The organism is Pseudomonas putida, from assembly GCF_004357765.1.
In the GTDB taxonomy this organism is placed as follows: Bacteria; Pseudomonadota; Gammaproteobacteria; order Pseudomonadales; family Pseudomonadaceae; genus Aquipseudomonas; species Aquipseudomonas putida_U.
On the sequence record NZ_SMTE01000016.1, the window covers coordinates 1 to 111301 of the forward strand.

Here is a 111301-nt window from a genome sequence, read left to right on the forward strand (position 1 = left end):
AAAAACCGACCATGCCAGTTAAAAACTGTTACCTATGTGCGTGAACTGATTTGTAACCCATGTGGGTGAGTCATACCTTCCGCCTTTACGGCGGGTCCCTTTTGTCAAGAAAAAAGTTGCCCGCCGTAAAGGCGGAAGGGGCCGGTAGCGCCACTACACACAATGAATCAGCTCACGATCTAAATGCCAACCCAAGCTCCCCGACAATCCAAAAAGAACCCGTTTTTGGCACAAGCGCGGCCTGCAGCATGGGTTAACATCCTTGCCAGACCATCTTTCCCACAGGAGTGCCGCCCGTGTCTGACTACAGTGCGTTCAAGGTCGAACTGATCGACAGCATCGCCCATGTGCAGATCAACCGCCCGGACAAGATCAACTCGATGAACGCCGCCTTCTGGGAGGAAATCATCGCCATCTTCCGTTGGATCGACGACACCGATGCAGTCCGCGCAGTGGTGCTCAGCGGCGCCGGCAAGCACTTCTCCTCGGGTATCGACCTGACGATGCTGGCCAGCCTGGCCGGGCAGCTGGGCAAGGATGCAGGCCGTAATGCACGTCTGCTGCGCAGCACCATCCTGCGCATGCAGGCTTCGTTCACCGCCGTGGACAAATGCCGCAAGCCGGTGCTGGCGGCCATCCAGGGCTACTGCATCGGCGGCGCCATCGACCTGGTCTCGGCCTGCGACATGCGCTACTGCAGCCAGGATGCGCAGTTCTCGATCAAGGAGGTCGACATGGGCATGGCGGCCGATGTCGGTACCCTGCAACGTTTGCCACGCATCATCGGCGACGGCATCATGCGTGAGCTGGCTTTCACCGGGCGGCAGGTGGCGGCCGACGAGGCGTTGCGCATCGGCCTGGTCAACCGGGTCTATGATGATCAGGCCGCGCTGCTGGACGGGGTCTTTGCCATCGCCCGGGAAATTGCCGCAAAATCACCGATTGCCGTGGCCGGCACCAAGCAGATGCTGAGCTACATGCGTGACCATCGCATCGACGATGGCCTGGATTACATCGCCACCTGGAACGCCGCGATGCTGCAGTCCGAGGACTTGCGCGTGGCAGTGGCGGCGCACATGAGCAAACAGAAACCGACGTTCGCCGACTGACCGCGCGGGGGACGCGCAGTCAGGAAGCCGTTTTATGTCAGCACGTTGGACTACCGCAGTACTCGACCCGCAAACCCCCGGCGGCCTGGCCGTGGCCCGCAGCCCCGAGGGGTTCCTGGTCGATGGCAATGGTGCGCTGTTTCCACGCCAATGGCTCAAGGAGAGGGGGCTCGATGTACTGAGCGAGCATGGCATCGGCCATCTCGACGGTGAGCCGGTGTTCCTGCTCGAGCTGCGGGCTGCCGGCGAGGTGTCAGGCTGCAGCTGGCGTGGGCTGCGTGCGTTCATGCTGGAAGGCGACTTCGACACCTACAAGGTGTTGGGTTACGCAGCGCAGATCGGCACTTGGGCGCGCGAGCACCGCTTCTGCGGCAGTTGCGGCCAAGCCATGCACCAGATCCACTGGGAACGGGCGATGTATTGCCAGGCCTGCGACCTGCGTAGCTATCCGCGCATTTCGCCGAGCATGATCGTGCTCGTGACCCATGGCGACGAGATTCTCCTGGCCCGCTCGCCGCGCTTCGTCACGGGGGTGTACAGCACCCTGGCGGGCTTCGCCGAGCCCGGCGAGTCGGCAGAGGATTGCCTGGTCCGCGAGGTCCGCGAGGAAGTGGCGGTCGAGGTCCGCAACATCCAGTACGTCGGTAGCCAATGCTGGCCGTTCCCACATTCGATGATGCTGGGCTTCCATGCCGAGTACGCCGGCGGTGAGATCGTCATGCAGCCGGACGAGATCGAGGATGCCAAGTGGTTCAACGTGCGCGAACTGCCGCCGCTGCCGGCGGGGCGCTCCATCGCCCGCTACCTGATCGACTTGTATGTGGCCCGTCGCCTGGGCCAGCCTGAGCCGCAGCTGCCGCGCTAAGCGCCCTTGCCTAGGCCTGGCCGAACCAGTGCTGCCAGGCCAGGCGCACGGTGAGCGCCAGCACCACGCTGATGAAGACCGGACGGATGAACTTGCTGCCGCCGCTGATGGCCGTGCGCGCGCCGAAGAACGCGCCCACCATCACCGACAGGCCCATGCACAGGCCGACGATGTAGTCCACCTGCCCAGAGGCGATGAACACGGTCAGCGCCGCGATGTTGCTGACGAAGTTCATGCTGCGCGCTACGCCGCTGGCGCGGACCAGATCGATGGGATAGAGCAGCAGGGTGCTGACCGTCCAGAATGCACCGGTCCCTGGGCCGGCCACGCCGTCGTAGAAGCCGAGGGTGAAGCCCTGCGGCGCCTGCCACTTCTTCTTGATCGGTGCGTCGGCATCCAGCGGCGCCTTGGGCGTGCCGCCGAACAGTAGGTAGATGCCGCAGGCGAAGACCACCACCGGCAGCATCTTGTTCAGCCACTCGGCGGGCATGTAATGCGCCACCACCGCGCCGATCAACGCACCGGCCAGTGTGCCGAACAGCGCGGGACGCCATTGCGCCGGGTGGAACAGCTTGCGCTTGTAGTAGGTGAAGCTGGCGGTGGCCGAGCCGAAAGTGGAGCTGAGCTTGTTGGTGCCCAGTACCAGGTGCGGCGGCATCCCGGCAGTGAGCAGCGCCGGGGTGGTGAGCAGGCCGCCCCCGCCGGCGATGGCGTCGATGAAACCGGCGACGAAGGCGACCAAGGCCAGGATCAGTAAGGTAAGCGGTTCTACGGTGAGTTCGAAAGGCATGGGGTTCAGGAGGGCAGGAGGAGGAGGCGCGACAAAGCGCCGCGCTTAAACGCTACATGTTAATCCTGGGACGGATGGGTTTCCAGTGTTGGCCTCATCGCCGGCAGATCGGCGATGAGGCCGCTGGCCTCAACTGCGAATGAACGCCAGCAAGTCGGCGTTGATCACGTCGGCATGGGTCGTCGGCATGCCGTGCGGATAGCCGGCGTAGGTCTTGAGCGTGCCGTTGGGCAGCAACTTGGCCGACAGCGGCCCGGCATTCTCGTAGGGCACGATCTGGTCGGCATCGCCATGCATGACCAGCACCGGTTGGCTAATACCTTTGAGGTCGTCGGTGAAATCGGTCTGCGAGAACGCGACGATGCCGTCGTAGTGGGCCTTGGCGCTGCCGATCATGCCTTGGCGCCACCAGTTGGCGATGACGCCTTCGGAAGGGGTGACGCCTGGTTTGTTGTAGCCGTAGAACGGGCCGCTGGGTACATCACGGTAGAACTGTGCCCGGTTGGTCGCTACCTGGGCCTGGAAGTCGTCGAAGACTGATTTCGGCAGACCGCCAGGATTCGCCGGGGTCTGTACCATCAGCGGTGGCACCGCTGCGATCAGCACCGCTTTGGCCACCTTGTCGCCAGGGTAGCGGGCCATGTAGCGCACCACCTCGCCACCGCCGGTCGAATGCCCGACATGCACCGCGCCCTGAATGCCCAGATGCTCGACCACTGCCGCGACGTCATCGGCATAGTGGTCCATGTCGTGGCCGTCCCAGACCTGGCTCGAGCGCCCGTGGCCACGGCGATCGTGGGCCACTACGCGAAAGCCCTGGCCGAGGAAGAACAGCATCTGCGCATCCCAGTCGTCGGCACTCAGAGGCCAGCCATGGTGGAAATGGATGACTTGCGCATCGCGCGGCCCCCAGTCCTTGTAGAAGATCTGCACGCCATCCTTCGTCGTCACGTAGCTCATGGTCCTGCTCCTCTGTACAGGTGGTATTGGCGAAGAGCTATTGAGAATAGGAGGTATTTGGCACGCCATTGCCGCTGATGCATCTGTGCCAGGGGAAAGCCGACGGTCGGCATCTGGCAGGGCCTTGTCCAGCAGGCGGTAGCCAGCGGACAAGGCACTTGAGCAGGGTGTGCGAGGGTGTCTGGGGGCTAGGGCGCTTTGGCCAACTGCCGGACGGTCTGAGCATCGCTTGCCGGCAACTGGTCGAACTCACGCAAGCCATTCTTCGCATAGGGGTCGCCGATCCAGCGGGGCGCGGCCACGAACTGCTCGCTTACCAGACTCTTGGCGGGTTCAAAACCGTCATAGCTCAAACCGGCCAGGTCGGAGAGGGTGTGGATCAGGTGCGAGCTGCTGTAGGGCCGCGAACTTACCGCCTGCAGGTTTCGCGGGTGCGCCTGCTGCCAGCTCGGGGAGGTCCAGACCAGGAACGGAATGGTGTACATGGGGCGGGTCGGGGCGCCCTCGTTGCGGCCCAGACGATCGTGCTTGCCGCTGCTGTAGACGTCCTCGCCATGGTCCGACAGGTACACCAGGAAGCCGTTCGGGGCGGTAGCGGCATAGTGCTTGATCAGGTTCGACACCACCAGGTCATTGTGCAGCACGGCGTTGTCATAGGCGTTGTAGGTTTCCACCTGATCGTCGGACAGGCTCGACGGTGCGCCCTGACGGTCCTTGAACTGGGCGAGCTCCTGGGGATAGCGGTAACGGTAGTCCATGTGCGTGCCCAGCAGGTGCACGATGATCAGCTTTTTCGGCGCCGGGTCGGCCAGCACCTTGTCGAACGGTGCCAGGACCACATCGTCGTATTGGCGGGCATTCTGGTTGCGCTGGTTGTTCAGGTAGTACTGCTCGTCCGTCTGTTGCGAGAAGGTGGTGAGCATGGTGTTGCGCTTGGTCATCGTCTGCTGGTTGGTGATCCAGAAGGTCTTGTAGCCCGCCTGTTTCATCAGGTTGATCAGCGATGGCGAATCGAGGAAGCGGTCGGGGTGCTGTTCGTCGCCGAAGGTGAGGATTTGCTGCATCACTTCGATGGTGTAGGGCCGCGGCGACACCACATCCTGGAATACCGTGAGCTGATGGTCGGCGCTCGCCAGGGCATCGAGATTGGGCGTGGTCTGGCGCCCGTAACCGTACAGGTGCATGTGTTCGCGGGTGGTCGACTCGCCCAGCACCAGCACCAAGGTGCGGGGGGCGGTGCCACTGCTGTCCTTGAGATGGTTCAGCGGCGGCAGCGCGGCATTCTGGTCGAGCAGCTTCTGCATGTTGCCAAGCTGCTGGCGGTACTGGGCGTAGCCGACCGCCAACTGCCATGGCACCGCCGGTTCCATGCGCTGCTGCACCTTATCCAGGGCATCGGCGAAGTTGCGGTCCTGGCCGACCATCTGTTTGTAGAACGGATACACCAGGTTCGCCGCCACCAGCACCACGGCCAGCGCCACGCGCGGCAGTGCCGGCATGCGCAGGGGCCGCACGCGACGCCACAGCAGTATCGCCACCAGGCTGTAGAGCACCAGGGCCAAGCACAGGCCAAGGCTGAAATACTGGCTGAAGTATTCCCCAGCTTCGGCGCTGTTCGATTCGAACATCACGAAAATGACGCTCTGGGAAAACTCCTGATGATAAATGCCGAAATAGCTCAGGCCGACCAGCGACGCAGCCCACAGCACCACGCCGATCACCGCCGCCACGCCACGGGTGAAGCGTGGCAGCAGCAGTGCCGGTGCCAGCCACAGGCTACTGAGGAAGAAGGCGTCGCGGAAACCGGCGAAGCCGCTGGTGCCGCTGAACAGAATCAGCGCCTGGGTGACGCCGGAGAAGTACCAGAAGAACAGCAGCAGCCAGCCCAGGCCGGCCCAGTCCACCTTGCGGCGGGAAGGGGAGGAAGTCGACACGATTTATCCATATCCAGAGGGCCGCGGTGGTGCGCGAAGGCGCGTGCGGCCGAGGCGGGCAAAGCTAGCAATGGAATTGTGATGAAATCGTCAAAAATGCGTACAGAGATCGTCTCTGCAGACCTCTTCGCGGGCAAGCCCGCGAAGAGGCCAGAACAGAACGCCGTCGATCAGCCCTTCTTCAGTACCAAGGTCAGGATGTCGTAGCTGGCAACGATGTCCCCCAGCTGATTGGTCACCTCCACGTCCCAGGCCACCACGCCCTGGGGCTGTCCCAGAGGGCTGGTCTTGCCCTGGTCGATCTTGCGCTTGCAAGTCAGCCGCGCCTGAATCGTGTCGCCGATGCCCACCGGGTTGATGAAGCGCAGGGTATCGAGCCCATAGTTGGCCAGCACCGGACCTTCGCCCGGGGAAACGAACAGCCCGGCCGCTGCCGACAGCACGAAGTAGCCGTGGGCGATGCGCTTGCCGAACTGCGATGCCTTGGCCGCGATCTCGTCGAAGTGCATGTAGAAGTGGTCGCCCGACAGGCAGCCGAAGTTGACCAGGTCGGCTTCGGTCACGGTGCGGCGATGGGTCAGCAGCGACTCGCCGATGCGCAGTTCCTCGAAGTGTCGGCGGAACGGGTGCACCTCGGTCTCGATCACCTCGGCGCCGCGCACGTACTCACCGGTCACGGCGCTGAGCATGCTCGGCGATCCTTGTACCGCCGCACGTTGCAGGTAGTGCTTGACCGCACGCAGGCCGCCCAGCTCCTCACCGCCACCGGCACGTCCAGGGCCACCGTGCTTGAGTTGCGGCAGCGGCGAGCCATGGCCGGTGGACTCCTGGGCGGCTTCGCTGTCGAGCACCAGCAGACGGCCGTGCCAGGCGGCTGCGACCGGGATGGCCTTGGCCGCCACCGCACGGTCGGCGGTGACCAGGGAGGCGACCAGGCTGCCTTTGCCGCGTGCGGCCAGGGCCAGAGCCTCGTCCAGGTCGTCATAGGCCATCAGGGTGCTGACCGGGCCGAACGCTTCGATGTCGTGGGCACCGCCCTCGGCGTGCGGGTCGCGGGCCTGGAGCAGGGTCGGGGCGAAGAACGCCCCCTCGGCCACGCCTTCGCCACGTGGGGCGAAGCCATCGCTGGCACCGAACAACTGCTCGCAGCTTTGCAGCAGGCTTCGCACGCGCTCGCCGACGTCGCGCTGCTGATCGTGGGAGGCCAAAGCGCCCATGCGCACGCCTTCGACCGATGGATCACCGACCACCACCTTGCTCAGGCGCTCGCGCAAGCGGGTGGCAACGGCGTCGATGTGCTTGGTCGGCACGATGGCGCGGCGGATGGCGGTGCATTTCTGCCCGGCCTTGGTGGTCATTTCGCGCACCACCTCCTTGATGTACAGGTCGAACTCCGGGCTGTCCGGGGTGACGTCCGGGCCGAGAATGGCGCAGTTGAGCGAGTCGGCCTCGGCGGTGAACGGCACCGAGTTGCGGATCAGGTTGGGCGTGACGCGCAGCTTGGCGGCGGTGTCGGCCGAGCCGGTGAAGGTCACCACGTCCTGGCCGTGCAGGCGATCGAGCAGGTCGCCGGTGCTGCCAATCACCAATTGCAGGCTACCGGTTGGCAACAGCCCCGACTCATCCATCAGGCGAACCACAGCTTCGGTCAGGTAGCTGGTCGAGGTGGCGGGTTTGACGATGCACGGCATGCCGGCGAGAAAGGTCGGGGCGAACTTCTCCAACATGCCCCAGATCGGGAAGTTGAAGGCATTGATGTGTACCGCCACGCCTGCGCGCGGCACCAGGATATGGCTGCCGGCGAACTTGCCCTGCTTGCCCAGGGGAATGGCCGGGCCTTCGTGCACCAGATTCCCCGACGGCAGCTCGCGGCTGCCGATACCGGCATAGGAGAACAGCGTGGCATTACCGCCTTCGATGTCGATCCAACTGTCGGCGCGGGTCGCGCCACTGTGATGGGACAGGGCGTATAGCTGCTCCTTGCGCTCGGCCAGATACAGTGCCAAGGCCTTGAGGCGTTGTGCGCGTTGCTGGAAGTCCATGGCCAGCAGTTCGGCCAGGCCACGGGCGCGGGCGAAATCGACCGCCTCGGCGAAGTCCGGGCGCTCTTCGTGGCTGTAGGCCAGGACATGGCCGTCCAGGGCGCTGCGAAGGGCTTGCGCACCGTGTTGGCCGAGCCAGCGGCCGCCGATGAAGCTCTGCAGGGTAGGGGCAATAGACATGTGATTCTCCTCCAGGGGCGCGATTACCACAGCGCCAGGGTGTAGCCGATGATCAGGCGGTTCTCGTCCACGGCGTTGGTCAGGCCGTTGCCGGAACGGAAGGTGACGTTGCGCCAGCGCAGGCTGACGTCCTTGAATGGGCCGCTCTGGATGACGTAGGTCAGGTCGGTGTCGCGCTCGCGTTCGCGGCCATTGCTGACGGTCGCAGTTTCGCCATGACGGCCGTCGGTGTAGCGGGTCATGAAGGTCAGGCCAGGGATACCGAGGGCGGCGAACGAGTAGTCGTAGCGCAGTTGCCAGGAATCCAGGCCGGCGCGGGTGAAGGTGTTGTAGGTCACCAGGTTGACGGTGAACGGGTCGCCGCCATTGACGAACGGGAAAGCACTGTCGCCGGACTGCTGTTGCCAGGCGGCGGTGAATTTGTGGGCCCGCACGCCGAGGGTGAACATGGCGTTGAAGTTGCGGTTGTCGATGCTGCCGGCGCGTTCGGCGCCATCTTCGCGGCTGTCGAAGTAACGCAGGTCACTGCGCAGGCTCAGGCCTTCGCCCAGGGCGCGGGTATCGACCAGGCCGACGAACTGCTGGCGGTAGATGTCCTGCAGCTTGGCGTAGTAGTAGCTGACGCTGGTTTCGGGGCTGAGGGCGTAGCTGGCGCCGCCGAAGTCGAGGTGGTCGCTGACGGCGGCGCCGTAGCCCATGTCGTCGCGCCCGGACGAGTCACGCAGGTTGACCCGGCTCAGGCGCCCGGCGTTGACGGTCAAGCCGTCGATGTCCTGGCTGGTCAGCAGGCCGCCCTGGAAAGTCGAGGCCAGCAGGCGGGTATCGTTGTACACCACCACCGGCAGGTTCGGCTGCAGGGTGCCCAGGCGCAGGGTGCTCTGGCCCAGCCGCAGCTTGCCGGTCAACCCCAGCTCGCTGTAGTCGTCGACGGGCTCGTGGCTGTTCGGGCCGAAGGGCAGCAGGCCGGTGTTGCGGCGGTCACGGCTGGAGTCGAGCTTGATGCCGAGCTGGCCGAGGGCATCCACGCCAAAGCCCAGCGGGCCTTCGGTGAAGCCCGATTCGAACTTCGCGGTGAAGCCCTGGCCCCACTCCTCGGCCTTGGCCTGTGGCGCGTTGTTCTGGCGAAAATCGCGGTTGATGTAGTGGTTGCGCAGTTCCAGCTTGGCGTGACTGTCGCCGATGAAGTCCGCCAAGGCCGGCAGGGGCAGGGCGAGAGTGGCCAGGCAAGCGGCCGATGTGAGGTGCGTGCGGTTCATTGTTGTTATACCCGACAGGTTCATGGATCAGTGCTTGCTGGCGCCGGCGGCGCCGATACCGGTCATGGAGCGGATGAACTGGGCCAGGTAGCGACCCCGTTCCTCGGTCGCGCGCGCCGAACCATCGGTGACCGAGAACCCCCAGGCAGCGATGAACGCCAGGCTCATGGAGAACAGCGCCGGGTTGCTATAGGGGAACAGCGCCGTGTCGTTGTGCAGCACGTTGACCCACACCGCCGGGCCCAGCACCACCAGCACGATCGCCGAGGCCAACCCGGCCATGCTGCCGCACACCGCGCCGCGGGTGGTCAGGCCCTTCCAGAACATCGAAAGCAGCAGCACCGGGAAGTTGACCGAAGCGGCCACCGCCAGCACCAGGCCGGACAGGAATGCGATGTTCTGCGACTCGAACGCCAGGCCGAGCAGCACCGCCAGCAGGCCGATCACCAGGGTGGCGATCCGCGACACGCGCATTTCTTCGCGCTCGCTCGCCTGGCCTTTGCGCACGACGCAGGCGTAGAGGTCGTGGGATACCGCCGAGGCTCCGGACAATGCCAAGCCCGCCACCACCGCCAGGATCGTGGCGAACGCCACGGCCGAGATGAAGCCGAGGAACAGGTTGCCACCCACCGCTTGGGCCAGGTGCACTGCGACCATGTTGCCACCGCCGATGATCGCGCCGCTGGCATCGCGGTAGGCCGGTTCGGTGCCGACCATGACGATGGCGCCGAAGCCGATGACGATCAGCAGCAGGTAGAAGTAGCCGATGAAGCCGGTGGCGTAGAACACGCTCTTGCGCGCTTCCTTGGCGTCGCTGACGGTGAAGAAGCGCATCAGGATATGCGGCAGGCCGGCAGTGCCGAACATCATGCCCAGGCCCAGGGAAATCGCATCCACCGGGTTGGACAGCAAGCCGCCCGGCGCCATGATCGCCTGGCCCTTGGCATGTACCGCCACGGCATTGGCGAACATCGCCTCGGTGCTGAAACCGAAGTGCTTGAGCACCATGAAGGCCATGAAGGTGGTGCCCGAGAGCAGCATCACCGCCTTGATGATCTGCACCCAGGTGGTGGCGAGCATCCCGCCGAAGGTCACGTAGGCGACCATCAGCACGCCGACCAGCATCACCGCGTACAGGTAGTCGATGCCGAACAGCAGTTCGATCAGCTTGCCAGCGCCGACCATCTGCGCCACCAGGTACATCAATGCCACGGCCAGGGTGCCGAAGGCCGAGCTCAAGCGTACCGGGGTCTGCGCCAGGCGGTAGGAGACCACGTCGGCGAAGGTGTACTTGCCCAGGTTGCGCAAGCGTTCGGCGATCAGGAACAGGATGATCGGCCAGCCGGCCAGTACGCCCAGGGCATACAGCAGGCCGTCGTAGCCGTTCATGAACATCATCGCCGAGATGCCGAGGAAGGAGGCGGCGCTGATCATGTCACCGGCGATCGCCAGGCCGTTCTGCATACCGGTCAGGCCGCCGCCGGCGGTGTAGAAGTCGCTGGCCGAGCGGGTGCGCAGGGCGGCCCAGCGGGTCACCAGCAGGGTGAAGCAGACGAACACCATGAACATCGAGATGGCAGTCCAGTTCATTGCGCGCACTCCTGCTTGACCTTGTCGTTGAGCGGGTCGAGCACGTTGTTGGCGCGGTGCACGTAAAGGCCGGTGAGGGCGAAGGACAGCAGCACCATGAGCACGCCGACCAGCATGCCGACGGTGGTCACGCCGCCGCTGAGCGACTGGCCGAGGGTGCTGGGCGAGAAGGCCACCAGCAGCACGAAGCCGTAGTAGCTGACCAGCATGGCCAGGGTCAGGCTGCCGTTGAGGCGGCGCTTGCGCCGGACCAGGTGCTGGAAGTCGGGGTGGTTGGCGATGCTCTCTATGCGTTCGGGGGTCATGGGTTGCGATCTCGGAGTGTTGTAGTTGTTTTGTTGAGGTCACGCGGGTGTTGCGATGAGGTCTCAAAGCTGGTCGAAATCCAGGACCACCTTGTCGCTCACCGGGTAGGTCTGGCACGACAGCACGTAGCCGGCAGCCACTTCGTAGTCTTCCAGGGCATGGTTGCTGTCCATCTCCACCTCGCCCTCGATCACCCGGCATTTGCAGGTCGAGCAAACACCGGCCTTGCACGAATAGGGCAGTTCGGCACCGATGGCGTTGCCAGCGTCGAGAATGTTCTGGCTGTTGCGTGGCAGGTCGAAGCTCAATGCCCGCCCGTCGCTGATCACGGTGATGTGGCTCAGCGCCGAGTCCACCTGACGCGCCGCTTCACGCGCTTCGCGCCGGGCGCTGTTGTCGGCGGCGGCGAACAGCTCGAAGTGAATACGTTCCTTGGCCATGCCGTTGGCTTGCAGGCTGTCGCGCACGGTTTCGGTCATCGCCTGGGGACCACAGATGAACGCGGCGTCCAGGCCCGGTACGTCGAGCCAGCGGGAGAACAACTGGCCGCACTTGTCGGCATCGATGCGGCCGTTGTACAGGTCGACGTCCTGCTGCTCGCGGCTGAACACGAAGATCAGGTTCAGGCGATCGAGGTAACGGTTCTTCAAGTCTTCGAGCTTGTCGCGAAACAGCGCGCCGGAGCTCGAGCGGTTGCCGTAGAGCAGGGTGAAGCGGCTGTGCGGCTCGCTGGCCAAGGTACTGGCGACGATCGACAGGATCGGCGTGATGCCGCTGCCGGCTGCCACGCCCAGGTAGTTGCCCTGGCGCGCCGGGTCGAGCGGCACGAAGAAGCTGCCTGCAGGTGGCATCACTTCCAGCTGCTGGCCGGCCTTGAGCACTTCATTGGCGAAGGCCGAGAAGCGCCCGCCCGGTACACGTTTGACCGCCACCCGCAACTCGCCGTCCTGCACAGCACTGCAGATGGAATAGGAGCGGCGGACTTCCTCGTCGTCCAGGCGGGTGCGCATCACCAGGTACTGGCCCTGGGTGAAGCGGAAGGTCTGCTGCAGGTGCGGGGGCACGTCGAAGGCGATCGATACAGCATCGCGGGTTTCGTTGCGCACTTGCTTGATGGTCAGGCTATGAAACTGGCTCATGGTGATCTCCACGGCTCAAATGCATTTGAAATAGTCGAACGGCTCCAGGCACTCGCGGCAGCGGTACAGCGCCTTGCAGGCCGTGGAGCCGAACTGGCTGAGCAGTTCGGTGTGGGCGCTGCCGCATTGCGGGCAGCACACTTCGGGCGCTTCGCCGAGCAGGCTGCGCTTGCTGGCGCTGCCGTGCGGCGGAGCGATGCCATAGGCGCGCAGGCGTTCACGGCCCTCGGCGCTGATCCAGTCGGTGCTCCAGGCCGGCGTCAGCCGGCGTTCGAGTTCCGGGGCGGCGAAGCCGGCGCGCTCCAGGGCCTGGCGGATATCGCCCTCGATCACCTCGGTGGCCGGGCAGCCGGAATAGGTTGGGGTAACGACCAGGTGCAGGTGCCCGGCGCGCCAGTCGACGTCGCGCACGATGCCCAGGTCGACCACGCTGACCACCGGTACTTCCGGGTCCATGACTTCGCCCAGCACCGCCCAGGCCCGTGCCAGGTCGTCGCCACGGGCTGCACGGGCGCCGCGATCACCGGCGATCAATTCACCAGGTTGCATCGGGGTAGGCCCTTGGCAAGAACTGCATCTCGGCCAGCAGCAGGCCCAGGTGCTCGGTGTGCAGGCCCTGGCGGCCGCTCAGGTAGAAATGACTGGCGGCTTTGGGCAGGGGCAGTTCGACCGAATCGAAAATGGCCGTGACCTGTTCGAGCCAGGCCGCGCCGACCGCCACCGGGTCGGCAGCGATGCCAGCCGCGGCCAGTTGCACTTCGTTGTCGCTGCCAGTGGTCAATTCGACGGTGAAGCGCCACAGCGCCGGAATGGCGGCGAGCATGCGCTGACGGCTTTCGTCGGTGCCGCCGCCCAGGCGTTGCACCCACTCGCTGGAACGACGCAGGTGGTAGGTGACTTCCTTCAGCGCCTTGGCGGCGATACCGGCGATGCGTTCGTCGCAGGACTCGCTCAAGCCTTGGAGTACGGCGAAGTGCCAGGCGTCGTAGAAGAACTGCTTGGTCATGGTCACGGCGAAATCGCCATTGGGTTGCTCGACCAGCAGCAAGTTGCGAAACGCCCGCTCATCACGGCGAAACGCCAGGGCGTCGGCGTCGCGGCCATCATCGGCCAGCTCGGCGGCGTACTCGAGCCAATTGCGGGCCTGGCCGACGAGGTCGAGACCGACGTTCATCAGGGCCAGCTCTTCTTCCAGCGCCGGCGCGTGGCCGCACCACTCGCACAGGCGCTGGCCCTGGATCAGGGCGCTGTCGCCGAGCAGCAGCAGGTAAGGGATCAGATCGTGCTTGTGCATGGCCAACCTCACATGTGTCCGACTTCGTCGGGCAGTTCGTAGAAGCTGGCGTGGCGATAGACCTTGTCGTCCGAGGGCGCGAACAGCGGGTCTTTCTCGTCGGGCGAGGAGGCGGTGATCAGTGCCGAGGGCACCACCCACAGGCTCACGCCCTCGCTGCGGCGGGTGTACAGCTCACGGGCATTCTCGATGGCCATGGCGGCATCGGCGGCATGCACGCTGCCGACGTGCTTGTGGTTCAGGCCGTGCTTGCTGCGCACGAACACTTCGTAGAGGGTCCAGGTTGACATACTCGATCTCCGCATCGGTCGCCGTTCAGGCGGCGTTCTTGTTCTGTTGCTTGCGTGCATAGGCCACGGCCGCCTCGCGTACCCAGGCGCCATCCTCGATGGCCTGGCGCCGGGTGGCGACGCGCTCCTGGTTGCACGGGCCGTTACCCTTGATGACTTCGTAGAATTCGTCCCACTGGATCTCGCCGAAGTCGTAGTGGCCGCGTTCGGCGTTCCACTTCAGTTCCGGGTCCGGCGCGGTGCAGCCGAGCAGTTCCAGTTGCGGTACGGTCTGGTCGATGAAGCGCTGGCGCAGTTCGTCGTTGGTCTGGCGCTTGATCTTCCAGGCCATCGACTGAGCGCTGTTGGGCGAGTGTTCGTCGCTGGGGCCGAACATCATCAGCGCCGGCCACCACAGGCGGTTGATGGCGTCCTGGACCATGTCCTTCTGCGCCTGGGTACCGTGGCGCATCATGGTCAGGAGCATTTCGTAGCCCTGGCGCTGGTGGAAGCTCTCCTCCTTGCAGATGCGGATCATCGCCCGGGCATACGGGCCATAAGAGGTACGTTGCAGCACCACCTGATTGACGATGGCGGCGCCATCGACCAGCCAGCCCACTGCACCCATGTCCGCCCAGCTCAGGGTTGGGTAGTTGAAGATGCTCGAGTACTTGGCCTTGCCGCTGTGCAGCTTGGCGACTTCTTCGTCGCGGTCGGCGCCGAGGGTTTCCATGGCGCTGTACAGGTACAGGCCGTGGCCGGCTTCGTCCTGGATCTTGGCCATCAGTTGCAGCTTGCGCTTGAGGCTCGGGGCGCGGGTGACCCAGTTGCCTTCTGGGAGCATGCCGACGATTTCCGAATGGGCGTGCTGGGAGATCTGCCGGATCAAGGTCTGGCGGTAGGCCTCGGGCATCCAGTTCTTGGCTTCGATCTTGATTTCGGCGTCGATCTTTTCCTGAAAGTTGCGCTCTTCGGGCGACATTTCTTCCAGCGACTTGACGCGCTTGACTCCGGTTTCCACTAGCTGTGCGTACATGGCTCGACTCCTGCGAAAGCATGAGTCATTTGTAAGCGATACAAAATTAAACGTCAAACATAATTGTGTGTATCGAATAGAATTTGTGTATCGCTTTGGGTTGGGATGTTTAGGGGGGCAGAAATCGAGCGCCGCGCGGGCGGCGCTCGATCTCACATACCCTAAAAAACCTTCGCCAAACGCTCAGCCAGCCAACCGCTTGTCGAACACATGGCACGCCTTGCCCTCGGAGCGCTTCAGCGTGCCGCAAGGCTGCAGGCGCACCTGGGTGCTGATGCCGATGTAGGTCTTGATCTGCTTGCTCAGCTCGGCTGTCAGCAGCTTGCACTGCGCGTCGTCGAGCCCGCGGCACTCGGCACGCAGTTCCACGTGCACCTCGACGCTGTCCAGATTTCCATTGCGATACAAATGTATCTCGTATAGCTCTGAAAGCTGTTTTATTTTAAGAACCTGCTCCTCGATCTGCGTCGGGAACACGTTCACGCCGCGGATGATCAGCATGTCGTCGCTGCGTCCGGTGATCTTGCCGATGCGCCGCATCGGTCGCGCCGTGCCCGGCAGCAGGCGGGTCAGGTCGCGGGTGCGGTAGCGCACCATCGGCAGCGCTTCCTTGCTCAGCGAGGTGAACACCAGCTCGCCCAGTTGCCCGTCCGGCAACACGGCACCGGTCACTGGGTCGATGATCTCGGGGTAGAAGTGGTCTTCCCAGATGGTCGGGCCGTCCTTGGTCTCGATGCACTCCATGGCCACGCCCGGGCCCATGATTTCCGACAGGCCATAGATGTCCAGGGCATCGATGCCCAGGCGTTGCTCGATGGAACGGCGCAGCTCGTCGGTCCAAGGCTCGGCGCCGAAGATGCCCAGGCGCAGCTTGAGGTCCTGCGGGGAGATGCCCTGGCGTTCGATCTCGTCGGCCAGATTGAGCATGTAGGAGGGCGTGACCATGATGATGTCGGGTTGGAAGTCGCGAATCAGCTGGACCTGCTTCTCGGTCTGGCCGCCCGACATCGGGATCACCGTGCAGCCGAGGCGTTCGGCGCCGTAGTGGGCGCCCAGGCCGCCGGTGAACAGGCCATAGCCGTACGACACATGGACCTTGTCACCCTTGCGCCCACCAGCGGCGCGGATCGAGCGGGCCACCACGTTGGCCCAGGTGTCGATGTCGTTCTGCGTGTAGCCGACCACGGTCGGCTTGCCGGTGGTGCCGCTGGAGGCATGCAGGCGCACCACTTCCTGCTGGGGCACGGCGAACATGCCGTAAGGGTAGTTGTCGCGCAGGTCGTTCTTGCCGGTGAACGGGAACTTCGCCAGGTCGTCGAGGGTTTTCAGGTCGTCGGGGTGGGCGCCGCATTCGTCGAAGCGTTTACGGTACAGCGGTACGTTGTCATAGGCGTGTTGCAGGCTCCAGCGCAAGCGCTCCAGCTGATGCTGGCGCAGGGCATCGACACTGGCGGTTTCCATCGGGTCCAGCAGGGCACGATCGGCATCATGGTACATGTTCATGGCTTCACTCGAATTGTTCTTGTACGTCGGCCGCCCGATGTGCCGGACGGCTTACCGTGAGTGTCATGGACGCAGCATAACCGGCGGCGTCGCGTTCAGTAACAGGCCATTGGTCAGAGGCGTTCGATGACCATGGCAATGCCTTGGCCGACGCCGATGCACATGGTGCACAAGGCGTAGCGGCCGGAGGTTTCCTCCAGCTGATGCAAGGCCGTGGTGACCAGGCGCGCACCGCTCATGCCCAGGGGGTGACCCAGGGCGATGGCTCCGCCGTTGGGGTTGACCCGTGGATCATCGTCGGCCAGTCCCAGTTCGCGCAGCACGGCCAGCCCCTGGGCGGCGAAGGCTTCGTTGAGCTCGATGACGTCCATGTCGGCCAGCGACAGGCCGGTCAGCTCCAGCACCTTGCGCGTGGCCGGCACCGGACCGATGCCCATGATCCGCGGTTCGACCCCGGCCACGGCCATGCCGACCACGCGGCCACGGGCCTTCAGACCATGGCGGCGTGCCGCTTCGCTGCTGGCCAGCAACAGTGCGCAGGCACCATCGTTGACGCCAGAGGCGTTGCCGGCGGTGATGCTGCCGCCCTGGCGGAACGGCGTGCCGAGTTTGGCCAGTTGTTCGAGGGTGGTGTCGGCGCGGGGATGCTCATCCTGCTCGACGCGAAGGGGCGGGCCTTTGCGCTGCGCAATCTCCACCGCCACGATCTCCCGGGCCAGGCGGCCACTGGCCTGGGCCGCGGCGGCTTTGTGCTGGCTACGCAAGGCGAAGGCGTCCTGGTCGGCACGCGAGATGGCGAATTGCTCGGCGACGTTCTCGGCGGTTTCCGGCATCGAGTCGATGCCAAACTCGGCCTGCATCAGCGGGTTGACGAAGCGCCAGCCGATGGTCGTGTCGAACAGCTCGGCACTGCGACCGAAGGCCTGTTCCGACTTGCCCATGACGAACGGCGCCCGCGACATCGACTCGACGCCGCCGGCCAGCATCAGCCCGGCTTCGCCGCAGCGCAGGGCGCGGGCGGCGTTGCCGATGGCGTCCAGGCCCGAGCCACACAGGCGGTTGAGCGTGGTGCCCGGCACGCTGGTCGGCAGCCCGGCCAGCAGGCTGGCCATGCGCGCGACGTTACGGTTGTCTTCGCCGGCCTGGTTGGCGCAGCCGAGGATCACGTCGTCGATGGCTTGCCAATCCAGTTCCGGGTGGCGCTCGATCAGCGCCTTGATCGGCACGGCGGCGAGGTCATCCGGGCGTACCCGGCTCAGGGCGCCGCCGTAGCGGCCGATCGGCGTGCGCACGGCATCGATGATCAAGGCGTCGAAAGGCTTGTGGTCACTCATCTGTGGTCTCCTGCGCGAGCACCGTGCCGCGCACTTGGTAGGATTTGCCCCGGAACAGCGCGATCAGCTCGCCGCGCTGGTTTTCGATGCGTACGTCGTAAACCCCGGTGCGGCCTTTGCGGCTCAGCTCGACGGCGTTGGCGTAAAGCACGTCGTCGAGCAGTGCCGGAGCCAAGTAGTCGATGCTGCAGCCCTGGGCGACCGTGGCTTTGTCGTGGCTGTTGCAGGCGAAGGCAAAGGCCGAGTCGGCCAGGGCGAACAGAAATCCCCCATGACAAGTGCCGTGGCCCTGGATCATGTCGGCGCGCACCGGCATGCTCAAACGGGCCTGGCCAGGGCTGGTCTCCAGCAGGCGGATGCCCAGAGCCTGGGTAGCGCGGTCGCGGGTGAACATGGCGTCGGCGCAGGCCTGAGCCAGCGCCTCGGGGGTGCGTTGCAGGTCGGTCATGGTTTTGCGCTCTCGGTGACGGTCGCCGCACCCTCGGCGTGCAGGCGGCGCAGCAGAAGGGATGGGCGGTAGCGGCTTTCGCCGTAGCTGCGTTGCAGATGGTCCAGTACGCGCAGGCTGTGGCCGATGCCGATCTGTTCGGCCCAGACCAGCGGCCCTCGCGGGTAATTGACCCCGGCGCACATGGCCAGGTCGATGTCGGCGGCGCTGGCGACGCCTTGCAGCACAGCGTCGGCTGCTTCGTTGGCGAGCATGACAACCGTGCGCAGCACCACCAGCCCGGGCAGGTCGGCGACAGCGGTGACCCTCAGGCCTGCCTGTTGCAGCAGCGCCACGGCCTGGTCGCGAGCATCGGGTGCGGTGTCTGCGGACCAGCTGATGGCGATGCGCGAAGCGCTTTGATAATCCAGGGCCAAGTCGAGCAGCACCAGATTGCGCAAGCCATCCTCGACGGCGCGTTGGCTGGCCAGGCGGCCATCGGAGAGCGCCAGGGTCGCGTCGCCGACGCGGATCAGGCCACTACCGGCGCGTTCGGTGATGGTCACGCCGCTGTCCTTCAGACGTTGCACCAGCGGCTGCATGACGCCAAGGTGGCCTTCGATCACGCAGGCTCCTGCGTGCGTCTGGCTATGCATTTCGGCAACCGCGGGACGCTCGGCGTCGTCACTGTAGCGATAGAAACCTTGGCCGCTCTTGCGCCCCAGGCGTCCAGCGTCGACCAACTCCTTCTGCACCAGCGACGGCTGGAAGCGAAAGTCGCCATAGAAGGCCTCGAATACCGAGCAGGTCACCGCATAGTTGACGTCGTGGCCGATCAGGTCGGTCAGTTCGAAGGCGCCCATGCGAAAGCCGCCGGCATCGCGCAGCAGGGCGTCGAGGGTCGCACAGTCGGCTGCGCCTTCTTGCAGCAGGCGCAGGCTTTCGGCGTAGAACGGCCGGGCCACGCGGTTGACGATGAAGCCTGGCGTGGAGCGGGCGTGCACCGGCTTCTTGCCCCAGGCCTTGGCCGTTTCGTACAGCGTGTCGGCCAGTGAGGGCGCGGTGGCCAGCCCCGAGACGATCTCCACCAGGGCCATCAGCGGCGCCGGGTTGAAGAAGTGCATGCCGATGACCTGCTGCGGCCTCTGCAGGCCGGCAGCCAGGCTGGTGATCGACAGTGATGAGGTATTGCTGGCGAGGATGCAGTCCGCGGCGCACAGGTTTTCCAGCTGGCGCAACAGGTCTTGCTTGACCTGCAGGTTCTCGACGATAGCCTCGATGACCAGGCGGGCATCGGCCAGGGCTTCGATCGCTTCCACTGGCTCCAGGCGGGCGACGATCGCCTCGCGAGCCTCGGTCTGCAGCTTGCCTTTTTCCACCAGGCGGCCGAGTTGGCGATCGATGCCGGCAATGGCCTGGGCCGCGGCGCCGGGGCGGTTGTCGTAGAGCTTCACTGGATGACCGGCCTGCGCCGCCACCTGGGCAATGCCGGCACCCATGGCGCCAGCGCCGATCACGGCGACCTGGGCGTTGCTGTCGAGTGCGTTCATGGTCAGCGGCCCTTGAAGACGGGGGTGCGTTTGTTCATGAAGGCGCTCACGCCTTCGCGGTAGTCCTCGCTGCGCCCGGCCAGGCGCTGCAGGTCGCGCTCCAGTTCCAGTTGCTGGTCGAAGCCGTTGTCGAAGCTGGCGTTGAGGCTGCGTTTGATCAGGGCCAGGCCGTAGGTTGGCTGGCTGGCCAGATGGCGAGCCAGGCTGAGTGCCTCGTCGCGCAACGCGGCATCGTCGACCACCCGATGGATCAGCCCCCAGCGTTCGGCCTGTTCGGCGCTCAGGCGCTCGCCGAGCATGGCCAGGGCCTTGGCTCGCGCCATGCCGATCAGGCGTGGCAGCAACCAGGTGCCGCCGGAGTCCGGCACCAGGCCGATCTTGCAGAACGCCTGGATGAAGCTCGCCGAGCGAGCCGCCAGCACCAGGTCGCAGGCCAGAGGGAGGTTGGCGCCGGCCCCGGCTGCCACGCCGTTGACGGCGCAGATGACCGGCAGCGGCAGATCGCGCAAGGTGCGCACCAGAGGGTTGTAGAACTTCTCGATGGACTCGCCCAGATCCGGCATATCGGCACCCGGTGCGACATTGCGGTCGGACAGGTCTTGGCCGGCACAGAAGCCGCGACCTTCGCCGGTCAACAGCAGTACGCGGGCTTCGTCGCTCTGGCGTACCTGCTTGAGGGCCTCGCGCACTTCCAGGTGCATTTGCGTGTTGAAGCTATTGAGTTGCTCGGGACGGTTCAGCGAGAGGAGGGCGACACCGTCCTCGATGGAAAACAGAATGTGCTCGAAAGTCATGGCGGGCTCGCTCGGTCAGTCGATGGGAAGGGCTCAGCAACCTTTGAAGTGCGCCGGGCGTTTTTCCTGGAAGGCGCGGATGCCTTCGTCGCGGTCGGCGGTGCCGGCCAGTAGGGTGAAGGCGTGGCGCTCGAAGCGCAGGCCGCTGGCCAGGTCGGTGTCGCCGGCCTTGAGCACTGCTTCCTTGGCCAGGCGCACCGCCAGCGGCGCCTTGGCGGCGATGGCGCGGGCCACTTCGAGGGCGCGTTCGACGGTGAACTCGGGCTCGGTGGTTTCGCTCACCAGGCCGGCCTGCAGGGCATGCCGGGCGGTGATGGCTTCGCCGCTGAGGATCATCTGCATGGCCAGCGGCTTGCCCACGGCGCGCAGCAGGCGCTGGGTGCCGCCGGCACCAGGGATGATGCCGAGGTTGATTTCCGGTTGGCCGAAGCGGGCGTCGGTGCCTGCGATCACGATATCGGCGCACATCACCAGTTCGCAGCCGCCGCCGAGCGCGTAGCCGTTGACGGCAGCGATCAGCGGTTTGCTGAACGCGGTAATGCGCTGCCAGTGGACGATGCGAGGGTCGTTGAGGATGCCGACCAGATCCCGCTCGGCCATTTCGCGGATGTCGGCGCCGGCGGCGAAGGCCTTGCGGCTGCCGGTGATGACCACGGCGCGGGTGTGCTCGCAGTCTTGGGCGGCGCTCAGTTCGGCGGCGAGTTCGGCCAGCAGTTCGGTGCACAGAGCGTTGAGCGCTTCCGGCCGGTGCAGGGTAACCAGGCGAACGCCGTGTTCGGGCGGCTGTACTGCGATGAAGCGTGGCATGTCGGGTTCCTCTGGCTGCACGCACGGCACAGGTTGGCCGGCTTTTCTTGGAGTTGTCTGCAGGGGGCAGCGCCGAGCGTGCCCAGGTGGGATCAGTATAATCATTATGCGATACAAAAAATCAACATCAACTATGCATAAATGTATCTCTAGAGTTGTCAGGTATTTTCGGTTCATCTGGGTTTTCCAGCAAAATTAAGGGCTTTGGCTGGATTGACGTCGGGATGTATTGCGATACAAGATTGCTGAAGATATAGAATCATTTTCGGAGATTGACCATGCCTTGCTACCGCCTCGATGGCCTGACCCCGGTCGTCCACCCCAGCGCCTACGTGCACCCGAGCGCCGTCCTGATCGGTGATGTGATCGTCGGCCCAGGTTGTTACGTAGGCCCATTGGCCTCGCTGCGCGGCGATTTTGGGCGGATTGTCCTGGAGGAGGGGGCGAACCTGCAGGACACTTGCGTGATGCACGGCTTTCCAGGCGGCGACACGGTGATAGAGCGCAACGGCCACGTCGGGCATGGCGCGGTGCTGCACGGTTGCCGGGTGGGTGAGGATGCGCTGATCGGCATGAATGCGGTGGTAATGGACGGCGCCCATATCGCGCCACGCTGCATCGTCGGGGCCACGGCCTTCGTCAAGGCTGGCTTCGAGTGCCCGGAGCAAAGCCTGGTGATGGGCGCCCCGGCCCAGGTCAAGCGCCCGCTGAGCGAGCAGGAGCTGAGCTGGAAGCAGCGCGGCACTGCCGAATATCAGCGCCTAAGCGAGCGCTGTATGGCCAGCATGGTCGAGTGCTCGCCGCTTACCGAGGCCGAGGCCCAGCGCCCGCGCATGGGTGACGACGGTTTCCGGCCCAAGGGCGAGGCAGGCGCATGAACCTGCCTGCGTCCCACCATGGCCAGGCGACCCGCCGCACAGGTATAGTCGGGACTTTCTCCGCGCACAGTTCCTCCATGAGCAACCTCGCCCCGCTGAATACCCTGATCACCCGCTTCCAGGAGCAGACCCCGATCCGCGCCAGTTCGCTGATCATCACCCTCTATGGTGATGCCATCGAGCCCCACGGCGGCACGGTGTGGCTGGGTAGCCTGATCAACCTGCTGGAGCCGATCGGCATCAACGAACGGTTGATCCGTACGTCGATCTTCCGCTTGACCAAAGAAGGTTGGCTGACCGCCGACAAGGTGGGCCGGCGCAGCTACTACAGCCTCACCGGTACCGGCCGGCGGCGTTTCGAAAAAGCCTTCAAGCGTGTCTACAGCCCCAGCCAGCCGGCCTGGGATGGCGCCTGGACCCTGGTGCTGCTGTCGCAGCTCGATGCCGCCAAGCGCAAGGCGGTGCGCGAAGAGCTGGAATGGCAGGGCTTCGGCGCCATGGCGCCCAACCTGTTGGGTTGCCCTCGCGCCGATCGTGCGGACCTCGCGGCGACCCTGCGAGAGTTGGAAGCCAGCGATGACAGCATCGTCTTCGAAACCCATACCCAGGAGGTACTGGCGTCCAAGGCCATGCGCGCGCAAGTGCGTGAGAGCTGGCGTATCGACGAATTGGGGCAGCAGTACAGCGAGTTCATCCAGTTGTTCCGGCCGTTGTGGCAGGGGTTGAAAGAGCAGGCCGAGCTCGATGCCCGGGACTGCTTCCTGGCGCGCACCCTGCTGATCCATGAATACCGCCGGTTGTTGCTGCGTGATCCGCAACTGCCCGAGGAGTTGCTGCCCGGGGATTGGGAGGGCCGGGCGGCGCGGCAGTTGTGCCGGAATCTGTATCGGTTGGTGTGCGCCAAGGCGGAGGCGTATCTGGGCAGTGCGCTGGAGACGGCGGATGGGCCGTTGCCGGATGTGAACGAGAGTTTTTATCGGCGCTTTGGTGGGTTGAAGCTGGATTGAGTGGGGGCGCACTGCAAATCCCCAGTCATACCCCCTGGCCCACCGCGATCCCCCACCAACTACTTGCTGGCAACCGTCTGATTCGCCGCCGGGCAGCTCTGGGCATTGAGGAACTGCGATTTCTTCAGCCACTCCTGCTGCGGGTAATAGGCGAACACATAGCTGCCACGTTGCAGGGTATCGATCAATTTGCCGGCAATGGCTGGCCGAACGGCAGGGCAGCCTTGACTGCGCCCCAGGCGGCCGAGTCCGGGCACGACCTTGGGGTCGGCATAGGCAGCGGCATGCATGACGATGGCCCGCGACATGCTGTTGTCGTTGAAGCCCGGCTCCAATCCTTGCAAGCGCAGTGAGCGGCCGTGTTTGCCGCGGTAGGTCTGGCCGGTTTCGTACAAGCCGATGGAGGACTGGTAGCTGTTCGGGACGTTGGAGAACGTCGTCGGCACATCGGCGCCGCTGTTCTTGCCATGGGCAACCCACTCCTCGAACAGGAGCTTCCTGGCCTGCAGGTCGAACACCCACAGGCGTTTGTCACGCGAGGCCTTGGAGTAATCGATCACCGTGAGCAGCTTGTCTCCATCGCTCTGGCTGGCGCACTCGTAGGCAGTGAGCGCCAGAGTGAGGGCTGACAGGTTGGCATTGGGCGCCAAGCGTTGAAGTTCCGCGGCGCTTGGCAGCGATTGGGCGTGGGCGGCAGACCACGCACCGAGAAAAAGCAGGCCAAGGCTGGCCGCCGAGAGCCGCATGGCTCCCCACAAGGGTTCGAGCATCGACATGAATTGCCCCATTGGAAAACAGCCTGAACTCTGCACTGAGGATTAGCAGATTGCAGGCGAAAAGCCGCTACTTTGCTGGATTTTTAGTGAGTTGCCGATCACTTTTTGACCAATGGCTTAGCTTCTTCACCTTCTTCGCCGGTGATGACCGTGAATTTCCCGTTGCTGCGCGTCTCCCGGGTGGACGCCCAGTCGGTGATCACCAGCGTCGTGCCGACGTCCATCGCCTCGCGTAGATGTTGTCGGAAGTCCGGGGCCAGGGTCAGCTCCCCCAGTTGTTCATAAGGTGTATCGCCGTACTCCGGATTGCTCACCGCAACCGCCGACCAGCGCAGAGGCAGGGCAGCCTCGACTGGCAAGGCCGAGGGCTTTTGCAGCAGGGAATACACTGCCATACCGCTGCGATGGTGGCTGTTCTCGAGCGACAGGGCCGGCGCCGAGCCCACCAACTGGCCTGCGCGATAGACGTAGGCACGCAGGTCGGCGCGACTGATCAGGATGGAAAGCGGTCCCGCCGTTGGATCCGGATCGTTCCAGAACTGCTGGTTGCTCAACACCAGCGGGCCTTGGGGCTTGCCATCGCTGACGGTGGGCGCCAGCACGCCGGGGTGGGTGACCTCCACGGGGGCGCTATGGCTATCGGAAACGATGACGGTGGTGGAACTGAATCCGGTGACTTCGTAGAGCTTCTTGGCAAAGTCCAACGGCAGGCGCACGCACCCGTGGGAGGCGGGGTAGCCTGGCAGGTGGCCGGCATGCAAGGCGATGCCGTCCCAGGTCAGGCGCTCCATGTAGGGCATGGGCGCATCGTTGTAGAGGCTGGATTTATGTTCGACCTTTTTCTGCAGGATGCTGAAAACCCCGGTGGGGGTTTCCCGCCCTGGTTTGCCGCTGCTCACGGTACTGACGCCAATGGCGATGCCATTGCGATAGACGTAGGCTCGCTGTTCGGTGAGGCTGACCACCACGGTTACCGGCCCCACCGGCGAGACCTGCGGGTACCAGAGAAACTGGCCAGGCTTGAGGCTTTCGACCTGAGTCCTGAGTTGGGCAGGGCCTGGGATGTGCAGCGGCGCTGCTTCGAGCAAAGTGGCGGCAAACAGCAGAGTCAATGCGAGCGTTGCATGCGACATCCAAACGATCCTCCTTGAACCCTGTCGCCAGCTTAGTCGCAACGCTCGCTCTCGGGCAAACCCGCACGTCAGCTGGGCTGCGCCGCCAGGTTGTTGCTCACGTTACGCCCCAACACCAGCACCGTGATCATTCCGCAACCGACCAAGGCAGTGGCCAGACTCAACAATACCGAGCTGCCCATCTGGTCGACGATACGTCCGCCGAAGAACGATCCCAGTGCGATGATCACCTGGAACATCGCCACGAACAGCGGCATACCGCGTTCCACGTCCTTGGGCGCGACGACGAACATCCAGATGCTGGCGCATGCCGGGAAGGCGCCAAAGGCGAAGCCCCAGAGCGCGATCAGCATCGCTGCGCCGGTCATGCCGGTGGCGAAGTAAGGGAACAGCGCAGTGCTGATGGCGATCATCAGCGCGACCAGCAGCAGGGTATGGCGCACGCTGCGGTTGGCGGCGAAACCGGCGAACACGTTGCCCAGCACCCCGGCCACGCCATACAGCAACAGCAGCGAGCCAATGGTCGGGCCATCGAAACCTGCGCGCTCCTTGAAGAACGGCGCGACATAGGTGTACGCGGCAAAGTGCGCCAGGCCGATCAGCAGCACGGCGATCAGGCCGACCCGTGCTTGCGGATTGATGAACAAGGCCGGCAGGTCACTGATGCGAATGGCCTTGTCCGGGTTCAGCCGCGGCAGCAGGAACACCTGCGCCAACAGCACCGGAATGCCCAGCGCCGCCGTGACCAGGAAGGTCATGCGCCAGCCCATCAGGCCGCTCAACCAGGTGCCGACGGGCACGCCGAGCACGGTGGCCAGGGTCACGCCGACCATGATGATCGAAGTGGCCTGCGCCACGCCCACGCCTTTGGGGGCCAGGCGGCCGCTGAGGGCGATGGCCGTGGCCCAGAAACCGCCGATGCTGATGCCTAGCAACACGCGCCCGAACAACAGCAGGTTGAAGTCGCTGGCGTAGGCTACCACTGCGTTGGCGATGATCATGATCAGCGTCAGGCCGACCAGCAGGTAGCGGCGGTCCAGCGCACCGATGCCCACCGACAGCAGCGGGGCGGCGAGCGCGGCCATGATCCCGGGCAGGGTCACCATCAGGCCGGCGTGGCCGGCACTGATGCCCAGGTCGGCGGCGACATCGTTGAGCACACCTACCGGCAGGAACTCGCTGGTCACCAGGGCGAAGGCGCCCACGGCAACCGAGAGAATGGCCAGCCATTGCTGTGCGACGCTTCGGTGGGGTGGATCGGGGAGGCGATGGGCCTGAGTGGGGCTTGGCATGGTATCGGGTTCCGAAGGGGTGTGCCTGTAACAGGCAGGTAGAGCGGGGGGAAATTTCGTTGGGATTATAGGGGCGGCCTTGGCCCGTACCGATGTGAGCGTTTCGATAGTAATCATCAGTGCAATCGATGGCGTCCCGTCTGACGCTGCAAACATGGACGCACAGCGGATCAGAGAGACTTGCCGTCACCCGTGCGCAACAAGGCCACGAACGCGCTCGCTGCAGGCGATGGCACCTTGGGCCAGACCGCGTAAAGAACGCGCTGCGGCGCGTCCTGCACCGGTACGGCCACGACACCGCGCAAACGCTCCGCCACCGACTCCGGCACCAAACCGACAGCCAGGCCGCGCATGACGAAGTCGGCCATCAATTCCACGTGGTTCACTTCGAAGCGTACCTGGTGGGCAAGGCCTGCGGCGGCGAACGCCTTGTCGGTCTGACGCCGGGCGCTGCTGTCCTGCGGATAGTCCACCAGCGGCAACGTCGACAATTGCTCGAGCTTCAAGCGCTTGCGCTTGGCCAGTGCATGTTCTGGCGGCAGGAGGGCAACCAGGCGTTCGCGGTTGATGGGCAGGTACGCCAGGTCGTCTATACGCTCATCCGGCCACAGGCCGACCAATGCCACATCCAGCCGTCCTTGGCGCAAGTGTTCGAGGGACATCTCGCTGCCGCGTTGGCTCAAGCGCACTTCGACCTGGGGATGACGGGCGTGGAACTGCGCGATGAGCGCGACGATATCGAGGCTGCCCAAGGCGCTGATACTGCCGACCGACAGCTGACCACGAACCTGCCCGGTGGCGGCCGCCACTTCGTCGGGAATCCGCCGTGCAGCTTCCAGCGTGAGGTAGGCCTGGCGCACAAACGCCTCGCCGGCCGGGGTCAGGCGAACCTGGCGCGAGGTGCGCTCGAACAGCGGGGCGCCGAGTTCTTCCTCCAGGCGTGCCACCTGATGGCTCAGCGCTGACTGGACCGTATGGCAGCGGCGTGCGGCGCGCGTGAAGCTGGATTCCTCGGCCACGGCCAAGGCGAATTCGATCTGTCTGAGATTCATCATCTATCTCTATTCAAGATGGATTGCATGAGAACAATACATTGGATTCATGATTGGCTTGAAGCGAAGCTGAGGCAAATTCACTCAGGGAATGAATCATGAACGCGATATCCCAGCGTCTTCCCAGCAAGGCGCTTGCGACGCCATTGTTAGGATTGATGGCCGTGTCCACGGGCCTGGCCGTGGCCGGCAACTACTATGCGCAGCCGCTGTTGCCCACCATCGCTGCGCAATTCAGAACGACCGAAGCGGCGACCGCCAGCCTCGTCACCACCGCGCAGCTCAGTTATGGCGCCGGCCTGCTCCTGCTGGTGCCGCTAGCGGACTTGTGCGAGCGGCGCAGCCTGATCGTCTTACTGACCTTGCTGGCTGGCCTAGGGCTGATCCTCAGTGCCCTGGCGCCGAGTTTGCCGTGGCTGCTGATCGGCACTGCGATTACGGGTTTTTGCTCGGTCGTGGCTCAGGTGCTGGTGCCGTTCGGTGCCACCCTGGCCACTGCAGAACAACGCGGGCGTGCTGTGGGCACGCTGATGAGTGGTCTGCTGCTGGGTATCCTGCTGGCACGCACCGTGGCGGGTGGGTTGTCTTCATGGCTGGATTGGCGAGCCGTGTACGGGGTGGCTGCGGCTTCGATGGTGTTGTGTGCCTTGGCCCTGTGGCGGGCTTTGCCACAACACCGCGCCCAGACCAGAGCCAGGTATGGAGCCTTGCTATGGTCGGTGCTGACCTTGTTCGTGGAAGAGCCGGTGCTGCGTGTACGTGCCTTGCTGGGCATGGTGTCGTTCGCATTGTTCAGCCTGTTCTGGACGCCACTGGCGTTCCTCCTCGCTGCGCCTCCTTATGGCTATTCGGATGGGCTCATCGGCCTGTTCGGGCTGGTCGGTGCCGCTGGGGCGCTGGCGGCCTCCTGGGCCGGGCGGCTGGCGGATAAAGGCAAAGGAGCGATCGGTACCTGGTTGGGCTTGTTCGGGTTGCTGCTTGCCTGGTTGCCGCTGGGATTTGCCGAGCGCTCGCTGGGCGCGCTGATAATCGGGGTATTGGTGCTCGATCTGGCCGTGCAGCTGGTGCATGTGAGTAACCAGAATGCGATCTATGCGTTGCGACCGGAGGCGCGAAATCGGCTTAACGCGGGGTACATGACCTGTTATTTCCTGGGTGGGGCGGGGGGATCGGTATTGGCGGCTTGGCTTTACGCGAGTGCGGGGTGGGGCGGGATCGTGGCGGCTGGGGTCGGCATCGCGCTGTTGGGGATTGGCGTGGGGCTGTGGGCTGCGAAGCGCGGGTTGCGTTGAGCGCATCCGGAATCTTCAGAGGCCCAGGAGGGCGACGCACGGTCGCATAACGCCTTTCGGAAGATGGCCTAAGCTCGTTGAGGCGTCCGCGGCAGCCCTGCCGTATCCCCGGTGAGTGTTCAGCGGGTTGGGCCACGCGACACAGGACAGCTATTCATTCAGGAGCTACCAACATGGCAACGATGAAGGCAGCGGTTTTCGTGGAGCCAGGTCGAATCGAACTGGCAGACAAACCCATCCCCGAGGTCGGCCCGACCGACGCGCTCATCCGCCTGACCACGACCACTATCTGTGGCACCGATGTGCATATCCTCAAGGGTGAATACCCGGTCGCCAAGGGCCTCACCGTCGGCCATGAGCCGGTGGGGGTGATCGAGAAGCTCGGCAGCGCGGTCAAGGGCTACACCGAGGGTCAGCGGGTGATCGCCGGGGCGATCTGTCCCAACTTCAATTCCTATGCCGCCCAGGACGGCGTGCCTTCGCAGGACGGCAGCTACCTGATCGAGCGCGGCCTGTGCGGCTGCCACGGTTACAAGGCCACCGCGGGTTGGCGCTTTGGCAACCTGATCGACGGCACCCAGGCCGAGTACGTGCTGGTACCGGACGCCGAGGGCAACCTGGCGCCGATTCCCGATGGCCTGACCGACGAGCAGGTGCTGATGTGCCCGGACATCATGTCCACCGGCTTCAAGGGCGCGGAAAACGCCAACATCCGCATTGGCGATACCGTGGTTGTCTTCGCCCAGGGCCCGATCGGCCTGTGCGCCACCGCCGGGGCGCGGTTGCTGGGAGCATCGACCATCATCGCGGTGGATGGCAACGACCACCGGCTGGGCATCTCGCGCAGCATGGGCGCCGACATCACCTTGAATTTCAACCAATGCGACGTAGTCGACGAGATCATGAAGCTCACCAAGGGCAGGGGCGCGGACTCGTCCATCGAGTGCCTGGGCCTGCCCAGCACCTTCGAGCAGGCGATCAAGGTGCTCAAGCCGGGCGGCACGTTCTCCAGCCTTGGCGTCTATTCCAGTGACGTGAAGATTCCGCTGGCGGCCTTCGCCGCGGGGCTGGGCGATCACAAGATCAACACCGCGCTGTGTCCGGGCGGCAAGGAGCGCATGCGCCGGTTGATGAGCGTGATCGAATCGAATCGTGCCGACTTCGGCTCGTTGGTCACCCATCACTACGCGCTCGATAACATCGTCGAGGCCTATGACCTGTTCGCGCATCAGCGCGACGGTGTGCTGAAGATCGCCATCAAGCCATAGTGGAAGCAGAACCAGGATGACGTTGCAGTCGGTCCTGTTCGGCGTCATGGGTATCCCAGTGCAACGCCATTTGGGTATCGTGGGAGCTGGGGCGCGAACGCTTTACGCCCCATTCCGAAGCCAGAGCGAGCCCCACAACAATGTCCTTGCGCGCCCTTCGTACACTGCTCGCCATCGCCCAGCACGGTTCGTTCGTGCGTGCCGCGGAGGCCGTACACCTCACGCAGTCCGCTGTCAGCCTGCAGGTCCGTGCGCTCGAGGAGGACTTCAACGCCACATTGTTCGACCGCTCCCGACGCTTGCCGGTGTTGACCGACGCCGGGCACGTTGCGGTGGAGCGAGCCCGGGAAATCATCGGCCTGTACGACAGCATCGCCAGCGAAATCGGCGGTGACACCGAGCTGCGTGGCCGCCTGCGCATCGGCGCGGTACCGACCGTGCTGGCCGGTGTGTTGCCCGCGGCGCTCGCGGCCCTTGGTCGAGAACACCCGCACCTGCGCCTCACCGTCAGCTCTGGCATGTCCGCTGAGCTGTCGACGCGGGTAGAGGCCGGTGAGCTCGATGTCGCCATCACCACCGAGCCGGTGAGGCCGCACCCCTACGGTTTGGTCAGCACCGTGCTTTATGAAGACGGCTTCTGGATCATTGCGCCCGCGAGCTATGCCGGTCAGGAACTGCAACCACTGCTGCAATCGCAGCCCTTCATCCGCTTCGAGCGACGCGCCTGGGCTGGGCGCACCATCGAACGCGAGCTACGCAAGATGCGCCTGCGGGTGCAGACAAGCATGGAGCTCGACAGCCAGGAAGCGATCATCCAGATGGTCGGCAACGGCCTCGGCGTGTCCGTGGTACCCATGGCCAGGGAACGTTTAGCCAGCCTGCCACAACTGGCTGCGCAGCCCTTTGGCACGCCACAGAAGACGCGGCGCCTGGTGTTGCTCGAACGCGAAGACCGCCCCGTGCGCAAGCTGGCGGCGGTGTTGGCGGAGGCGGTTCAGGCCCATGCGCCGCACTGACGATCCATGAGAAAAACTCGTGGATCACGAAAGTTTAAAACGATTTTCTTCGTAGGTTGCCCCCCGTATCGTGAAGCCTTCATCGACAAACAGAGGGCAATCGATGACCTACGCGCTGCTGATGGCTCTGTTGCCGATCGCGCTGCTGATTGCATTGGGCGCCTGGCTCAAGCATCGCCAGTTCGTGGCCGACAGCTTCTGGCCGCAGGCCGAGCGGCTGGGCTACTACGTGCTGCTGCCGTCTCTGTTCTTCCATGGGCTGGCGACTGCCAAACTCGATGGCGTGCCAGTCAAAGGCATGATCTCGGCGCTGGTGTTGTCGACCGTGGCAGTGGCGATCCTGGTGATCGTTACCAGGGCCTTGGTCAAGGGCGACGATGCCGCGTTCACCTCGGTATTCCAGGGAGGCGTGCGTTTCAATAACTACGTCGGCGTCTCGGCGGCGGCCGGCTTGTTCGGCGCCCAAGGCATCGCCCTGGCTGCGGTCGCCAACGCGGCCATCGTGCCCACTGTGAATATTCTCTGCGTGCTGGTGTTCGCCTGGTATGGCTCTGCGGGCCGCATGTCATTGGGCAAGGTACTCCGGCAACTGGCGATCAATCCCTTGGTAGTGGCCTGTTTCGCCGGCATCACCTTGCAAGCGTTGGGCACCGGACTGCCACCTGGGATAGAGCCGCTGCTCAATGCCCTGGGTCAGGCTTCTTTGCCGCTGGGTCTGCTGTGCGTGGGGGCGGCCCTCGAACTGGGCAGCGTGCGCCAGTGGTTGCGCCCGGTGGGCTATGCGTCGGTGGTGAAGTTCCTGATCATGCCGGTGGTCACCCTGTACGCATGCCACCTGTTCGCGCTGGACGGCAAGGCCGCCATCGCTGCGCTGTTGTTCCAGGCGCTACCGACGGCCTCATCGTCGTACATCATGGCGCGTCAACTGGGCGGTGACGCGCCATTGATGGCCGGTATCATCGCCTGCCAGACTGTGCTGGCGGCAGTGGCGCTCCCGGTAGCGGTGATTGCCCTGACGCCGTTGATCTGAGCGATCAGAGAACGGCGAGACCAGGCACATCGCTTCCCGTACGACTACACCCCAGAGCCCGAGCGCGGCGATGACCGGCCAACGCTGGCCAACTCATCTCACCCCGCCGGTCAGCCCAGCATGGCACCTCGCTTTGAGGGGGCTATCTTTGCTGGTCTGGACAACGGCTACGGACTGAGGACGACGCCATGAATACCAGCGATCTACTCGAACAGCTGCTTCGGGCCGGGCAGGGCAGGCAAGCGCAACAAGGGAGCGGCGGCGTTTCATCGCAAGGTGGCCTGGGCGATCTGCTCGGTGGCCTGCTTGGTGGCGCCAACACTGCCGGCGGCGGCCTGGGGGATCTACTGGGCGGCTTGTTAAGAGGCGGTGCGGGCAGCGCAGGTGGTGCTGGCCAGGGCCGCTCCGCTGGAGGCATCAATTACGCTGCCTTGGCGTCGTTGGGCATGATGGCGTTCAAGGCCTATCAAAGCTGGCAGCGCAGCCAGGCGACAGCCCCGCAACAGGCGCTGCTGACCGTCGATCAATTGTCCGGCCCCGAGGCTGAAGATCATAGCCATGCCATCTTGCGTGCGCTGATTGCCGCGGCCAAGGCCGATGGCCGTATCGACGAGCAGGAACAACAGTTGATCTACGCCGAGATCAAGCGTCACACCAGCGATGCACAGTTGCAGCAATGGCTGGATGAAGAAGTCAGCAAGCCTCTGGATGCTGCCGAGGTCGCTCAGTCGGCAAAAGATCCGGCCATGGCAGCGGAAATGTACCTGGCCAGTGTGATGCTGGTGGGTGACCAGCAAGGCGCGGGGCTCGCCTACTTGGATGAACTGGCCGCTGCGCTGCGCCTCGATCCGACCTTGCAGGTGCACTTGGAGCAGCAGGCCACGGGCGCTGCATCACCGGGCTGAGAGACCGGGCGCTGGATGGTCAGCCTTGTCGCGGCACGATTTCAGGGCAGCAGTGCCGGGAGCTGCGTCGAAATCAGGCCTGCTGCGGTGGCCTTGAGCATCGACGGACTGAGCTTGTCCCTGGGCACCCATCTGCACGCCACGATTTCGTTGGAGGCCACGGGTTTCTCGTCATCGTGAAAATGGGTGGTGAATATGTGGTGCACGGTCGTGCCGACTTTCAAGGTGCAGAGCGAAAGCAGGCCATGCCCTTCGATGGACGTTTCCTCCCGAAGCTCCCTGGCTGCGGCCGCGATCGGTGTTTCACCGGTTTCGATGACGCCTCCCGGAAAATTCCACTTGCCACCTTTCTTGCGCACCAGAAGCACCTTGCCGCTGCGCAGGCAGATGATCGTGGCCCTGGCTTTCAACCCTCGTTTTTTCTTGTCCTGCATGCACACACCCAGCTGGCAATCACTCGTTCGATATCCGTCTTGCCTGCTGCAAGATCAGGGCCTCTTCTCTCCAGACCCTTTTCTGTGACGACTCGTTCAACCGTTGAGCCACAGCATGGGCGGCGGCAGTCCTCGCTGATCGATTCGGCATCCTTGACGCCCCCGGTCGACGGAGGGCTTGCGCATTAAACCGTGAGATACCGCTCTTCGAAATCTTTCGCCAACGCCTGCAGCGTCACGCTCCCCAGCTTCTCCAACAGCAGCGCTTGCGCAGCATCGAAGGCGTCCGTCAGCGCTGCGTTCACCGCCTGTTCAACCAGGCATTCCGGGTGGTCGGTCGAAAGCCCGATGGCAAATATCGAAGCCCCGCCGAGTGCCCTATGGATATCCAGCAAGGTGATGTCCGCCAACGGCTTGGCCAGTCTCCAGCCACCGTGATGCCCCTTCACTGAACCCACGTAGCCCTGTTCCTTGAGCAGCGCCATGGTCCGGCGCACTACCACCGGGTTGGTCCCGAGCATCTGCGCGATGGTTTCGGACGTTGCGGGTTTCTCGTGCCGCGCCATGTGGATCAGCACATGCAGCATGCGAGACAGGCGGGTGTCATTTCTCATCGGAACTTGGCTCTGGCAGAGGTTGCTGCCAGCCTCACATGAAACAACAAAAGTTACAAGATCGTTGACGGACGGGTTCATGTAACTTACGTTGTGTCATGAGTTCATGAGGCTGGCCTGGTGCCAGAGGAGGTTGATGTCATGTTTGAAGTGATCATCGTGGGAGGCAGTTATGCAGGTATCTCGGCGGGCATGCAGCTGGCACGGGCACATCGAAAGGTATTGGTGATCGATGCGGGTAACCGGCGTAACCGTTTTGCCGAGCATTCCCACGGTTTTCTCGGACAGGACGGGCGTAGCCCGGCGGTGATCGTGCAGGAGGCCCGTGAGCAGTTGCTGGCCTACCCAACGGTGCAGTGGATGGTGCAATCAGCTGTGTCGGCAGAGACGCTGGGCAATGGGTTCGCCATCACTACCGCCGATGGCGTGCAGCACAGCGGGCGGCGATTGATCCTGGCTGGCGGAGTGACCGATGAGTTGCCCGCGATAGCGGGACTGCAGGAGCGTTGGGGGCGAAGCGTGTTCCATTGCCCCTATTGCCACGGCTATGAACTGGGTGGTGGCCCCATCGGCGTGCTTGCAGCCTCGCCGCTGGCCATGCATCACGCCATGATGCTGCCCGACTGGGGGCCGACCACATTGCTTCTCAATGGCGTCTTCACCCCTGATGACGACCAGTTGGCGCAGTTGCAGCGACGCGGTGTTCGGGTCGAACAGGAGGCCGTGGTGGCGGTGGCAGGGGAGCGCGCCGATATCACCCTGGCTAGCGGCAGGGTGATTGAATTTGCCGGTCTATTCACCCAGCCGCGCACGCGCATGGCCAGCACGTTGCCAGAGGAATTGGGTTGCGCCTTCGAGGACGGGCCACTGGGGCGCTTCATCAAGGTCGATGCAATGCGCGAGACCAGCGTTCCCGGGGTGTTTGCCTGTGGCGATGCGTCGGTGGCGGCGGGCAACGTGGCCATCGCAGTTGGGGATGGCGCGCGCACGGGCGGGGCTGTGCATCATTCGTTGATCTTTCGGTAGGAAAAAGCAAGGCAGCGAGTGAACATTTACCCGACACCAGCCGTCGTTAGCAGTGACCTGCCAATGCGAGAGCCGCCATGCGTACCTACCTTGCCTTGATCCTGGCCCTGGGGGGCGCCTGTGCCTTTGCCCAGCCAGCTCTGAAAGACAGTTGGACACTGCACGATCAGTTCGACCAGGCCTTCACCTTGAACGCCAGCACCCGGGTGGTGATGATCGCCCGCAGTATGTCCAGCGCGAAACTGGTCAACAGCGCGGTGGAACACACCCCTGACGGTTATCTGGATGAGCGTGGTGTGGTCTTCGTCGCCGACATCGAACGGTTGCCATCGGTGGCGCAGGCGGTGTTGGTGCCTGCCATGCGCACGGCGCGCTATCGCATCCTGCTGGATCGAGAAGGCAGCGTCGCCCCGCGTTATGGCGGTGATCGCGACAGCGTGCAGTGGCTGGAGCTCGACCACGGCAAGGTGGCCCGGGAGCGGCGCTTCAGCGATCTGCCTAGCCTGCGCCAGGCGCTGGCCGGGCAGACGCCTGGACGTTGAGGCTGACGTTCAGCGAGCAGGCGTTCAGAGCGGCTGTTGCGCCAGCAGAAAGTCCACGAATACCCGCACCCGGGCAGGCATCGAAGGGCCGCCGACGAAGACGGCATGGATCGGCTCTTTGTCGCCGGGGTTGAAATCTTGAAGCACTGGGACCAGGGTGCCGCTGCGCAATTCGTCGACCACGGTGAATTCACCGATACGGGCGATGCCGGCTCCAAGCCTGGCCAGTTGCGCCAGCGCCTCGCCACTGCTGCAGGCGATGTTGCCATTGATCTTGAGGGTGAATGCCTCACCATCGCGACGGAACGGCCAGTCGGGGGAGGCTCGCCGAAAGTTGAAGCGCAGGCAGTTGTGCCGCAGCAGGTCTTCGGGTTGACGAGGCACGCCGCAGCGTTCAAGGTATTCGGGCGAGGCCACTATCACCTGACCGGTTTCGCCGATCCTGCGGGCGCTCAACGCGCTGTCCGGCAGGTCGCCGAAACGTATCCCGACATCCGCCTCGCCCCCCAGGATGTCGACCACTTCGTCGCCCAGCGACAAATCCACCACCACCTCCGGGTACAAGGCGCTGAACGCCGCCACCAGTGGCACCACCGTCAGCCGGCCATGGCCCAGCGCCGCACTGACCCGCAACCTGCCTCTTGGCACTCCTTGGTCGGCAACGGCCTGTTCGACCTCATCCATGTCCGCCAGGATCCGCCGCGCACCCCGTAAATAGGCTTCGCCTTCGGTGGTCAAGGTGATCGCCCGGGTGGTGCGCAACAGTAGCCGACTGCCCAGGCGTTGCTCGGCGCGGGCAATGATGCGGCTGACTGCCGAGGGCGTCAGCCCCAGTTCCCGCGCCGCGCCCGACAGGCTCCCTGCATCCATCACTCGCACGAAAACCGCCATTTCTCCCGATCGACCGATGTAGTCCATTTGTGCCTCATGCGCAAAGGTGATTGGCGTTAGCGCCGTCTAGTGCTTTCACGAAGGCGATCGTAGCATTCGCCGCATAGATAAGGAGTTATTACCATGCGTATCAATCTACCGCTGATAGCACTTGCCATAGGCGCCTTCGGCATCGGTGTGACCGAGTTCGCGCCCATGGGCATGCTGCCCAGCATCGCCACCGGCCTTGGGGTGTCGATTCCTGCTGCCGGACTGTTGGTCAGCGCCTATGCCTTAGGCGTACTGATCGGCGCGCCGCTGATGACCCTGGCCACGGTGAAGATACCGCGGCGCTATCTGCTGATCGGCCTGATGGCCATCTTCACCCTGGGCAACCTGATGTCTGCCGTGGCCAGCGATTATCTGAGTCTGATGCTGGCCCGTGTGGTCACTTCGCTGAACCATGGTGCGTTCTTCGGCGTGGGTGCGGTGGTGGCGGCCAGCGTGGTGGCCCCCGAAAAGCGCGCCGGCTCCGTGGCGGCGATGTTCATGGGGCTGACGCTGGCCACCATCGGCGGCGTGCCGCTGGCGACCTGGTTCGGTGAAATGTTCGGCTGGCGCACCGCGTTCTGGGGCATTGCAGGGCTCGGCGTGGTCGCGATGGCGACCCTCGCTTATGCCTTGCCTAACGTGCCCCTGCCCAAAGGTGATGGTGTCATGGCCGAGATCCGTGTGCTGGGCCGTGGCCCAGTCCTGGCGGCCTTGGCGCTGACCGTGGTCGGTTCCAGCGCGATGTTCACGGTCTTCACCTATATCGCGCCGATCCTGCACGACCAGGCCCAGGCGTCGACGCGCTTCATCACGGGCATGTTGGTACTGTTCGGGGTCGGCCTGACCTTGGGCAACATGTGGGGTGGCAAGGCGGCGGACCGCTCGATCGACCGCACCTTGATCGTCTCGCTGGTGGTATTGATCGCCGTGCTGCTGGTGTTCCCGCTGGTACTCGGCTGGGCCGTGCCGACGGCACTGGCGATTCTGCTCTGGGGCGCGGCGAGTTTCGCGCTGGTGCCGCCCTTGCAGATGCGCGTGATGGAAGCCGCCAAAGATGCGCCGAACCTGGCCTCTGCGGTGAACATCGGAGCATTCAACCTTGGCAATGCCGTGGGTGCGGCGCTGGGCGGGGCGGTGATCAATGCGGGCTTGGGTTACCCGGCGATCTCGTTTGCCGGTGCGACGATGGCGGCGCTTGGGCTAGTGATGGTGCTGGGCTTGGCATGGCGTTCGCGCAGTGCGGTGGTCGCCTGCAAAGCCGCAGCTTGAAGCCCGGGGCCTATCGGCGGTAATGCCGATGGGGATCGTCATAGTGGTGATCCATCGCCCGGTGATGGCGGCGCTGCCACTCGCGCTGGCGCTCGATCTCGCGGCGATGCTGCTCGCGGCGCCATTGTTCCCTGCGCCATTCTTCCCGGCGGTGATCCCAGCGGTGATCATGGCGATAGCGGTCGTCATGGGCCAGCAACGGTGCGGCGTGGTCGTTGGCCACGCTGGCCAGGTTCGGCCATGGTGTGGCGGGAGCCTGCTCCTTGGCCGGGGGGATGACCAAGGCAGGGCCCGTAGCCTGCATCTGCGTGGCTGAGGCCGAACCCACCGCCGCGAACGCGAACAGGCCAAACAGCACCATCCGGGGGACATGGAATTTCATAGGCGATGACAACCTCTTGCAAATTAATGGCTTAGCCCATTTTCTCCAGGCCTCTACATAGACCTGAAAATTCGAAAAAGTTCTGATCCCCCGTTGCCCCATGCCGAAGCGTTATGGGCGCGATCCGAAGACGCTATTTGTTGCCCTTTCGCCATCCTCCCTAATATCGGGCTGCACGCAGGTGCTCTTGCCCTGACGCTGCCCAGACAGACCTCAATTTCAAACAAAACCAAGAGGTTGATCGTGATAGAACCCATTGCGCGCAGTGGCCATCGTGTGCCGCTGGCTGCTTTCTGCTGCCTCGTTTTCAGTGCCTGTGCACAGGGCGCTTCCTTCCAGATCGGTGAGATCGACGGCCAGTTCGACTCTGCGCTGAGCTTTGGCGTCGGCGTCTCCACCGCAAACCCCGACAAGCTTCAGCTCCAAGCGGCCAACGGCAACGACGGACGCCGCAACTACCGCTCCGGCGATGTGTTCTCGGCGGTGTTCAAAGGCGTTCATGACCTCCAGCTCAGGCACGGCGACTTCGGCGTTTTTCTGCGCGGCACGTATTGGTACGACACCGCCCAGCGCGATCATAGTCAGCGCTTCGTCGACATCGACGACCACAATCGCAAGGCGTCGGCGAAGACCGCCGGCGGGCAGTTGCTCGATGCTTTCGGTTATTACCTCTATGACATCGACGGCGAGCCTGGCTCCGCGCGTCTGGGCAAACAAGTGGTGAACTGGGGCGAGAGCCTGTTCATCCAGGGTGGGCTGAATGTGATCAACCCATTCAACCAAGCGGCCTTGCGTCGACCAGGGGCCGAGGTCAAGGACGCCCTGGTGCCGGTCAACCTGTTCTACATCACCCAGAACCTCAACGAGGCGGTGTCGATCGATGCCTTCTACCAGCTCGATTGGGAGCAGACCCAGCTCGACAACTGCGGCACCTACTTCTCGGGTAATGACTTCATGCCCGATGGCTGCGTTGGCCTCGACGTCGGCGGCCGGCAGCTGAGCGGCCAGCGTGCGGCACAAGCCCTGGCGCCGTTTGGCGTGGAGTTGGTCGAGGAGGGCGTGCGGGTGCCCCGGGGCGGTGACGAGGATGCACGCAACAGCGGGCAGTGGGGGCTGTCGTTGCACTGGTACGTCGCGCAGCTGGACACTGAATTCGGCGTCTATGCCGCCAATTACCATAGTCGCGCGCCGTTTCTCGGCACGGTCAGCAGCCGTTACTTCAGCAACACCGATTTCGCCCCGCAACTCTGCGCCAACCTCGGCGTGGCGTTGAGCAATTGCGGTGCATTCCTGAACTCGTCCAGCGGTCAGAGTCTGGCCGGCGCGCTGCGTATGGGGACTTCCGCCTACCGAGCGCAATACCCCGAGGACATTCGTCTGTATGGTCTGAGCTTCGCCACCACCTTGCGAACCGGCACGACGTTGCAAGGCGAGCTGACCTACCGGCCAAACATGCCGGTACAGCTCAACGGCACCGATATCCTGCAGTCGTTGCTCAATGTCGATAGCCGCAGCCCCTTGCTGGCCGACGGTCTGCGTCCTGAGGCCGACGAAGCGTTGTTCGACGGCTATCGGCGCAAGGAAATCACCCAGATGCAAGTGTCGGCCCTGCACGCCTTCAGTCGCGTGATGGGGGCCAACCAGTTGGTGCTGGCGGGCGAGATCGGCGCGACTTACGTCGGTGGCCTGGAGGGTCGGTTCGGCCCGCGCTACGGCCGCTCCGGCGCTTACGGCAGTGGCGAGTTGGAGGACAACAGCGTGTGCGAGGCGATTTCCCGCGCGCCCGAATACTGCAACGGCGACGGTTTCGTCACACCGTTCTCCTGGGGCTACCGGCTGAAGGCGACCTGGAGCTACCCCAACCTGATTCCAGGGGTGGATCTGCGTCCCAATCTGGCCTGGTCACACGATGTCAGGGGCTACTCGCCTGGCGATGGTTCGGCGTTCAACGAAGGCTCGCGGTCGATCGGCGTGGGACTGGATGCCTCGCTGGCCGGCAAGTATTCGTTCAGCATCGCCTACACCGATTACCGCGATGGCGACTACGGCGTTCGGGGTGATCGTGATTTTGTCTCGATCAGTGTTGGGGCGAGCTTTTGAATTTGATTTAGCGGCGGCTCGGTTAAGGCCTCCAGGTGCTTGTCTTGGGGGGTGAGGTGGTGCATGAATCGAGCGCCGCCCGCGCGGCGCTCGATCTCACAGCCGCCAAATCCCGCACGGCAGGCATGATAACGGCGGTATTGGCGGCGTTGCCGGGCGGATTGCCAGCTACACTCCTCGGCAAAGTGCTGGGTGAGGGCGGTGTCGCCTTTACCCAGCGCCTGGGCCTTGCCTCGGCGTCGCTAAGTTGGCAACCTTGGGCCGCTTGAAAAACGACCAGAAGGAAACCGCCTTTGAGCTGGGATAAAGTGGGAAAACTCCTTGTAGCCGTGCTGCTGGGCATCATGGCCCTGCTGGTCGTCTACTCGGTGTTGCGCAGTAGCCCGCGCCTGGAGGCGTCGCTGACCTACGCCTATCTCACCTACCCCAGCCAATTCAGCGAGCGCATCAGCAGTGCCAGTGACGCACTCAAGTATGAGCATCTGCGTCCGCGCATCAGCGCGGTTGGCCAAGGGCGTCTGGAGCCTGAACAAGTGGACCGTCTGGTCGACCTCGCCCAAGCGCCCTATGTCCAACTGTTCGCCAAACCCTTCGAGGCCGGGTTGGTGGACCATCGCACCGGCCTGGTGATCGAACTGCACAATACCGGCGACTCGCCCGTGCGCGAAGTCAAGATTCGCCTGCCCGCCAAAGGGCTGGTGCAAGTGCGCGACGCCCAAGGCAACGACAGCATTCCGGACAACGCCACCGCCCTGGTGGAGATCCCCGCCATCGAGGCCGGCGGTGCCTGCAAGGTCTGGGTCTATTTCGACGCCGATTACTCGCAGATCCGCCAGGGTGGCATTGGTATCAGCCACGCCGACGGCGTCGCCGATATCCAGGTCTATCGCGAATTCAAAGGCTTCCCCGCACTGGTAGCGCGCTACAGTCGCGAACTGGTGGCGTTGCTCGGTGTCTTGCTGCTCAGCGTGCTGGGGCTGGGTTATGCCTGCCTGACTCGGCCGCGCGCAGCGGTGGCTTCGCGTTAGCCGCCTGGGTTGGCCCGGGGCGTTGATGGCGCCGGGCGATTCGCAGTACTCCCCACAACATTGCCAGCGCCACTGCTAGCCAGGCGCTGATCAGGCTGAAAAGGGTCATCGCAAGGCTCATACGGTCCTCCTTTGCTTTGCCGCCTTCCTGATAGCTGACTGCTATCGCGATTGGGGGACTCCCTGGACCGGCCATCTTCCGGATGAATGGTCGTCGTTCAACCGATGCCCGACCCAGCGCATTTCGGCATGGCCTGCATCCACATCTGGTATTACGCCACCGCGGCGGCGGCTGTTTAGCATCGTCCAGGTCTTACTGTCGACGAGAATAACAACGTGAACCTGGGAAACATCATCAGTCGAAGCGCAACGTACTGGCCCGACCGTGTCGCCGTTGCCGACGCCAACACCCGCGTGACCTTCAGCCAGCTCGAAGCACGCAGCAATCGCCTGGCCTCTGGGTTGGGTACGCTGGGGGTCGCTGCCGGCGAACATGTGGCGATCCTGGCCGCCAACCGTGTCGAACTGGTCGAGGCGGAGGTGGCCTTGTACAAGGCCGCGATGGTCAAGGTGCCGATCAACGCGAGATTGTCGCTTGAGGAAGTGCTGCGGGTGCTGGAGGATTCCTGCAGCGTCGTGGTGATTACCGACGCCAGCTTCGCTGCCGCACTCGCCGAGCGTCGCGCGGTGCTGCCGCGCTTGCGCCATATCGTCGCCCTGGACGGCGATGCGGGTGACGTCAGCTATCCGGCGCTGCTCGAGCGCGGCAGCCCGGCGGCGGTCAACCTCGATCCGGCCGACGACACCCTGGCGGTGTTGCACTACACCTCGGGCAGCTCCGGCGTGCTCAAGGCCGCGATGCTCAGCTTCGGCAACCGCAAGGCGCTGATCCGCAAGAGTATCGCCAGCCCGACCCGGCGCGCAGCGCCAGGCGACGTCATGGCTCATGTCGGGCCGATCACCCATGCCAGCGGCATGCAGATCATGCCATTGCTGGCGGTGGGCGCCTGCAACCTGCTGCTCGAACGCTACGATGATCGCCTGCTGCTGGAAACCATCCAGCAAGAGCGAGTGACGCGCCTGTTCCTGGTGCCGGCCATGATCAACCGCCTGGTCAATTACCCCGGCGTGGAGCGCTTCGACCTGTCCAGCCTGCGCCTGGTCATGTATGGCGCTGCGCCGATGGCCCCGGCCCTGGTGAAAAAAGCCATCCAGCTGTTCGGGCCGATCCTCGCCCAGGGCTATGGCGCGGGAGAAACCTGCTCGCTGGTCACGGTTCTGACCGAGCAGGATCACCTGGTCGAGGATGGCGACTACCGCCGTTTGGCCTCGTGCGGACGTTGTTACTTCGAAACCGACCTGCGGGTGGTCAATGCGGCCTTCGAGGACGTGGCGGTCGGCGAAGTCGGCGAGATCGTCGTCAAAGGCCCCGACATCATGCAGGGCTATTGGCGCGGCCCCGAGCTCACCGCCGAAGTGATGCACGACGGCTACTACCTCACCGGCGACCTGGCCACGGTCGATGCCCAGGGCTACGTGTTCATCGTCGATCGCAAGAAGGAAATGATCATTTCCGGCGGTTTCAACGTGTACCCGAGCGAAGTCGAGCAGGTGCTCTACAGCTTGCCCGAAGTGTTCGAGGCCGCAGTGGTCGGCGTGCCCGACGAGCAATGGGGCGAAGCGGTGCGCGCCGTGGTGGTGCTCAAACCCGGCGCCCAACTGAGCGAAGCCGAGGTGATCGAGCGGTGTGGCCGCGCCCTGGCCGGCTTCAAGAAACCCCGTGCGGTGGACTTCGTCGGCGAACTGCCGAAGAACCCCAACGGCAAGGTCGTTCGCCGCCTGGTGCGCGACGCCTACTGGAAAGACAGCGACCGTCGTATTTGACTTGGAGCACTACCATGTACCAACCCAGTGAAAAAGCCCGCCAGATCATCGAAGCCATCGACGGCTTTATCCGTGACCAGGTCAAGCCGCTGGAGCAACGCGAACAGCTCAGCTGGTCGCGTCCGCATCCGCTGCCGGTGTTGCGCGAGGTATGGCGGCGCTCGAGCGAGCAGGGCCTGTACACCGTGATGTTGCCTGAGGCGCTCGGCGGTGCCGGCTTGAACGTGGCCGACCTCTGCGCGGTGAAGGAGGCCACCCATCTCAGCGGATCGATGCTGGCTGCGCACGTGCTCGGCGAGCTGTCCGGACCGCCGCGTATCGGCCACCTGTTCAAGGTCGCCAGCGCGCATCAGGTCGAGGCGTTCCTGCAGCCGGTGTGCCGCGCCGAGAAGGCCGTGTGCTTCGCCCTCACCGAAGCCGAGGCGGGTTCCGATGCCACGGCGATCACCACCCAGGCGCGGCGCGAGGGTGATCACTATGTGCTCAGCGGCGCCAAGCGCTACATCTCTGGGGCCAGCTATGCCGACCTGGCGGTACTGCTCGCAGTGACCGATCCTGGGCGTGGCGCGCAAGGTATCTCGGCATTCTTCGTCGACCTCAAGGCACCGGGTGTGAAGGTGCAGAGCGACTATGCGGTGATGTCCGGCGGCGGTGCCCATGGCGATATCCTGCTCGATGAAGTGCGCGTGCCGGTGGACAACCTCATCGGCGAGGAGGGCGCCGGCTTCAAGCTGGCCATGGGCCGGATCACCCTGAACCGTCTGCTGCACTGCCCGACGCTGCTGGGCATGGCCGGCCTGGCCCTGAACCTGTCGATCGAGCATGCGCGCACGCGCAAGCAGTTCGGTCAGCCCATCGCCATGTTCCAGGCGGTCAATCATCAGATCGCCGACATGGCCACCGAACTGCATGCGGCGCGCAGCATGGTCTACGCCACGGCAGCGCTCAATGATGCCGGTGGCGACATCCGCACCCAGGCGCCGATGTGCAAATTGTTCGTTTCCGAAGCAGCGTTCCGCATCGCCGACCGAGCCGTGCAGATCCATGGCGGAGCAGGGTTGATGCAGGGGCATCCGGTGGAGTGGATCTTCCGCGCCACCCGTATGATGCGCATCCTTACTGGTACCAGCGAGATCCAGCGAAATACCATTGCCAAGGGTGTGCTCATGCCGGGCTAGCCGATGCTTGCAGTCGCTTCATCACAGACAAAAACAATAAGGAACGATAACCATGTCCACCCCCTCCACGCTGCCCAATCCGCGTAGCGCGTGGCTGATCGCCGCGATGCTGGCGCTGCTGATGCTGGTCAATTTCCTCGACAAGGTGGTGATCGGTCTGGTCGCCGTGCCCATGAGCGAAGAGTTGGGCCTGAGCCCCACCGAGTTCGGCCTGATCGGCGGTGCGCTGCACTGGTTCTTCGCCATCTCCGCTGTCGTCGGCGGCTTCATGGCCAACCGTCGGCCGACCCGTTCGCTGTTGCTCGGCATGGGGCTGTTCTGGGCGCTGCTGCAACTGCCGATGCTGTTCGTCACCTCGTTGTGGGCCATCGTCGCTTGCCGGGTACTGCTCGGCATCGGCGAGGGACCCGCTTCACCGGTGGCCACCCATGCCCTGTACAAGTGGTTTCCCAACGATCGCCGCAGCCTGCCGGTGGCGCTGTTGCATGCCGGCAGCGCCATGGGTCTGCTGGTGGCCGGGGCGATGATTCCGTGGATCAGCGTGCATTACGGCTGGCGCATGAACTTCATCGTGCTGGCCGTGATCGGCGGGGTCTGGTGTCTGCTGTGGTGGCGACTGGGCCAGGAAGGCTCGCTGGACCGGCTGCGTGCAGGGCAACCCAAGTCCCAGGAGGCCGCGCTGCCTTATGCGCGCCTGCTCAGTGACCCGACCGTGCTCGGCAACTATCTGTGCCACTTCGCCGCCAACTGGTCGCTCGCCCTGACCCTGACCTGGGTACCCAGCTACCTGCAGATCGGCCTGGGTATCGGGGCCCTGGAAACCGGTCGGCTGTTCGTCATGTTCGTGCTGGTGACCACGCCGCTGAGCTTGTTCATGGCTTGGTTGTCGCAGCGCCTGATGCGCAAAGGCTGGTCCTCGCGCAGCGCGCGCGGGGTCTTCGTCTCGGCATGCCTGATCGTTGCCGGTCTGTTGTCGTCGACCTTGATCCTGCCAGGGCTGAGCACCACCGAGCGGGTGATAGCCTTGACCTTCAGCGGCGGCCTGGCGCTGGTGATGTACTCGGTGGGGCCGGCGATGCTGGCAGAGTTCACGCCCAGCGGGCAGCGCGGCGCGGTGCTGGCCATCGGTAACGCTGTCGCTTCGCTGGCAGGGCTGGCCGCGCCGGTGGTCACCGGTTTGCTGGTGCAGGGCGCCGGAGCTGCGCACCCGGGCGGTTACGCCCAGGGCTTCCTGGTCTGTGGTGCGGTGCTGGTGTCGGCAGGCCTGCTCGGGCTGGTGACGCTCAATCCACAGCGCACGTTGGCTCGCCTGGGGGCCTCGGGGGCGTTGCCGCCGCAGGCCGCCGGGCAGCCTGCGATGCCTCATACGCCGAGCTGATCACCAGGCCAGACGCCAACCTTCGCCGCGTCCGAAGGCGTCCCCAAGGCCTTCGGCGTCGGTGATCAGTTCGCCTTGCCACTGTCCGCTGCGCACCAGGTCCACCAGCACGCCGCGGACCAGGTCGCGCATGCAGCCGGCAGCGAACGACAGCGGTTTGTGTCGGGAGTGGGCCAGCGCGATGGTGCGGCTGATGCCCGGGTCGACGATACGCCGAGCGCTGATCGGTGCCAGCAGTTCGAGCAGGGGCGGCCAGTTGCTGATGGTCGCCGCCAACCCTGCGCGTACCAGGCTGGCGATACCCGGCGCGGACTGCTGTTCGTAGGCGACATTCAAGGCCACGCCCGCTTCCATGGCCGCTTGCTCGATGCGCCTTCGCAGGTGCAACGCCCGGGGTGGCAGCACCAGGCGGGTTGCGGCGGCCTCGGCCAGGCTGATGGTCTCGGTGGTGCCCGGCGCCGTGCTACCAACCCAATATAGGGCTTCGGTGAAGATCGGTTCGGCCGTCACGTGTTCGAGTTCTTCGGCATTGGGCACCACGCCGAAATCCACCTTGCCCAGCTCGATCGCCTGGCCACCTTCGCGGCTCAAGCCATCCCACACGGTCAGGGTCACGCCAGGAAAGCGCTGCTCGGCCTGGCGCAGAATCTCTGGCAGCAGCAGGGCTGCAGCCGTGGCCGGAAGAGAGATGGCCACATGGCCTTTGGGGTCGCCACGGCTGGACTTGAGCTCGTCCTTGACCGAATCGAGCTTCTGCACCACCTGCCGGGCCACTTCGTACAACTGGCGGCCGGCATCGGTGAGGGCGATACCGTCGTGCTGGCGGTCGAGCAACTGCATTTCCAACTCGCTTTCCAGCAAGCCGATTTGCCGGCTCAGGGCCGGCTGGGCGATGAACGAGCGGCGGGCGGCGGAGGAGAAACTGCCGGCCTCGACGATGGCGATCAAATAACGAAGTTGCTTCAGCGTCATGGGTGCTTCCAGGCTATGCCGAACTGATATGGCACGTATCCGAACACGTTATTTGTGGGGGTCGGAGCGTGGCTCCTAGTATCACCCGGAAGAGGCGTGGCGAGGCAAGCCCGCTTTCCAACAAGAGCCTGGGCGTCACTGATCGAGGACAATGCCATGAACAGGACCATCGCTGTACTGCTCGCCTGCGGGTGGGCCGCTGCCGTGTCTGCGCAGACCGAAACCTTACCTGCCACCTTGACCCCCATCGGCGCCGAACGCGCGGCCAGCGCGGACGGTGTCATTCCCGCCTGGAGCGGCGGCCTGCAAGCCGGGCAGGTATCGCTCTCGGTGAACGGCACGCCACTTGACCCCTACGCCGACGAGCAGCCGCTGTTCACCATCACCGCCGCCAATGCGGCGCAGTATCAGCAACACCTCAGTGCCGGGCAACTGGCCTTGCTCAAACGCTACCCCGACACATACCGCTTGCCGGTCTATGCCACCCACCGCAGCGTCGCGGTACCGGCCAAGGTGGCGCACTGGGCGAGCATCAACGCTGCCCACGCGCACCTCAGTGACGATGGCAACGGCTTGTCCGAGTTCGTTGGCGTGGTTGCCTTCCCGCAGCCTCGCAATGGCCTGGAAGTGTTGTGGAACCATCTCACGCGCCCACGCAATGGCAGCTATTCCCAAGCTTCGGACAGCCTCATTCCGCGCGGTCCCGGGCAGTACGTGCTGACCAGCGCGCGCCAGGCCTTTGCCCGGCCCGACGCATTGCCAGGCTGGACGCCCGACCATCCCAGCGAGGTGCTGTACTACTTCAGTCACCAGATGACCGCACCGACGCGCCTGGCCGGTGAGGCGCTGGTGATGCACGAGACCCTGGACCAGGTGGCCCAGCCGCGCCTGTCGTGGCTGTACAGTGCCGCCATGCGCCGGGTGCGTCGTGCCCCTGGGGTGGACTACGACAGCATCACCCCAGGTACCGGTGGTCTGCGTACCGCCGACAGCCGCGACATGTTCAGTGGTGCGCCGGACCGATACGACTGGAAGCTGTTGGGCAAGAAGACCCTCTATGTTCCGTACAACAGCTATCGGCTGGCTTCGCCTGCTTTGCCCTATGCCGAGTTGATCGGCCCTGGACATGTGCCTGCGGCGCCCACACGTTACGAACTGCACCGGGTGTGGGAGGTGCTCGGCACCCTCAAGCCTGGCGCCGAGCATTTGTATGCCAGCCGCCGCTATTACGTCGACGAAGACAGCTGGGCGATTCTCGAGGCGGATTTCTTCGACGCTCGCGGAGCGCTGTGGCGCACGGCCCAGGCGCACAGCTACTACCACGTGGTGGGCGAGGCGCCGGTGAACGCCATGGAGGTCATCTACGACCTGCGCAGCGGCCGCTACCAGCTGTCGGGGCTGACCAACCAGCAGCCGCGGCCGTTCGACTTCAACGTGGCCACCACTGCGTCGCATTTCTCCCCCGGTGGGTTGCGTAGCCGCAGCGTGCGCTGAGGCGCGAGACAGGCTGTCGGTGTCAATGGCAACGCCGCCATCGCGGTCCCGGTGATTCCACACGGGTCGCGATGGCGGCGTTGTTCGAGGTGACGCAAACTCATCGAGCCTGATCAAGGCGTGACGATATTGAACCGCGCCGGGGCTTCTTCCAACCCGCCCATGAAACGCAGGAACTTGCCCCGTGCGCCGTCGATGGTGATGCCGCCTGCGGTGGCTTCCTTGAGGAAGCCGGTCTGTTTCAAGGCGATGCGGTCCAGCGTCGCCTTGGACATGCTGACCTGCACATCCGCCTGGCGATGACGCTGGTGGTCTCGGTGGGTCAGCACGCCGTTGCGCACGGTCAGCGCATAGTCCTCGTCCAGGTCGGTGAACCGCCAGTTGATGGTCAGGTCCTGATCGGCCGCCTTCGCTGCGTCCACACGAGTGCCCAGGTAATCGAAGAACAGCGTCGGTGTCAGTGCCCGGACCAGGTCGTCGGCGCTGCCGCCGGCGGTGGCGCTGGATACGCCATTGCGCAGTTCCTGGGCACCGCTGAGATAGGCATTGCGCCACGTGGCGTTCTCGGTCTGGTAGCCCAACTGCTCAAGGGCATCGGCCTGCAGCTCGCGGGCGGCGCCGTTGTCCGGCTGGGCGAACACCAGGTGGTTGGTGAGTTGCGCGACCCAGCGGTAATCACCTTCGGCATAGGCTTTGCGCGCCAGCTTCAGCACCTGCTCGGCTCCGCCCATGGCGGCAACGTAACGCTGCCCGGCGGCGCTGGGCGGCAACGGGTCGAGGTTGGCCGGGTTGCCGTCATAGAAGCCCATGTAGCGCTGGTACACCGCCCGCACGTTATGGCTGAGCGAGCCATAGTAGTCACGGCTGTACCAGGTGTTGGCCAACCGTGGCGGCAGCGAGGTCAGTTGCGCGGCGATTTCGGTCGGGGTCAAGCCCTGGTTGATCAGGCGCAGGGTCTGGCTGTCGATGAAGGCATACATGTCGCGCTGGTCGGCCAGGTAATCGCGAATGGCCTGGCCACCCCAGGTTGGCCAGTGATGCTGGGCGAACACCACGTCGGCCTGGTCGCCATAGCGCACCAGGGCCTGATCGAGGTAGTGCGCCCAGACCTTGGCATCGCGCACCTCGGCACCGCGAATGGTCAACACGTTGTGTTGCACATGGCTGGCGTTCTCCGCCATGCACAGGGCCTTGAACTGAGGGAACCACAGGTTCATCTCGGCGGGGGCCTCGGTGCCCGGGGTGAGTTGGAACTCGATGTCCACGCCGTCGATACGCAGGCTTTCCAGTGGCTTGCTGATTTCCCGCGTCGGTGCGATCAGGCTGACGGTGGCATTGGTCGGCACGCCTTTGCCCAGGCCAGCATCGACCTGGCCGCGGGGGCTGCGAGGCAAGGGGGCGCCGTACATGTATTGGGCCCGGCGCCTCATCGCCGGCCCTGCCAACACGTTCTCGCTGACCGCGTGCTCGAAGAAGCCTTGCGGCGCGATCACCTGGACCTTGCCGGCGTGCACGTCCGCTTCGTCGATGACGCCGCGCACGCCGCCGAAGTGGTCCACGTGCGGGTGGGTGTAGATCACCGCGACCACGGGACGCTTGGGGCGGTGCTTGAAATACAGGTCCAGGGCGGCTCGGGCGGTTTCCACCGACAGCAGCGGGTCCATCACGATCAGGCCGGTGTCGCCTTCGATCAGGGTCATGTTGGCCAGGTCGAGGCCGCGGACCTGATAGATACGCTCACTGACCTTGAACAACCCGGCGATGGTGTTGAGCTGGGCGATGCGCCACAGGCTCGGGTTGACCGTGGCCGGTGCATTGCCGCCGAGAAAACCGTAGCGGCTCGGGTCCCACACCGTTTGCTGCTGGGCGTTGACGATGCGACTGTCGAATCGCTCGATCAGGCCACGTTGGGCCGCGTCGAAATCGCCGCGGTCGGCGAAGGGCAGGCGTTGCAACCATTGCTGATTGGCGTGCTCGGTGGTCGGGGTGGCGTCCTTGCTGGCGATGGCGGCATGGCTGGCCAGAGGCACCAGCAAGGCGAGGGCGAGCAGGCGGAATGGTGGGGGCATGGGACGTCCTTCTTGTTATGTGGAAAACGGGCTCAAGAGCCGGAACTCTAAAGAGCCGGCCCGGCGCCCAGCCAATACCAGAGCAGCATGTGCGCCATGCCGATGTGCTATGGCCTAGCGAATGTCCATGATCCGTTCGGCCAGCCAGGCCAGTGCGGGATCGTGCTGACGGTGTGCCAAGTGCACCAGTTCGAGTTGGAAGGGCGGCAGGGCGAACGGCAGTTCGAACACCTGCAGGGGCAACAGCCGGGCGAAGTGCCGGGCCAGCTGCGTGGGCAGGACCACGCCAAGGTCGGAGCTGGCCGCCAGATGTGCAGCCTGCAGGTAGTTGGGCGTGGTGTAGGCGATCTGGCGGGCGAGGCCCTGTTCGGCTAGCCACTGATCGACCATGCCACGGGTCTGCCCGCCATGCACCCACAGGTGGCGCACAGCCAGGAAAGTCTTCAGGTCGAGTTCGCCATTCACTTGCGGGTGCCCTTGGCGGACCGCGACCTGCAGGGTCTCGGTGCGCCACGGGCGTCGCTCGAAACGAGCCGGGACATCGTCGAAGCGGCCCAGCACCAGGTCGAGCTCGCCACGATCCAGGGCATCGGCGGGCAAATTGGGCGTGAGGTGCACGACGTCGATGCGCAGGTGCGGGGCTCGATCCTGCAGCAAGTTCAAGAGTGTGGGCATGCACAACTGCTCGGCGAAGTCGGTGAGGGCCATGCGCAGTTGCCGACGGCTATGTTGCGGCTCGAAGCGCTCTGCACCACCGAGGGTCTGCTCGATCTGCAACAGCGCCGCGCGGATCGGGCCTTCCAGGGCCAGTGCCCGGGGCGTCGGACGCATGCGGCGACCGACCCGCACCAGCAGCGGGTCGCCGAGCAGGTCGCGCAGACGCGCCAACGCGTTGCTCACCGTGGGTTGGGTAAGGGCCAGGCGCTCGGCAGCTCGCGAAACGTTCTGCTCACGCAGCAACATGTCGAAAACCCGCAGCAGGTTGAGGTCGAAGGTCGAGATATTCATGGCTTGAATACATGGCATACGCAAAGAAAATTTCAAAAATACTAGGGCCCTGACTAGGGTGACGGCAATCCCCTAACAACAGGAGCAGCGTCCGTGAGCAATCCCTTCGACGTGCAACAGGCTGCCGTGATCGGCGCCGGGACCATGGGCCGCGGCATCGTCATCAGCCTGGCCCAGGCGGGCATTCCCGTGCTGTGGCTGGACAACGACCCACAGGCCGTCACCGCCGGGCTGACCATGATCGAGCAGATCTGGGCGCAGCAGGTGGCCAAGGCGCGCATCGACCAGGCCCAAGCCGAGGCCTGGCGCGGTGCGGTGCGCGGCGTCGACGGCTATGCCGATATCGCCGAAGTCGACCTGGTGATCGAAGCGGTGTACGAAAACCTGGCGCTCAAGCAGGAGATCTTCCGCACCCTGGATGCCACCTTGAAGCCCCAGGCGATCCTCGCCAGCAACACCTCGGCGCTGGACATCGACGCCATCGCTGCCGTCACCCGCCGCCCCGAGCAGGTGCTGGGCCTGCACTTCTTCAGTCCGGCCCACGTGATGAAGCTGCTCGAGGTGGTCCGTGGCGAGCGCACCTCGCCCGCCGTACTCGATGCCGCGATGGACATGGCCCGGCGCATGGGCAAGGAAGCGGTGGTGGCCGGTAACTGCCACGGTTTCATTGGTAATCGGATGCTCGCCACCTACGTCGCCGAGGCCCGCAAGCTGTTGCTTGAAGGTGCGCTGCCGCAGCAGGTCGATGGGGCGCTGCAGGCCTTTGGCATGGCCATGGGACCGTTTCGCATGTATGACGTGGTCGGCATCGACCTGGAGTGGCGGGCCCGGCAACTGGCCGGGCAGGGCATGGAGGCGCCCCTGGTACAGGTCGACAATGCCCTGTGTGCCCTGCAGCGCTTCGGCCAGAAGAGCGGCCAGGGGTACTACCGCTATGCGCCTGGCAGCCGCGAGGCGTTGCACGATCCGGCGGTCGATGCGTTGGTGCTCAAGGTGTCCCAAGACCTGGGACTGCGCCGTCGCGCGATCGAGGACAGCGAAATCGTCGAGCGCTGCCTGCTGGCGCTGGTCAATGAAGGCGCGAAGATCCTCGAGGAGAACATCGCCGCCAACAGCCATGACATCGACCGCGTGTACCTCAACGGCTATGGCTTCCCCGTCGTGGTCGGCGGCCCCATGCACTGGGCCGACGCCCAGGGGCTGGGCGCCATACTCGGTCGCCTGGAGCGCTTGCAGGGCTTGTTCGGCGAACATTGGCGCCCGGCTTCGCTGATTCACCGGCTGGTGGCCGCCGGCAAGAACCTGGCCGATGTGAAGGAGGGCCGGGTATGAGCTATCGCGCCCCTTTGCGTGACATGCGTTTCGTGCTGCATGAAGTCTACGATGTGGTCGGCCACTGCCAGCAGCTGGACCTGGGACTGGACCGCGGAACCCTCGACGGGATTCTCGAACAGGGCGCACGGTTCGCCAGCGAAGTGGTGGCCCCGCTCAATCGCAATGGCGACGAGCAGGGTTGCCGCCTGCAGGACGGCAAGGTGCACACGCCGCAGGGCTTCCAGGCCGCCTATCAACAGTATGTGGAACAAGGCTGGGCGAGCATGACCGGCCCTGTGCAGTACGATGGCCAGGGCCTGCCGCAGATGGTGGCGGCGAGCTTCCACGAAATGCTCATGAGCGCTTCGCTGTCGTTCCGGATCTATTCCGGGCTTACCGAGGGCGCGGTGCTCGCCTTGTACCGACATGGCAGCGAAGCCCTCAAGCGGACCTACCTGGGGCCGCTGGTCAGTGGCCGCTGGGCCGGTACCATGTGCCTGACCGAACCCCAGGCCGGCACCGACCTGGCGCTGCTGCGCACCCGTGCCGAGCCCCAGGCCGATGGCAGCTTCCGCCTCAGCGGCAGCAAGATCTTCATCAGTGGCGGCGATCAGGACCTGACCGAGAACATCGTGCACCTGGTGTTGGCCCGCCTGCCCGATGCCGCGCCTGGGGTGCGGGGTATCAGCCTGTTCCTGGTGCCACGCCAGGTGCCGGGCGAGCCGGGCGACAATGCGGTGAGCTGCGGTGCGCTGGAACACAAGATGGGGATCAAGGGCGCGGCGACCTGCGTGATGAATTTCGACGGCGCCCGAGGCTGGCTGGTCGGCGAGGCCGGCCAGGGTCTGGCGTGCATGTTCACGATGATGAACGACGCGCGCTTCCAGGTGGGTCTGCAGGGGCTGGGTATCGCCGAGGCGGCGCTGCAGGGCGCCTTGACCTATGCCGGCGAGCGCCTGCAGTGCCGTGGTCTGGCGGGGGCGGTGGCACCGCAGCGGCCGGCCGATCCGATTCTGCATCACCCGGACGTGCGTCGCATGTTGTTGACCCAGAAGAGCCTGGTCGAAGGTTGTCGCCTGCTGGCGGCCTGCACAGCCCGCGAGCTGGACCTCGAACATGCCGCGCCGGATGCCGAGAGCCGCCAGCGAGCGGCGCGTCGGGCAGCGTTGTTGATTCCCATCGTCAAGGCCTTCTTCACCGATGTCGGCCAGGAGGTCGCCAGTCTCGGTGTGCAGGTGTATGGCGGGCATGGCTACATCCGCGAATGGGGGATGGAGCAATTGATGCGCGATAGCCGCATCACTCAGCTCTACGAGGGCACCAACGGTATCCAGGCACTGGACCTGATCCGGCGCAAGGTGCTCGGCGATGGCGGCGCGGAGCTGCATCGCCTGATCGATGACCTGGCGACGCAGCCAGCACACCCGGCCCTCGGTGAAATGCAGGCAGTGGTGTCGCAGCGCCTGGCCGAGTGGGCAGCGCTGACCCGTGAGGTCATCGCCGCGTGCCACCGCGACCCGCAGGAGATCGGCGCTACATCGGTCGACTTCCTGGCCTACAGCGCCTATGTCTTGCTGGCGGCGCTGTGGCTGCGCGCTGCGTCCTGCGCCCAGGCGGCCCTGGACGCGGGCAGCGGGGAACGGGCGTTCTACCGGGCCAAGCTCAAGGTCGCGGAGTTTTACTGGCGACGGCTGTTGCCCCGTGCCGATGGGCATCGCCAGGCGTTGTCAGGCGGCGCTGGCTGCCTGATGGCGATGGATGAGCAAGAGTTCGGCCTGTAGCCACGGCTGGCCCCCTGCAGACAGGGGGCCGGCAGCACCTGCCATGGATAACGACAAGAGGAATGCCCATGCAGCCCTTCACCTTCAACACCACTGCGCAGTTGATCAGCGAATCCGGTGCGGCGCGGCGCCTGGCCGAGCTGTGTCGAGCGCGTGGCGCCCGACGCGTGCTGATCGTCACCGACCCAGGCATTGCGCGTCTGGGCATGCTCGACGACATCGTCCCCGGCTTCACCCAGGCCAAGGTGAGCGTGGCGCTGTTCACTGAAGTCAACGCCGATCCGACCGAAGCCTGCGTTCTCGCGGCCACCGCCCGCGCCCGGCATATCGGCGCCGACCTGGTGATCGGCTTTGGCGGCGGCAGTTCGATGGACGTAGCGAAACTGGTGGCGTTGCTCGCTCACCCCGAATGCAGGCAACCGCTGAGCGCGCTGTACGGCATCGACCGCGCCGAGGGCCAGCGATTGCCGCTGATCCAGGTGCCCACCACTGCCGGCACCGGCTCGGAAGTGACCGCCGTGGCCGTGGTCACCACCGGCGAGACGACCAAAATGGGGGTGATCTCACCGCTGTTGCTCCCGGATCTTGCCCTGCTCGACGCCGATCGTACCTTGGGCTTGCCACCGGCCATCACCGCCGCGACCGGCATCGACGCCATGGTCCATGCGATCGAGGCCTACACCAGCAAGCTCAAGCGTAATCCGCTGTCGGCGATGCTGGCCCGCGAGGCCCTGCGTCTGCTGGCGAGCAATATCGATCAGGCGGTGCACAACGGTGGCAACCTGCAGGCGCGTCAGGCCATGCTGCTTGGTGCCTGCCTGGCCGGCCAGGCGTTCGCCAACGCGCCGGTGGCCGCCGTGCATGCACTGGCCTACCCATTGGGCGGCCACTTCCATGTACCCCATGGCCTGGCCAACGCTTTGGTACTGCCCCATGTACTGGCGTTCAATCGGCCCGAGGCGGTGACCGACTACGCCGTGTTGGCCAGCGACCTGCTGGGCCCGCGCCTGCGCCCTGGCGATGCCTACGCCCAGAGCCAACAGTTGATCGACGAACTGGCCGAACTGGTTCCGCGCTGCGGGCTGCCCAACCGCCTGCGCGAGGTGGGTGTACCGCGGCATTGGCTCGAACCGTTGGCCGAGGATGCCTTCAAGCAGCAGCGGCTACTGGTCAACAACCCGCGCGAAGTCAGCCAGGCCGATGCCCTGGCCATCTACCATGCGGCGTACTGAGTATGGCCAGGCAACCACCGCAACGCGGTGAGTACCGTCAGTTCGTACCGATCACCACGCGCTGGCACGACAATGACGTCTATGGCCACGTCAACAACGTGGTGTACTACGGCTACTTCGACAGTGCGGTGAATACCTGGCTGATCGAGCGCGGCGGCCTGGATATCCGCGGCGATCGCGTGGTGGCCTACGTGGTGGGCTCGAGCTGTGACTATTTTGCCGGTGTCGCCTTTCCGCAGCGGCTCGAAGTGGGCCTGGCGGTGGAGCGCCTGGGGCACAGTTCGGTGCACTACGCCTTGGCGGTGTTCGTCGAGGGCGAGGACCAGGCCAGGGCGGCCGGGCGCTTCATTCATGCCTACGTAGACCGCGACCTGGAGCGTGCCGTGGCGGTGCCGGACGCGGTGCGCGATCTGCTCACGCCATTGCTGCGCGATGCCTGAGCGCTGATGCAGACCCGGGTGGATGGCACAGGCGTAGCCGGTCCCATCCCCCGCGTTGGTTCATGGTGTGTTGCCTCTGCGCGACATTCCCCGAAGCCGCTCGCCGTGTGTACCACCTTGGTGCGCGGCGCCTCAAAATAGGGTAAAAAGCACACCCAGAAGCCCATATCAAAGTCAGATAAGTGCACTCTGCACATACATCATCATGCCCAACGCCCGCTTTTGCCCCGTTGTTCAACCAATCGCCACTCGGCCCGCTTATTGCTCTAGCTGCTCCACCTTCCACCCGGAGCACCACTCGAAATGACTGCCCCCAGCGAATTCCCACTGACCGAAGCGCCTGCCAGCGCGCGCAAGGGCCTGCTGCCCATCGCCATGGTCCTGTTCAGTTTCACCTTCTTCACCGGCACCATGTTCGCCGGTGGCAAGCTCGGCATGGCGTTCAACTTCGTCGACATGCTGTGGATCGCCGCCATCGGTAATACCTTGCTGGCCTTGTATGCCGCGGCACTGGCGTTCATCGCTTCGCGCAGTGGCCTCAACACGGTACTGATGGGGCGCTTCTGTTTCGGTGAGGCGGGCAGCCGGCTGTCTGACTTCATCCTGGGCTTTGCCGAACTGGGCTGGTACGCCTGGGGCACCGCCACGGTCGCCATCGTGCTGGTGAAGATGCTCGGTCTGGGTCAGGGCTTCACGGTGCCGCTGATGGTGCTGTTCGGCCTTGGCTTCAGCCTGACCGCGATCATCGGTTTCAAAGGACTGGACCTGCTTTCGCGGGTCTCGGTGCCGCTGATGTTCGTCCTGCTGGTAATTTCCATGATCATCGCCACCCAGCACGTTGGCGGCTTGCAGCAACTGGCTGCCCTGGTGCCGCACGAGGCCATGAGTTTCTCGGCGGCGGTGACCATGGTCTTCGGCACCTTCGCCAGTGGCGCCACCCAGGCCACCAACTGGACCCGCCTGGCACGTAGCGGGCGGATCGCGGTGATCGCCAGCATCGTCGCCTTCCTGCTCGGCAATGGCCTGATGGTGGTGGCCGGGGCGTGGTGCGCGATGGTCTACCAGCAGGCCGACATCGTCGAGGTGATGATCCTCCAGGGCCTGTCGTTCGCGGCGGTGATCATGCTCTGCCTGAATCTTTGGACCATCCAGGGTCCGACCATCTACAACGTCTCGGCGGCCGCCTGTCACCTTCTGCGCAGCGAGCGCCGGCGCACGATGACCCTGGCTGCCGCCGGCGTCGGCATCGTTCTGGCGGTGGGCGGCATGTACGAAATGCTGATTCCCTTCCTGGTGCTGCTGGGGTCGATCATTCCGCCGGTGGGCGGGGTGATCATGGCCGACTTCACCTACCGCCATCGCGGTCGCTACCCAGCCTTGGCTTCGGTACGCCTGCCACGCTACAACCTCATCGGCCTGGTCGCCTATGCCGTGGGCGCGGTGCTGGCCTACTGGTCGCCCTGGGTCGCGCCGTTGGTCGGCATCGGCGCCTCGGCGCTGTGCTACATCGTACTGCTCGAGCTGACCGGCCAGGGCCGCTTCGTGGTCCGGCAGCCGGCTGAATCGTGAGCCTGGCCCTCGAAGAGCTGTTGGCCCTGCCGGGGCTCGAGGCCATGGCGGTGCGCGCCGGTGCGCGCAATCTGCAGCGCACCGTGCGATGGCCCTACGTGGCGGAGAACGAAGGCATCGCCGAGTGGGTGATGGGCGGCGAACTGGTGTTCGTCACCGGCATCAACCACCCGCGCGAGGAGGCCAACCTGCTGCAACTGGTCGAGGATGGCGAAGCGGTGGGTATCGCCGGATTGGTGATCCTCACTGGCGAGTGCTACATCCAGCGCATCCCGCCCAAGGTGATCGAGCGCTGTGAGCAATTGGGCCTGCCGCTGATCGAGCAGCCCTATGCGCTGAAGATGGTGGTGGTCACTCACTTGATCGGCACGGCGCTTGTGCAGATGGCCCAGACCCGTCGTTCGCGTCATGACATTCTCGGCCAACTGCTCAGTGGCGATTACCCCAGCCTGGCCATCGCCCGGCAGCGCGCGGCGCACCTGCAACTGCCGCTGGACGAGCCACGACGTCTGGTGGCGCTGCGCCTGGCGGCGGTGAGCGGGTTGTTCGAGCGACATGGGCCGGAGCAGGGCGAGCGCTTGTGGCAACAGGCCCGGCAAGCCCTTGAAGAGCACCTGGAGGCTTGGTGCCGCCGTTTGCCGGGGGCGCTCAGCGCGCAGTTGCCGGGCGACCTGTTCGTCCTGCTGTTACCCGAGCAGACCGACCTGCGCGCGCTGCTGGCCGCGCTGCATGGTCAGTTGGCCGAGCCTGCCGGGGAAATGCAGATATTCATGGGGCTTTCGTCCACCGTCAGCGACTGCGGCCACTACCGTAGAGCGCTGAACGAGGCGCGCCAGGCGCTGGAGGTGGCCCAGGACCTGCGCCCGGCCAGCGGCCTGTGCGACTTCAGCGAGCTGGGCGTGTTGCGCCTGTTGCAGGGCATCGGCGATCGCACGGTCATCGACGCCTTCGTCGCCCAGACCCTCGGCCCGCTCATCGAGACCGGCCGCAAACACCCCCATACGCTGGTCCACACCCTCGACGCGCTGATCAACGAGAACGGCAATGGCCAAAGGGCTGCGCAGCGTCTCGGGCTGCATCGCAATACCATCAACCAACGCATGCAACGTATCGAACAATTGAGCGGCCTGTCGCTGGACGACCCGCTGTTTCGCATGAACGCCTCGGTGGCGCTGCTGATCTGGCGCATGACCGAAGCGAACGACAAGGAGTAACGCCTGATGAACATCATTAACGCCCGCCTGCGCGGCAAACCTGGGCTGTACCGCATCGAATTGAGCGGCGAACGCATCGCCGCCATCCATGCCCAACAGGATGTCGCCGTACCCACAGCCGACAGCGACATCGACGCCGGCCAGAACCTGGTCACCGCACCCTTCGTGGAACCGCACATTCACCTCGATGCCACGCTCACCGCTGGCGAACCGGCCTGGAACATGAGCGGCACGCTGTTCGAGGGCATCGAGCGCTGGGCCGAGCGCAAGGCCTTGACCACCCACGACGACATCAAGCGCCGCGCTACCAAGACCATCGGCATGCTGGTGGACCATGGCATCCAGCACGTACGGACCCACGTCGATGTCACCGACCCGACCTTGACCGCGCTCAAGGCCATGGTCGAAGTCCGTGAAGAAGTGCGTCACCTGGTCGACCTGCAGATCGTCGCCTTCCCCCAGGAAGGTATCGAGAGCTATGACAATGGTCGTGCGCTGATGACCGAGGCCGTGGCGCTCGGGGCCGATGTGGTCGGCGGCATTCCGCATTTCGAGAACACCCGCGACCAGGGTGTGTCGTCGATCAAGTTCCTGATGGACCTGGCTGAGCGGACCGGCTGCCTGGTGGACGTGCACTGTGACGAGACCGACGACCCGCAGTCGCGCTTCCTCGAAGTGCTTGCCGAAGAGGCGCGGGTACGCGGCATGGGCGCGCAGGTGACCGCCAGCCACACCGTGGCCATGGGCTCGTATGACAATGCCTATTGCTCCAAGTTGTTCCGCCTGCTCAAGCGTTCGGGCATCAACTTCATCTCCTGCCCAACCGAGAGCATCCACCTGCAAGGCCGTTTCGACACCTGGCCCAAGCGCCGTGGGGTGACCCGCGTGGCGGAACTGGATCGCGCCGGCATCAACGTCTGCTTCGGCCAGGACTCCATCGTCGATCCCTGGTATCCGCTGGGCAACGGCAACATCCTGCGCGTGCTCGAAGCCGGGCTGCATATCTGCCACATGCTCGGCTATGAAGACATCCAGCGCTCCCTGGACCTGATCACCGACAACAGTGCGCGCACCCTCAACCTGGGTGAGCGCTACGGGATCGAAGTCGGGCGACCGGCCAACCTGTTGGTGCTGTCGGCGCCCGACGACTACGAGATGATCCGTAGTCAGGGGCATGCACTGGTGTCGATCCGTGGCGGCAAGGTGTTGATGCGCCGCACCCCGGCGCAGGTAGAGCGTTTCGCCTGAGGTGCGGTGAGGCGTGCCCAAGCGCCTGACGTGGCGCCCAAGTGCCGAACGTTGCGGCACCTGGGCACCACAGGCGCTCAGTCGGCAAAGCCCAGGCCCGCGGACAGGTCGGTTTGCGCCGGTCGCGCACCCGCGCTCGGGTCGGGCTTGTCGCGGGCCTGCTCCATGCCCTGTTGCAGCGTGTCCTTGGCCTGCTGGGCGTTGCTCTTCAGGCTGTCGGTGACACGATCACTGGCTGCGCCGAGCAGCTGATCCTCCTTGCGTGTCGAAGGCAGCGCAGCACCCAATGCCGCGCCGAGCGCAATGCCCAGCGCCGCCAGCACCAGAGGCTGTTCCTTGAGCAAGTGCTCGACCTGGCCCTTGAGTGCACTCGCCTGGTCACCGGCAACCTGAGCCCCCTGGCGCAAGCTGTCGGCCGAACCATTGAGCGAATCCCGGGCGTCATGCCCCAGTTCGCTGGCTTTGTCGCGAAGGTCGTGGGCTTTGTCGCGCACGCTGTCGGTGGCTGCGTGCAGCGTGTCGCCGGCCTGGGCGAAAGCGCCCTTGACGCTGTTCACAGCCTCGCCGAGCTTGTCCCCCAGCCCAGGGCCGTGTTGCACCGGACCTGGGTTGAATGGGCGATTCTGATTGATGGCCAGCCACGCCAGGCCCAGTGCGGTGAGGGTAGTCGGCACCGGGTTGTTCTTCAGCGTCGTACCCAGGTTGTGGCAGAACTCGCCGCCGTTGCCCTTGGTGTAGGCCAACACCTGATCGACCAGTTGGCCTGGACTCAGCCGTTGCTCCAGAGCGTCGACCAGGTCGCTGATGCGGTCGCGTTTGGCGTTGATTTCCTGTTCCAGGGTATCGGGGCTCTTTTGCGCTTCGTGTTCGAATGACGTGCTCATGGCAGCTTCCTCTTCAGCGTGTCCTTGTCTTGCTGCATGGCGTGCAGGGTGCGGTCAGGCGCCAGGTGGGTGGGCTCGAACTGCTTCTTGCCCGCCTGCAGCATGAGGAAGCCGACGATCACCGTGATGCCTCCGACCAACAGTGCCGCGAGCCAGGGCTCGACCACCGTGGCCAGCCCATACACCGCCGCCAGCAGCAGGATGATCAACCCGGCCAACAGCACGATGGCGCCCCCGGCGACGGCCGCGGTGCCGGCCTTGAGGGTGTTGAGGTTGTGCTGCAGTTCCGCCTTGGCCAGGGCCAGTTCCTTGGTGAACAGTTCGGGCACTTCGCGCATCAGTTGGCGCAGCAGGCCACCGACGCCCAGTTGGTCATCGACATGGGGAGCGGGGCGCGGTGGGATGGGTTGGAGTGGGTCGTTGTTCATCATTCACCTCCTTTGAGCGGATCACGGTACAGCGGGGTGTCGGCGGTTGGGCTGTGTGTGCCAGGTTTCGCTGGATCGACCGGCTCGGGATCGACCGGTGTGAAGGGCGCGTGGGTCGAGACATCGCTGGAGCGGTCTGGCGTGGGCGGGGTGGAGTGATAGGGCTCGCTCGCCCCGTAGGCCGCTGGCGGGGTGGACCCGGTGGTCGCCGTGGCGTGCCGGGCGCTGGCGCCGAGAAAGCGTGACAGGCCGAAGCCGATCGCCACGCTCCCGGCCAGAAACAACCCAGGATTGTCGCGGGCCAGGCGCGAGCCTTTGTGCAGCAAGTCTTCAGCGCTCTGGTGGCGCATCTGTTCGGCGAAGCTGCCCAGGCATTCGGCGGCTTGTGCCAGGTATTGGGACAAGCCCAGGCTGTCCTTGTCTTCCAGCGCCCGGGCAGCCGACTGTGCGCCTTGCTTGAGCGAGTCAAGCTGTTCGGCGGCGGCATCGCGGTAGTGGCTGTACTGCTCGGCGCCTTGGGCCTTGGTCTCGTCGAGCAAGGCGCCGGCCTCGTCGGCGATGCCGTGCAGATGGTCCTGGGTGCTGCCGGGCGGTGCTGAGTCCGGGGTGTTGCGGTCGCTGCTGTCCATGATCGTGTCCCTCGATGAGTGGATATCCGGTACGGGCCGGCTCATTCAGGTGACGGAGCAGCGAGCGGGGGAGTTCAGTTGAATGGATGACCGACGTTTACTGCACGTTCCCAACAAAACGTGCAATGTTTTTCGGCGTTCAAAACATTTGGGTCGTAAGGGCGAATTGTCGCAATGTCTGGTGCGACAGGCTCACTGCAAACTGCCCCGCAGCGCCTCGATGAATACACTTTCCGCCCGGCTCATGCGCTGATCACGGTTCCACAGCAAATGGATGTCGACATCGGCGATGCCCTCATGGGGCGGCAGCTTCCACAGCAAGCCCGCCGTTACGTCATCGGCCACCACATGCTCGGGCAGGCAGCCGATACCGAAGCCGGCGATGACCAGGCGACGTACTTCCTCCAGGCTCGGTGACGAGGCCACGATACGCCCGGAAAACCCCTGCTGGTCGCGGAAGATGGTCAGCGGAGAGAGCATGCCGCCGATCTGGTCGCTGCTGAAGCTGACGAAGTTCTCTTTCTGCAAATCGCCTTCCTGGCAGCCGAACAAGCCATGGTGACGACCGCAGAAGAACGCGTACCGCTGGCGTTGGAACAACCGCTGTTCCAGGCGGGTCTGCGCCTTGCGGTTCAGGCTGAGCCCGGCGGTGGCGGTCTTTTCCTGCAGTGCCGCGACGATGTCCGAGCTGCGCATCACGTCGATCTGCAACTCCACCCGCGGGTGCTGGCGATGAAAGCCGGCGAGGAACTCGTCGAGACGCTCGTTGACGATGCGGCTGATCATCAGCAGGCGCACCTTGCCCACCACTTCGTCCGCCGGGTGCTCCAACAGGCCACCGATCTGGGACATCTGCCCATACACCTCGCCAGCCAGGGCGAACAGTTGCTCACCCACCTCGGTGAGCACGAAGCGTGGCCCGCGGCGGGCGATCAATTGACGTCCAAGTTGTTCTTCGAGGCGCTTGAGCGCCTGGCTCACCGCGGGCTGAGTGAGGTGCAGGCGTGCGGCGGCGCGGCTGATGGACAGTTCCTGGCCGATGACCCGGAAGGTGCGCAGCAGGTTCCAGTCGAGGCGATCGTTGAGCAGGCGGTCGGACATGGTTGGGGCTCGATGATAAGCGTGGCTAATAGTGCGAATAATAAATAGAAAATTGACTAATCATAGCCTGGAGCCGATAAATCGTTCTTATCGAGACGGGTTTGTCTGTGCTCGAACAAGCGCCATCAGAGCGCCCAATGACCTGTCCACTCCTGCCAGAAAAACAAGCAAAGGAGCCACCATGAAGCCAGACGCTTCGTCCCAGCCGCGCCGTGCCGCTGCCGCCGCGTTCATCGGTACCATGATCGAATGGTATGACTTCTACATCTACGCCACCGCCGCCGCCTTGGTGTTCGGCGCCTTGTTCTTCCCCTCGGACGACAGCCTGTTCAGCACCATGGCGGCATTCGGTACCTTCGCTGTGGGCTTCTTCGCCCGCCCGTTGGGGGGCATCATCTTCGGCCACGTGGGCGACCGTATCGGGCGCAAGAAGTCCCTGGTCATCACCCTGCTGATGATGGGCGTGGTCACCGTGTGCATCGGCTTACTGCCGACCTACGCGCAGATCGGCGCCACCGCGCCGGTGCTGTTGATTCTCCTGCGCATCGTCCAGGGCATCGCCGTGGGCGGGGAGTGGGGTGGGGCGGTGCTGATGGCCGGTGAACACGCGCCCAAAGGCCGTCGGACCTTCTTCGCCTCGTTCGCCCAACTGGGCAGCCCGGCGGGCCTGATCCTGTCGCTGCTGGCCTTCGGCGCGGTGACCCGCCTGCCGGAAGCCGAGCTGATGAGTTGGGGCTGGCGCGTGCCGTTCCTGGCCAGCGCCTTGTTATTGCTAGTCGGCCTGGCGATCCGCCTGGGCGTCAATGAATCCCCTGAGTTCCTCGCCAGCCGCGAGGCCGCGCACAAGGCCCAGCGCCAGGAGCAGGCGCCGGTGTTCGAGGTGCTGCGCAGCGCCTGGCGTCCGCTGCTGTTGTGCATCGGGGCCAATACCCTGGGCATCGCCGGGGTCTATTTCACCAATACCTTCATGATCAGCTACACCACCCAGCAATTGCACCTGGAGCGCTCACTGATCCTCGAATGCCTGTTCTTCGTGGCGATCATCCAGTTCTGCGTCCAGCCGCTGGCCGCCTGGTGCTCGGAAAAACTCGGCGCCACACGCTTTCTGGCATGGGTGGCGGTGCTGGCAATGGCCTCGCCGTATCCGATGTTCGTCCTGGTCAGCAGCGGTGAAGGGCCGATGATCGTGCTCGGCATTGCCTTGGCAGCAGCGTGCATGGCGTCGTTCTACGCCGTGATCGCCGGTTACGTCAGCGGCATGTTCGCTACCCGCGTGCGCTACACCGCTATTTCCCTGGCCTATCAGGTGTGCGGCGCGATCGCCGGGGGCCTGACCCCGCTGATCGGTACCTGGCTCGCCCACAGCTTCGTCGGCCAGTGGTGGCCGATGGCGCTGTTCTACACGCTGATTGCCAGCATCTCGCTGGTCTGTGTGCTGGCCCTGGCGCGCCAGCATGCCCACAGTCAACGCCTGGAGCTGGCCTGATCCAGCCCCGTTCAAGGAGACCCCATCGATGTTGAAAAGCAACGGCGACCGCCTCTGGGCGAGCCTCATGGCCATGGCCGAAGTGGGCGCTACCGCCCGTGGCGGCAGCTGCCGCCTGGCGCTCAGCGACGAAGACAAGGCTGGCCGCGAGCTGTTCAGCCACTGGTGCCGCGAAGCGGGGCTCAGCCTGTCGGTGGATGCCATCGGCAACCTGTTCGCCCGCCGAGCCGGTAGCGACCCTGACGCCGCCCCGGTGATGATCGGCAGCCACCTCGACACCCAGCCCGAAGGCGGTCGTTTCGATGGTGTCTACGGCGTACTGGCCGGCCTGGAGGTGGTGCGCCGCCTCAACGACCTTGGCATCGCCACCCGCAAGCCGCTGGAAATCGCGGTGTGGACCAACGAAGAGGGTGCACGTTTCACCCCGGCCATGTTCGGCTCGGCGGTGTTCACCGGCAGCCTCGGCCTGGAGCAGGCCTTGGCGATTCGTGATGCTGATGGCATCAGTGTCGCCGACGAGCTGCAGCGCACCGGTTACGCCGGTGATCGCCCACTGGGCGGCCAGGTCGATGCCTACTTCGAGGCGCATATCGAGCAGGGCCCGATCCTCGAAGACAACGCCACGTCGATCGGTGTGGTCAGCGGCGGCCAGGCCATTCGTTGGCTCGACGTGAGCGTCGAAGGTATGGCCGCCCATGCCGGTACCACCCCGATGGCACTGCGCAAGGATGCCCTGTACGGCGCTGCACAGATGATCCAGGCGGTGGAGCGACTGGCCGCCGACTTCGCCCCGCAGGGCCTGACCACGGTGGGCGAGCTGTCGATCGCCAAGTCCTCGCGCAACACCATCCCTGGCCAATTGCGCTTCACCGTGGACCTGCGCCATCACCGCGACGAGGCTATCGAGGCGATGGAGCGTGAGCTGGATCAGGCGCTGCAAACGATCGCCAGCGAGCGAGGCCTGCAGGTGCGCATCGAGCGTCATTGGGTCAGCCCGGCGACACCGTTCGATGCCGACTGCGTGGCGGCGGTGCAGCAGGCCGTCGACGGCTTGGGCTACAGTCAGCAGCGCATCGTCAGCGGAGCCGGCCACGACGCCATCCTGCTTGCCCGCTACTGCCCGACGGCGATGGTGTTCATCCCTTGCGTCGGCGGCCTGAGCCACAACGAAGCCGAAGACGTCCTGCAAGACGATGCCCGCCAGGGCGCCGATGTATTGCTCAATGCCGTGCTGGCCCGCGCTGGCCAAGTCGAACGAGGAGATGCCTGATGCGTTGCTACTTCCACCCCGAACAGCTGCTGCACCACCCACGCAGCTACTATTCGCGCGGCGCCATGCGCACCCCCCAGGAAGTCCCGGAGCGTGCCCAGCGCCTGCTGCAGGCGGCCAAGGACCTCGGCATGGACATTCGTCAGCCCGAAGACGCCGGTCTCGCGCCGCTCAAGGCCGTACACGGCGAAGCCTACCTGACCTTCCTCGAAGAAGCCCATGCACGCTGGAAGGAAGTGCCCGAAGACTGGGGCGACGAAGTGATGTCGAACATCTTCGTGCGTGAGCCCAACGCCCTGCGCGGCATTCTTGCCCAGGCCGGGCGCTACCTGGCCGATGGCAGTTGCCCGATTGGCGAAAACACCTGGCGGTCGGCCTACTGGTCGGCGCAGAGCGCGGTGGCCGCTGCCAAGGCGATCCTCGACGGCGAACCGGCCGCCTACGCCCTGTGTCGCCCCCCAGGTCACCATGCGCGCTTCGATGCCGCCGGTGGCTTCTGCTACCTCAACAGCGCCGCGGTGGCCGCGCAAGTGCTGCGCGGCCGTTATGGCCGGGTGGCGATTCTCGACACCGACATGCACCACGGTCAGGGTATCCAAGAGATTTTCTACGATCGCAACGACGTGCTGTACGTCTCGACCCATGGCGACCCGACCAACTTCTATCCCGGCGTGGCGGGATACGAGGATGAGCGCGGCGTTGGGGCGGGGGAGGGTTACAACATCAACCTGCCGATGCCCCATGGCGCCAGCGAGGCCGACTTCCTGGCGCAGTTGGATGTGGCCCTGGCGGCTGTGAAGGACTTCGGCGCCGAGGTGCTGGTGCTGTCGCTGGGCTTCGACATCTACGAGCTGGATCCGCAGACCAAGGTGGCGGTGACCACAGAAGGGTTCGCCATGCTGGGCGAGCGTATTCGCGGCTTGGGCCTGCCGTGTCTGATCGTGCAGGAGGGCGGGTATCACCTGGAGAGCCTGGAGAGGAATGCGCAGGCGTTCTTTGCGCAGCCGGCGGATTGGCATCGGTAGCGTCCAGCTCTGGTCGCTTAAAGCGGACTCGAGACTTGGCCCACTGTGTGTTGATTCACTGTATGCCCGCCCTTACCAAAGAACGCGCGCACCTGGCGATAGGCTGTTTCTCTTCCGGAAGTCAGTGACTCCACCCCCTTGGCCGTACCTTCAACGGTGAAGTAATACACCTCATTGAGGCCGATGGTGGCGAGCACTGCGGACAGGTAAGGGCGTAGAAAGTCGGGTTGACGGGAGATGTAGCCACCGCTGGCTATAGCGACGTAAACAGGACGATCAGCCAGTGTGCCGACTTTGCCTTGGGCCGTGCCCAGGAAGGTTTTGCCCACACGTACCACCTGGTCGATCCACGCCTTCAGTGGCGACGGTACGCTGTAGTTGTGCATCGGAGTGGCGATCAACAGTACGTCGCATGCCTGCAGTTGGTCGATCAATTCGTCGGAACGCTTCAATGTACCATCCTGCCCATTGGCTCCAACCCCGAGCCGATTGGCCAAGGCCTGGGCGTAAGGCGCATCGACGGGGGCCAAGGTGGTGAGGTCTAGATTGGACAACTGAATACCCCGTCTGCCGGCCTGACAAGCTAGGGCAAACAGGATCTGCTGGGACAGTTTCAGACTTTCCGAAGCGTCTGCATTGGGGCTGGCGACCAGGCGAAGAATGCGCAAAGGAGCAAAGGACTGTTGAGACGACGTCATGATGTTTGTCTCCTGGGAAGTGTGTGCGGGTTATGGCGTATCGAACTGCTTTTGAAAGCGCAGCGCACCAGTGAGCAGGCCTTCACGGAAGTAGAATCGTTGCGCGCGGGCGTTGGCCAAGCCCGTGTCCAGCACCAGGCGTGCGCAACCGCTGGCGCGGGCCAGTCGCTCCAAGGCTTGCAATAAGCGCGAACCCCACTGGCCACCCCGCTGAGCTGCAGCGGTTACAAGATCATCGACATACAGGAAGCTGCCGTAGACCAGGTTTTCTTGGAGACGGTAACCCGCCAGTGCCACGAGAACGCCTGAGTCGTAGGCGCCAATCAGACGATAGCCATTGAGGCTCATACGCTCGATGCGGCTGAGGAAGTCGGCTTCGCTCGTCAGATGAGGGCGCAATTGCTGCATGATCGGGAATGCGCTGCGCAGGTCATGGGTACTGTCCAGGGGGCGCAGGGCCGTGTCGGCCAGGTCGAGCATGCTTGGCACGTAGTTGTGCAAAGTGAATGTCATGGGTTGGCTCCAATGTGTGGGTGATGGCGCTATAGTGGACTACCGTTGACCCACTTGATTGAGCCAAGAAACAGGATATGAACTAGGCCATGACGACTTCGCCCAAGCCGCCTTTCACTCCGTTGGAAGAGCAACCCGGCGTGCCTTTGTATCGTCAACTCTACGACCGCGTGCTGGCTGCCATTGCCGCTGGGACTCTTTCCCCCGGCGACCGCTTGCCGTCGGCGCGCGCCATGGCCAAGGATCTGGGAGTGGCCCGTGGCACCATCGAACTCGCCTATTCGCTGCTGGCCAGCGAGGGTTACCTCCTGGCGCTTGGGCAGAAAGGCACCGTGGTCAATCCCGATTTGCAGAGGCCCGCGTCGGCGGCCACCGTATTACCAAGCAGCAGCCAGGTGATCGAAGACTCCCCTGATTCGCTCTGGCGTCCACCCCAGCTTTTGCCTTTCCAGATGGGAGTGCCGGCACTGGATGCTTTTCCGCGCAAGATATGGGCGCGCCTCGGTGCTCGCTATCTACGCGGGATGGGTCTGGCAGATCTGGACTATCCGGCACCCCATGGCTTGGCGGCGCTGCGCAGCGCCATCGCGTCTTATCTGCATGTGTCCCGAGGTATCGATTGCGGCGCCCATCAGGTATTTATCACGAGCGGTTGGCGCAATAGCCTGGCGCTGATCGCTCATACTTTGCTGCAGCCGGGCGAGCGCGCCTGGGTGGAGGACCCAGGTTATCCCACCACGCGGCAAGTACTTCGCCAGTTCGGCTTGGAACTGGAAGCGGTGCCGGTGGATACCGATGGCATGAATGTGGAACAGGCCATCGCTGGTGCTCGGCCTGCTCAGGTCGCCATGGTGACACCGGGTCATCAGAGCCCGCTCTCCATGGCTTTGTCGCTACCGCGCCGACAGCTGCTGCTGGATTGGGCCGCCCGCACCGGTGGGTGGATTGTCGAGGACGATTACGATGGTGAGTATCGCTACGTGAGCCGTCCACTGCCAGCGCTGGCCAGCCTGGATCGTCATGGGCGAGTGCTGTATGCCGGAACCTTCAGCAAAGTGCTGTTTCCCGGTATTCGCCTGGCGTATTTGGTGGTGCCTCAAGCGCACGTGGCAGCGTTCGAGCGCGTCGGCCGAGCCTTGTTCTCTGCCGGGTCCCCGTCAATTACCCAGGCCTTGGTGGCGGAGTTCGTAGCCGAGGGACACTTCACTCGGCATATCCAGCGTATGCGCCGGCTTTATAACGAGAGACGGGCACTGACCATCGATGCACTGGAGCGGCATTTGCCTGACGGTCTGCAGGTGGACCGCTCGCCAGGCGGCATGCACCTGGTGCTGCGCTTGCCGGACCATATCAGCGACACTGCCCTGGCTAAGCAGGTGCTGGCCAAGGGCATGTCGGTACAGGCGTTATCGGCCTGGGCTGCCTCATCGCAGCGTCAGTCGGGTCTGCTTCTGAGCTTCACCAACTGCGCCACGACTGCTCCAGGCGAGCAGCTTGGCGCGTTGATCGGCAAGTTGCTCAGTTGAGATTGGCCTTGTTCAAGCCGAACATGTCATCTGATGAACCCGGGATTGCCTGAAACGCCACATTGAGGCGATTCCAGCCATTGATGGCGACAATCAGGAACGACAGGTCCGACAGTTCCTCGTCGGAAAACTGCTCGCGCGTGCTTGCATACAGGTCGCTGGAAATACCATGAGGCGGCAGTTGGGTAAGGGCCTCAGTCCATTCCAGCGCCGCCCGCTCTTTTGGCGAAAACAACTGCGACTCACGCCAAACGGCGACGTGGTGAAGACGCAGCTCGCGCTCGCCATGGATCTTCGCCTCTTTCACATGCATATCCACGCAGAATGCACAGCCGTTGAGCTGCGAAGCCCGTAGCATGATCAGGTGGGCAAGATCGGCCAGTACCGGCTTCTTGCTCAGTTGCAAGGTTAGCTCCACCAGTTTGTTGGACGCTTGGGGAGACAGCGTGAAGTAATCAAGGCGATTGTTCATGGCGATTGACTCGTAGTGGGTTAGTGGTTGTCGGAGCCCACTGTAGCTACGCTTGGACTAGTCACATAGGGCCAAGATGGTGATTTCGAACTGAGCCATGTCTGTATCGAGGGACGCCACTATCATCCACCGAGCGATAGGGCCGAAGGGTGCAGTAGGCTGTTTTGACCCTCCGCGCGAGGGAAGCTATTGGGCCAGGAAGTGAATGGGACAGATTTTTTTCAGCTATTGAGCACAGAGCTAGACTGAGCCCAGTGTTCCTAATCGCTAATGGTGGCTCCCATGAAGCACTGGCTTCCCCTGCTACTCACCCTGCCTCTGTCGCACGCCCAAGCTGCGGGACCTGCTTTCAACTGCGCTCAGGTCGAGGCCGGCAGCATCGAACAACAGATCTGCCAAAGCGAGCCGCTCTCGGCACTGGATCGGCAAATGGCCGAGGTCTACACAGCCGCGCAGCAGAAGGCCGGCAATGAACATCCGCCGGTGCTCAAGGCCGAGCAACGGGGCTGGATCAAGGGGCGCAACGATTGTTGGAAAAGCGCGGATCCGCCCACGTGCATCGCCGATAGCTACCGCATGCGCATCGCCGAACTGCAGGCCCGCTATCGGCTGGTCGAGGCCACCGGCCCGGTGTTCTACCAGTGTGACGGCAACCCAGCCAAGGAAGTGGTTGCCAGCTTCTTCCGCACCGAGCCGGCCACGGCCATCGTCGAGTTCGGTGACCGCAGTTCGTTGATGTACAGACAGCAGGCCGCCAGCGGCGCGCGCTACCAGGGACAAAATGAGAGTTTATGGGAGCACCATGGCGAGGCCACCGTGGTGTGGGGCTATCAGGCTGCGGAAATGCACTGCACAGCGCGTTGATAGCCAACGGACGGAACGACCCGACTGCAGGATGAAACCCGCGAGAAGCTGTGCAGCCAGTCGCAACACTCGGCACCTGAGCGTAAGCGAGACAAGTCGGGATAGATTGGCTATTGGTGGCTGTCCAAGCATTCTAACCCCCCTGTTTATCTACCTCGGCGATAACCTATGAGCAAGCCTGTTTTCCCTAAGCCATTTCAAGCCATTGGCTGCTCTCAATGTCGCGACATGGCCAGTCTGGGTTTCGAGATTACAATGGCCTTCCAGCCTATTATTCATGTCCCTTCAGGCAAACCGTTCGCCTATGAAGCACTGGTTCGCGGTCTGAACGGTGAAAGTGCTGCGGACATTCTCGCCAAGGTGACACCCGACAATCTGTATCGCTTCGATCAGGCCTGTCGGGTGAAGGCCATCGAACAAGCAGCTGCGCTTGGCTTGGGATTGCACGAAGACTGTAAATTGAGCATCAATTTTCTGCCCAACGCCGTTTACCGTGCCAGCACCTGTATCCGAGCCACCTTAGAGGCCACGCAGACATTCGACTTCCCCGCCAATCGGCTTATGTTCGAAGTGACCGAAGGCGAGCGGATCGAAGATACCGAACATTTGAAAGCAATCTTCAACGAGTACGACCGACAGGGCTTCAGCACCGCGATAGATGATTTCGGCTCGGGTTACTCAGGGCTTAATCTACTTGCAGAATTCCAGCCGGACGTACTCAAGCTGGATATGGCACTCACTCGGGGAATCAGCCAGGATCCGGTTCGCCAGGCCATTGTTGCCGGTATCGTCTTGGTAGCCGACCGGCTGGGCATCACGCTGATCGCCGAGGGGATCGAGACTGACGCTGAGTGCCAAGCACTGACGGCGCTGGGGATAGATCTGATGCAAGGATATTTATTCGCCCGACCGCAGGTAAATGGATTGCCTTTGATCGAGCGGCTTGCTCCTTCTTGTACTGCCGGCACAACCTGTTCACCGCGCTGAGCGACAATAAACGTATTCGTTTAGCTAAGAATAAATCTGTCCCCATTCTCTGTGTGCGTGATCTTTGCCGGTCAGCGCCAGGGGGCGATCTCATTCGCAAGAAACGTTTCGGTATCCCGATTGGACCGCAGGCATACCACGCGACAACTAGGCGGCGCCGTTGCCACGAGCCGTTTCATTGCCTCTCGAGAGGAGGATTTCGTCCGCCACATGAATCTGAAGAACGCCGGCAGGTTGGCCAGCATTTCCGGGCAGTCGTCCGGCAAGTCTGGCCGAGAACGACCGCGGTTCAGCATCGTTCTGAGGAACACTCGCCAGAATCGAAGTGGCGCTGAACGATCGATCCAGATCAACAGGTCAGCGCGCGCCAGCCGGTTATCCCACGTGGCCGAGTGCCCGCCTTCGAAGATCCAGCACTCCTGGGCCTCGACCTCATGGCAGAGGCGGGTTTTCTCCTCACGGCTGCGTTCGACCCATCCTGGCTGCCAGTGAATCGTGTCGATATGCATGACCGGCAAACCCGTGCGCTCGCCTAGCTTGCGCGCCAGGGTGCTCTTCCCAGACCCCGGCTGACCAATGATCATCACCCTTTGCATTGAAGTTCCGTTTCGACAAGCCTGCTGATTTTCGGGGGCGCGATTGTAAGGCAATGGCTGGCTCGGTCAACTGCCGTCAGGCATCCGGTCTGCACTTTGATTCCTGTGCCACGGCTGGCGCTGGATGGAATGCTCGTGGAGATCGAGGCGATGGCTGCTGGCAGCTAACCGGTAACCTGCTGCTGTGCCGACCAGTGCTGTACTCACAGCCCTGGTTTTTGCCTTCATGGGCATTTTCGCCCCGGTGTTGCCTCGCTTTCCGGCAGTGGGGGAAAACGGCGGGGGAAAGGGGGACAGACTAATATCAGGTCGAGCAGCAGAGCCAGAATCAATGCACCTGCAGCGACGCTAAACAGCACGCCATGATGGCCGTTGCTGCTTGCGAATAGCGCTGAGTAACCATATCCCGCAATGGCTTGGAAGCTTGCGAAAGCAACTGTAGCGCGGCTCCAAGTCGCGTTTTGCTGGGTATACCCCTCTACCAGATCGTGCACTCGAGCAAGGACCAGAGGAACGATCCCTGGTGGGAATGAACCTATGAGCAATGCTGCTGCTCCTAGCAGGCGCAGATCATGGGTCTCAATCAGTACACCTACGGCGATAAGTTGGGCAATCAGGACGATCCGAATGCCTGTCCGAGCGCCCAAATGATCCGCCAACAGCCCATAAAGCACGGGACCTGCAATGGCACCGATACCGTACAGGCCCCACATCAAAGCTCCTGCATGGGTTCCTGCACCAAGACCGCGGCTAACGTAGTCCACCAAGAACATCATGGGTGCAACCAGCGCAGTCGCCATCAAAGCGTACTGTCCAAACAAAACCGTTACGGCGGATGAAGTGGCAGCTTTAGGTGTGGTCGGTGTCGCTTGATGGTGAGGATGATCGGCCGGCCACCCCGCCCAGCTGCTAACAGTGAGCGCGAAGGAGAGGGCCGCTAAGCCAAGCCAGGTTTGCTGAAGCCCTTTGGCCAACAGCCAAGGAACCAGGCTTGCGGCTCCTGCGATTCCCAATCCGATACCAAGGAAAATCGCACCACTTGCAAGGCCCCTTCGGTTGGCAGCTACATGGGGCAGGATAGCAGTTGCTGCCAGCACCATGATCACGCCACCGGCGATGCCCGAAAGCAGACGCCAGAAGAAGAACCAACCCACCGACAGCGGCCAGGCGCAGCCAAGGAATGCCAAGCTGACCATGACCATCATGACACGCAGCACGGTTGCGCTTGACCATCTGGCGGCCATTGGCCGACCAATCAAAGCTCCAATCAGGTAGCCAGCTAGGTTTGCAGCGCCAAGGAAAACGACTGCAGAGCTGGCAAACCAATGGGCTTCAATAAGTGCCGGGATGAGTGGTGTATAAGCGAATCGCGCCAATCCGATGCCGACCAGGCTGGCACAGAGACCAGCCCAAATCGGAAGCCAGGGGGCACGTTGTTTGGATGTAGTCATGACTTCCCCCTGCGCTGTTCGCGGCGTGAAAGGTTAGACGCGATTGAGTTGGGCTTTCGCAGCCCGAGCTTTGATGTTGGCCACCAGCGCATCGAGGCTCAGCGCACCGCCGCCAAAAGCTGCGATCTGCAACAAGCCGCCGGCAATGGAAATGTTCTTAAAGAAGTTAATGAATTGGCCTTGATCAGCCAGGTTGTTATGGAAAGCGAACGCTGCCATTACCGTGAATAGAGCCATGCCCACAGCGACAATGCGCGTTTGAAAACCAATGATCAACAGTGTGGCGAGACCAAGTTCCACACCAAGTGCGGCCAAGTAGCTCAGCAATGGGAAAGGCAAACCACTTGATTCGATGTAAGCAATTGTTCCCTCTGGTGAGGCCAGCTTGCTGAAGCCGCTAAGCAAGAAAAGAACAGCCAACAATACGCGGCCGGCTACTGCAGTGGTATATTTCAGAGGGTTCATTTTATTGCTCCTAATTTAAAGTCTGCCGAAGTGGCTTGCGATGGAGAAATCATAAGTGCAGAGCAACTTGGCAACAATATGAGCACTTTCGATTTTACTGTTCCAAAATTAGGGACAATTGGCCCCGTACAGAACTGGCTGGGGCATCCAGCCAGTCTGTCGATCTAGTTACGCGTGTACGGGGTAGTCGATGTAGCCGCGTTCGTCGCCACCGAAGAAGGTGGTTGGATCAGGGGTATTGAGTTCCAAACCGTCTCGAATCCGGCGTGGTAGATCCGGGTTGGCCAAGAACGGTCGACCGAAGGCCACAACGTCCGCGCGTCCTTCTCGAATCGCTTTCTCCGCAGAGGCCGCGTCATAACCGCCTGCGATGATCAACACACCGTTCCAGGCGTCACGCAGCTTCAAGATGATTTCATCCCAGCGCGGGTCGAAGTTTTCGTCCTTCACCGTGCCGACGACGGCAGGCTCTACGAGGTGCAGATACGCCAGTCCATAGCGGTTCAACGACTCCACGATGTAGGTGAAGGTCTCGATGGGGGTGTCGTCTCCCATGCCCATGAAACGTCCCATCGGGGTGAGACGCACACCGACGCGTTCTGCACCGATCTCTTGCGCAACGGCCTGAACGACCGCTAGGAGCAGGCGCGCCCGATTCTGATAAGTACCACCGTATGGATCATTGCGCTTGTTGCTGTTGCTGTTGATGAATTGGTCGAGCAGATAGCCATTGCCTGCATGGATTTCCACGCCGTCCATACCGGCCTCGATGGCATTGAGCGCGGCGATGCGGTAGTCATCAATGATTGCGGCGATTTCTTCGGTTTCCAGCGCGCGCGGTGCCGGCACATCTCCCCACACCCCGTTACCATGTTCGTCGACAATGAAGGTCTTGCCAGGCGCTGCGATGGCACTCGGTGCCACAGGCAGAGCGTTATCCAGCTGGAAGCTGGGATGCGAAACGCGGCCAACGTGCCAAAGTTGCATGAAGATGCGTCCATCGAGTTGGTGAACTTCATCGCTCACACGTTTCCAGGCCTGAATCTGTTCAGGGGTATGAATACCCGGAGTCCACGCGTAACCTTGTCCCTGTTGAGAGATTTGCGTGGCCTCGGTAATGATTAGAGCCGCGCTTGCCCGCTGGCCATAATATTCCGCAGCCATTGGTGTTGGGACATCCCCAGGTTGACCAGCGCGAGACCGGGTCAACGGAGCCATCGCAATGCGATGAGGAAGTTCTAACGCGCCAACACGTATGGGATTGAACAGATTGCTGGTCATTACTCAGTTCCTTTTGAAGTAAATTCAATAAATTCAAGAGGTGAAGCATCGTTGCTTCTGTTTGATGAAGTTAGGTTAATACCCAGACCGAAAATTGTTAATCCGCAAAACCGGAGCAAGTGCATTGCGCAACTCGCAAAACTTGGGAACTCTGCCCTAAAGCGCAGTACGAGCTTTACCTCTATAAACCCGCAGCACGTCAGCCATGACTGACAAGGCGATCTCGGCTGGGGTCCTGGAACCGATATCCAAGCCTATGGGCATGTGCAAACGGCCTACGTCCGTAGACGACAGGCCGCCGATTCGCCGCAACCTTTCTGCTCGCTTCTCCGAAGTACGTTTAGAACCCATTGCACCGATATAAAAGGCCGGGGTGTGCACAGCTTCCATCAAGGCGAGGTCATCGATTTTCGGGTCATGGGTGAGCGCAACGACGGCTGTCGCAGCGTGGCAACCTCCATTGGCGATGTACAGCGAGGGCAACAGCGGAATCAGGGGTACCCCTTCGATTGGCATTTCGGCCGCTTCCTCCCGCGGATCGCAGGCAATCACTTCGAACCCGAGGGCTTTGGCGAACTGACCACAGGCCTGGGCGACGGGTGACATGCCGGCAAGTAGCAGACGAAGTGCAGGACCTAGGCTAATTTCCAGACGGCTTCCACGCCGAGCCACGGCGTCGGCTCCGTCAGCGTAACGCCGGGAGCTGAACAGGCCGCTTTCAAGTTCGATTATCCTCGTCAGCCGGTGCTGCCCACGTATCGCGTCGAGCAACTTGTTCAGGTGAGCCTTCCATTCCGGTGTCGGTCCTCGATGCTCGACCAACACATCCAAGCTGCCGCCACAGGGAAGTTGCAGGCGGCTACGCTCTTCAGCGGTACGTCCGTAACTGACAACCTGGGCGGGGGCCGCGTGCTCGCCACGGCCCAGCGCTTGGAGGAATTCTTCTTCGACGCATCCACCCGATAACGAGCCGCAGTGCGCGCCGGACTGTGTGGCCACCAGCATTGCACCAGGCGATCTCGGCGCCGAACCGAAGGTGGACAGCACGGTGCACAACCACAGGCTTTGCCCTTCGTCAGCCCAGGCCAGTGCTTGCTCGAGTACCCTCACATCAAGATGCTGCATCTGCCATTACCTCTTTAAGCACTTGATAGAACGTCGGCGACCTACTCATTGCTCAGGCCTTGCGGGTAAGTGGTAACGCAAACCGGCGGTGGCCGGTGGCATTGGCCACAGCATTACCCAGCGCCGCCGCCATCGGGCCTTGGACGATTTCGGCTGCGCCCAGGAACGGCTGGCCAGGCTGATCGATCATGTGTACTTCTACGTGCTTGGGAAGCTGCGGGAACCGCAGGATCGGGTAGCCGCTCCAGTCGTAGCTGCGCACCCCACCGGCGTCGTAACTAACTGCCTCGTAAAGCGTCCAACTGCTCGACTGGACGATACCGCCTTCGACCTGATTTCGAAGTCCATCGGGGTTGACGATCTGACCCACGTCTACTGCGGTGATCACCCGCTGGATCTCGATCTCGCCGGTTTGCGGATGCACCTGGATTTCCACAGCCACCGCGCAGTAGCCCATGATGTTTTTGTAGCGAGCGAAGCCCATGCCGATGCCGGCTCCCGGAGCCGGTGACCGACGTGGCCAGCCGAATTCGTCCCTGGTCCGTTCGATCACCGCGCGGGCCCTCGGATCGGTTAGGTGGCTGAGGCGGAACGCGACGGCATCAACACCCGCCTGATCTGCCAGCTCGTCCACGCAGGCCTCGATGGCGAAGACATTGATATGCGCCCCCAGCGAGCGCATCGCCGAGGTCCGGAACGGCATCTGGGTGATGAAGTTCATGTCGATACTAGCCGCACCGGTTTCGTACAGCGGGATCGCGTTGCGGTCGCCATCCCCCTCGGGCTGGGCAATCGGAACGGAGGGCATCGAGGTGAACGGGCGAGCGAGCATCCGCGCCGGCACCAGGCGTCCGGCGTTGGTGATGCGCTCGTTGTGCGGGGTGGTCCACAACTCGTACTTCCAGTCATTGATCCGCCCGTCACTGCCCAGGCTGGCTTGCAGCTCGGTGAGCATGGCCGAGCTGTAGGGTTCCCAAAGGTTTTCCTGTTCGCGCATCCATTGAACTCGCACGGGTACACCTGGCATGCGCACGGCGATGAGAGCCGCATCGGCCGCGGCGTCATCGGCGCCGTTGTGTCCGTAGCATCCCGAGCCTTCGGCGTGGATGCAGCGTACGGCGGCGGGCGGCAGGCCGACCATTTCGGCGATACCGGCACGCAGCGGGAACACTCCCTGGGTGTGGGTCCACACCGTTAGCATGCCGTCTTTGAACCAAGCTATCGAACAGGAGGGGCCGATGGAGCCATGCATCAGGTACTGCTTGGTGACCCGCGCTCTATACGTCTTGCCGCTTGAAGGGGCTGGGGTCCCCTCATGCTTGATGGGATAGCGCTTGGACTGCAACTTGGGCAGCAGTTGGTGAATCACGGCTTGGTCCGGGATCACGTCGCCACCGGCCCACGTCGCTGCCTCGTAGCCGGCGCGCATGGCTTTGATCGCTTGCCACTCATCTTTCGCTACCACTGCGAGGTAATTGCCGTCCCGGATGACCTTGACCACACCTGGTAGGCGTTCGATGGCGGGCATATCAAAGCCGGTGAGCTGGCTGCCAGGGCGCGGCGGTCTGATCACGCGGGCATGGACCATGCCCGGCAAACGCATGTCTTGGACGAACGCTGCGGCGCCGGTGACCTTTGCAGGAATGTCGAGCCGCTGCACCGCATGGCCGATAAGCTTGAACTGTTCAGGTGAAAAGTCTGGTGACTTGGCCTGGGCATACTGATGGAGGTCCACCCCAGTCACAGCGTCGGCATAGCTCATGCGTGCCCCAGACGGCGCGGTAATCATCGCATCCCCCGTTTTCAGCGATGCGACGTCCAAGCCCCACTGTCGAGCGGCAGACTCCATCAGCATCTGGCGAACCTGTGCAGCCGCGTTGAATAGCGCCGTGCCGCTGTCGAAAATTGTATGGCTGCCAGCCGTGTAGCCTTCGTTAGGGGTCAGGGCCGTATCCGCCGTTAGGAAGTTAACCGCAGCTGGCGCAACGTCCAGCCGCTCCGCTGCGATCTGCAGCAGCGCAGTCTTCACCCCGGTGCCCAGCTCTACCTTGCCGGTGTAAACCGTGATGCCATCGGCACCGACCTTAATCCAGGCGTCGAGATAGGGGTTGGTGCGCAGGCTACCCGGCAGGCCCGGGGCCAGCACCACGGTACCGAGCGTGTCCACCTCCGTATCGGCGAACGCCTTGCGGGCTGCCGGCATCAGTGTGAAGGCCATCAGCAGGCTGCTGCCCTGAAGGAAGGCGCGACGTCCGAATTCGCTTTTAGCCATGGATACCACCGTTTTCAATGACGCGTGTGATGGCTTCGATGATCCGCAGGTGAGTACCGCAGCGGCACAGGTTCGTGGCCATGTGCGCACGCAGCGTGGCCTGGTCGGGCCGGGGGTTTTTCTCAAGCAACGCTTGGGCCCGCATGATCATCCCGGCGATGCAGTAACCGCACTGGGCAGCCTGGGTATCGATGAACGCCTGCTGCAAGGGGCCGGGGTGCTCGGCCGTGCCCAAGCTCTCGACCGTGCGCACCTTGCGACCTTCCAGGCCCGCGCAGGGGGTCACGCAGGAAAACACCGGCTTGTCGTCGACGATGACAGTGCAGGCGCCGCACTGACCCAGTCCGCAACCGTACTTGGCGCCGTTGAGCTCGAGCTGGTTGCGCAGGGCATAGAGCAACGGCATGTCCGGGTCGATATCCAGGCTGTGTACCTGGCCGTTTACATTGAGAGTCACGTTGCTCATGGGGTCTCCTGGCGCAGCGCCTGAATGGTTGCATCTACATCCCGCCACGGTTTGTCCGGGCTCGCCTGATGGCGGATGAACTCGGCCAGGGCGGTGAGCTGCTGATCGGTCAGGCTCGCGGCGAACGGCGGCATGGCTGGACCCGGCTCGCCGGGCGTAGGCGCGATGCCTTCCAGCACTGTCTTGATGAAGTTGCGTGGTTTATCGGCCTGGACCGCTGACGTGGCGGTCAGTGCCGGCCTGCCGTCGATCGCGCGCATGGGCGCCGCGCCGCCGTGGCAGCCGGCACAGGCGCCTTGGAACAGATCATGGCCCAGACGAGCTGACTCAGCGGTTAGCGTGCTGCTGGCGCGGATAGGGATCGGCTTGGCATCGCTCGCGGGCAGGCTCAGCAAGTACTCCGCGATGGCATCGACATCGGCCTGTGGCAGACGAGCGAGCTCCTGACTGACCGGGCGCATTGGACCGGCCGGGGTGCCATGGTTGTCTACAACCTTGGCCTGCAGGTACTCCACCAGTTGTGCCTGCGACCAAGGTGTCTGGCGGCTCGCCAGACCAAGCAAGGATGGGGCTTCCCATCCGTCGACCACCCCGCCGGAAAGCGCCTGGCTGTCTTTCTCAGCGCCAAGGAAATTCAAGGGCGTATGGCACCCGCCACAGTGCCCCGCGCCTTCGACCAGATAGCGCCCGCGGTTCCACTGTTGCGAATGCTGCGCTGCCGGCTCGAATGGCGCCGTGTGCAGGAACATCAAGTTCCAGCCTGAGACCAGCGGGCGAATGTTCATGGGGAACTTCATGCGATTGGGGGTCGCCGGCTCGTATACAGGCGGGCCACTTCTCAGATACGCATAGGCATCGGCCAGGTCGTCGTCGCTGAGCAGACGATAGTGTTTGTAGGGGAAGGCAGGGTAGAGAAAATGGCCGTCTCTGGAGATGCCTTCGCGCATGGCACGTACAAATGCATCGAACGGCCACTTGCCTATGCCGGTCGTGGCGTCCGGGGTAATGTTGGTGCTGTAGAGCGTGCCGAACGGCGTCACCAATGGCAGGCCACCTGCGAGGTACTTGCCGCCTGGGCGCGTATGACACACTGCACAATCGCCGGCTGTCACCACTTCGGCGCCGCGAGCGATTTGCGCCGGATCGAATTCAATAGGCTTGTCGATCGGGTCGATCGCAGGGCGCCACATCAGCCCGAACGCTAAGGCCAGCCCTCCCACCCCGAGCGCAACAGCTGCAGATAACCAAAGTTTTTTACGTGCCATTGATACCCACCTCGCTCTTTGCTGAGAGCGACGACTGACGCCCAAAGCTGCAGGGGCTTGAGATGGCGGACGCCAATCGAGCCGAACTCATCGAAGATCTCCTCATCTTCAACCTCGGCTTATCGGGCGCCGATTAGTTGAAGGCGTGAGCCTAGAGGAGCACGACTTATAGGGGTATAGGTACATCGCGCAACGAAGCTTTGCTCATCACGCAACGCTGTCAGTTTTGCGCAACTTGCATAACTTTTTTGCTGGAAGTTCGTATTCTCATGGCTGTGCCTCACGCATAGGCTTGTTCCTGAACTTTCTCAACCCATTCGGAGATGTCGCCATGTCAGCGAGCAGCCCTGAAGTAATTGCTTCACCGTCGGTGCATGCCGATACAGTCCCGACACTTTCTAAAGCGTTGGTCATCTTTCTCGCGTTTTGCTGTGGCGCTGTAGTCGCCAACCTGTACTACGCACAGCCCATCGTTGAGCTGATTGCCCCAAGCATTGGCCTTTCGCCTGAACATGCCAGCTTGATCGTATCGTTGACCCAATTCGGCTATGCCGCTGGACTGCTGTTCTTGGTTCCACTGGCCGATCTGATGGAAAACAAGCGTCTGGTAATCGGCTTCACCCTGGTGGTAGGCGCGTTCCTCGCAGCAGCAGGTTTCGCTGACTCGCCGTCGCTGTTCCTGATTGCCTCGCTGATGATCGGACTGACTTCTGTCGCTGTGCAGATCCTGGTGCCGCTGGCCGCTCACATGGCGCCTGAGAGCAGTCGAGGCCGAGTGGTCGGTAACATCATGAGTGGTCTGTTGCTCGGAATCCTGCTGGCTCGCCCTGTTTCAAGCCTGGTGTCGGAGTATGTGGGCTGGAGGGGCGTGTTCTTCAGTGCCGCCGTGCTGATGGTCGTTATCGCTGCACTGGTGGCGGCACTACTGCCTAAGCGCATGCCGAATCATCACACCACCTACGCCCGCTTGATTGGTTCCGTCTTCGGCCTGGCTAAGCAATATGCTGTGCTACGTGAGCGTTCTCTGTATCAGGGGTTACTGTTTGCAAGCTTCAGCTTCTTCTGGACTGTCGTACCGATCGAGTTGATCCGTCACTACGGCTTTACCCAGAACGGTGTAGCGCTCTTCGCTCTTGTGGGTGCCGTGGGCGCCATTGCAGCCCCGATCGCAGGGCGTCTGGCTGATGCAGGTCATGGTCACGTAAGTACACTGGTAGCCTTGGTCATGGCACCGGCTGCGTTGCTCGTCGCCGGGATCCCCGGGCTGGGTTATCTAGGCTTGGTCGCTGCGGCGATCGCTCTGGATTTCGCCGTGCAAATGAACATGGTCCTTGGCCAGCGTGAAGTCTACGCCCTGGACCCCAACAGCCGGGCACGTCTGAACGCAGTGTTCATGACCAGCATCTTTGTCGGTGGTGCATTGGGTTCGATGGTCGCGAGCCCACTCTATGAGAGCTTTGGCTGGGCGACTACCGCTTACGCTGCTGCAGCGATCCCCGGCTTGGCACTTGTGATCTTCCTCGCGAAGCACGTCGGTAAGCGTTGATCCGAACCATAGAGGAAAAAAACCGCGATCACCTCGAGCATGAAGGCACTAGGTGTCGCGGCCCAAAGGGAGGACGTATCGGATTGATCAGGCGGATTTTGAATTGGGGAAGAACCTGCCCAGTCAGACTTGAAGCTCAGGAGTCATCACGACCGATACGAAACCCTGCGACGTGAAGCTTGCCAGGCAGGGTGAAACCTGGCGCATTCAGCACATCGTGGTGGACAACGTCTGGCGGACGGGAGAACCCCACTCCTCGCCGGTATTTGATCTGATCAGGCCCTTGAAACTTTACTCTCGTGCTGAATGCGCGCAGCGTCTCGTGAGGGCGGTAGCCCGAAGACTTTTGCGTAATCTCGGCTGAACTGGGTGCTGCTTTCATACCCGACTTCAAAGGCAGCCGCAGTGACGCTTCTGGCGTTGGCTGGGACGTGGTGCCGACCGACTGCCTGGCTCTGCATGTCGCAGCCAGGGTTGAACAACCCCAATCGTTGAACGTGGCGCTGCAAGTGGCAGGCCCCATGTCTCGCGGCTCGGCATCAAGCGTGAGTGAGATCATCGGCGCAGGGGTTCTGGCGCGTATTGAAGGGGAACTCGTGGCAGTCCCCGACCAGCCTCCCCGCGAGTTTGATTTTGGCGCTGGCCCAAAGCTGTGTGTGCCATTGTCATTCGGGGATCTGGTTACGGGCTGGCGCTCCACAGGTATTCCTAACATAGCCGTGTATGTGCACATCCCGGATGCCGCCTTTCCCGAGGGCGACCTCTCGCTATTGTCGGAAGGCCCGAGTGAAGAGCAGCGTCTGGCGCATCGAGCATTGGCCGTGGCCGAGGTCGTGGATGGAGATAGCGGTGTGGCCCGCTCGGTGATCGAGACCGTCAACGGGTACACCTACACACCGCTGGCGGCGGTTGAGGCGGCTCGCCGAGTGCTGAGCGGGGAACGGCGCGCAGGTTTTGAAACCCCGGCACACCTGCTCGGCGTCGGTTTCGCCGAAACCGTTGCCGATACAACAATCACCGATTTCTAGCCAGAGTTGGGCAGCCGAGCGAATGCTGCCCTGACGTGATCAATCGAAAAACAACGACTAAGGGGCGACTTTGGGCGATCAGGCATTGAGAGATAAGGGTCATCGCGCCCGCTTAAAATACGCGAACACCATGGCCCTTAATGCTGGACTTCGGAAGGTGAGTTAGCCGGACGCTTACGCTCCAGCGACAGCACGGCTGTCATATCTCGAAGCCAAGCAAATGGCTATGATTGGAACTGCCTGCCCCGTTGACCGATGGCGACAGTGGCTTTCTTCTCTGGATCATCAGCTGAGTCGAATACATGGATAAGTTTCTCGCGTTGAGCATGTTCGTAGAGACCGTGCGTTGCGGAGGGTACTCTGCAGCAGCGCGAAAGCTAGGCGTGGCAACTTCGTCTGTAGCACGGCAGGTCGCTGCTTTGGAGGCGGATCTTGGCACGACACTCATTACGCGTAGCACACGCCAGAACAGCCCTACCGATCTTGGCCAGGCCTATTTCGATCACGCCGTCACCATCCTCGACGCTCTCGCTGCCGCGGATAGCATGGTTACCGACAGGGGAAGTGAAGCGAAAGGCAAGCTGCGGGTTAGCGTTCCAGTGGAATTTGGTCGGCGCTTGATTTCGCCGCACCTTGGGCGTTTCCTAGCTGCCCATCCTGAACTGGAAGTGAGCCTGAACCTTAGCGATGAAATGGTCGACCTGTATAAGGATCGGATAGATCTAACGGTCCGACTCGGCTCAACCGTTTCCAGCGAAGAGGTAATCTGCACGACGGTTGGTCATTTTCAGCGTTGGTTAGTGGCCAGCCCTGCCTACCTGGAACAGCATGGCGCCCCAACGCAACCTAGTGAGTTATTGGATCACTCGTGCATGCGCTTCGATTACGGAGGTCCTATGAGGGACTGGCATTTTGAAGTCGAAGACGAGACGGTACCCGTGGCGGTACAAGGCCGAATGCAAAGCAATAATGCCGACATCCTCAGACAGGCGGCAGTCGCAGGGCAGGGCGTGGCGCTGTTAGCGGATTGGCTGGTTGCAGAGGATGTGCAACATGGACGGCTGACCCGCTTGATGCCTGAGTATGAGGTGAATCCAACGTCCGTGAATTCCTCCATCAATATTATTTACCTGCCTATAAATCGCGAGTCCACCCGTATTCGGGTCTTCGCGCAATTCATGAAAGAGTTACTGAATATTGCATAGCAGCTGACGCAATGCTCTATTGCGTGACGTGGGACTTCTGCTGTCTTGAATAACTCCTTACCCTTAAGGTGAATAAATCCTTCAGGGTATCGAGCATGGATACTTCACCCATATTAGCGTTTGAGTTTCTCGATCCTTGGGGTTGGGTTGCGGTGCGTCGGCTTGCGATAGCGATGAACCAGGCCGGAAAGGCTTATGACGTTACTTTCCAACCGTGTCGGTCTTTTCTGAGCCGAACAGCAGTAGGGATGTCGTACGCTGATTTCTTGGAGCGCCGCTTCGGCACACAAGCTCTGATCCACCAGTCTCTCGTGACGACCGAGATGCAAAAGCTGGGAATTGAGCCTGCTTTTAGCAAAATCCGCAGCGTTCCTGATACCCGTCCCGCCCTTGCTGCCGTGTTGTGGCTGCAGCGAAATGAGAGACCAGCCGAGGCATTCGTGCAACGAGTTTACGAGGCTTTGTATTGCTGCGGTGAGGACATCGGTGATGATGCTGTTATTGAAAAGCTACTGAGCCAGGAAGCAGTGGCTTTTCGCGACATCAAGTCCTTCCTGCTTAGTGACTCATTTGGTGGCGAGCTTCAGGAAACCGAAACCTCAGTCGCAGGTTGGGCCGGGCGAGTGATTCCCTCCTTTCGCATTAACGGCACTGTTGTCTTCGGCGCGCAGACTCCAGGTGTTCTGGCACCCATGTTTGCCTAGGCCCTGTACGAAAAGAGATGTCGCAAACACCGCATGGAGCAAGCCAGTGAGACCATCGCGGCAGAAGCTTTGCTCGAAGCGGTCGAAGAGGCGACTCGAGGTTCTGATCACAGAGCACACAGCTCCTTTGAATGCGCCTCGGAGCACAGTTTTTCAAGAGTTCTGGCTGCTAGCTAAATACGCTCTAGGCTCACCTTTCCTCTGAGAGCCTGGAATGTCTAGCTTCCGCATCCTTCTTGTTTCTGCTGCGCTGTTAAGCGCGAATGTCTTGTGAGCACACGTCAGTGACTGGTTGAGAATGCCGTTGACCCCGAACGTATGCAGACCTCGTTCAACGCCTTTGTCGTGGATACCGGCATTCTCTGCGGTATGGGTGACATTCTGAAGTGCGTACCGAATATGGACAATTAGGCAAAAACAAGAATCATTGATTCAAAAAAAAGGGACAATTAAGTGGACCGATTTGAATGCATGCGGACCTTCATAGCCACCGTTGACGCCAGCGGATTCACGGCGGCGGCGAGGATTCTTCATGTACCGCGCTCGAAGGTCAGTAAACAAATTCAGGCGCTGGAAGAAGCACTCGGGGTGCAGCTGCTGCATCGCACGACCCGCAGCCTGCACCTGACAGAAGCAGGCTGCGAATACTACGAAGCGTGTCGAGAAGTGGTGGCTTCGTTGGATGAGGCGGAGCAACGAGCACGGAGTGGACTGGCGCAAGTCCAAGGCGTATTACGGGTGAACGCTCCGATGTCCTTCGGTCTATGCCGTCTGGGCCCGCTGCTCCCTCAATTTCATGCGCTCTATCCGAAGGTAGAGCTGCAGCTTGTGCTGAGTGATCAGCAGGTCGATCCTATCAAGGGCGGCTTCGACGTCACGATCCGCATCGCGAGTCTCGCTGACTCCTCCCTAGTAGCCAAGCAGCTCTCTCCCGCACCGAGGGTACTGGTTGCTTCACCAGGTTATTTAGCTCAGCACGGCTTTCCTGAAACGCCTAAGGACTTGGCCTGCCACCAATGCCTCAATTATGGGTATCTGCAGAGCGGCGCTAGCTTGCAACTGAGCAACGGAAAAGAAATCCAGCGTGTTCACGTGACCGGACCGCTGCACGCCAACAATGGCGATTTGCTTGCGCAGGGTGCAGAGGCGGATATGGGTATTGCCTTGTTGCCGTTGTTTATCGTGGACAAGGCGTTGGCCGAGGGGAGGTTGGTTCAGGTGCTGAAAGATTGGGAAGCCCCGCCTATTTCAATTCATGCGGTTTATCCCACAGCTCGACGGGTCCCGCTCAAGACACGGGCATTCTTGGACTTTCTCGCCGCTGAGCTCCGGATTCCGGAGACTGCAGCGGTATCTTAGGTATGACTTTTGTGACGTAAAGACGACTGCACCTGACGGTCAGACAATCTTGGGTTTTGGAGTAAAGGCCGGTGCCTTGAAAACCCACGCACCTGGCCCGGTGATAGCCAAACCGGCAAACAATACAGTGTATAACCAGGCGAATTGTGCTTCCTCCAACGTCCATCCCGGATGCACCATTAAGAGAGCAACACCGAGGACGGCCAAGACAGGGAGACAAGCAAGGCGTGCAAATATGCCGAGTATCAGCAAGATGGGGCAGAGCACTTCAGCGAAGACTGCCATGGCCAACGTCAACGTCGGACCTAGACCAAACGGATCCTCGATACGCTGCAGCTCTGTGCTCCAGTTCAGCAACTTGGGCAACCCGTGGATCTGCAGAAGTAAAAGGGCGGCAGAGACGCGAAGAAAAAGCAGCCCGAGTGGCACCGATATACCTGCGAAGGAGCTCTCTTTCTGCGCGAGTTCAGACTTAGACATTGAGAATAAACCTCTATCGTGACGATGACGTCTTGGATCACCGTTAAAAAATGGGCGATTGCCTCGCGCTATTTCGTAACCGGGCTTCGCATCGCGTGCTTCAAAGCAGACAGAGCTGCTCTGAAAACGATGAGGGTGAGCCCACCCATTCCCACAGTGGCCAGACCCACCAGTAGGTAGTCCTTTAAGCTGTCGAAGGCATACAGGATCGGCCGACCAAAACCTGCGCCGAGGGCCAGAGCGCTACTGCACCAAAGGAGCGAACCGAGAATGCTGTAGGCGACGAAGTGCGATTTAGGCATAGCCATTTGGCCGGCCAACAAGGTTGAGACGGCGCCTGCGCCAGGTAGGAATTTGGCGAAGACCAACGCTACCGGTCCATATCTCAGGTAAGCCTTCCTGCCTTGAGCGAAGGCCGCCCCCATCTTGGGAGAGCCCCGACAGATTCGTCTGGTCAAAACTTCGCCGAAACGGCTGCCCATCCAGTACCAGATACTGTCCGCCACCAAGCACATGATCACAGCCATGGCGATGACTAAGGCAGGATCGGGCGCGCCGTGTTCGCTAGCGAAGGCGCCTGCAAGCACGAGTGAAGGGAATGACGGGATTGGTAATCCAATCTGGTCGCCAAATACATTCAATGCGAGCAGCGACAATGGATGATTAACTGCGAAGCTCTCAATTGGACTCATGGCGGCACCTCTTCTCGGCTCGACTACAGTCGGATCGCTGAAGGCAGGGACGACGAGTCAGCGCGAAACCAGCCGCTTGAGATATAACCTCAAGCGGCGGGTGTCACGGCTGACGGTCAGGACACCTTACGTTGGGGGGCTTTGTGCACCATGGTGTAGGCGTAGTCGACGCCCATGCCGTAGGCACCGCTGTGTTCCGTAACCAGGTCCATGACCGCTTGGTAGGTATCCTTGTGAGCCCAGTCACGCTGGTATTCGAGCAGTACTTGCTGCCAGGTCACCGGAATCGCGCCGGCCTGAATCATGCGCTGCACCGACATGTCGTGTGCTTCCTGAGTGGTGCCACCCGAGGCGTCGGTGACGATGTACACCTCGTAGCCGGCTTCCATGGCTTCCAGGGCCGGGAAGGTGAGGCACACCTCCGTCCACAGCGCGGCCATGACCAGTTTCTTGCGGCCGGTGGCTTTCACGGCTTCGACCAGCTTGGCGTCTTCCCAGCTGTTCATCGAGGTGCGCTCGATCGGCTCGGCGCCCGGATTCACTGCAAGGAGTTCTGGCCAGATGTAGCCGCTGAAGCTTTCGGTTTCGACCGAGGTGTAGATGGTCGGCACGTTGAAGATCTTGGCGGCCTTGGCCAGGCCGACGGTGTTGTTCTTCAGCGTCTGACGGTCGATCGACTGGACACCGAAAGCCATCTGCGGCTGGTGGTCGATCAGGATCAGAGCGGAGTTGGTTGGGTTCAGCAGTTCGCGTTTGGACATGGTCGTGATCTCTTCAGGATGGTTAAACGCTATGGGTTTTAAATGGGGCACCGCGCTTTGCCGGTGGCGTTCTCTGCGGTATTGATGCCATTCTGACGAAGGGGCTGATTCAAGACAATTAGGCTAAAATGGGAATGATTGTTCCCTTTTTAGGGACAATTGAACTGCACATGTAGGCGGGCACCCATTGATGCCGGCGGGTGAAGTGCATGAAGGGGCAGGCTGTGAGGGCACGCCTTATTCGATGAAGACTTTTTCCAGGTGCGGATGTCTGCCTTTGGCAGATAGCGACCGCGTGACGGGCCGCAATCGGCCAAGAGCAGGCAGTCGACTGATCGGATGGGGAAAATTAAGCTGGCGTTCTTTTGCGTGCACGGACGGGCGTATGGCTGAGATCTATCCGGGGAGTTGCTTATGTGCGAAGGTCAGATTCGAGCTCATCGGTCCTCCTAAAGCAGTAAGTCATTGTCATTGCAGCCAGTGCCGAAAAGGGCACGGAGCGTTGTTCGCTACGTACGGCAGCGTTCCTCGCCGCGCGCTTCGAGTATTAGAAGGTTCCAGCCAGATCAAAGCCTATGTCTCTTCACAGAAGGTCGTGCGTGAGTTCTGCATGGAGTGTGGTTCGACCTTGTTCTGGTCACGATCGCACGGGGAGTTTGCCGACTGGGTTTCGATAGCCTTGGGCACGCTCGACACACCCTTCATTCCCCATAAGCAAAAACATGTACATGCTGACGCCGCAGCCCATTGGTACACGCCAGCAAGCGACTGACGGCATGGGGCCGGATGCAGCCAATAGTGAGCGTCCGCTATGGGTCGATGGCGGTCAGTCATGACCGTCTGCTTTCGACCCAAAGTGGACGTTCATGCGTCGTGTACTGAGCCCAACTGAAGTTACTTCCGAGTTTGTGCAGCAACGGCATGCTTGCTGGAGCTACGCCTCTTAGCCGGGGATGGCAGATGGGAACCATCGGCTCTTCAAACAGCAGCTGCACTTTGATTGTCTGCCAGACAGGATGGTCGTAGTTAATCGCGGCTCAGGCCAGCAACCGGTCGATCAACGCCTGCTCGTAATCGTTGAGAGGCTGATCCTCGTAGAGCTTGTCGGAGGCCGCGATCAGCGCCTGGCCCTCGATCTCACGCCCACTGTCGACATATACATGCCCAAGATTCTCCAGCGACTGCAGGTTGCCGTGCAGAGAGAAGGAGATCAGGTACCAGCGCTCGGCTTCTTCGAGCTCGCCCAGGCGGTGATAGGCCACAGCCAGGTTGTGCTGGGCGTAGACGTGGTCGGATTGTAGGGCCTGCAACAACGCCTGCTTGGCCTGCTGATAGTCTTCGAGCTGCAAGTACAGAAGGCCAAGATTGTTATAGCCGTCGACATGGCCCAGCTCGGCCGCGCGCCGGTAGGCCTGCTCAGCCTGCGGATAGCGCTCGGCATGCAGATGGACGTCGCCGAGCAGGTTCAGCGCCTCCGGATGATCGTGGCGCACGGCGTTGTTGAGGTGCTCGACGGCGGCATCGTGATCGCCATCCTGGTGTGCCATGCTGCCAAGGTAGAAGTGGCTGCGGGGACAATCGTACTCGGCGGCTTTCTGGAAGTATTGGCGGGCGGTATCGTGATCACCTTCCTGGAAGGCCATGCTGCCGAGGTTGTAGTGGCTGCCCGGATAATTGTGCTCGGCAGCCCTCTGGAAGTGTCGGCGGGCGACGTCGTGATCACCGTCCTGGTAGGCCATGATGCCGAGGTTGTAGTGGCTGCCGGGATAATCCCGATCGGCGGCCATCTGGAAGTGTCGATGGGCATCGGCGCGATCGTCACGTGCCAGGCTCACCGCGCCAACGCCATTCATCCAGCGTGCGTCGCCGGGACACGCCTTGGCAAGGGTCTGGAAGCACTCCTGCGCGGTGTCCAGATCCTGCTCGCGAAACGCCGCCCAGGCCTGCTCATGGAGCGCAGTCGCTTGCTCGTCACTGAGCGTTTTTTTCTTCATGAACCACATGGTATTTCCTTCCTTGCGAGGGCCCGCCATTCTAAAGGCGTGTATCGAAGCCAACAAGGCAATGGCTCTGCTGGGCAGGTTCGAGCCGTACTAGCCACACCCAGGTAGCAGCGGCACGACGGATTGGCGCGTGCCCTGAGCATCAGCGGTGTGGCTCCGCAGCGGACGCAGCAGCATCGCGGGTGGATGACGATGCGGGCGTATTGACTGAAGCCTTACTCGGATGGCCCAGATATCGCTCAGTCGGAGTGGGGTTTTCTGCCCGACCAGTTTTCCTTTGTTCCAGGGCTGACGGCTGCAGCTAGCGATGATGTTCACGACAAGTCCTCCACGTGGTGAAGGACTAGGATGACTAATCAGAGCAACGGTCGCTAACGGCCACGAGCGGACAGTCACGCTGCGGCTCAATGGACATCTGTTTGAGGCTTGAAAGTGACTAGGACGGCCGGGGCGATTCACTTCGTGCTTATCGGCGTAGCGCTACCGCCGGCGCGCTGATCGCCTGCCAAAGATTCGGCAGTCGTTTCAGGCCGCGACCAGTTGCAAGACGAAATCGAGAAAAGCCCGCACCTTGGCCGGCGGGTTATGCCTCGAAGGATACAGGGCGTATAGCGGGAAACGCTCGTCCGGCCAGTCCGCGAACAATTCCACCAGCCTCCCATCCGTCAGCAGCAAGTCACTGCCCAGCGCCATGATCTGGGCAATGCCGTATCCCGCCAGGCAGGTGCTGTGCAGACTGCCGACATCGTTGACCAGTAACTGTCCACGGGTATCCACCACCTGGCGCTCACTACCCCGATGGAACTCCCAGTCGAACGGCCGCCCGGTTTCAGGATCGCGAAACTGGATGCAGCGATGTCGGTTCAAGTCCTGCGGCTGCAGGGGGCGACCATGCCGTTTCAGATAGGAAGGCGCCGCGACTGTAAGGATGCGCGTGTCCAGCAACTTGCGCGCGACCAGGCTGGAAGTACGCGGCTCACCGAAACGCAGCGCCAGGTCGAAACCGTCGGCGACCATGTCACCCAGTCGGTCGCGAGTGATCAGTTCCAGTTCCAACTGCGAATGGGCATCGAGAAACGCCCCCAGCCGCGGGCCGAGGATCAGGCGGGCGAAGAAAGGATCGACATTGACCCTCAAGCGCCCACGCACCACCCGAGCACCAGCAGTGACCGAGCTGGCCGCCTCCTCCAATGCAGTCAGCAAAGGCAGTACCTGCTCATGCAGGCGCCGACCCTCGTCGGTCAGGGTTACCGAGCGCGTAGTGCGATCAAACAGGCGAATGCCGAGGCGTTTTTCCAACCGGGCCAACGCCCGGCTGACGCCAGGTTGGGACATGTCCAGCACCTCACCTGCACCCGCGAAGCTGCCGGTGTCGACGATGGCGGCAAACACACTCATGCCATTCAGAGTGCGCTCATCGAAGCTCATATTTAATGCCTTTGTGTCATCAATAAAATGACTTCCATGTTATCGATTGATAAATCGCCTGAGGAGAGACTGCTTGCGAACCCGGCAACCGCCGGTCGCAATAGGAGTTATCCCCATGTATGTGATCACTGGAGTCACCGGCCAGGTAGGCGGCACCGTGGCCCGCAACCTGCTCGCTGCCGACAAGAACGTACGCGCGGTAGTGCGCGATGCCTCCAAGGGCGGCGAATGGCTGCGCCAAGGCTGTGAGCTGGCTCTGGCGGATATGCGTGACGCTGCCGCGCTGACCCGCGCTTTCAAAGGTGCCGAGGCGGTGTTCGTGCTGCTGCCACCGAACTTCGACCCGAGCCCAGACTTCCACGAATCACGCTATATCGTCTCGACCCTTCGCTCGGCGCTGGAGACAGCTCAGCCGGCCAAAGTCGTATGCCTGTCGACCATCGGCGCCCAGGCCAGCCAGTCCAACCTGCTCAGCCAACTCAGTGACATGGAACAACAACTCGGCCAGTTGCCTATGCCGGTCGCTTTCCTGCGCGCCGCATGGTTCATGGAAAACAGCCTGTGGGACATCGCTCCGGCGCGCGACGAGGGCGTGCTGCACAGCTTCCTGCAGCCACTGGACAAAGCCGTGCCAATGGTCGCCACTGCCGATGTCGGCTGCACTGCCTCCATGCTTTTGCAAGAGTCCTGGCAGGGCGTACGCATCGTCGAGCTGGAAGGGCCGCGGCGCATCTCGCCACAACGTCTGGCAGCCACGCTCGGGCGACTGCTGGGTCGTGACGTGCAGGCACACAGCGTACCGCGTGACACCTGGGAGCAGCTTTTCCACAGCCAGGGCATGCACAACCCATTGCCGCGCATGCAGATGCTCGATGGATTCAATCAAGGCTGGATCAACTTCGCAGGCACGGCGATATGCGGCACCACCGAATTGGAAACGGTACTCGCCGACCTGATCCAACGGCAGGCCTGAGGGAGTTCGGATGAGCACTGGCAGCATTGCGTTGACCAGTAGCGGCCGTTCATCGACGGCACGGCTGGCAGTGGCGGCGCAGCTGCAGTTGCCGTTGCTGCGATTGCCACCGTCGACGTGCTTGGGCTGGCGGCAATGGTCATGCATAAGGACTACGCGCTTTCGATCGATGGCGGCGCCAATGGCAAAGCCACTACCACTGACGACAAGCCCGATGTGAATGGAAAGTTCTCATTCAAGATGACCCTGAAGCGCAACGGCAGCAACTGAGGGGCAAAAGGGAGGGCTGCCTTGTGAGACGCCCGCTCCCACAGAGTCAGCATTTCCTTGCATGTGACAGCTTGTGGCGAATGTCAGCTCAGTGGCTGCTTTGGGTCGATTGCAGACGGTCATGACTGACCGCCATCGACCCTTAGCGGCCATGAGCATTCACCTAAGACATTGTTCTCACGGGTAGACGATCAGGAATCGAAGTGGTCACCCGACATGATTGATGCGTATAACTAAGTTCTGGTTCAATGTCTTATCTCGAACGCCAAAGCCTTGGCGCTGTCATTGGCTCAAGCTGGATATAACTGATCAACTATCGAGACTGTAAGGGGGGAGCGTTCGCCGCCGGTGTGAAGTGTGGTATCCGTTTCAATCAGCATGACCGCACACTCATCCTCAGCGATCGGTTTGTGTCGGATCTGTTTAGGGATGACGCAAAATTCCCCTGCGTGCAAGACAATCGTGCGATCTTCGAGTTGAATGCGAAGTGTGCCATAGATCACTGAAAACATTTCGTCTTCATGTTCGTGGGCATGCCAGACGAATTCCCCTTTCAGTTTTGCAATCTTGACGAACTGGTTGTTAACACGCCCGAGGACTCGGGGCTTCCAGTATTCTGTGAGTGTATCTAGTTCATTTCGTAGATTGATGCTATCCAAGGGGTTGATCATGCTCATGCCTTTGTCCGTGTGTCAGTCTGAGCCTTGCAAATTAAAGAGTGGCGTGGATTTTGAGTAGCGACGAATTATAATGCCGGCATTAACATCGCTAATGGCTAGATATGAACAAAACCCACAACCTTGATCTGGCGCTGCTCAGAGCATTTGTCGAAGTGGCGGACACTGGGAGCATGAGCGTTGCGTCAGTCAACCTGCACCTCACACAAGGAGCGGTTAGCCAGCGGATCAAGCGCCTGGAGGAATTCCTCGCCTGCCAATTATTGCTGCGTGATACACAGGGCAGCCGTTTGACGTTGAAGGGGCAATCGCTACTGCCAGATGCTCGTCGTCTGCTACGGATGCATGACGCATTCTGTGCCTCCATTGGCGATAGGGAGTCAGCTGCCCCGGTGCGCCTTGGGCTCCCTTTCGACATGGCCGGAGCCCCGCTTGCCCCCTTGCTCAGGGCTTTTAGTAATGCCTTTCCGAGGGCCGAGGTAAAGATTTTCAGCGCAGCTTCGATGGATCTCGACCAAGCGTTCGCCAACGGCAAACTCGATCTGGTACTCAGTCAAGGCCCGATCAACGTCGAATTGGGCGAACGGCTGACTGTGGATCAACTCGTATGGTTGGGCAACGAGGCGACAGCAGTACAGAGGCCTTTAGCCCTGTGCTTTCTGACCGCGAATTGTGCTTTTCGCGATACCGTTTTGCAGCGTCTGGGCGAAGAAAATATTGTCGGAAGAATGGTGTTCGAAAATACCTCAGCCGATACTACATTGACCATGGTTCGCAGCGGGCTTGCGGTCACGCCTTGGCTGCGAAGCCTCGCTCCCGAAGGACTCATACTGTCATTACCGGACTGTGGGCTACCGACATTGCCCAAGTTCGCGGTGCGTTTGCAGATGGTGGATAACGCCAGTAGTCCTATTTCTGCCCTTGCTGATCTTATCAGGGATCATTTTAAGCGCTCTGACATCTAAAGCTCCGAAGGATTTTTCAGGCATTGCCTAAAGCTCGGGTTTGAAAGGGGAGAAGGGGACAGATTTATTTAACGTGTTTAGCTGAAAATAAATTTGTCCCATTCTCGCATTCTCGCCAAGGCCTACACGCCAATTACTGCTTCAACTTCTGCCTTGCATTGAAGCAATGCCGCTTTTAGCCCTTCCAGGTTGTCGTGAAAGCGCAGTGCTGGGACGGCCAGCGAGATCGCGTAATGTTCCGACAGCCCGCTGCGGATATTCACGCCAATACCGCAAACGCCCCGAGCGTGCTCCTCCTGATCAATGGCCCATCCTTGCTGCCTAACGAGGTTCACGCTTCCCATCAGTTCGCTGAGCGAGATGAGGGTAGAGGCCGTGCGACGTTCAAGCGGCTCTGTCAGCATCTGAGTCAAGAACTCGTCCGAAAACGTGCTCAGCAATGCTTTGCCGTGGGCAGTGCAATGGATGGGAAACGCTGTGCCCACGGGGGAAACGACGCGTAACTCCTGATCAGAGGGGTACTGGTCGACTGAAATAGCGTGAAGCCCTCTGTAAACGCAAACGTCGACCGTCTCACGGGTGCGGCGCCCGAGACTCTCGACATAAGGCCGGGCAATCGCCACAAGATCCGTGTGAGCGGACGCCGCAAGCCGGACGAGCGCAGGGCCCAGGCGTATCCCCGCGCTGCCGGTGATCACCATCTGCTGAGCTTCCAGCGCGGTCACGATGCGATGCACGGTCGTGCGCGGTAGCCCAGACGCCTTGGCAACCTGGCTCAGGCTTAATCCTTCCCGCTGATTTTCCAGCGTTTTCAGCACCGCAGCGGCCCGTGCGATGACCTGCTTTCCAGCGCCCTCTGCTTCTGACGACACCTCTATCCCCTTGGTCATTCGGCAATCCTCTCGTTGACATCGGCAGAATAACCTAACACTCTCTGTACCGATATGCGGATTGCTGTTCCATTGTACGGATAACCTTATGAGCCCACTGATTTCTCGCCCCGGATCGCTCGTGCTACTGGTCGTCGCCTCACTGACGATCATGGTCGGATGCGTCATCGTGCCGGGGCTGCCCACCATCGCCCAACAGCTAGGGGTCGGCAGCGCTGCCAGTTGGCTGGTGACCATTCCGTCGCTGGGCGTCATCGTTTTTGGCCCCATCGCAGGCAAAATCATCGACCGGATCGGGCTGTACAAAAGCTTGTGCCTTGGCCTCTTTGCCTATGGCCTGCTGGGCATCGTGGGCTTCATGTTTCACGGAATATGGGTCTTTATCGACAGGCTCCTCTTAGGAGGATCGACAGCCATGATCATGGCCGCCGGGACAGGACTGATTTCAGAGTTCTACGAAGGTGAGGCTCGGCTGCGAATGATTGCCAAGCAAGGCATGTCCATCGAGTTGGGTGGCGTGGTCTTTCTCTTTGTCGCCGGTCTTCTGGCAAACGTGGGGTGGCAATGGCCTTTCGCGCTTTACCTCTGCGCGTGGGGGGTGCTTGCGCTGGTGCTGGTGTACGTGCCTCAGCCTTCCGTCATCAGGCCCACGATGGGAGCAGGTGAAATCACTTCATCTCTCTCGGCGGCACTGAAGTTCGTTTACCTCTCAGCCACGCTCTCCATGATCGTATTCTTCACCGCCATCATCACGCTCCCACTCCGGCTGCATGGCACTGGCCTCGACGAAGCCCAGGTCGGGTACTTTCTGTCGTACGTGTCGTTGGTCGCGGTTGGCGCAGCCGCCATCATGCCCATCGCTGCTCGCAAAGTGGGCGAACACGGGACACTGATTTTCGGGTTTGCGTTTTATACGCTGGCACACCTGGCATTTGTGACCGCAGATGGGCTGATGCTGATGGTCGAGGGTGGGCTTTGCCTGGGTCTCGGATTTGGCTTGACAGTGCCATTGCTCAACCACATGACCATCGAACGTAGCCATGTTGCCCAGAGGGGGCGCAATCTGGCCTGGCTTTCGATGGCGATCTTTGCCGGGCAGTTTCTCTCCTCGTTCATGGAGTTCGTGCCAGAACCTCAATTCTATGGATTCCTGTGTGCAGCCGGTGTCGCTTTGATCGCTTGTGCATTGGTGCTGGCAAGTGCCAGTCAGCGCAGATTCAGATCAACTCCTTGAGGCGGTTGGTACTGGAGGGCAGGGGGGCGTCGCCCTCGCTGAAAGATACGTCGGCCATGGCGTGAAATGACGATGCCCACATTCCTAAGGTAGGAAAGTGGGCATCGAGGTGCAGTTTGTTTGGCTTACTTTGCGCTAATGGCGCTGGCTGTTTCAGCTTGCTCGCGCTGGCGCGTGCGGCCGATTACCAGTACAGCGATACCGGCTACGGTGCATAGTGCGGCCAACGGCATCAGTGCCAAGGAGTAGCTGCCGGTGGCATCGTGAATGGCGCCGTAGACATTGACCATGATACCTCCGCCAATCAGGTTGGCCATGGCGCCGACGGCTGCCAACCCCGCAGCAGCAGTCGAGGAAGACAGCCAGCCCGACACCAGCGCCCAGAACGGCCCTTTCATCGAGTAGGCGCCCACCAGGACCATTGCCAGCATCATCACCGTCGCCGGCAGGGACGAGGTGAACAAGGTCATCAACAGGCCCGCCGCGATCAGCAGCATGGTCATAGCCGTGTGCCAGCGACGCTCGCCGCTGCGGTCTGAGCTGCGACCCCAGATGATCATCAGCACAGAAGCAACACCATAAGGGATGGCATTCACCAGGCCGATTTCCATCGAGCTCAGGCCGAAGGTCTTCAGCAGTTGCGGGGCCCACACGCTCATGGTGCTTCCTGCAGCTGAAGCGCCTGAGTAGATCAGTGCCAGTACCCAGATATCTTTGTGGCGCAGCAGTTTCCACAGCGAAATATGGCCGATGGCGGTCTTCTTCGCGGCTTCATCAGCCAGGCGGCGGGTGAGCCAGCCGCGCTGCTCTTCATTCAGCCATTTGGCCTGCTCGGGGCGATCGGTGAGCACGAACAGGCAGGCGATACCCAGCAGTACGGCTGGAATGCCTTCGAGAATGAACAGCCAGTGCCAGCCACGCATGCCCATCCAGCCATCCAGGTTCAGCAGCAGGCCTGACAGTGGCGAACCAATGAAGTTGGCGGCAGGGATCGCCACCATGAACAGCGCCACCATGCGCGCGCGGTAGCTGGACGGCAGCCAGTAGGTGAGGTACAGCAGCACGCCCGGGAAGAAACCAGCCTCGGCAGCACCCAGCAGAAAGCGCATCACGTACAGTGAATTGGCACCCTGAACGAACGCTGTGCCTGCCGAGATCAGGCCCCAGGTGATCATGATGCGGGCTATCCAGATGCGTGCCCCGTAGCGTTGCATGGCCAGGTTGCTGGGCACTTCGACCAGGAAGTAGGCAAAGAAGAACAGGCTGCTGGCGAAGCCGAACACCTTTGCCGTGAGCTGCAGATCCTCGTTCATCTGCAGGGAAGCCATGCCGATGTTGCCGCGGTCGATGATCGCGATCAGATAACAAACGATCAGAAAGGGCAGCAGTCGCCAGGCGATACGGCGCATGGTGCTGCGTTCGAGTTCATCCGGCAGCGATGTTGCTGAAGTCATGGTGCTCTCCAATTGTTTTTTTTCTGGAGTGAGGCGTGTGAACGTGCCCCGCTCACGAGAGGCACGCGAGGGGGTGCGATCAGCTGGCGAAGAGGTGGCGGTTGACCACACAACGCGGGTCCAGAGCATTGCCCGCCCACACATCGAGAACCTGCTTCAGCGCTACCAGGCCTACCCGTTCGCGGGCCTCGGTGGTGTTGGCGCCGACATGCGGCGTGGCGACCAGTGTCGGCAAGCCCCACAGCGGGCTGTCGGCAGGCGGCGGCTCGGGGCTGAAGGTATCCAGGCCGGCGCCGGCGATGCGGCGTTCGCTGAGCGCTTTTACCAGGGCGTTGGTGTCGATCAGCTCACCACGGGCAGTGTTGATCAGGATGGCGCCTGGGCGCATGCGCTCGAGCTGGGCAGCGCCAATCAGGTTGTGGTTGGTCTCGGTCAGCGGGCAGTGCAGGCTGATGATATCGCTTTCAGCCAGCAGGCGATCGAAATCCTCTTCACGCTCGACGTGCGGGCGCTCCGGCAGTTGCTTGAGGTAGGGGTCGAAGACCTTGACCTTCATGCGCAGTGGCGCCACCAGGTCCATGAGGATGCTGCCGATCGAGCCCAGACCGATAAGCCCCAGGGTTTTGCCTGATAGCTCCATGCCGTTGGCCGAGGATTTGTCCCAATGCCCGTCACGCATGCGCGCATCCAGCAGTGCGGTTTGACGTGCCACGCTGAACATCAGGGCGAAGGCCAGCTCGGCCACCGACTGGGCATTGGCACCCAAGGCGATCGATACCGGGATGCTGCGGTCGGCGGCGGCCTGGAGGTCGATGGTGTTGTAGCCCACGCCGTGCTTGGCGATCACTTTCAGGTTGGCAGAAGCGTCGATCATGGCGCGGGTCAGTTTGCCCTGGCGGACCACGATGGCATCGGGCTGTTCAGCGCGAATGATCGCTTCCAGTTCTTCGGCGGGTAGGTAGGGCGTAGTGGGGACGATTCTGACGCCCTGTTCGGCGGCAAGGTTCATGGCCTCGGCAGCAAGCTCAGGGCCGGTCAGCAGAATGGTACGGGACATCGTGGATACCTTGTTCTTGTCAGGGGGCGGTTCGGGCGCAGCCTGCCGCGCATCTGCGGCAATGGGCTAAACCCTATCATAATGAAATGCTGTTGCAAGAAAATTAAGATGTGCGCCGACAATTGCCAAAAGAAGCCGTTAAAAATGCATTGCAACGCTTTTAATGAAATGACATTCTAAAAAACAGATTCGGCAGCGGCCGATGACATCGAATAACACCAAGAGAGGTATGTCACATGAGCATTGGCTTCCAAGTGCTTGAGCGCGCACGTAAAGTCGGTGATGAGTGGGTTGCACGTTATCGTGAGGTTCCGGTTGCCAACGTCAGCGATTCGATGAACCGCATGACCGCAGGTGGTGCCCGCCTGCGACCCATGCATCGCGAAGGTGTGCTGTGCGGCCCGGCCTTGACAGTCAAGGCGCGACCAGGTGACAACCTCATGCTGCATTACGCGATCGATATCGCTCAGCCGGGCGATGTGATCGTGGTCGACGCCGGTGGCGATCTGACCAACGCCCTGATCGGTGAAATGATGGTGGCTTACGCGGTCAAGCGTGGCCTGGCCGGTATCGTCATCAACGGCGCCATTCGCGATGCAGCCAACATCGGCGCGGGTGACTTCCCGTTGTTTGCCGCTGGCGTTTCGCACCGTGGTCCATACAAGGACGGCCCGGGCGAGATCAACGTGCCGATTGCCATTGATGGTATGGTGATCGAGCCAGGCGATCTGGTGATCGGTGATGACGATGGCCTGCTGTGTGTGCCTTACGACCACGTTGCTGAGGTCTATGCTCGCGCCACCGCCAAGCACACTGCCGAAACCACACAGATGGAACAAATTGCCCAAGGCACCAACGACCGTTCTTGGGTCCTGGAGTCCTTGAAAAAGAAAGGCTGCCTGCTGCCAGGCTGATCCCGCATGCGCTGCGCACCTTGCGATGGGGTGTGCAGCGGCTGTTGGGTCGGTGTCGGTCGCGGGTTCTATTGAGGGTTCGCAGACTTGTCCGATTCATCGTCACCGCATCGCAAACGTTGGCCCGCCGCCGTGCGGGCGCTCGCTCATCGCAACTTTCAGATCTATTTCGCCGGCCAGGGTGTTTCCACTCTGGGCAAGTGGGTTCAGCAGGTTGCATTAGCCTGGCTGGCCTATCATCTGACCGGTTCTGCTGTACTGCTGGGGCTGATCACCTTCCTTTCGCTCGCGCCGCAATTGCTCATCGGCCCGTTGGCCGGAGCTTGGATCGATCGGCATGACAAGCGCCGGTTGCTGATCATCGTGCAACTTATCCTGATCGCGCAGTCGCTCGTGCTGGCGTTTGCAACCTGGCGCAACTGGATCGATGGTCCGTTCATTGCTGCCATGGCATTGCTGCTTGGCATGCTCAATGCCTTGGAAACCCCTCTGCGTCAGGCGCTGATCGGCAGTTTTGTCGACGACCCGGCCGACCTGCCGAACGCGCTGGTGCTCAATGCCATGTTGATCAATGCCGCACGGTTCGTCGGCCCGCCATTGGCCGGTGGGCTCATTGCCCTGGCCGGCGAGGCGGCCTGCTTCGCCCTCACTGCCGTGGCTTTCATGGCCTTGCTGGGTGGCTTGCTGAAAGTGCGCGGCACCGCCGGCCCAAAGGCCAGTGGCTCAACCGCGCAAGTGTTTCGCGAAGGGCTGTTGTATCTGTGGCAAACGCGCAACGTTCGCCAGTTGCTGGTCAACGTGATCATGGTCAACTTGTTGGCATCCTGCTACGCGGCACTGCTGCCGATCCTGGCCAGGGCTGTGTTCGCTGGCGATGCGCGTGTGCTTGGCTGGTTGTGGGGGGCGGCAGGCGCGGGGGCTTTCGTGGCCACGCTGGTGCTGGCGGTTGGCGGTGCATTGCCTCGCCTGCGCCAGTTCACCGATGCTGGAGCGCTGCTGTGCGCGGTTGCACTGATCGGTTTGTGGATGGCGGATGCGCTGCCACTGGCGTTGCTGGCGCTGGGCGTTTTAGGTTTCGGCATCACCCTGAGCAATGTCAGTACCAACATGCAGCTGCAAAGTGGCGCACCCAGCCATTTGCGTGGTCGGGTGATCGCTTTCTACATTGCCATGCGCTTCGGCTTCGAAGCTTTGGGCGGCATGGCGGCGGGGCTGATCGCGGCCCGCTGGGGAGCGCCGGCGACCTTGGGAGTCGCCGGAGGGTTTCTGGTGATCGGGCTGCTGGGTCAATACGGCATGCGTCGTCGCAGCTGAGCGGTCAGATTGTCTGACCTTGGCCGTGAGGCGTCTGCTGCTTGGCGGGGTCGCCCAGCCAAAGCATCAGGCAGGTACCGACCAGCAGGATCGATGCAACAGCAAAGAACGGCATACTGAAGCTATGAGTGGCGTCCTTGATCAGGCCGATCAGGAACGGGCCGGTGAAGCCGCCCAGGTTGCCGATCGAGACGATCATCGCCAGACCGCCAGCGGCGGCGCGACCGGTCAGGAAGCTCGAAGGTATCGCCCAGAACGTGGCCTGGAATGACAGGATGCTCGCCACCGCCACGCACAGGCTGGCGATCTTCAACACCGGCTGGTCAAGCAGGGCGGCGGCCACCAGGGCCACGGCGGCCAGTGCCAATGCACTGACCACATAGGGCAGGCGGTGATGGCTACGGTTGGCCAGCCGTGCCCACATCGTCATTGCCAGTGCCCCGAGCAGGTAGGGCAGGGCGACCACCAGGCCAACCACGCCGCTATCGATGCCCAGGCCTTTGATGATCTGCGGCAGCCACATGCCTATGCCAATCGAGCCGACGATGCAGCAAAAGTTGATGGCCGCCAGGGTGAAGACCTTGGGGTTGGTCAAGGCTGCGCGCAGCGTATTGCCATGAGATGCACCGATGGCCTGTTGTTCTTGGGACAGGCGCTGGTCAAGCCACGCTTTCTCTCGGGGGTTGAGCCATTTTGCCTTGGCCGGGGTATCGACCAGTACGAAGAGGCAAGCGATGCCAAGCAGCACAGCCGGCATCGACTCGGTGACCAGCAGCAGTTGCCAGTTCTTCAGGCCCCAAACGCCGTGCTGTTCCATCAGCCAGCCGGACAGGGGCGAACCGACGATGTTGGCCGCAGGAATGCCCAGCAGGAAAGCGGCAGTGGCTTTCGCCCGCCATTTGCCGGGGAACCAGTAGGTGAAGTACAGGTATACGCCAGGTGTGAAGCCCGCTTCGGCAAGCCCCAGCAAAAAGCGCGCAATGCTGAAACTGATTGGCCCGGTGGCGAACGCGGTGGCCATGGAGATCAGCCCCCAGGTGATCATGATTCGCGCAATCCACACCCGTGCGCCGAAGCGCTGCATCAGCAGGTTGCTGGGGATCTCGAACATGAAGTAGCCGAAGAAAAACAGGCCGGCTGCCCAGCCGAACATCGTCGCGGTAAGGCCCAGGTCCTGATTCATGCTGATGGCGGCGAAGCCGACATTGGTGCGGTCGAGGTAGCTGATCACGTAGCAGATGAAGATGAACGGCACCAGGCGCCACAGCACGCGGCGCATCAGGCGTTCGCCCTCGGCGTCGCTGAGCGGCGCCTGGGCAGCGGGGGTTTCATGGGTCATGTCGTCACTCTTTTGTAGTTGTTGTGTGCCCTGACAGGGGGCGGGTTCAGCTGTGGGAATACATCGGCAGCCCAGGCGCATTAGTGCGCACCTGCAGAATGCTGCCGGTTTCGGATTCGGTGATGTACAGGGTCTGTCCGTCATTGCCGCCGAAGGCCAGGTTGGTGTTGCTGATGCCTGCGCAGGAGATGATGCGCTGCAATGGCTCAGCGACTTTCGACAGCTTCCATACCGAACCGAAACCGGTGTGGGCGATATACAGGTTGCTCTGCGCATCGAGGGCCAGGCCGTCGGGCCCGCCCAGGCCGCCATGCAACTGGGCGAAAACGCCCACCTTGCCGACGATCGAGCCGTTGCCCAACGGGATCCGCCAGATCTGTTGCGCGCGTGTCACTGCCACCAGCAGATGATTGAGGTGCGGGTCGTAGACGATGCCATTGGGGCTGGGGATGGTGCCAAGCAGGCAGGTCAGGTTGCCGCTGGCGTCGAGCTTGTACACGCGGCCGCTGGCATCCTGCAGCCCGGTCTGGCCTTGGTCTGTGAAATACAGGTCACCGTTGGGGGCGAACACCAGGTCGTTGACGCCTTTGAAGCCTTCCGAACCCGCTGAGTCGAGCAGCGCTTCGATAGCGCCGGTATCTGGGTGGAGCAGCATGATCCCGCGCTTGTAGTCGGTAATGAAGATGCGTCCGTCCTGGTGAATCTTCAGGCCGTTCGGCCAGCCATCGTACTGACACAGCAGTTCCCAATCGCCCTGCGGCGAGATGCGGAAAATTCGCCCGTTGGGAATGTCGGTCACGTAAAGGCGGCCTTGACGATCGAATGATGGGCCTTCGAGAAATGAGTCGATGGCACGGCCTTGGCGGTTGGCATTGGCCCAGGCGGTCGGGCGCGGGTTGCGGAAGCGGTCAGGCAGGCGGGTGAATACCGTGGTCTCCACGGTCGGCGGGGCAGCAAAGAAGCTCATGGGCGCTCCTGTAGGGCCGGGGACGCCTGGGCGTCCGAATGTTGTTTTGATGTATTTAATGCAACGGCGTTGCAAAATAAAACAAAATCGGACGAAGGGTGAAGCTCTTTTTATGGTGAATCCGGATTTCCAGGGTTGTTTAGCGTTGCCTGTTGACGAGGTTGTGGTAATCTACCTCACTATAAAGAAATGCCGTTTCAAAAAAATAACGGAACGGTCCTTTGGAGCCTCTGCTTGAAATCCCTACCTTCCAGCTGCCGCATCGCCTTGCAGCAGGCGGCAGCGTCATAGGCTTGTCTGCCCAGGCCGACCTGATCGGTGAGAGCCACGCGAACTTGTCGATGCGCAATCTCTACTTCAACAGCGGCAACCGCGACGGCACGGCGCAGCCCTCCAGAACCGAGGAGTGGGCGCAAGGTTTTCTGCTCGACCTGCGCTCCCGTTATACCGACGGTGTGGTGGGTTTCGGCGTGGGCGCCACGGCCATGCTGGGCCCGACCGATCTCACGGGCATGGCTCTAAGCGGTGGCACGCAGGAAAGCAGGAAATAGGCGTACAGGTAGGCGATCAGGTACTCAGCTGGCTTTTTTATCTCGCCCACGGGCCATGCTACATTGTCCAGCCCCGACCCTTGTCGGATAATGGGTTTGTCTGCCCTCGCGTTGAATCGAGGGCCTTAATCGTGTGAGGTTTTGCAAGTGGCAAAAGCGCGGCCGCGTCCAGCGGTGAATGGTGTGGCATCGGCAGACCGTGTTTTGACTGTGCTAACCGCATTTCAGATAGGCGACTCAGCGCTGAGCCTTGTCGAGCTGGTCGAGCGTACCGGGCTCATCAAGAGCACGATCATGCGCTTGATGGTATCTCTGGAGAACCACGGGTTCATTACGCGCATGGCCGATGGTCGCTATCAGTTGGCCAGTGAAGTCATGCGTTTGAATGCCGTGTACCAGGAGGCGCTAGACCTAGAAAGACACGTGATGCCACGTTTGCATTATCTGGCTGAACAGTCGGGTGAAACAGCTTCTTTCTACGTGCGTCACGGTGCGTATCGGATGTGTCAGTACCGGGTCAATTCCTCGCATCGACTGCGTATGAACCTGCAACCAGGTGACATGCGTCCGATGGATGAAGCCGCGGGAGCGCAGGCCTTGCGCGCCCCTTGCCAAATCGGCATCAACCTGCAGAAACCTTACTACTCCAAAGGCGCAACGGACCCTCATGCTGCTTCGATGGCGCTGCCCATCTACGGTGCCCAGCAGGAACTCATGGGTGCCCTTGTCATTTCAGGGCCTGCGAGTCGTTTAACTGAAGAGTACGCCGAAAGCCTCAAGCCCATGTTCTTCGAAGCGGCGCGTGATCTGATGCGAAGCTTGGGCTTTAAGTCTGCGTCATTGGAATCCGAATTGGCTCAGTAAGCTAGGTTTCACCTGAAGCTGCTTCTTGCTGTTAGCTGCTTATCCTGAGTGTGGTTATGGGTCGATACCGGCCACCCGCTATCGACCCATAACCACGAACCACCCGCCTCAGAACGCGTACACCAACGTCGCCGTAGCACTGCGTGGGGTGCCGTACCAACCGCGGGAGCCGATCGCGGTGTAGTACTTCTCGTCGAACAGGTTGTTGACGTTCAGCGCTACGCTGGTTTGTGGCGTGAGTGCATATTGCGCCATCAGATCGACCACGCTGTAGGGGTCTTGAGTGAACGTTTCGTCGTTCGGCCCGGCACCTTTGTAGTACTCGGTCCCCTGCCAACGCACACCAGCCCCCAGTTTCAATTGCGGCACAGATTGCAGGCGATAGCTGGTGAATAGCTTGAAGGTATCGCGTGGTACTTCAGTGAGCAGACGCTCGTCATCCGAATCCTTGATCTCGGCATAGGTGTAACTGGCGGACACTTGCCAGTCGGGCAGGATCTCGCCCGCCATTTCCATCTCGAAACCGCGGGTCTTGGTGCCAGACTCGGCACGGTAGGCCTGGTTGCCGTCGGGTGCCAGGTTGTCGCCGTCAGCCACGGCGAGGTTGTCCTGGCGCACCTCGAAGACACTGAAAGCGGCGGTCAGGCGTTTGTCCCAGAACTCGCTCTTGATACCCAGCTCGTAGTTCACACCCTCCTCGGGGTCCAGGTACTTGCCGCTGACATCCTTGTTGCTTTGTGGCTTGAAGATGGTGGTATAGCTGGCGTAAGCCGACCAGTTCTCGTTGAGGTCATAAACCAGTCCGAGGTAAGGCGTGACCACCCCGGTTTCGCTTCGCGAGGTGCGGCTGGTATCGCCGGTCGACAGGGTGGTGGAGGTTTCGTCACGGTGCCAGTCGATCACCCGCGCACCGGTAATCAGTGAAAGGTCATCGGCCAGGCTCCAGCGAACCGAAGCCACCAGGCCGTCTTGGGTTTCATCCAGCGAATCTTCCGACGTTTGGGTGTGGATGGCATCCGGAATCGGCAGCGAACCGTTCCAGGTATGGATGTTGTCGATGCTCTGCATGGTCCAGAGCGGATAACCGGGGTTACGGTAGTAGGCTTTATAGTGGCTGGCCCCGAGATAGGCTTGGTGCTCGCGGGAAAACAGTTCGAACGGCCCGGAAGCCGAGAGATCGAACGACGTCTGCCGGGGCTCGCCGGCCCAGCGGCCAGTCCAGGTGCTGACGCCGCTGCCATCGGGGTTCACGGTGCCGCTGGCGGCTGTGGCGAAGGCGTCGTCATAACTGCGCCGGTTGTGCTCGGCATTGAATTTCAGTTGCCAACCGTTATCCAGTTGATGTTCCAGCGTGGAGAACACTGTCTTGGTTCTACGCTTGTGGTAGCTCCAGTCCGAGGCCGAGTTGAACGAGCGGGAAGGGCTGAAGTGGCTGCCATCGGAGTTGTACATCGGGAAGCCATGGTTACCGGCCCCATCGTTGTCCATCTCCTGGTACTCGGCCCCTACGGTCAGCATCGTTGTGTCGCTGATGTCCCAGTCCACCACGCCGTAGGCTGCCTGTCTTTTCAGGGACTGGCGGTCGACGTGGCTGCCGCTGTCGGTGTTCGACGCCACGAAGCGCCCGCGGACATTACCGCTTTCGCTTAGCGTTCCGGACAGGTCCAGCTCGGTACGATAGTTGTCCCACGAGCCAGCCTTGAGTGTCAGTGTGCGTTTCGTTTCAAGCGTCGGTTTCTTGCGGACCAGGTTGATGGTCGCACCGGGATCGCCGGTCCCCGACATCAGCCCCGTGGCCCCGCGTACCACTTCCACTCGATCGTAGCTGACCATGTCGGCAAGGTCATCGCGAAAGCCATAGGTATCAGGGCGGTTGACGCCGTCGACCTGGATGCTGCCAACCGAGAAGCCGCGTACGTAGATTTGGTTGGCGTCGCTACCGGCTGGCCCCATGCTGTCGACGACCACACCGGGCGTCTGCTCCAGCACTTGGGCGACGTCTGTCAGGTTCTGGTCCTCGATCTGCTGGCGGGTCACCACGCTGATCGATTGCGGCGTTTCGCGTGCAGAAAGGCGTAGCCCGGTCGCGGTGTTGGCCGAGCCGGTGGCGTAACTGCCCGTACCTTCGGTCGTACTGCCAAGGCCCGCGGCACTGACGCTGGTTGCCCCCAACTCGAGGGCCGCGCTGGTGTCCGCCTTGCTCAGCACGTAGCGTTTTTCCCCAGCCTGCTGCACCTGCAGCCCCGTGCCCTGCAGCAACGTGGCGAAACCTTGCTCGAGCTCGAAATTCCCGTGCAAGCCGGAGGACTGCAGCCCGGCTGTTTCTTCGTTGCTGAAGCTGATGGTCACGCCACTGGCAGCGGCGAACTGGCTGATCGCAGAGGCCAGGCTGCCTGCCGGAATAGCGTAGCGCTGCGGGGCAGCCCAGGCAGTCGGAGTCGCCAGCGAGGCACTGCAAAGGCTCAGCGCGAGAGCGGCCTTGCGAAAACGCCGGGCTAGCGAGGTACGGCTTGCGGACATGAAATGTGGCTCCTGTTCTGATGGGATCGAGCGCGTGGGACGCTCGCGTCCTGAAGAGCCGAAGCAGGGGAGGAAATCTGTTACTGCTGAATGAGAAATATTTTCAGTGACTCAAGATGGCGCTGGTCATGAGCGAAGTCCCAGGGGCTCCAATCGCACCCAATAGCGCGTCATGCGCCGTACGCGGATTGGCAAGGCGTCTTCCAGACTGAGCAGTGCGACGTCGGTGTCGTCGAGATTGAATGCACCGGACAAGCGCAGTTCGGCCACTTGTGGGGAACACCCCAAGTAACCGGGGCGATAGCGCGCCAGTTCGTGGACCACATCGCCCAGACGCCAATCGACGCTGACCAGCATGCCTTGCACCCAGGCCAGCGCATCGGCGGGCAGGGCGCGCAGCGGCCCCACGCTGTCAGCGTTGAAGTTCATGCTGTAACCGCTGCCGATGCGCACCACTTCAGATGATCGACTGGGTCGTACTTCCACTGCATGGGCGGTCACCGCCACCCTGGTCGAGGCGGCGTCCTGGCGCACGCTGAAACGAGTGCCGAGGGCCAGGATATCGCCGGCTGACGTGCGTACGCTGAGCGGGCGGGGATCCTTGGCAGTTTCCACCAGGATTTCGCCCTGGTGAAGATGGATCAGGCGCTGGCCGGCGTCAAAGGTCACATCTACGCGGCTGTCGGTATTGAGGTCCAGGTGTGTGCCATCGGCCAAGGTGAATTGTCGTCGCTCGCCAATCCGTGTCGAGTAATCGGAACGCCACGGCGAAACCCGATAACCCTGCCAACCGACTACCCCGACACCGAGCAACAGCGTCAATGCCTTTACCGCATTGCGGCGATCCCGCCGTGCTATTACCAGCGTTTGCGCGGCACCGCTGGGAGCGTTGCCAAGGCGGCACTGCAACTGCTCCAGCCGAGCCCAGGCCTCGGAGTGGCGATGGTCAGCGGCGACCCAGGCCTGCCAGGCTAAGCGCGTGGAATCATCGACATGGCTGTCATGCAAGCGCACGTACCAGTCCACGGCGTCGGCGAGAATGGCTTTCAAGCGTCCTCGATCAGCAAGCAATGCATCAGTGCACGAGCCAGGTGCTTGCGAACGGTGCTTACCGACACACCGACCCGTTCGGCGGCCCTCTCGTAGCTCAAGCCATCCAGTTGCACGGCCAGAAAGATCGCACGCGTGCGCGGCCCGAGGCCATCGAGCATGCGGTCGATGGCCATCAGGGTATCGATGATCGCGGCGCGGACTTCGGCAGACGGCGCATGGCGCTCCGGCTGCAGTGTCAGGGCTTCGAGGTAGGCGGTCTCCAGGCTGCGGCGGCGATACAGATCGATGACCAGACCCCGAGCGATAGTCGCCAGGTAGTGACGCGGCTCGTTGAGTGTGCTCGCGGTGCGCGCAAGCATTACCCGGATGAAGGTATCCTGGGCCAGGTCCGCAGCATCGGCGGAGTTGCTCAAGCGCTGACGCAACCAGCCGTGCAGCCAGCCGTTGTGCTCGCGGTACAGCGCCTCCAGGCCCCTATGCGCAGCTCCGTCGAAAACAACGGTGGACATCGCGCGCTTCTCCCCAAAGTCTATAGATGCGAATAAGAATTTGTCGCAAGTCTACTCGGCAGCGATAGGATTGGGAATGGTGGCATGTGGTCGGGGGCTTACTCGGCGGCTTCTTAAGGTGAGGTTACGATGTCTTCTTGCTCCGTTCGATCTCATCCAGCAGCTGTTTCACCATCGCGTTGAGATGGTGGGCGGCGCCGAGCCTGTCGCTGTCGGCCAGCAGGGTGCCGCTGTAGTCCAGATAACGGGCGCACTCCAGCAGCGTCGAGGCCGCTTCGGTCGCTTTCTTCGGAGAGATTCCAGGGATGACAGTGAAAAGCGCTTTGGCACGCTGGGCAGTGAACAGCGCCGATATAGGATCGGACGTTGGGCGGTCCACGGGGGCATTCTGGGGCATGGTGATTCTCCGGTAGATCTTCGAGGTCTGCGCTACGTCAGGGGCCGCCATCGCGGCCCGTCTGAGGTATTTGGTCGCTACCTCAAGGTGTGGCGGCTAGGGGAGGGCACAAGTGCTTTTCTAGCGATTCATGCCCAGTTCGGCGTCATCCAGGAGCGCCTTGGCCAGCGCGCTCAAATAATGGGAGGCCCAGATCAATTGGGGTTGTTCCTCCATCACACCGGTGATGGTGAGCTCTCGCACGTAGCCCAGCAGTTCCGAGGCTTGCTCTCGGGCGTGTTCGCAGGGGATGCCGGGGGATATGCAGAACAGCGGTTGAGTGTGGTCTTCGCCCTGGTAGAACCGGGTCTGGCCGACCGTGTATTTGCGCTCGATAGCGTCCGTGGACATGGTTGTGCTCCCTGAAGTGTTGGGTGCCTGGGCTGGCCGCTTCGCAAGCGAATCGATGCCTACACCGCCACCTGTCGAGACTAGGGGAAGGGAGTGGTGGGCATGTACGGCAGGGTCGCTTCCGACGAGGCCAGGCATGACGTGATGCGGCTTAGTGGCGAGTGTGCGAATCCGCTGGGTGCTGAACCAGGGCCAAGGCTGAGTCGATCAGCTTTCGCAGACCTTCAAGTTCATGCATCGACGCCATGATCAGCAGCGTGACTGGCGATCTGGGCTGCAGTGACATCGCCTGATGTGCGATGGCTTCGGCACAGAGGGCGTAGTCGGCGGCTGTGATTAGGGTGTCTTCGAGGGAGTGGTGATAGTGCGGTGGGTCAGGGACGATCTTCAACATTGCTTATTACCTTCATGATGCCACCACCTGCCTGCTGTCAAACAGAAGGGTGGCAGCTGTGCGTGGGTTGACAGACCGGTGGAATAAGCAAGTCCCGGCGCACGCAAGCGTGCCCCACGCACAGCCACCATAGAAGGCAAGCCGTGTGCTTAAACCGTTTCGGCCTGTCAAAGCCGATCGTTGATGTGCAACGACATCCAGAGACTAGAACGCATCCAGGTCAGGCCGCAACGGAAAATAGGCCGCAACAGTATCTTTGGGAAACGTCCTACAAGGAAGAGCTTTAATCTGAATTTTCTCTGTTTCGTGTGATGCGTTTGGAGGCTTGGAAAACTCAGGGGGAAAGGGGGCAAGGGGGAAAGGGGGGGAAAGGGGGCAGATTTATTTTAATGCCGTAAGGTATTTGGCGCCTGTGAGATCGAGCGCCGCCCGCGCGGCGCATCGCGAGCTGCGCTCGCTACGTTTATTCCGGGCCAATGAGGCCTGTGAAATGCGCGCGCGACCGCCTTGGCGCCTGACTCAATATCGCGTCGTGCCAACAGGGCGGTCGCGCGCCGCTACTACTGACGTTACTGGCCAAAAACAAACGTAGCGAGCGCAGCTCGCGATGCGCCGCGCGGGCGGCGCT

At 62.4% G+C, this 111301-nt stretch carries 105 protein-coding genes and 5 pseudogenes; 46 read left to right on the forward strand and 64 right to left on the reverse strand.

Annotation, left to right across the window (positions count from 1 at the left end):
• The first annotated feature begins 296 nt into the window (after nt 1–296).
• Together E2H86_RS21720 and nudC are read left to right on the forward strand one after the other, a co-directional pair.
• Nucleotides 297–1109, forward strand: a complete 813-nt coding sequence (locus tag E2H86_RS21720; protein ID WP_133331580.1) for a crotonase/enoyl-CoA hydratase family protein — start codon at nt 297–299, stop codon at nt 1107–1109.
• Between the two features lie 34 nt (nt 1110–1143).
• Nucleotides 1144–1974 carry an NAD(+) diphosphatase gene (gene nudC, locus E2H86_RS21725; RefSeq protein WP_133331581.1) on the forward strand — a complete coding sequence of 277 codons (831 nt, stop codon included), beginning with the start codon at nt 1144–1146 and terminating at the stop codon, nt 1972–1974.
• Between the two features lie 10 nt (nt 1975–1984).
• Here nudC and E2H86_RS21730 read toward each other — a convergent pair whose 3' ends face one another.
• The 18 genes and pseudogenes from E2H86_RS21730 to paaF form a co-directional block, all read right to left on the reverse strand.
• Entirely contained in the window at nt 1985–2764 is a 780-nt protein-coding gene (locus tag E2H86_RS21730; RefSeq protein WP_133331582.1) for a TSUP family transporter, read from the reverse strand.
• Nucleotides 2765–2893: 129 nt separating this feature from the next.
• Complete coding sequence (locus E2H86_RS21735) at nt 2894–3724, reverse strand: alpha/beta fold hydrolase (RefSeq protein WP_133331583.1); 831 nt, start codon at nt 3722–3724, stop codon at nt 2894–2896.
• Nucleotides 3725–3912: 188 nt separating this feature from the next.
• Nucleotides 3913–5658 (reverse strand): phosphoethanolamine transferase CptA, encoded by a 1746-nt coding sequence (locus tag E2H86_RS21740; protein ID WP_409977277.1) that lies wholly within the window; start codon nt 5656–5658, stop codon nt 3913–3915.
• A 170-nt stretch (nt 5659–5828) separates the two neighbouring features.
• Entirely contained in the window at nt 5829–7880 is a 2052-nt protein-coding gene (paaZ, locus tag E2H86_RS21745; RefSeq protein WP_133331585.1) for a phenylacetic acid degradation bifunctional protein PaaZ, read from the reverse strand.
• A gap of 23 nt (nt 7881–7903) precedes the next feature.
• Nucleotides 7904–9136 carry an OprD family porin gene (locus E2H86_RS21750; RefSeq protein WP_133331586.1) on the reverse strand — a complete coding sequence of 411 codons (1233 nt, stop codon included), beginning with the start codon at nt 9134–9136 and terminating at the stop codon, nt 7904–7906.
• A gap of 27 nt (nt 9137–9163) precedes the next feature.
• Nucleotides 9164–10732, reverse strand: a pseudogene (locus tag E2H86_RS21755) (cation acetate symporter); the annotation flags it as partial.
• On the reverse strand, nt 10723–11031 hold the full coding sequence (locus tag E2H86_RS21760; protein ID WP_133331588.1) for a DUF485 domain-containing protein: 309 nt from the start codon (nt 11029–11031) through the stop codon (nt 10723–10725). The pseudogene E2H86_RS21755 and the gene E2H86_RS21760, both read right to left, overlap by 10 nt.
• 63 nt (nt 11032–11094) lie before the next feature.
• On the reverse strand, nt 11095–12171 hold the full coding sequence (gene paaE / locus E2H86_RS21765; protein ID WP_133331589.1) for a 1,2-phenylacetyl-CoA epoxidase subunit PaaE: 1077 nt from the start codon (nt 12169–12171) through the stop codon (nt 11095–11097).
• 15 nt (nt 12172–12186) lie between these two features.
• Nucleotides 12187–12720: a 1,2-phenylacetyl-CoA epoxidase subunit PaaD gene (paaD, locus tag E2H86_RS21770; protein WP_133331590.1), complete on the reverse strand. Its 534-nt coding sequence runs from the start codon at nt 12718–12720 to the stop codon at nt 12187–12189.
• A complete protein-coding gene (paaC, locus tag E2H86_RS21775) occupies nt 12707–13465 on the reverse strand; it encodes a 1,2-phenylacetyl-CoA epoxidase subunit PaaC (RefSeq protein ID WP_133331591.1) in 759 nt (252 codons plus the stop codon). The genes paaD and paaC overlap by 14 nt, the downstream gene beginning before the upstream one ends.
• Nucleotides 13466–13473: 8 nt before the next feature.
• Nucleotides 13474–13755 carry a 1,2-phenylacetyl-CoA epoxidase subunit PaaB gene (paaB, locus tag E2H86_RS21780; protein ID WP_133331592.1) on the reverse strand — a complete coding sequence of 94 codons (282 nt, stop codon included), beginning with the start codon at nt 13753–13755 and terminating at the stop codon, nt 13474–13476.
• Between the two features lie 25 nt (nt 13756–13780).
• The gene (gene paaA / locus E2H86_RS21785) at nt 13781–14770 is read right to left on the reverse strand and encodes a 1,2-phenylacetyl-CoA epoxidase subunit PaaA (RefSeq protein WP_133331593.1); all 990 of its coding nucleotides are present in this window, start codon (nt 14768–14770) and stop codon (nt 13781–13783) included.
• A gap of 183 nt (nt 14771–14953) precedes the next feature.
• Nucleotides 14954–16273, reverse strand: coding sequence for a phenylacetate--CoA ligase PaaK (gene paaK / locus E2H86_RS21790; protein ID WP_133331594.1), 1320 nt, complete (start codon nt 16271–16273; stop codon nt 14954–14956).
• Nucleotides 16274–16386: 113 nt separating this feature from the next.
• On the reverse strand, nt 16387–17607 hold the full coding sequence (gene pcaF / locus E2H86_RS21795; RefSeq protein ID WP_133331595.1) for a 3-oxoadipyl-CoA thiolase: 1221 nt from the start codon (nt 17605–17607) through the stop codon (nt 16387–16389).
• On the reverse strand, nt 17600–18055 hold the full coding sequence (gene paaI, locus E2H86_RS21800; protein WP_133331596.1) for a hydroxyphenylacetyl-CoA thioesterase PaaI: 456 nt from the start codon (nt 18053–18055) through the stop codon (nt 17600–17602). The genes pcaF and paaI overlap by 8 nt, the downstream gene beginning before the upstream one ends.
• The gene (paaH, locus tag E2H86_RS21805) at nt 18052–19584 is read right to left on the reverse strand and encodes a 3-hydroxyacyl-CoA dehydrogenase PaaH (RefSeq protein WP_133331597.1); all 1533 of its coding nucleotides are present in this window, start codon (nt 19582–19584) and stop codon (nt 18052–18054) included. The genes paaI and paaH overlap by 4 nt, the downstream gene beginning before the upstream one ends.
• 2 nt (nt 19585–19586) lie before the next feature.
• Complete coding sequence (paaG, locus tag E2H86_RS21810; RefSeq protein ID WP_133331598.1) at nt 19587–20378, reverse strand: 2-(1,2-epoxy-1,2-dihydrophenyl)acetyl-CoA isomerase PaaG; 792 nt, start codon at nt 20376–20378, stop codon at nt 19587–19589.
• Nucleotides 20379–20411: 33 nt separating this feature from the next.
• Entirely contained in the window at nt 20412–21185 is a 774-nt protein-coding gene (paaF, locus tag E2H86_RS21815; protein WP_133331599.1) for a 2,3-dehydroadipyl-CoA hydratase PaaF, read from the reverse strand.
• Nucleotides 21186–21463: 278 nt separating this feature from the next.
• Here paaF and paaY point away from each other — a divergent pair, with 278 nt between their 5' ends.
• Together paaY and paaX are read left to right on the forward strand one after the other, a co-directional pair.
• Nucleotides 21464–22063, forward strand: a complete 600-nt coding sequence (paaY, locus tag E2H86_RS21820) for a phenylacetic acid degradation protein PaaY (RefSeq protein WP_133331600.1) — start codon at nt 21464–21466, stop codon at nt 22061–22063.
• A gap of 77 nt (nt 22064–22140) precedes the next feature.
• Entirely contained in the window at nt 22141–23070 is a 930-nt protein-coding gene (paaX, locus tag E2H86_RS21825) for a phenylacetic acid degradation operon negative regulatory protein PaaX (RefSeq protein WP_196172262.1), read from the forward strand.
• Between the two features lie 59 nt (nt 23071–23129).
• Here paaX and E2H86_RS21830 read toward each other — a convergent pair whose 3' ends face one another.
• The 4 genes from E2H86_RS21830 to E2H86_RS21845 form a co-directional block, all read right to left on the reverse strand.
• The gene (locus tag E2H86_RS21830) at nt 23130–23846 is read right to left on the reverse strand and encodes a murein L,D-transpeptidase catalytic domain family protein (protein ID WP_133331602.1); all 717 of its coding nucleotides are present in this window, start codon (nt 23844–23846) and stop codon (nt 23130–23132) included.
• A gap of 98 nt (nt 23847–23944) precedes the next feature.
• On the reverse strand, nt 23945–24979 hold the full coding sequence (locus E2H86_RS21835; RefSeq protein WP_133331603.1) for a L,D-transpeptidase: 1035 nt from the start codon (nt 24977–24979) through the stop codon (nt 23945–23947).
• A 68-nt stretch (nt 24980–25047) separates the two neighbouring features.
• The gene (locus E2H86_RS21840; RefSeq protein ID WP_133331604.1) at nt 25048–26271 is read right to left on the reverse strand and encodes an MFS transporter; all 1224 of its coding nucleotides are present in this window, start codon (nt 26269–26271) and stop codon (nt 25048–25050) included.
• Between the two features lie 170 nt (nt 26272–26441).
• Entirely contained in the window at nt 26442–27323 is an 882-nt protein-coding gene (locus tag E2H86_RS21845) for a LysR family transcriptional regulator (protein ID WP_133331681.1), read from the reverse strand.
• A 98-nt stretch (nt 27324–27421) separates the two neighbouring features.
• Between E2H86_RS21845 and E2H86_RS21850 the strand changes: the two genes are divergently transcribed.
• The 5 genes from E2H86_RS21850 (at nt 27422) to E2H86_RS21870 (ending at nt 32834) form a co-directional block, all read left to right on the forward strand.
• Nucleotides 27422–28615: an MFS transporter gene (locus tag E2H86_RS21850; RefSeq protein WP_133331605.1), complete on the forward strand. Its 1194-nt coding sequence runs from the start codon at nt 27422–27424 to the stop codon at nt 28613–28615.
• 173 nt (nt 28616–28788) lie between these two features.
• Nucleotides 28789–29883 (forward strand): NAD(P)-dependent alcohol dehydrogenase, encoded by a 1095-nt coding sequence (locus E2H86_RS21855; RefSeq protein WP_133331606.1) that lies wholly within the window; start codon nt 28789–28791, stop codon nt 29881–29883.
• Between the two features lie 140 nt (nt 29884–30023).
• Complete coding sequence (locus E2H86_RS21860; RefSeq protein ID WP_133331607.1) at nt 30024–30899, forward strand: LysR family transcriptional regulator; 876 nt, start codon at nt 30024–30026, stop codon at nt 30897–30899.
• A gap of 103 nt (nt 30900–31002) precedes the next feature.
• Nucleotides 31003–31929 carry an AEC family transporter gene (locus E2H86_RS21865; protein WP_133331608.1) on the forward strand — a complete coding sequence of 309 codons (927 nt, stop codon included), beginning with the start codon at nt 31003–31005 and terminating at the stop codon, nt 31927–31929.
• A gap of 188 nt (nt 31930–32117) precedes the next feature.
• Nucleotides 32118–32834, forward strand: coding sequence for a tellurite resistance TerB family protein (locus E2H86_RS21870; RefSeq protein WP_133331609.1), 717 nt, complete (start codon nt 32118–32120; stop codon nt 32832–32834).
• A gap of 41 nt (nt 32835–32875) precedes the next feature.
• On the opposite strand, the gene E2H86_RS21875 is transcribed toward E2H86_RS21870, so the two are convergent.
• A complete protein-coding gene (locus E2H86_RS21875) occupies nt 32876–33268 on the reverse strand; it encodes an NUDIX domain-containing protein (protein ID WP_133331610.1) in 393 nt (130 codons plus the stop codon).
• A 185-nt stretch (nt 33269–33453) separates the two neighbouring features.
• On the reverse strand, nt 33454–33882 hold the full coding sequence (locus E2H86_RS21880) for an RrF2 family transcriptional regulator (RefSeq protein ID WP_133331611.1): 429 nt from the start codon (nt 33880–33882) through the stop codon (nt 33454–33456).
• A gap of 141 nt (nt 33883–34023) precedes the next feature.
• Between E2H86_RS21880 and E2H86_RS21885 the strand changes: the two genes are divergently transcribed.
• Nucleotides 34024–34908, forward strand: coding sequence for an NAD(P)/FAD-dependent oxidoreductase (locus E2H86_RS21885; RefSeq protein ID WP_133331612.1), 885 nt, complete (start codon nt 34024–34026; stop codon nt 34906–34908).
• A gap of 77 nt (nt 34909–34985) precedes the next feature.
• Complete coding sequence (locus tag E2H86_RS21890) at nt 34986–35450, forward strand: hypothetical protein (protein ID WP_133331613.1); 465 nt, start codon at nt 34986–34988, stop codon at nt 35448–35450.
• A gap of 24 nt (nt 35451–35474) precedes the next feature.
• Here the strand turns inward: E2H86_RS21890 and E2H86_RS21895 are convergent, their stop codons facing one another.
• Nucleotides 35475–36368, reverse strand: coding sequence for a LysR family transcriptional regulator (locus E2H86_RS21895; protein WP_133331614.1), 894 nt, complete (start codon nt 36366–36368; stop codon nt 35475–35477).
• Nucleotides 36369–36464: 96 nt separating this feature from the next.
• Here E2H86_RS21895 and E2H86_RS21900 point away from each other — a divergent pair, with 96 nt between their 5' ends.
• Nucleotides 36465–37640: an MFS transporter gene (locus E2H86_RS21900; protein ID WP_133331615.1), complete on the forward strand. Its 1176-nt coding sequence runs from the start codon at nt 36465–36467 to the stop codon at nt 37638–37640.
• A 10-nt stretch (nt 37641–37650) separates the two neighbouring features.
• Here E2H86_RS21900 and E2H86_RS21905 read toward each other — a convergent pair whose 3' ends face one another.
• Nucleotides 37651–38022: a hypothetical protein gene (locus E2H86_RS21905; RefSeq protein ID WP_133331616.1), complete on the reverse strand. Its 372-nt coding sequence runs from the start codon at nt 38020–38022 to the stop codon at nt 37651–37653.
• Between the two features lie 246 nt (nt 38023–38268).
• Here E2H86_RS21905 and E2H86_RS21910 point away from each other — a divergent pair, with 246 nt between their 5' ends.
• Together E2H86_RS21910 and E2H86_RS21915 are read left to right on the forward strand one after the other, a co-directional pair.
• A complete protein-coding gene (locus tag E2H86_RS21910) occupies nt 38269–40122 on the forward strand; it encodes a DUF1302 domain-containing protein (RefSeq protein ID WP_419183285.1) in 1854 nt (617 codons plus the stop codon).
• A gap of 293 nt (nt 40123–40415) precedes the next feature.
• Nucleotides 40416–41150, forward strand: coding sequence for a hypothetical protein (locus E2H86_RS21915; protein ID WP_133331617.1), 735 nt, complete (start codon nt 40416–40418; stop codon nt 41148–41150).
• Here the strand turns inward: E2H86_RS21915 and E2H86_RS26345 are convergent.
• Entirely contained in the window at nt 41086–41271 is a 186-nt protein-coding gene (locus E2H86_RS26345; protein WP_133331618.1) for a hypothetical protein, read from the reverse strand. The two genes, E2H86_RS21915 and E2H86_RS26345, sit on opposite strands and share 65 nt — an antisense overlap.
• Nucleotides 41272–41486: 215 nt before the next feature.
• Here E2H86_RS26345 and E2H86_RS21925 point away from each other — a divergent pair, with 215 nt between their 5' ends.
• From E2H86_RS21925 to E2H86_RS21935, 3 genes are read left to right on the forward strand one after another with little or no spacing between them, the layout of a single operon-like run.
• Nucleotides 41487–43034 carry an AMP-binding protein gene (locus E2H86_RS21925; RefSeq protein WP_133331619.1) on the forward strand — a complete coding sequence of 516 codons (1548 nt, stop codon included), beginning with the start codon at nt 41487–41489 and terminating at the stop codon, nt 43032–43034.
• 14 nt (nt 43035–43048) lie between these two features.
• Nucleotides 43049–44212: an acyl-CoA dehydrogenase family protein gene (locus E2H86_RS21930; protein ID WP_133331620.1), complete on the forward strand. Its 1164-nt coding sequence runs from the start codon at nt 43049–43051 to the stop codon at nt 44210–44212.
• A 52-nt stretch (nt 44213–44264) separates the two neighbouring features.
• Entirely contained in the window at nt 44265–45590 is a 1326-nt protein-coding gene (locus E2H86_RS21935; protein ID WP_133331621.1) for an MFS transporter, read from the forward strand.
• Here the strand turns inward: E2H86_RS21935 and E2H86_RS21940 are convergent, their stop codons facing one another.
• Complete coding sequence (locus E2H86_RS21940) at nt 45591–46562, reverse strand: LysR family transcriptional regulator (protein ID WP_133331622.1); 972 nt, start codon at nt 46560–46562, stop codon at nt 45591–45593.
• A gap of 156 nt (nt 46563–46718) precedes the next feature.
• On the opposite strand from E2H86_RS21940, the gene E2H86_RS21945 reads away from it, so the two are divergent.
• Nucleotides 46719–48056 carry a DUF1329 domain-containing protein gene (locus E2H86_RS21945; RefSeq protein ID WP_133331623.1) on the forward strand — a complete coding sequence of 446 codons (1338 nt, stop codon included), beginning with the start codon at nt 46719–46721 and terminating at the stop codon, nt 48054–48056.
• A gap of 113 nt (nt 48057–48169) precedes the next feature.
• On the opposite strand, the gene E2H86_RS21950 is transcribed toward E2H86_RS21945, so the two are convergent.
• Together E2H86_RS21950 and E2H86_RS21955 are read right to left on the reverse strand one after the other, a co-directional pair.
• Nucleotides 48170–50125: an alkyl/aryl-sulfatase gene (locus tag E2H86_RS21950; RefSeq protein WP_133331624.1), complete on the reverse strand. Its 1956-nt coding sequence runs from the start codon at nt 50123–50125 to the stop codon at nt 48170–48172.
• Nucleotides 50126–50239: 114 nt separating this feature from the next.
• Nucleotides 50240–51151 (reverse strand): LysR family transcriptional regulator, encoded by a 912-nt coding sequence (locus E2H86_RS21955; RefSeq protein ID WP_133331625.1) that lies wholly within the window; start codon nt 51149–51151, stop codon nt 50240–50242.
• Between the two features lie 75 nt (nt 51152–51226).
• Here E2H86_RS21955 and E2H86_RS21960 point away from each other — a divergent pair, with 75 nt between their 5' ends.
• From E2H86_RS21960 to codA, 7 genes are all read left to right on the forward strand, one after another.
• Nucleotides 51227–52465, forward strand: coding sequence for a 3-hydroxyacyl-CoA dehydrogenase (locus E2H86_RS21960; protein WP_133331626.1), 1239 nt, complete (start codon nt 51227–51229; stop codon nt 52463–52465).
• Nucleotides 52462–54228 carry an acyl-CoA dehydrogenase C-terminal domain-containing protein gene (locus tag E2H86_RS21965; protein WP_133331627.1) on the forward strand — a complete coding sequence of 589 codons (1767 nt, stop codon included), beginning with the start codon at nt 52462–52464 and terminating at the stop codon, nt 54226–54228. Before E2H86_RS21960 ends, E2H86_RS21965 begins: the two co-directional genes overlap by 4 nt.
• 68 nt (nt 54229–54296) lie before the next feature.
• Nucleotides 54297–55460 carry an iron-containing alcohol dehydrogenase gene (locus tag E2H86_RS21970; protein ID WP_133331628.1) on the forward strand — a complete coding sequence of 388 codons (1164 nt, stop codon included), beginning with the start codon at nt 54297–54299 and terminating at the stop codon, nt 55458–55460.
• Nucleotides 55461–55462: 2 nt separating this feature from the next.
• Complete coding sequence (locus E2H86_RS21975) at nt 55463–55900, forward strand: acyl-CoA thioesterase (RefSeq protein WP_133331629.1); 438 nt, start codon at nt 55463–55465, stop codon at nt 55898–55900.
• Between the two features lie 303 nt (nt 55901–56203).
• On the forward strand, nt 56204–57469 hold the full coding sequence (gene codB / locus E2H86_RS21980) for a cytosine permease (protein ID WP_133331630.1): 1266 nt from the start codon (nt 56204–56206) through the stop codon (nt 57467–57469).
• The gene (locus tag E2H86_RS21985) at nt 57466–58683 is read left to right on the forward strand and encodes a PucR family transcriptional regulator (RefSeq protein ID WP_133331631.1); all 1218 of its coding nucleotides are present in this window, start codon (nt 57466–57468) and stop codon (nt 58681–58683) included. Before codB ends, E2H86_RS21985 begins: the two co-directional genes overlap by 4 nt.
• 6 nt (nt 58684–58689) lie before the next feature.
• Nucleotides 58690–59931, forward strand: a complete 1242-nt coding sequence (codA, locus tag E2H86_RS21990; RefSeq protein ID WP_133331632.1) for a cytosine deaminase — start codon at nt 58690–58692, stop codon at nt 59929–59931.
• Between the two features lie 77 nt (nt 59932–60008).
• Here the strand turns inward: codA and E2H86_RS21995 are convergent, their stop codons facing one another.
• The 4 genes from E2H86_RS21995 to E2H86_RS22010 all read right to left on the reverse strand — a co-directional run bounded on the left by E2H86_RS21995 (nt 60009) and on the right by E2H86_RS22010 (nt 62973).
• Complete coding sequence (locus E2H86_RS21995; protein ID WP_133331633.1) at nt 60009–60815, reverse strand: DUF3618 domain-containing protein; 807 nt, start codon at nt 60813–60815, stop codon at nt 60009–60011.
• Nucleotides 60812–61243, reverse strand: a complete 432-nt coding sequence (locus E2H86_RS22000) for a phage holin family protein (RefSeq protein WP_409977278.1) — start codon at nt 61241–61243, stop codon at nt 60812–60814. Before E2H86_RS22000 ends, E2H86_RS21995 begins: the two co-directional genes overlap by 4 nt.
• Nucleotides 61243–61872: a hypothetical protein gene (locus E2H86_RS22005; protein ID WP_133331635.1), complete on the reverse strand. Its 630-nt coding sequence runs from the start codon at nt 61870–61872 to the stop codon at nt 61243–61245. The genes E2H86_RS22000 and E2H86_RS22005 overlap by 1 nt, the downstream gene beginning before the upstream one ends.
• A 192-nt stretch (nt 61873–62064) precedes the next feature.
• Nucleotides 62065–62973, reverse strand: coding sequence for a LysR family transcriptional regulator (locus E2H86_RS22010; RefSeq protein ID WP_133331636.1), 909 nt, complete (start codon nt 62971–62973; stop codon nt 62065–62067).
• Between the two features lie 181 nt (nt 62974–63154).
• Here E2H86_RS22010 and E2H86_RS22015 point away from each other — a divergent pair, with 181 nt between their 5' ends.
• Genes E2H86_RS22015 through E2H86_RS22025 form a run of 3 tightly spaced genes read left to right on the forward strand, consistent with a single transcriptional unit; the run spans nt 63155 to nt 66754 of the window.
• On the forward strand, nt 63155–64459 hold the full coding sequence (locus E2H86_RS22015; RefSeq protein ID WP_133331637.1) for an MFS transporter: 1305 nt from the start codon (nt 63155–63157) through the stop codon (nt 64457–64459).
• A gap of 28 nt (nt 64460–64487) precedes the next feature.
• Nucleotides 64488–65729: a Zn-dependent hydrolase gene (locus E2H86_RS22020; RefSeq protein ID WP_133331638.1), complete on the forward strand. Its 1242-nt coding sequence runs from the start codon at nt 64488–64490 to the stop codon at nt 65727–65729.
• On the forward strand, nt 65729–66754 hold the full coding sequence (locus E2H86_RS22025) for a histone deacetylase family protein (RefSeq protein ID WP_133331639.1): 1026 nt from the start codon (nt 65729–65731) through the stop codon (nt 66752–66754). Before E2H86_RS22020 ends, E2H86_RS22025 begins: the two co-directional genes overlap by 1 nt.
• A gap of 17 nt (nt 66755–66771) precedes the next feature.
• Here the strand turns inward: E2H86_RS22025 and E2H86_RS22030 are convergent, their stop codons facing one another.
• The gene (locus tag E2H86_RS22030; RefSeq protein WP_133331640.1) at nt 66772–67452 is read right to left on the reverse strand and encodes an FMN-dependent NADH-azoreductase; all 681 of its coding nucleotides are present in this window, start codon (nt 67450–67452) and stop codon (nt 66772–66774) included.
• A 30-nt stretch (nt 67453–67482) separates the two neighbouring features.
• Nucleotides 67483–67965, reverse strand: a complete 483-nt coding sequence (locus E2H86_RS22035; RefSeq protein WP_133331641.1) for a GNAT family N-acetyltransferase — start codon at nt 67963–67965, stop codon at nt 67483–67485.
• Nucleotides 67966–68054: 89 nt separating this feature from the next.
• On the opposite strand from E2H86_RS22035, the gene pdxR reads away from it, so the two are divergent.
• Nucleotides 68055–69491 (forward strand): MocR-like pyridoxine biosynthesis transcription factor PdxR, encoded by a 1437-nt coding sequence (pdxR, locus tag E2H86_RS22040; RefSeq protein WP_133331642.1) that lies wholly within the window; start codon nt 68055–68057, stop codon nt 69489–69491.
• On the opposite strand, the gene E2H86_RS22045 is transcribed toward pdxR, so the two are convergent.
• A complete protein-coding gene (locus E2H86_RS22045) occupies nt 69484–69963 on the reverse strand; it encodes a carboxymuconolactone decarboxylase family protein (protein ID WP_133331643.1) in 480 nt (159 codons plus the stop codon). The two genes, pdxR and E2H86_RS22045, sit on opposite strands and share 8 nt — an antisense overlap.
• Nucleotides 69964–70245: 282 nt before the next feature.
• Between E2H86_RS22045 and E2H86_RS22050 the strand changes: the two genes are divergently transcribed.
• Together E2H86_RS22050 and E2H86_RS22055 are read left to right on the forward strand one after the other, a co-directional pair.
• Entirely contained in the window at nt 70246–70827 is a 582-nt protein-coding gene (locus tag E2H86_RS22050; protein WP_133331644.1) for an MliC family protein, read from the forward strand.
• 168 nt (nt 70828–70995) lie between these two features.
• Nucleotides 70996–71814: an EAL domain-containing protein gene (locus tag E2H86_RS22055; protein WP_133331645.1), complete on the forward strand. Its 819-nt coding sequence runs from the start codon at nt 70996–70998 to the stop codon at nt 71812–71814.
• Between the two features lie 71 nt (nt 71815–71885).
• Here E2H86_RS22055 and E2H86_RS22060 read toward each other — a convergent pair whose 3' ends face one another.
• A complete protein-coding gene (locus tag E2H86_RS22060; RefSeq protein WP_133331646.1) occupies nt 71886–72410 on the reverse strand; it encodes an AAA family ATPase in 525 nt (174 codons plus the stop codon).
• A 39-nt stretch (nt 72411–72449) separates the two neighbouring features.
• On the opposite strand from E2H86_RS22060, the pseudogene E2H86_RS22065 reads away from it, so the two are divergent.
• Nucleotides 72450–72578: pseudogene (locus E2H86_RS22065) on the forward strand (RidA family protein); the annotation flags it as partial.
• Between the two features lie 56 nt (nt 72579–72634).
• On the opposite strand, the gene E2H86_RS22070 reads toward E2H86_RS22065, so the two are convergent.
• The 7 genes from E2H86_RS22070 to E2H86_RS22100 all read right to left on the reverse strand — a co-directional run bounded on the left by E2H86_RS22070 (nt 72635) and on the right by E2H86_RS22100 (nt 80660).
• Nucleotides 72635–73861 carry a YbfB/YjiJ family MFS transporter gene (locus E2H86_RS22070; protein ID WP_133331647.1) on the reverse strand — a complete coding sequence of 409 codons (1227 nt, stop codon included), beginning with the start codon at nt 73859–73861 and terminating at the stop codon, nt 72635–72637.
• A 33-nt stretch (nt 73862–73894) separates the two neighbouring features.
• Nucleotides 73895–74326 (reverse strand): DoxX family protein, encoded by a 432-nt coding sequence (locus tag E2H86_RS22075; RefSeq protein WP_133331648.1) that lies wholly within the window; start codon nt 74324–74326, stop codon nt 73895–73897.
• 168 nt (nt 74327–74494) lie between these two features.
• Nucleotides 74495–75607: an alkene reductase gene (locus E2H86_RS22080; protein WP_133331649.1), complete on the reverse strand. Its 1113-nt coding sequence runs from the start codon at nt 75605–75607 to the stop codon at nt 74495–74497.
• A 156-nt stretch (nt 75608–75763) separates the two neighbouring features.
• Nucleotides 75764–76732 carry an XdhC family protein gene (locus tag E2H86_RS22085; RefSeq protein WP_133331650.1) on the reverse strand — a complete coding sequence of 323 codons (969 nt, stop codon included), beginning with the start codon at nt 76730–76732 and terminating at the stop codon, nt 75764–75766.
• Nucleotides 76733–76784: 52 nt separating this feature from the next.
• Nucleotides 76785–79004, reverse strand: a complete 2220-nt coding sequence (locus E2H86_RS22090) for a xanthine dehydrogenase family protein molybdopterin-binding subunit (protein ID WP_133331651.1) — start codon at nt 79002–79004, stop codon at nt 76785–76787.
• Nucleotides 78997–79470 carry a (2Fe-2S)-binding protein gene (locus tag E2H86_RS22095; RefSeq protein ID WP_133331652.1) on the reverse strand — a complete coding sequence of 158 codons (474 nt, stop codon included), beginning with the start codon at nt 79468–79470 and terminating at the stop codon, nt 78997–78999. The genes E2H86_RS22090 and E2H86_RS22095 overlap by 8 nt, the downstream gene beginning before the upstream one ends.
• Nucleotides 79467–80660, reverse strand: a complete 1194-nt coding sequence (locus tag E2H86_RS22100) for a cytochrome c (RefSeq protein ID WP_368773739.1) — start codon at nt 80658–80660, stop codon at nt 79467–79469. Before E2H86_RS22100 ends, E2H86_RS22095 begins: the two co-directional genes overlap by 4 nt.
• Nucleotides 80661–81066: 406 nt before the next feature.
• Between E2H86_RS22100 and E2H86_RS22105 the strand changes: the two genes are divergently transcribed.
• Nucleotides 81067–82281 (forward strand): MFS transporter, encoded by a 1215-nt coding sequence (locus tag E2H86_RS22105; protein ID WP_133331654.1) that lies wholly within the window; start codon nt 81067–81069, stop codon nt 82279–82281.
• 275 nt (nt 82282–82556) lie between these two features.
• Here E2H86_RS22105 and E2H86_RS22115 read toward each other — a convergent pair.
• Nucleotides 82557–82706, reverse strand: a pseudogene (locus E2H86_RS22115) (AraC family transcriptional regulator); the annotation flags it as partial.
• Here E2H86_RS22115 and E2H86_RS22120 point away from each other — a divergent pair.
• From E2H86_RS22120 to E2H86_RS22135, 4 genes and pseudogenes are all read left to right on the forward strand, one after another.
• Nucleotides 82698–83309: pseudogene (locus tag E2H86_RS22120) on the forward strand (hypothetical protein); the annotation flags it as partial. The pseudogenes E2H86_RS22115 and E2H86_RS22120 sit on opposite strands and share 9 nt — an antisense overlap.
• A gap of 302 nt (nt 83310–83611) precedes the next feature.
• The gene (locus E2H86_RS22125; RefSeq protein WP_133331655.1) at nt 83612–84514 is read left to right on the forward strand and encodes a LysR family transcriptional regulator; all 903 of its coding nucleotides are present in this window, start codon (nt 83612–83614) and stop codon (nt 84512–84514) included.
• Nucleotides 84515–84609: 95 nt separating this feature from the next.
• Nucleotides 84610–85218 (forward strand): DsbA family protein, encoded by a 609-nt coding sequence (locus E2H86_RS22130; protein WP_133331656.1) that lies wholly within the window; start codon nt 84610–84612, stop codon nt 85216–85218.
• Nucleotides 85219–85671: 453 nt separating this feature from the next.
• The gene (locus E2H86_RS22135) at nt 85672–86577 is read left to right on the forward strand and encodes a LysR family transcriptional regulator (RefSeq protein ID WP_133331657.1); all 906 of its coding nucleotides are present in this window, start codon (nt 85672–85674) and stop codon (nt 86575–86577) included.
• 39 nt (nt 86578–86616) lie between these two features.
• Here the strand turns inward: E2H86_RS22135 and E2H86_RS22140 are convergent, their stop codons facing one another.
• From E2H86_RS22140 to E2H86_RS22150, 3 genes are all read right to left on the reverse strand, one after another.
• Nucleotides 86617–87057: a DoxX family protein gene (locus E2H86_RS22140; protein ID WP_133331658.1), complete on the reverse strand. Its 441-nt coding sequence runs from the start codon at nt 87055–87057 to the stop codon at nt 86617–86619.
• A 68-nt stretch (nt 87058–87125) separates the two neighbouring features.
• On the reverse strand, nt 87126–87749 hold the full coding sequence (locus E2H86_RS22145; protein ID WP_133331659.1) for a DedA family protein: 624 nt from the start codon (nt 87747–87749) through the stop codon (nt 87126–87128).
• 116 nt (nt 87750–87865) lie between these two features.
• Nucleotides 87866–88510, reverse strand: coding sequence for a hydrolase (locus E2H86_RS22150; RefSeq protein ID WP_133331660.1), 645 nt, complete (start codon nt 88508–88510; stop codon nt 87866–87868).
• A 385-nt stretch (nt 88511–88895) separates the two neighbouring features.
• Here E2H86_RS22150 and E2H86_RS22155 point away from each other — a divergent pair, with 385 nt between their 5' ends.
• Nucleotides 88896–89282, forward strand: a complete 387-nt coding sequence (locus E2H86_RS22155) for a GFA family protein (RefSeq protein WP_133331661.1) — start codon at nt 88896–88898, stop codon at nt 89280–89282.
• A gap of 265 nt (nt 89283–89547) precedes the next feature.
• On the opposite strand, the gene E2H86_RS22160 is transcribed toward E2H86_RS22155, so the two are convergent.
• From E2H86_RS22160 to E2H86_RS22170, 3 genes and pseudogenes are all read right to left on the reverse strand, one after another.
• Nucleotides 89548–90504: a tetratricopeptide repeat protein gene (locus tag E2H86_RS22160; protein WP_243744090.1), complete on the reverse strand. Its 957-nt coding sequence runs from the start codon at nt 90502–90504 to the stop codon at nt 89548–89550.
• Between the two features lie 216 nt (nt 90505–90720).
• A pseudogene (locus E2H86_RS22165) lies at nt 90721–90831 on the reverse strand (integrase); the annotation flags it as partial.
• A gap of 207 nt (nt 90832–91038) precedes the next feature.
• The gene (locus E2H86_RS22170; protein ID WP_133331663.1) at nt 91039–91941 is read right to left on the reverse strand and encodes a LysR family transcriptional regulator; all 903 of its coding nucleotides are present in this window, start codon (nt 91939–91941) and stop codon (nt 91039–91041) included.
• A gap of 115 nt (nt 91942–92056) precedes the next feature.
• Here E2H86_RS22170 and E2H86_RS22175 point away from each other — a divergent pair, with 115 nt between their 5' ends.
• Both E2H86_RS22175 and E2H86_RS26465 read left to right on the forward strand, forming a co-directional pair.
• On the forward strand, nt 92057–92914 hold the full coding sequence (locus E2H86_RS22175) for an NmrA family NAD(P)-binding protein (RefSeq protein WP_133331664.1): 858 nt from the start codon (nt 92057–92059) through the stop codon (nt 92912–92914).
• A gap of 141 nt (nt 92915–93055) precedes the next feature.
• Nucleotides 93056–93184 (forward strand): hypothetical protein, encoded by a 129-nt coding sequence (locus tag E2H86_RS26465; RefSeq protein ID WP_306767653.1) that lies wholly within the window; start codon nt 93056–93058, stop codon nt 93182–93184.
• 290 nt (nt 93185–93474) lie between these two features.
• On the opposite strand, the gene E2H86_RS22180 is transcribed toward E2H86_RS26465, so the two are convergent.
• On the reverse strand, nt 93475–93861 hold the full coding sequence (locus tag E2H86_RS22180; RefSeq protein ID WP_243744091.1) for a cupin domain-containing protein: 387 nt from the start codon (nt 93859–93861) through the stop codon (nt 93475–93477).
• Nucleotides 93862–93965: 104 nt separating this feature from the next.
• Between E2H86_RS22180 and E2H86_RS22185 the strand changes: the two genes are divergently transcribed.
• Entirely contained in the window at nt 93966–94826 is an 861-nt protein-coding gene (locus E2H86_RS22185) for a LysR family transcriptional regulator (protein WP_133331665.1), read from the forward strand.
• Nucleotides 94827–94948: 122 nt separating this feature from the next.
• Here the strand turns inward: E2H86_RS22185 and E2H86_RS22190 are convergent, their stop codons facing one another.
• On the reverse strand, nt 94949–95716 hold the full coding sequence (locus E2H86_RS22190) for an IclR family transcriptional regulator (protein ID WP_207955647.1): 768 nt from the start codon (nt 95714–95716) through the stop codon (nt 94949–94951).
• A gap of 88 nt (nt 95717–95804) precedes the next feature.
• Here E2H86_RS22190 and E2H86_RS22195 point away from each other — a divergent pair, with 88 nt between their 5' ends.
• A complete protein-coding gene (locus E2H86_RS22195; RefSeq protein ID WP_133331666.1) occupies nt 95805–96950 on the forward strand; it encodes an MFS transporter in 1146 nt (381 codons plus the stop codon).
• A gap of 125 nt (nt 96951–97075) precedes the next feature.
• On the opposite strand, the gene E2H86_RS22200 is transcribed toward E2H86_RS22195, so the two are convergent.
• Complete coding sequence (locus E2H86_RS22200) at nt 97076–98404, reverse strand: MFS transporter (RefSeq protein ID WP_133331667.1); 1329 nt, start codon at nt 98402–98404, stop codon at nt 97076–97078.
• A gap of 79 nt (nt 98405–98483) precedes the next feature.
• The gene (locus tag E2H86_RS22205; protein WP_085625610.1) at nt 98484–99461 is read right to left on the reverse strand and encodes a hydroxyacid dehydrogenase; all 978 of its coding nucleotides are present in this window, start codon (nt 99459–99461) and stop codon (nt 98484–98486) included.
• Between the two features lie 236 nt (nt 99462–99697).
• Here E2H86_RS22205 and E2H86_RS22210 point away from each other — a divergent pair, with 236 nt between their 5' ends.
• Nucleotides 99698–100375: an RraA family protein gene (locus E2H86_RS22210; RefSeq protein WP_133331668.1), complete on the forward strand. Its 678-nt coding sequence runs from the start codon at nt 99698–99700 to the stop codon at nt 100373–100375.
• Nucleotides 100376–100462: 87 nt separating this feature from the next.
• Nucleotides 100463–101689: an MFS transporter gene (locus E2H86_RS22215; protein ID WP_427592538.1), complete on the forward strand. Its 1227-nt coding sequence runs from the start codon at nt 100463–100465 to the stop codon at nt 101687–101689.
• 4 nt (nt 101690–101693) lie between these two features.
• Here E2H86_RS22215 and E2H86_RS22220 read toward each other — a convergent pair whose 3' ends face one another.
• Both E2H86_RS22220 and E2H86_RS22225 read right to left on the reverse strand, forming a co-directional pair.
• Nucleotides 101694–103028, reverse strand: a complete 1335-nt coding sequence (locus E2H86_RS22220) for an MFS transporter (RefSeq protein WP_133331669.1) — start codon at nt 103026–103028, stop codon at nt 101694–101696.
• Nucleotides 103029–103074: 46 nt separating this feature from the next.
• Nucleotides 103075–103995, reverse strand: a complete 921-nt coding sequence (locus E2H86_RS22225) for an SMP-30/gluconolactonase/LRE family protein (protein ID WP_133331670.1) — start codon at nt 103993–103995, stop codon at nt 103075–103077.
• Nucleotides 103996–104216: 221 nt separating this feature from the next.
• Here E2H86_RS22225 and E2H86_RS22230 point away from each other — a divergent pair, with 221 nt between their 5' ends.
• Nucleotides 104217–104546 carry an OprD family outer membrane porin gene (locus E2H86_RS22230; protein ID WP_439958288.1) on the forward strand — a complete coding sequence of 110 codons (330 nt, stop codon included), beginning with the start codon at nt 104217–104219 and terminating at the stop codon, nt 104544–104546.
• A gap of 147 nt (nt 104547–104693) precedes the next feature.
• Nucleotides 104694–105410, forward strand: a complete 717-nt coding sequence (locus E2H86_RS22235) for an IclR family transcriptional regulator (RefSeq protein WP_207955648.1) — start codon at nt 104694–104696, stop codon at nt 105408–105410.
• A 108-nt stretch (nt 105411–105518) separates the two neighbouring features.
• Here E2H86_RS22235 and E2H86_RS22240 read toward each other — a convergent pair whose 3' ends face one another.
• From E2H86_RS22240 to E2H86_RS22265, 6 genes are all read right to left on the reverse strand, one after another.
• Nucleotides 105519–107930 (reverse strand): TonB-dependent siderophore receptor, encoded by a 2412-nt coding sequence (locus E2H86_RS22240; protein WP_133331671.1) that lies wholly within the window; start codon nt 107928–107930, stop codon nt 105519–105521.
• A 126-nt stretch (nt 107931–108056) separates the two neighbouring features.
• Nucleotides 108057–108980 carry a FecR domain-containing protein gene (locus E2H86_RS22245; protein WP_133331672.1) on the reverse strand — a complete coding sequence of 308 codons (924 nt, stop codon included), beginning with the start codon at nt 108978–108980 and terminating at the stop codon, nt 108057–108059.
• Complete coding sequence (locus E2H86_RS22250; protein WP_133331673.1) at nt 108977–109492, reverse strand: sigma-70 family RNA polymerase sigma factor; 516 nt, start codon at nt 109490–109492, stop codon at nt 108977–108979. Before E2H86_RS22250 ends, E2H86_RS22245 begins: the two co-directional genes overlap by 4 nt.
• Nucleotides 109493–109616: 124 nt before the next feature.
• Nucleotides 109617–109889, reverse strand: coding sequence for a DUF3077 domain-containing protein (locus E2H86_RS22255; protein WP_165976113.1), 273 nt, complete (start codon nt 109887–109889; stop codon nt 109617–109619).
• 120 nt (nt 109890–110009) lie between these two features.
• Nucleotides 110010–110279, reverse strand: coding sequence for a DUF3077 domain-containing protein (locus E2H86_RS22260; RefSeq protein ID WP_133331675.1), 270 nt, complete (start codon nt 110277–110279; stop codon nt 110010–110012).
• A gap of 151 nt (nt 110280–110430) precedes the next feature.
• Nucleotides 110431–110673, reverse strand: coding sequence for a hypothetical protein (locus E2H86_RS22265; protein WP_133331676.1), 243 nt, complete (start codon nt 110671–110673; stop codon nt 110431–110433).
• Nucleotides 110674–111301 lie beyond the last annotated feature (628 nt).

What these genes read in the sequence shown, in the direction of transcription:
- paaB (WP_133331592.1), bottom strand. Translation starts at nt 13,755, where the DNA reads ATGTCAACCTGGACCCTCTACGAAGTGTTCGTGCGCAGCAAGCACGGC.
- E2H86_RS22015 (WP_133331637.1), top strand. Translation starts at nt 63,155, where the DNA reads ATGAAGCCAGACGCTTCGTCCCAGCCGCGCCGTGCCGCTGCCGCCGCG.
- E2H86_RS22045 (WP_133331643.1), bottom strand. Translation starts at nt 69,963, where the DNA reads ATGAACAATCGCCTTGATTACTTCACGCTGTCTCCCCAAGCGTCCAAC.
- E2H86_RS21760 (WP_133331588.1), bottom strand. Translation starts at nt 11,031, where the DNA reads ATGACCCCCGAACGCATAGAGAGCATCGCCAACCACCCCGACTTCCAG.
- E2H86_RS22255 (WP_165976113.1), bottom strand. Translation starts at nt 109,889, where the DNA reads ATGCCCCAGAATGCCCCCGTGGACCGCCCAACGTCCGATCCTATATCG.
- paaI (WP_133331596.1), bottom strand. Translation starts at nt 18,055, where the DNA reads ATGACCGACCTGCAACGCACCCCCGAGGCGCTGGCTCAGGCCTGCGCC.
- E2H86_RS22205 (WP_085625610.1), bottom strand. Translation starts at nt 99,461, where the DNA reads ATGTCCCGTACCATTCTGCTGACCGGCCCTGAGCTTGCTGCCGAGGCC.
- E2H86_RS21890 (WP_133331613.1), top strand. Translation starts at nt 34,986, where the DNA reads ATGCGTACCTACCTTGCCTTGATCCTGGCCCTGGGGGGCGCCTGTGCC.
- paaC (WP_133331591.1), bottom strand. Translation starts at nt 13,465, where the DNA reads ATGCACAAGCACGATCTGATCCCTTACCTGCTGCTGCTCGGCGACAGC.
- paaF (WP_133331599.1), bottom strand. Translation starts at nt 21,185, where the DNA reads ATGCCACGCTTCATCGCAGTACAGCCGCCCGAACACGGCGTTCGCCTG.
- E2H86_RS21850 (WP_133331605.1), top strand. Translation starts at nt 27,422, where the DNA reads ATGAACGCGATATCCCAGCGTCTTCCCAGCAAGGCGCTTGCGACGCCA.
- E2H86_RS22105 (WP_133331654.1), top strand. Translation starts at nt 81,067, where the DNA reads ATGTCAGCGAGCAGCCCTGAAGTAATTGCTTCACCGTCGGTGCATGCC.
- codA (WP_133331632.1), top strand. Translation starts at nt 58,690, where the DNA reads ATGAACATCATTAACGCCCGCCTGCGCGGCAAACCTGGGCTGTACCGC.
- E2H86_RS21855 (WP_133331606.1), top strand. Translation starts at nt 28,789, where the DNA reads ATGGCAACGATGAAGGCAGCGGTTTTCGTGGAGCCAGGTCGAATCGAA.
- E2H86_RS22225 (WP_133331670.1), bottom strand. Translation starts at nt 103,995, where the DNA reads ATGAGCTTCTTTGCTGCCCCGCCGACCGTGGAGACCACGGTATTCACC.
- E2H86_RS22195 (WP_133331666.1), top strand. Translation starts at nt 95,805, where the DNA reads ATGAGCCCACTGATTTCTCGCCCCGGATCGCTCGTGCTACTGGTCGTC.
- E2H86_RS21965 (WP_133331627.1), top strand. Translation starts at nt 52,462, where the DNA reads ATGAGCTATCGCGCCCCTTTGCGTGACATGCGTTTCGTGCTGCATGAA.
- paaH (WP_133331597.1), bottom strand. Translation starts at nt 19,584, where the DNA reads ATGAACGCACTCGACAGCAACGCCCAGGTCGCCGTGATCGGCGCTGGC.
- pdxR (WP_133331642.1), top strand. Translation starts at nt 68,055, where the DNA reads ATGACGACTTCGCCCAAGCCGCCTTTCACTCCGTTGGAAGAGCAACCC.
- codB (WP_133331630.1), top strand. Translation starts at nt 56,204, where the DNA reads ATGACTGCCCCCAGCGAATTCCCACTGACCGAAGCGCCTGCCAGCGCG.
- E2H86_RS22155 (WP_133331661.1), top strand. Translation starts at nt 88,896, where the DNA reads ATGGCTGAGATCTATCCGGGGAGTTGCTTATGTGCGAAGGTCAGATTC.
- E2H86_RS21955 (WP_133331625.1), bottom strand. Translation starts at nt 51,151, where the DNA reads ATGCCATGTATTCAAGCCATGAATATCTCGACCTTCGACCTCAACCTG.
- E2H86_RS22125 (WP_133331655.1), top strand. Translation starts at nt 83,612, where the DNA reads ATGGATAAGTTTCTCGCGTTGAGCATGTTCGTAGAGACCGTGCGTTGC.
- E2H86_RS22030 (WP_133331640.1), bottom strand. Translation starts at nt 67,452, where the DNA reads ATGACGTCGTCTCAACAGTCCTTTGCTCCTTTGCGCATTCTTCGCCTG.
- paaE (WP_133331589.1), bottom strand. Translation starts at nt 12,171, where the DNA reads ATGAGCCAGTTTCATAGCCTGACCATCAAGCAAGTGCGCAACGAAACC.
- E2H86_RS22175 (WP_133331664.1), top strand. Translation starts at nt 92,057, where the DNA reads ATGTATGTGATCACTGGAGTCACCGGCCAGGTAGGCGGCACCGTGGCC.
- nudC (WP_133331581.1), top strand. Translation starts at nt 1,144, where the DNA reads ATGTCAGCACGTTGGACTACCGCAGTACTCGACCCGCAAACCCCCGGC.
- E2H86_RS22190 (WP_207955647.1), bottom strand. Translation starts at nt 95,716, where the DNA reads ATGACCAAGGGGATAGAGGTGTCGTCAGAAGCAGAGGGCGCTGGAAAG.
- E2H86_RS22240 (WP_133331671.1), bottom strand. Translation starts at nt 107,930, where the DNA reads ATGTCCGCAAGCCGTACCTCGCTAGCCCGGCGTTTTCGCAAGGCCGCT.
- E2H86_RS21930 (WP_133331620.1), top strand. Translation starts at nt 43,049, where the DNA reads ATGTACCAACCCAGTGAAAAAGCCCGCCAGATCATCGAAGCCATCGAC.
- E2H86_RS21750 (WP_133331586.1), bottom strand. Translation starts at nt 9,136, where the DNA reads ATGAACCGCACGCACCTCACATCGGCCGCTTGCCTGGCCACTCTCGCC.
- E2H86_RS21845 (WP_133331681.1), bottom strand. Translation starts at nt 27,323, where the DNA reads ATGAATCTCAGACAGATCGAATTCGCCTTGGCCGTGGCCGAGGAATCC.
- E2H86_RS22100 (WP_368773739.1), bottom strand. Translation starts at nt 80,660, where the DNA reads ATGTGGCGCCCTGCGATCGACCCGATCGACAAGCCTATTGAATTCGAT.
- E2H86_RS21950 (WP_133331624.1), bottom strand. Translation starts at nt 50,125, where the DNA reads ATGCCCCCACCATTCCGCCTGCTCGCCCTCGCCTTGCTGGTGCCTCTG.
- paaG (WP_133331598.1), bottom strand. Translation starts at nt 20,378, where the DNA reads ATGACTTTCGAGCACATTCTGTTTTCCATCGAGGACGGTGTCGCCCTC.
- E2H86_RS21860 (WP_133331607.1), top strand. Translation starts at nt 30,024, where the DNA reads ATGTCCTTGCGCGCCCTTCGTACACTGCTCGCCATCGCCCAGCACGGT.
- E2H86_RS21830 (WP_133331602.1), bottom strand. Translation starts at nt 23,846, where the DNA reads ATGTCGATGCTCGAACCCTTGTGGGGAGCCATGCGGCTCTCGGCGGCC.
- E2H86_RS22080 (WP_133331649.1), bottom strand. Translation starts at nt 75,607, where the DNA reads ATGACCAGCAATCTGTTCAATCCCATACGTGTTGGCGCGTTAGAACTT.
- E2H86_RS22200 (WP_133331667.1), bottom strand. Translation starts at nt 98,404, where the DNA reads ATGACTTCAGCAACATCGCTGCCGGATGAACTCGAACGCAGCACCATG.
- E2H86_RS26345 (WP_133331618.1), bottom strand. Translation starts at nt 41,271, where the DNA reads ATGAGCCTTGCGATGACCCTTTTCAGCCTGATCAGCGCCTGGCTAGCA.
- E2H86_RS21870 (WP_133331609.1), top strand. Translation starts at nt 32,118, where the DNA reads ATGAATACCAGCGATCTACTCGAACAGCTGCTTCGGGCCGGGCAGGGC.
- E2H86_RS22070 (WP_133331647.1), bottom strand. Translation starts at nt 73,861, where the DNA reads ATGACTACATCCAAACAACGTGCCCCCTGGCTTCCGATTTGGGCTGGT.
- E2H86_RS22050 (WP_133331644.1), top strand. Translation starts at nt 70,246, where the DNA reads ATGAAGCACTGGCTTCCCCTGCTACTCACCCTGCCTCTGTCGCACGCC.
- E2H86_RS21935 (WP_133331621.1), top strand. Translation starts at nt 44,265, where the DNA reads ATGTCCACCCCCTCCACGCTGCCCAATCCGCGTAGCGCGTGGCTGATC.
- E2H86_RS22035 (WP_133331641.1), bottom strand. Translation starts at nt 67,965, where the DNA reads ATGACATTCACTTTGCACAACTACGTGCCAAGCATGCTCGACCTGGCC.
- E2H86_RS21995 (WP_133331633.1), bottom strand. Translation starts at nt 60,815, where the DNA reads ATGAGCACGTCATTCGAACACGAAGCGCAAAAGAGCCCCGATACCCTG.
- E2H86_RS21880 (WP_133331611.1), bottom strand. Translation starts at nt 33,882, where the DNA reads ATGAGAAATGACACCCGCCTGTCTCGCATGCTGCATGTGCTGATCCAC.
- E2H86_RS22095 (WP_133331652.1), bottom strand. Translation starts at nt 79,470, where the DNA reads ATGAGCAACGTGACTCTCAATGTAAACGGCCAGGTACACAGCCTGGAT.
- paaX (WP_196172262.1), top strand. Translation starts at nt 22,141, where the DNA reads ATGAGCAACCTCGCCCCGCTGAATACCCTGATCACCCGCTTCCAGGAG.
- E2H86_RS22005 (WP_133331635.1), bottom strand. Translation starts at nt 61,872, where the DNA reads ATGGACAGCAGCGACCGCAACACCCCGGACTCAGCACCGCCCGGCAGC.
- E2H86_RS22145 (WP_133331659.1), bottom strand. Translation starts at nt 87,749, where the DNA reads ATGAGTCCAATTGAGAGCTTCGCAGTTAATCATCCATTGTCGCTGCTC.
- paaK (WP_133331594.1), bottom strand. Translation starts at nt 16,273, where the DNA reads ATGAACATGTACCATGATGCCGATCGTGCCCTGCTGGACCCGATGGAA.
- E2H86_RS21975 (WP_133331629.1), top strand. Translation starts at nt 55,463, where the DNA reads ATGGCCAGGCAACCACCGCAACGCGGTGAGTACCGTCAGTTCGTACCG.
- E2H86_RS22025 (WP_133331639.1), top strand. Translation starts at nt 65,729, where the DNA reads ATGCGTTGCTACTTCCACCCCGAACAGCTGCTGCACCACCCACGCAGC.
- E2H86_RS22130 (WP_133331656.1), top strand. Translation starts at nt 84,610, where the DNA reads ATGGATACTTCACCCATATTAGCGTTTGAGTTTCTCGATCCTTGGGGT.
- E2H86_RS22060 (WP_133331646.1), bottom strand. Translation starts at nt 72,410, where the DNA reads ATGCAAAGGGTGATGATCATTGGTCAGCCGGGGTCTGGGAAGAGCACC.
- paaD (WP_133331590.1), bottom strand. Translation starts at nt 12,720, where the DNA reads ATGCAACCTGGTGAATTGATCGCCGGTGATCGCGGCGCCCGTGCAGCC.
- E2H86_RS21735 (WP_133331583.1), bottom strand. Translation starts at nt 3,724, where the DNA reads ATGAGCTACGTGACGACGAAGGATGGCGTGCAGATCTTCTACAAGGAC.
- E2H86_RS22210 (WP_133331668.1), top strand. Translation starts at nt 99,698, where the DNA reads ATGAGCATTGGCTTCCAAGTGCTTGAGCGCGCACGTAAAGTCGGTGAT.
- E2H86_RS22250 (WP_133331673.1), bottom strand. Translation starts at nt 109,492, where the DNA reads ATGTCCACCGTTGTTTTCGACGGAGCTGCGCATAGGGGCCTGGAGGCG.
- E2H86_RS21940 (WP_133331622.1), bottom strand. Translation starts at nt 46,562, where the DNA reads ATGACGCTGAAGCAACTTCGTTATTTGATCGCCATCGTCGAGGCCGGC.
- E2H86_RS22085 (WP_133331650.1), bottom strand. Translation starts at nt 76,732, where the DNA reads ATGCAGCATCTTGATGTGAGGGTACTCGAGCAAGCACTGGCCTGGGCT.
- pcaF (WP_133331595.1), bottom strand. Translation starts at nt 17,607, where the DNA reads ATGAGTGACCACAAGCCTTTCGACGCCTTGATCATCGATGCCGTGCGC.
- E2H86_RS22020 (WP_133331638.1), top strand. Translation starts at nt 64,488, where the DNA reads ATGTTGAAAAGCAACGGCGACCGCCTCTGGGCGAGCCTCATGGCCATG.
- E2H86_RS21900 (WP_133331615.1), top strand. Translation starts at nt 36,465, where the DNA reads ATGCGTATCAATCTACCGCTGATAGCACTTGCCATAGGCGCCTTCGGC.
- E2H86_RS22265 (WP_133331676.1), bottom strand. Translation starts at nt 110,673, where the DNA reads ATGTTGAAGATCGTCCCTGACCCACCGCACTATCACCACTCCCTCGAA.
- E2H86_RS22055 (WP_133331645.1), top strand. Translation starts at nt 70,996, where the DNA reads ATGAGCAAGCCTGTTTTCCCTAAGCCATTTCAAGCCATTGGCTGCTCT.
- E2H86_RS26465 (WP_306767653.1), top strand. Translation starts at nt 93,056, where the DNA reads ATGCATAAGGACTACGCGCTTTCGATCGATGGCGGCGCCAATGGCAAA.
- E2H86_RS21875 (WP_133331610.1), bottom strand. Translation starts at nt 33,268, where the DNA reads ATGCAGGACAAGAAAAAACGAGGGTTGAAAGCCAGGGCCACGATCATC.
- E2H86_RS22000 (WP_409977278.1), bottom strand. Translation starts at nt 61,243, where the DNA reads ATGAACAACGACCCACTCCAACCCATCCCACCGCGCCCCGCTCCCCAT.
- paaY (WP_133331600.1), top strand. Translation starts at nt 21,464, where the DNA reads ATGCCTTGCTACCGCCTCGATGGCCTGACCCCGGTCGTCCACCCCAGC.
- E2H86_RS22140 (WP_133331658.1), bottom strand. Translation starts at nt 87,057, where the DNA reads ATGTCTAAGTCTGAACTCGCGCAGAAAGAGAGCTCCTTCGCAGGTATA.
- E2H86_RS22090 (WP_133331651.1), bottom strand. Translation starts at nt 79,004, where the DNA reads ATGGCTAAAAGCGAATTCGGACGTCGCGCCTTCCTTCAGGGCAGCAGC.
- paaA (WP_133331593.1), bottom strand. Translation starts at nt 14,770, where the DNA reads ATGTACGCACAGCTAGTGGAAACCGGAGTCAAGCGCGTCAAGTCGCTG.
- E2H86_RS21730 (WP_133331582.1), bottom strand. Translation starts at nt 2,764, where the DNA reads ATGCCTTTCGAACTCACCGTAGAACCGCTTACCTTACTGATCCTGGCC.
- E2H86_RS22260 (WP_133331675.1), bottom strand. Translation starts at nt 110,279, where the DNA reads ATGTCCACGGACGCTATCGAGCGCAAATACACGGTCGGCCAGACCCGG.
- E2H86_RS22150 (WP_133331660.1), bottom strand. Translation starts at nt 88,510, where the DNA reads ATGTCCAAACGCGAACTGCTGAACCCAACCAACTCCGCTCTGATCCTG.
- E2H86_RS22075 (WP_133331648.1), bottom strand. Translation starts at nt 74,326, where the DNA reads ATGAACCCTCTGAAATATACCACTGCAGTAGCCGGCCGCGTATTGTTG.
- E2H86_RS21905 (WP_133331616.1), bottom strand. Translation starts at nt 38,022, where the DNA reads ATGAAATTCCATGTCCCCCGGATGGTGCTGTTTGGCCTGTTCGCGTTC.
- paaZ (WP_133331585.1), bottom strand. Translation starts at nt 7,880, where the DNA reads ATGTCTATTGCCCCTACCCTGCAGAGCTTCATCGGCGGCCGCTGGCTC.
- E2H86_RS21885 (WP_133331612.1), top strand. Translation starts at nt 34,024, where the DNA reads ATGTTTGAAGTGATCATCGTGGGAGGCAGTTATGCAGGTATCTCGGCG.
- E2H86_RS22160 (WP_243744090.1), bottom strand. Translation starts at nt 90,504, where the DNA reads ATGAAGAAAAAAACGCTCAGTGACGAGCAAGCGACTGCGCTCCATGAG.
- E2H86_RS22170 (WP_133331663.1), bottom strand. Translation starts at nt 91,941, where the DNA reads ATGAGCTTCGATGAGCGCACTCTGAATGGCATGAGTGTGTTTGCCGCC.
- E2H86_RS21835 (WP_133331603.1), bottom strand. Translation starts at nt 24,979, where the DNA reads ATGTCGCATGCAACGCTCGCATTGACTCTGCTGTTTGCCGCCACTTTG.
- E2H86_RS22010 (WP_133331636.1), bottom strand. Translation starts at nt 62,973, where the DNA reads ATGTCCGACCGCCTGCTCAACGATCGCCTCGACTGGAACCTGCTGCGC.
- E2H86_RS21840 (WP_133331604.1), bottom strand. Translation starts at nt 26,271, where the DNA reads ATGCCAAGCCCCACTCAGGCCCATCGCCTCCCCGATCCACCCCACCGA.
- E2H86_RS21865 (WP_133331608.1), top strand. Translation starts at nt 31,003, where the DNA reads ATGACCTACGCGCTGCTGATGGCTCTGTTGCCGATCGCGCTGCTGATT.
- E2H86_RS21970 (WP_133331628.1), top strand. Translation starts at nt 54,297, where the DNA reads ATGCAGCCCTTCACCTTCAACACCACTGCGCAGTTGATCAGCGAATCC.
- E2H86_RS22220 (WP_133331669.1), bottom strand. Translation starts at nt 103,028, where the DNA reads ATGACCCATGAAACCCCCGCTGCCCAGGCGCCGCTCAGCGACGCCGAG.
- E2H86_RS22185 (WP_133331665.1), top strand. Translation starts at nt 93,966, where the DNA reads ATGAACAAAACCCACAACCTTGATCTGGCGCTGCTCAGAGCATTTGTC.
- E2H86_RS22180 (WP_243744091.1), bottom strand. Translation starts at nt 93,861, where the DNA reads ATGAGCATGATCAACCCCTTGGATAGCATCAATCTACGAAATGAACTA.
- E2H86_RS21895 (WP_133331614.1), bottom strand. Translation starts at nt 36,368, where the DNA reads ATGGACTACATCGGTCGATCGGGAGAAATGGCGGTTTTCGTGCGAGTG.
- E2H86_RS21945 (WP_133331623.1), top strand. Translation starts at nt 46,719, where the DNA reads ATGAACAGGACCATCGCTGTACTGCTCGCCTGCGGGTGGGCCGCTGCC.